The sequence below is a fragment of the Microbacterium trichothecenolyticum genome, from assembly GCF_041938625.1.
GTDB lineage: Bacteria > Actinomycetota > Actinomycetes > Actinomycetales > Microbacteriaceae > Microbacterium > Microbacterium trichothecenolyticum_D.
The window spans coordinates 56,715-167,523 of the sequence record NZ_CP169427.1; the positions used below are offsets into that span (position 1 = coordinate 56,715).

Consider the following 110,809-nt stretch of genomic DNA (forward strand, 5'->3'; position numbering starts at 1 on the left):
ACGGACCCGGAGCGCGCGAAGGTAGCGGCGGCGGGCGACCGCCTGTGCGAGCAGCAGCACCGGGTACATCACGCGCCAATGCCCGCGACCCGGCCGCGTGAGCGAGCGGATCGTGAGGAGCACCGAGTCGCCGTCTCGGTGCACGATGAAGGCCTCTTCTCCCGTGACCGGGTGGCCGTGGAGCGTCCGGTAAGCGAAGCCCACGCGGTCGCTCGCATCGACGACGGCGACGACCTCGACGGGCTCGCGCACGGACAGCCCGAACGGGTGCGCCATGATCACCGGCCGGTCGCCCGTCCGAACGGCGGCATACGGAGAGACGGTGAAGCCGCTGCGGGTCTTGACGCCCCACCGCAGCACCTCGGTGCGCGCCCAGTCCCAGGCGGCCGGTCCGTCGCCGAGGGGAGTCGACGTCTCCCAGCGTCGGAAGCCCTCGGGGTGATCGCGCCACTGTGTGCTCGCCGGGCTCGTCCAGGACACCCGTTCGCCGTCGGCCACCCCTCGATCCTGCCACCGCCCTGTTCGCCGGGGCCTGTCGCCAGGGGAGCCGCGACCCTAGAGTCGGGACCGTGAAGCGAATGTGGCCGTTCCTCGTGCCCGGCGTGATCCTGGGCGCTGTCGGGCTGGTGTGGACCCTGCAGGGGGTCGGCGTGCTGCAGGGGTCGTCGATGACCGGGTCCACGCTGTGGGCCACGATCGGTCCGATCGTGCTCGTGATCGGCCTGGCGCTGATCTGGATCGGGATCGCCCGTCGCCGTCGCGCTCGCTGATCGGCAGGAATCGGTCGGTTTGTGGCGACCGGTGCGCCCCAGGGTGACCTATCGTGACCGGGTGACCTCGATCGACATTCAGCGATGGACGGCCTTCTCCTCCGACCCCGCGGGCGGCAATCCCGCGGGCGTCGTGCTGGATGCAGATGGACTCACGGATGCTGCGATGCTCGGCATCGCCGCAGACCTCGGGTACGCCGAAACGGCGTTCGTGACCGCGGCCCGCAACGGAGCCGGGCAGGCGATCCGCTACTTCTCTCCCCATGCCGAGGTGCCGTTCTGCGGCCATGCCACCGTCGCCGCGGCGGCCGCGATCGCCGAGGTCGAGGGCGATGGCCGGATCTCGTTCGAGACGCCGGTCGGAGTCGTCGACATCGTCACCGAATCCGAGGCGGGGGATCGGCGAGTGTCCTTCACCAGCGTCTCGCCCGAGACCGCTCCGTTGCCCGCCGATGCTCTGGCCGATGTGCTCGCGGCGATCGGTCTGTCAGACGCCGACCTGCACCCGGCGTTTCCGCCCGCGCAGGCGTTCGGCGGCAATTGGCATCCGCTCATCGTGCTCGCCGACCGGGAGCGGTTCGACGCCTTCACGATCGATCCCGCTCGTGCTCGAGCTGTGCTCGACGCGCGAGGCTGGCCGGCGACCATGATCGTTCTGTGGCCCGAAGCCACGGATACGTGGCACGCGCGCAACGTCTTCCCGGTCGGGCCGATCATCGAGGATCCCGCGACGGGCGCGGCGGCGGCCGCGACCGGCGGGTACCTGCGCACCACTGGCGCGGTAGGGGCGGTGCCCGCGCGCGTCGTGATCCTCCAGGGCAGTCATGTCGGCCGGCCGAGCGAGTTGACGGTAGACATCCCCGCGACCGGCGGGATCGTCGTGTCCGGATCCGCGGTGCGCATCGACTGACGCAGGCCCGCGACCGCCCTCCCGCCGGCGCTGCGAGACTTGGCGGGTGTCGGGCTTCCATCATGTCGAGATCTGGATCGCAGATCTGCAGCAGGCGCGTGCGGAGTGGGGCTGGCTCCTGCAGCGGTTGGGTTTCTCGTTGGAGAGCGAGTGGCCCGAGGGTGTCTCGTGGGCGGCGGGAGGTGCATACCTCACCGTCACGACCTCACCGAGTCTCGCAGGGACGACGCACGATCGCCGGCAACCGGGGGTGAACCACCTCGCCTTCAAAGGCGGCGCCCCCGATCGCATCGATGCGCTCATGGCCGAGGCCGAGCAGCACGGCTGGCGTCCGCTGTATCAGGAACGCTATCCGCATGCGGGAGGCCCAGGTCACTACGCGGGCTGGTTGGAGAATTCGGGCGGCTTCAAAGCCGAGATCGTCGCGGACGCCCCCTGAGAAGATCTGGCCACCGGGTGCCCCGCCTCATGTTCTGAGTGGTGTGAGTGCGGGGGCGCGGTCTTCGCGGTTGGTGGTGCAGTACTCGTGGCCGGTAGGGCTGGTCCAGACCAGGAGTTCGTCATCGAGGCGTGCGGTCCAGCGGGTGTGGTGTTTGAGGCGGTGGTGTGTCTTGCATTGGTGGGCGAGGTTGTCGTGGTCGGTGCAGCCGCCGTCGGCCCAGGGCACGTTGTGGTCGGTGTCGCAGCGGGTGGCGGGGGTGTCGCAGCCGGGGAACCGGCAGGTTCCGTCCCGGTCGGCGAGCCAGGCGCGGAGGGCGGCGGGGGCTTTGTAGGTGGTGCGGTCGTAGACGAGTCGGATTCCGGTGACGGGGTGGGTGAGCACGCGCCGCCAGGAGGTGGCGCCGGCGGCGAGGGTCATCGCGACATCGCGGGGGATGGGGCCGTAGCCGTCGAGCACGGCGGGCTCGTCGCTCTGCCCCAGCAGGGTGAGCGCGGGCACGGTCACGGTGACGTCGACGCGGACCGGGCGCAGCGCTTTGGTGGGGTCGGCGCTGTCGGGTACGCCGAGAGGACGGTCGTTGCGCAGCAGCGCGTCGATGAGCGCGTCGAACCGCAACTGGCCCAACGTGCGCGGGTCCCCGGCTTCTTGTTCGTCTTTCGCGGTGCCGGTGAGCAGGGTGTGGGCGAGGTGGAGCTGCATGATCGGGCCGTAGACCATGAGCCAGCCCATGCCGTCGCGGGCGGGTTGCACGGTCACGTCTCGGGACAGCACCGCCCGGTCGGCCCGTTCCCGGATGGTGTCGGGGTCGAGGTGTTCCCGGATCCGGCGGGACCGGTGCGCGAACCGCTGCGCGGTGACGTCCAGCCGTCCGGCGAGGACGGCGTCCTCGAACGCGGCCCGGTGCAGTGGCGTGAACATCTCGGCGTCTTCGACGAGCGCGGTGGAGTGCTTGTACGAGATCTCGCCGGAGGTGAGGGCGGCCATCGTGGCGGGCAGGTCGGCGCACAGCACCCGCGCCTGGTGGAGCAGGTCGGCGGCCTGGCGTTCAGTGACGCGCAGCACGCAGGCGACTTCGGCGCGGGTGGAGCGGGCCACCCAGTCCGCAGCATCCGTTGCGACATCCATGCCGCGCGCCGCCTTCTTCGCGGTCGGCGAGCCAGGGTCGTATGACACGATCTGCTCCTGGTGCGCCTCGCTGACCCGCCGCAGCTCGTCGAGCAGTCGGGTGCGTTCCGCCTCCAGCCCGGCCTGCGCGCGCCGCACGCGATCGAGCTCGGCCACGAGGGTGGCCGCGTCGTCGCAGTGGAGCGCATCGGTGGTGCACATACCCTGAGATGAGAACAAACCTCCGACACTCCCAGTGAGAGCCGCTGTCAGATACCGACCTTCTTGACAGCGACGGTCGCGGCGAGGAGCGTCGATTCAAACCGGTGCCGACGCCCGCACGCCCCCGTGCGGTCGCTGTGCCCGTGTGCGTCAATGGGAAGGTCGACCATGTCCATGAAGGTGATGGATTCGCTGCGGAGCAGCGTGAAGGGTTCGGTCGTCGAAGAAGGCGACGACGGATACGACGAGGCGCGGATCGTCTACAACGCGATGATCGACCGCCGACCCTCCGCGGTCGTGCGGTGCCAGGACGCCGCGGATGTGGCGGCCGTCGTCCGCGCCGCCGCGGAGGACGGGAGCGACCTCGCGGTCCGCGGTGGAGGCCATAGCGTGCCGGGCTTCGGAACGGCCGACGCCGCGCTCGTCGCGGATCTGGGAGACCTCACCTCGGTGGCGGTCGACCCAGCATCCTCGACCGCCGAAGTGGGAGGTGGGGCCACCTGGGGGATGTTCAATGAGGCGGCCGCCCAATTCGGCCTCGCCACGACCGGCGGCATCATCTCGACGACGGGCGTCGGTGGGCTCACGCTCGGTGGTGGCATCGGCTACCTCGCCCGCGGCCACGGCCTCTCGTGCGACAACCTGCTCGCGGCCGAAGTCGTGCTCGCCGACGGGAGAGTGGTGACGGCGAGTGCGGACGAGGAGCCCGACCTGTTCTGGGCTCTCCGCGGCGGGGGAGGCAACTTCGGTGTCGTGACGAAGTTCCGATTCCAGCTGCACCCCGTCTCCGAGATCTACGGCGGCCCGATGTTCTTCGAGCTCGCGGACGCCCCGGCGATCCTGGCGCACTTCGCCGAGTACGTGCGGACCGCGCCACGCGAGTTCGGCGGGTTCCCCGCGTTCCAGATCGCTCCTCCGCTGCCGTTCGTCCCGGAGGACCGCGCCGGTGAGCCATTCATGGCCGTGATCTTCTGTTACAACGGGCCCTCATCCGAGGGCGAGGAGATCATCCAGGGGTTCCGCGACGTCGCGAAGCCCGTAGCCGAGATGACCGGGCCGATGCCCTACGCCGCGTTGAACGGCGCCTTCGATGGGCTCGTTCCTCCCGGCCTGCAGCACTACTGGAAGGCGGCGTTCCTCGACGAGCTCACGCCGGAGTCGGTGGCCGCCCATATGGAACACGGCCCGCGGGTGCCGACGGTCAACTCGACGGTCCACTTCTACCCGATCAACGGCGCGTGCCACGACGTGGCGTCCGACGCGACGGCCTTCGGGCACCGCGACGCGAACTTCGCGCTGGTGATCGCCGGCATGTGGCCGGATCCGACGCAGAACATCGCCAACACTGCGTGGGTGAAGGACTACTACGCGGCGATCGAGCCCTTCTCGCAGCCAGGCGGCTACATCAACTTCGCGTCGCAGGACGATCAGCCGAAGGTGTCCAGCAACTACGGTGCGAACTACGACCGGCTGCGTGCGGTGAAGCGCGCCTATGACCCCGACAACGTGTTCCACCTCAATCAGAACATCGTGCCGTAGCGGCGGGTCCGCGTCTGATCCCGGCCCAGGAGCCCGCCGAGGGACGACGCTCCTGGACCGGTTCCGCGGTCAGTCCGCGATGAAGGCGAGGATGTCGGCGATCAGCGCCTGCTGGTACTCGCCGGCGATGCCGTGCGGCGCGCCTTCGTAGACCTTGAGCGTGCCGTCCGAGACGAGGCCGATCGACTTCTCGGCCGCCGCCGCGATCGGCACGATCTGGTCGTCCGAGCCGTGCGCGAGCAGGATCGGCACCTCGAGCGCCTTGAGGTCCTCGGTGAAGTCGGTCTCGGAGAAGACCTTGACGCATTCGTACGCCGCGGCGAGTCCGGCGAGCATGCCCTGGCGCTGGAAGTCGTCGATCAGGCCCTCCGAGACCGTGGCGCTCTCGCGGTTGAAGCCGTAGAACGGCACCGCGAGGTCCTTGTAGAACTGCGAGCGGTCGGCCAGCACGCCGGCGCGGATGCCGTCGAAGGCCTCGATCGGGGTGCCCTCGGGGTTCGTGTCGGACTTCACCATGATCGGCGGCACGGCGCCGGCGGTGACGACCTTGCGGACGCGGCCTTTGCCGTGCTGCGCGGCGTAGCGGACGACCTCGCCGCCGCCGGTCGAGTGCCCGATCACGACGAGGTCGCTGAGGTCGAGGTGCTCGATGAGCTCCGCGAGGTCGCGGGCGTAGGTGTCCATGTCGTGCCCGCGGTCGGTGTTGGTCGAGCGGCCGTGACCGCGGCGGTCGTGGGCGATGGCGCGGTAGCCCGCGTCCGCGAGCAGCTTGGACTCGACGGCCCACGCATCGGAGCTCAGCGGCCAGCCGTGGCTCAGCACGACCGGCTTCCCGGTGCCCCAGTCGGTGTAGTAGATCTCGGTGCCGTCGGAGGTGGTGAAGGTCGGCATGGCGGACTCCTTGCGATCATCGGGCCGACCCGTCGCCCCACTCGCCGGAGCCGTCACGGGCGACGGCGCCACTGTCGAGCATCGACGATCTGCGCTTCCCGCGCCCCGCTCGAACGGCCTCGCATCCCACGATTCAGGACAAGGATGGAGGGATGCACTCGACCCCCGCCCGACGGCGAATCGCGTTCCTGCTGTTCGACGGAGTGAAGACCCTCGATTACGTCGGTCCGGCCGAGGTGTTCGTCGAGGCCAACCAGGCCGTGCAGGGGTACGACGTGGTCCTGCTCTCGCCGGACGGACGCGACGTGATGACCTCCCTCGGCAGCACCGTGTCGGTGCACGGCGCCGCGGGCGATGCCGGCGACGTCGACACCGTGATCGTGCCGGGCAGCGAACTGCCTCCGCACGAATTCGCACGAGGACCGTTGACGGATGCTGCGGCCGCCCTGGCCGCGCATGCCCGCCGTGTCGTCTCCATCTGCAGCGGCGCCTTCGTGCTCGCCGAGATCGGCGCGCTCGACGGCAGGCGCGCCACGACGCACTGGAAGTTCGCGCCGGAGCTGGAACGGTGTTATCCCCGCGTGCGCGTCGAGCCGGACGCGATCTTCGTGCGAGACGGCGACGTCTCGACGTCGGCTGGCGTCGCTGCGGGCATCGATCTGGCGCTCGCCCTCGTCGAGGACGACCACGGCGCCGACGTCGCGCGGCAGGTCGCCCAGCTGCTCCTCGTCTACCTGCAGCGCTCGGGCGGGCAGTCGCAGTACTCGGTGCCGTTACGCGCCCGCGCGCAGCCGGCGTCGATCGTGCGCCGCGCCACCGACCTCGTCGACGCGGATCCGGCGCGCGCGTGGACCGTGCCGCAGCTCGCCGCCCTCGTGGCGGTGAGCCCTCGGCACCTGACGCGCCGATTCCGTGAGGAGCTCGACCAGTCGCCCGCGGAGTACGTCACCGCGGTGCGATTCGACCTCGCCCGCGTGCATCTGGAGGCGGGTGCGAGCGTGACCGAGACCGCCGCGCAGGCGGGCTACGGGAGCGCGGAGGCGCTCCGCCGCGCGTTCATCGCCCGTCTGGGGATCTCGCCCTCGCACTACCAGAGGCGCTTCCGTTCCACGCGTCCCACAATGCGGGACCGACCCGCAGGAGCCGGGTTCGATCTCGCCTCCTGATCACGGTCGTCACGGGAGGACTCACGGCGCCAGAAGGCGTAACGAAGCATCCCGATAGGATGGGGTGTAACCGTCCGATAACGGGGGAGTAGCCCATGCCAGGCATCGTGATCGTCGGAGTCCAGTGGGGAGACGAGGGCAAGGGCAAGGCCACCGATCTCCTGGGTGAGCGCACCGACTGGGTGGTCAAGTTCAACGGCGGCAACAACGCCGGCCACACGGTCGTGATCGGCGACGAGAAGTACGCGCTGCATCTGCTGCCGTCCGGCATCCTGTCTCCCGGCGTGAACGCGGTGATCGGCAACGGCGTCGTCATCGACCTCGAGGTGCTCTTCTATGAACTCGAGGCGCTCCACGCCCGTGGTCTCGACACCTCGCGCCTGCGTGTGAGCGCGAACGCGCACATCATCACGCAGTACCACCGCACGCTCGACAAGGTCACCGAGCGCTTCCTCGGCAAGCGCCAGATCGGCACCACCGGGCGCGGCATCGGCCCGGCCTACGCCGACAAGATCAACCGCGTCGGTATCCGCGTGCAGGACCTCTTCGACGAGAACATCCTGCGCCAGAAGGTCGAGGGCGCCCTCGACCAGAAGAACCACCTGCTGGTCAAGATCTTCAACCGCCGCGCGATCACCGCCGACGAGATCGTCGACGACCTGCTGTCGTACGCCGAGCGCCTGCGCCCCATGGTCGCCGACACCTCGCTCCTGCTCAACGACGCCCTCGACGCGGGCGACGTCGTCGTCTTCGAGGGCGGCCAGGCCACGATGCTCGACGTCGACCACGGCACGTACCCCTTCGTCACGTCGTCGTCGGCGACGGCGGGCGGCGCGGCGACCGGCTCCGGCGTCGGGCCCAACCGCCTCGACCGCATCGTCGGGATCGTGAAGGCATACACGACGCGCGTCGGCTCGGGCCCGTTCCCGACCGAGCTGTTCGACGAGAACGGCGACTTCCTGCGCTCGCGCGGCTTCGAGTTCGGCACGACGACCGGGCGCCCGCGCCGCGTCGGCTGGTACGACGCGCCCATCACGCGCTACGCGACGCGCATCAACGGCATCACCGACCTCGTGCTGACCAAGCTCGACATCCTCACCGGCCTCGACCAGATCCCGGTGTGCGTCGCGTACGAGGTCGAGGGCGAGCGGTTCGACGAGGTCCCCGTGAACCAGTCCGACTTCCACCACGCGAAGCCGATCCTCGAGTACTTCCCGGGGTGGAAGCAGGACATCTCGGGCGCCCGCACCTTCGACGAGCTCCCGCGCGAGGCGCAGGAGTACGTCCTCGCGCTCGAGGCGATGAGCGGCACCCGCATCTCGGTCATCGGCGTGGGCGCCGCCCGCGACGCCGTGATCGTGCGCCACGACCTCGTCGACTGAGCCCGTCGGCATGAGGTTCTGGCTGGGCGGGTACACCGCCGACATGGGCGGCAATGCGTCCGGATTCGGGATGCTGCTCGCCGGCGCTTCCGACGACGCCTCGGCGGGCGGCGCGCTGGCGTTCGCCGGCGAGGTCGCATCGACAGACTCGCCGTCGTGGCTCGCGCCGCATCCCGGCTCGCTGACGGTGGCGCCGGGAGACGTCGTCTACGCGGCGCTCGAGGCGCGGCAGCAGGTGCAGGCGTTCCGTCGCACGGGCGAGACGACGTTCGCGCCGCTCGGCGCACCCGTCGCAGCCGGCGAGGCGGTGTGCCATGTGGCGGTGTCGCCCGACGGCCGGTTCCTCATCGCCTGCTGCTGGGGTGACGGCCGCGTGGTCCGGATGGACCTGGATGCTGCGGGCCGACCCTCGTCGCCCGTGATCGCTCCTGCGGCGACCGATCCGTACGGACCCGACGGCGCGCCGGCACGGGCCGGCGACATCGACCTCGCGGCAGCCGCCCGTGCACTGCGCGCGGCCGCCGGCGAGGAGTACGCGCACCTCGTTCCCGACCACGACCGCGAAGACGCAGGCCCGACCGGCGGTGCGGAGGATGCAGCATCCGTCCGCCCCTCGCGTGCGCACGAAGCGGTGTTCCTGCCGGGCGGGCTCATCGCGACGACCGACCTCGGTTACGACGTCGTGCGGTTCTGGCGTGACGGCGCGAACGGGCTGCGGCAGGTGCAGCAGGTCGCGCTGCCGCAGGGCAGCGGCCCACGGCACATGGTGTGGCACCCGAGCGGGCACCTGTACGTCGTGACCGAGTTCTCGTGCGAGGTCTTCGTGCTCGCTCCGGCGGCCGATGGCACCTGGAGCCTGGTCGGCGGCACACCGGTGGGCGCCGGTACGCTTCCGGGCGACAGCGCCGCCGAGCTCGCGTCGTCGCGCGACGGCGAGTTCCTCTACGCGGGGGTCCGCGGCAGCAACACCCTCGCGACGCTGCGCGTCCGCGGTGCCGGCGAGTACATCGAGCCGGTCGCCCTCGTCGACGCCGGGGTGGACTGGCCGCGGCACCACGTGGTGGTGCGCGACATCCTGCTCGTCGCCGGGCAACTGTCGAACGAGGTCGCGTCGCTCACGCTCGACGTGCGCAACGGCGTGCCGGGCCGCGTCCGCCGCCGCACCGACGCCCCGTCGCCGACCTGCCTGCTCTCCGCGCGCTGACCTGCGCCGCTGGGCCGCTACACGCGACGAGACCGCACGAGAGCACCGGCGCGCGTCGCGCCTCGGTGCGTTCGTGCGGTCTCGCGCCGAACGAGCGCTGCTAGATCTTGGCGTCCTGCTTGGGGATGAAGACCTGCTTGATGATGAGCAGGATCGACGCCGTCACCGGGATCGCGACGAGCGCGCCGAGGAGGCCGAGCAGCGTGCCTCCGACCATCGCACCGATCACCACGAGCGCGCCGGGCACCGAGATCGCCTTGTTCATCACCTTGGGTGTCAGCACGTATGCCTCGAGCTGCATGTAGATCAGGTAGATGATCGCGAAGATCAGCGCCGGCACCCAGCCGCCGGTGAGGAGCGCGATCGTCGTCGCCGTGATCCAGTAGAGCACCGAACCGATGAGTGGGATCAGCGTGATGAGGAACGCCAGCACACCCATCAGAGCCGGGAACGGCAGCCCGAGGAACAGGTGCAACAGGAAGGCGACGACCGAGTTGCAGAACGCCAGCACCACCATGCCCATCAGATACGCGCCGATCGAGTCGGTGATCTGGTCGGTCATCGCCGCGGCCTTCTTGCGGTTGCGGGCGGCGACGAAGCGGTTGAAGGCGACCTTCATGTTGGGCAGACCCGCGAGGAAGTACAGGCTCAGCACCAGCACGATGATGAGGCCTGAGATCGTCGTGCCCACGCTCACCGCGAAGTTCACGACCCCGCCGCCGATCGCGGCGATGTTCGCGGGATTGGTGAGAAACGACTCCACCTGATCGGTGATCTGGCCCACCTGCGAGCCGAACGTGTCGCTCAACCAGCCGTAGAAGTCGGACTTCTGGAAGTTCGCGATGGTCGTCGGCAGGTCGGTGAAGAACGCGCTGATCTGCTTGATCAGGGTGGGGACCACAAGCAGCAGGATGCCGGTCAGCACCAGTGCGAACGCCGTGTACACGATCACGATCGCCCACGGCCGCGAGACGTTGTGGCGTCCGAACCACCGGACCACGGGGTCGAGGCCGAGCGCGGCGAAGAGCGCGAACACGACGTAGATGATGATCGTCGAGAGGTTCCAGAAGGCCAGCCCCAGGGCGATGGCGGCGAGGCCGCCGAGCGTGAGCACCAGGCCCAGGCGGAAGGGACTGTTGAGGTTCGCCCAGAACGTCTTGCCTTCCGGCGCTTCGCCGGTGAACACCGGAGCGTCCTCGGGTGCGGCCTCGGCCGGATTGACGGCGGGCGTTGCGGTGTGGTTGTCCGTGCCCGCCGCGGCGTCGACGGACAGCGGTCCAGCAGTCTCGGCTGCGGTGGCACCGAGGGTGGGCGAGGCATCGGTCATGGGACACACTCTAGGACTGGGGGGTGCCCGCGACGAGGGACGCGCGGCAAACTTCACCCGGATCGTGTGACCCGGCGTCATCCCGCGGGAGCCGACGGGGATGACAGGTATCGTCGAGGGGCGAGAAGGAGCGCCATGACCGAAGAAGACCCCACGACGACGCTGACCCGGCTGCGCAGCAGCATCGACAACATCGACGCCGCCCTGGTGTATTTACTCGCGGAGCGCTTCAAGGCGACCAAGCAGGTCGGTCGCCTGAAGGCCGAGCACGGCATGCCCGCCTCCGACCCGGCCCGCGAGGAGCAGCAGACCGCGCGTCTGCGCAGCCTCGCCGAGCAGGCTGACCTCGACCCGGCCTTCGCCGAGAAATGGTTCAACTTCGTCGTCGCCGAGGTCATCCGCCACCACACCGAGGCCGCCGACTCCCGCTGATCTTCCGTTTCACGTGGAACAACCGATGCTGCCACCCGGCGTGATCACCGGGTGGCAGCATCCGTTTCGACTCGCAAGCCCGCTCAATGAGCGAGAGAAGTGATCAGGGAACAGTGCGCCGGAGCGTGAGGTACGAGATCGCGCCGAGCAGGAGCGTCAGCAGCACCCCCCAGGCGGCGAATCCGACCGCGCCGAGGTCGACGGCGAACGACCACACCTCGCCCCACACCTCGAAGCGGGTGATCGCCCAGATCGCGACGAGCAGGAGCGCCGCGATGCCGACCCAGACGATCGTCAGCAGCAAGGCCCCGGATCGCTTGTAGATCGTCGCCGACCAGAACCCGACCATGAAGATGAGCATCGCCATCACGAAGTAGAAGAACGCCGCACCGAGCGGGCCGTCCTCGACGACCCAGTCCAGACCGAAGAAATACCCGTTGACCCCCCACCCGTCGGTCGCGTCCTCGATGATGCCGCCGATCGCGAAGACGGCGGCCAGCAGCACCGCGCACAGCGCCGCGGCCAGCATCGTGCCGAAGAAGAACTCCCTGCGCGTGACGCTCATCGCCTGCGAGAACGGGAACGTCAGCGTCAGCGACGAGATGCCCACGAACAGCAGCACCCAGATCGGCGCCTGCGAGCCGCCACCGTAGAACGGGCCCGGCAGGCCCGACGAGTGCAGAAGCGCGTAGATCACGAGCGACATCGCGAACGAGGCGCCCAGCACGATCAGCGGCACCCAGACGAACGTCTGCTTGTTGATCAGCTGCATGCGCACGACGTTGACAGTGCGATTCATCGCAGTGCTCCTTCCTCGGTGGCGGCCCTTTCGGACACGGCGTGCTGGGTGGTGCGGACGATCAGCTGCTGCAGCGAGACCGGCGCCACGTCCAGGCCTGCCGCCGCCAGGCGCTCGCGGTCGGCGAGGGTGAGGGCGCCGAGGACCGTGACGGATGCCACGTTCCCCAGGCTCTCGCGATGGATGACCTGCCGCCCGGCGACGAACGCGTCGACGGCGCTCGCATCGCCCACGATGTTCGCAGCGCGGTCGCGCACGGCATCCGTCGCCTCGTCCATCACGATCCGCCCGTGGTCGATGACGAGCACGCGCTCGATGAGGTTCGACACCTCGTCGATGAGGTGGCTCGAGAGGATCACCGTGCGCGGGTGCTCGGTGTAGTCCTCCAGCAGCCGGTCGTAGAAGATCTGCCGCGCGACGGCGTCGAGTCCGAGGTACGGCTCGTCGAAGAACGTGATCTCGGCGCGCGAGGCGAGTCCGATGATCACGCCGACCGCCGAGAGCTGCCCGCGTGACAGCTTCTTGATCCGCGTCTTCAGCGGAAGCTGGAACTCGTCGATGAGCCGGGCGGCGAGGTCGTCGTCCCAGTTGGGGAAGAAGAGCTTCGCCGTCGCGAACGCATGCTTGGGCAGCGCGTCGTCGGGGTACTTCTGGCTCTCGCGCACGAAGCACATGCGCGAGAGCACCTTGGCGTTCTCGTACGGCTGCATGCCGAACACGCGCACGTCGCCCGACGTCGCGAAGTTCTGAGCGGTGAGGATCGACATGACCGTCGTCTTGCCGGCGCCGTTGCGGCCCAGCAGGCCGTAGATGGTGTCCTTCTCGATGGTGAAGCTCACGTCGTCCACCGCGACGACGTCGCGATAGCGCTTGGTGAGATTGTTCACCTCGATGACGTGCGTCCCGGTCGTCATCGTGGGTTCCCTTCCGTGGTGGTCGCGACCTGCGCCGCAGCGCGATCGCGGATGAGCAGTTCCAGATCTTCGGGCACGAGCCCGAGCTTGCGGGCCTCGGCGAGCAGCGGCTCGACGAAGCGGTCGGCGAAGGCGGTGCGGCGCTCGTTCATCAGGAGCTCGCGCGCACCGGGCGCCACGAACATGCCGATGCCGCGCCGCTTGTACAGCACGCCCTTGTCGGTGAGCATCGCGACTCCCTTCGCGGCGGTGGCGGGGTTGATCCGGTAGAAGGCGGCGAGCTCGTTCGTCGACGGCGCCTGCGCCTCTTCGGCGAGGCTGCCGTCGATGATCGCGTCCTCCACGCTCTCGGCGATCTGGAGGAACAGCGCCCGGCCTTCTTCGATCACATCAACTCCGCTTTGTTGGTTAGTTACTTGACTAAGTAACCATGGAAGTCGGATACCGTCAACCCCCGGTCGTGCGACGGCCCGGGTGGCCGCGCGCCGTGCTATCGCGCGTGCGCGAGGTACCGAAACGGCCGATCGGTGTCGAATTTGCCGCTGCCGTGGGCGCATGAAACGGTGGTTGAGGCCCCTCAGGGGGCCCTCCCGACCAGTCCGCGGTCGCTGGTGACGCCCGAGCGTCAGACCGGTGAGCGTATGGTCGGCAGCCGCGGCGCGGATCCGACATCCGCTGCGAAGTCGGCCGCCACCCGGGCGCGACCGATGCAGCTCCCTCGCACAGGGGCTGCCGAGGTGCACAGTGACCGTTCCGCCTGCCATCGAGGCGAGGAATCTCTTCAAGGTCTTCGGACGCAATCCCCGAGACGCCGTCAAGCGCCTGCGCGCCGGCGCGACGCGCGCCGACGTCACCGACGCCGGCTCGGCCGCCGTCATCGACGCGAGCTTCACCGTCCAGCCCGGCGAGATCTTCGTCATCATGGGGCTCTCGGGCTCCGGCAAGTCCACCGTCCTGCGCATGCTGAACGGCCTGTTGCCTCCCACCGCCGGCGATGTGCTCGTGCAGGGGCAGAGCGTCACCAAGGCCTCGGCCAAGGCCCTGCGGGGCATCCGTCAGCGCTCCATCTCGATGGTGTTCCAGCACTTCGCGCTGCTGCCGCACCTGACCGTGCTCGACAACGCCGCCTACGCCCTCGAGATCCAGGGCGTCGGGCGCGACGAGCGGCGTGCCCGCGCGCGTGAGATCCTCGCGAAGGTCGGGCTCGCCGACCGCGCCGACGCGATGCCCGACGAGCTGTCGGGCGGCATGCGCCAGCGCGTCGGCCTGGCTCGAGCCCTCACGTCGGGCACCGACATCCTGCTCATGGACGAGGCCTTCTCGGCGCTCGACCCGCTCATCCGGCGCGAGATGCAGGAGCAGCTCATCGAGCTGCAGCGCGAGCTCGGCCGCACCATCGTCTTCATCACGCACGACCTCAACGAGGCCATGTTCCTCGGTGACCGCATCGCGGTGATGCGCGACGGCCGCATCGTGCAGAACGGCACGCCGGAGGAGATCCTCACCGACCCGGCGAACGACTATGTGGCCCAGTTCGTGCAGGACGTCGACCGCGCCCGCGTCCTCACCGCCGGCTCGGTGATGCGCACGCCGGTCGCCACCACGCCGGTGAGCGCCGGCGTGCGCGGGGCGCTGCGCGTCATGCGCGACCTCCAGGTCGGCTCGGTGTCGGTCATCGAGAACCGCCGGTTCCTCGGCTCGATCACCGACCGCGCCGTGATCCGCGCCGTCAAGGACGGCCGCACCGACCTGCGCTCGCTGGTGCGGGGCAGCCGCCCCGCCGTGCACGTCGACAACCCGCTCGCCGACGTGGTGGAGCGCGCTGTCGAGAGCCCCGTGCCGGTCGCGGTGATCGACGACGCCGGGCGCCTCGTCGGCACGATCCCGCGCGTGACGCTGCTCGCGGCCCTCGGTGACGTGCCGCCGGTCACCCGCGAGAACCCGATCATCGATGTGCCCGCCACGGTGCCCGGGAGCGTCATCACCCAGACCCTCGAGGTCGTCGACCAGCCGACGCCGGCGGGTCGGGCCGCGGCGCCGACGGAGGTCGGCGCCCAGGGAACGGTCCCTGCGACGGAAGGAGCCCTGCGATGAACGACCCGATCCGTCTCCCCCTCGGCGATGTCGTCGAGACCGGCGTGCGCGGGGTGATCGACGCCCTCGGCGGCTTCTTCGACGTCGTCGCCGTGATCTTCCGCGGCCTCTACGACTGGCTCGACGCCTCGCTGTCGACGCCGCCGTTCTGGGCTGTGATCCTCGTGATCGCCGCGTTCGCGTACTGGTCGAAGGGCCTCGTGCTCGCCGTCGGCAGCGCCCTCGGCCTCCTCGTGATCGTCGCGGTCGGCCAGTGGTCCAACGCCATGGACTCCCTCGCCCTCGTGATCCTCGCCGCCGTCGTCGCCATCGCGATCGCCGTGCCGCTCGGCATCTGGGCGGCGCGCAGCGATCGCGTCTCGAAGACGCTGCGGCCTGTGCTCGACTTCCTGCAGACGATGCCGGCCTTCGTCTATCTCATCCCCGCGATGCTCATCTTCGGCGTCGGCCCGGTACCGGGCATGGTCGCGACCATCGCGTTCGCGCTCGCGCCCGGCGTGCGCCTCACCGAGCTCGGCATCCGCGGCGTCGACCCCGAGATCGTCGAGGCCGGTCACGCCTTCGGCGCCTCGCCGCGACGCATCCTCCGCCAGATCCAGCTGCCCCTCGCCCTCCCGAGCATCATGGCGGGCGTCAACCAGGTCATCATGCTGAGCCTGTCGATGGTCGTCATCGCCGGCATGGTCGGCGCCGGCGGACTCGGCGGCCAGGTCGTACAGAGCCTCAGCCGCATCGACATCGGCCTCGGCGTCGAAGCCGGCCTCTCGGTCGTCATCCTCGCGATGATCCTCGACCGCGTCACGTCGGGCTTCTCGCAGTCGCGCGCCCGCAAGCCCCGTGCCACGAACGGGGACACGGATGCCGCCACCCCGGCGCTCGCGACCGCCACGCCGTCGGCGAACGCCGAGGACGCAGCATCCATCCCGTCCGAAGCCGGTGCCCAGCGGCCCGAGCCCATCCCGGCCTGACACGAAAGGAACCGACATGACCACGCGACGCATCATCGCCGCCGGAATCGCCGTGGCGGGGACCGCCGCCCTGCTCGTCAACGGCGCGCTCGCGCAGACGGGCGTGGGAAGCTCCGACAAGGGCCACCTGACGATCGCCGTGTTCAACGGCTGGGACGAGGGCATCGCCGCGTCCGAGCTGTGGAAGGCGGTGCTCGAGGAGAAGGGCTACACCGTCGACCTCGAGTACGCCGACCCCGCGGCCGCGTACACCGGCATCGCGAAGGGCGACTACGACCTGACGCTCGACACGTGGCTGCCGATCACGCACGCGGACTACATGGAGACGTACGGCGACGACCTCGTCGACCTCGGCGCCTGGAACGACGAGGCCAAGCTCACGATCGCCGTGAACGAGGACGCTCCTATCGACTCGCTCACCGAGCTCGCCGCGAACGCCGAGGAATTCGGCAACCGTCTGGTCGGGATCGAGGCCGGATCGGGGCTCGTGACCGTCACGCAGAACGACGTGATCCCGGGCTACGGCCTCGAGGGCATGGAGTTCGTAACGTCGTCGACGCCCGCGATGCTCACCGAGCTGCAGGCCGCGACGGACGCCCGACGCGACGTCGCCGTCACCCTCTGGCGACCGCACTGGGCGTACAACGCGTTCCCGCTCAAGGACCTCGAGGACCCCGACGGGCTGTTGGGTGACGCCGAGGGCATCCATACGGTCGCGTCCCGCGGGTTCGCCGAGGAGTTCCCCGAGGTCTCGGACTGGCTCGAGGCGTTCCGCATGGACAACGAGCTGCTGTACTCCCTCGAGGACGCCATGTTCGGCGCCTATGACGGCGACGACTACGGCCCCGTCGTGGCCGAGTGGGTCGCCGAGAACCAGGACTACGTCGACACCCTCACCCGCTGACCCGCGCACGAACTCCTCAGACTTCGACGGACTCCGCAGGATTCCGGGGGTCTGGTCGCGAGATCTGCGTGATCCTGCGGAGTTCGTGACGACGGGCGTGGCGCGACCGGCCTCCCGCAATAGGGTGTGGACATGACGGTGGCCTTCGTTCTCGGTGGCGGCGGGGTGCGCGGCGCCGTCGAGATCGGGATGCTGCGGGCGCTGCTGGAGTCCGGCATCCGTCCCGATGTCGTGGTGGGCACGTCGATCGGCGCGATCAACGGCGCGCTGGTCGCGAGCGACCCGACGCCTGCGGTGATCGAGCGCCTGCTCGGCGCCTGGACCTCGCCCGAAGCGAACGCGGTCTACGGCGACTCGCTGTTCGCGCAGTTCACGCGCCTCGTGAAGACCAAGACGCACCTCAACTCGCCCGCGCCCCTGCAGCACCTGCTGGAGCGGGCGCTCGGCGCTGACACGACCTTCGAGGATCTCGCCGTGCGGCTGCGGGTCGTCGCCGCGAGCATCGAGCGCGCGGCCGAGCATGTGTTCGAGTCCGGCCCGCTCATCGAGGCGATCCTGGCGTCGGCCTCGGTGCCGGGGCTCCTGCCGCCGACCCGCATCGGCGACGAGCACTTCATCGACGGCGGGATCGTCAACTCGATCCCCATCGAGCAGGCGGTCGAGGTCGGCGCGACGACGGTCTACGTGCTGCAGGTCGGGCGCATCGAGACCCCGCTGGTCGCCCCGAAGTCGGCGGTCGATACGGCGCGCGTGGCCTTCGAGATCGCCCGCCGGCACCGCTACGCCCGCGACGTCGCGACGCTGCCCGAGGGCGTCGCCCTGCACGTGCTGCCGAGCGGCGGCGGACTCGACGGCGACGACTCGCTCATGTCGTACCGCCGCATGGACACCGTCCGCCGCCGGATCGACGCCGCCTACGATGCCAGCCGCGCGTTCCTCGCGGACCGCGGCGTGGGCGCCGAGACCACCTCCCCGGTCGTTGAGCAAGCTCGCGAGTCGAAGCGCGGAGACGACGCGCCCCGAGCCGACGAGGAGACCTGATGCGGATGCTGCCCACCTGGGTGCGCCGCATCCTTCTGGCCCCGCTCGTGATCGTGGCAGCGATCGCCATGCTGGCGCTGACGCCGCTGTGGCTGCTCGTCGCCCTTGCGCTCACGTCACTCGTGCCGGGCCGGTTCCGGCTGCCCCGCGTGCTGTGGCTCGTGACCGTGTACCTGCTGTGGGACGGGATGCTCGTCATCGCGCTGTTCGCGCTGTGGATCGCGTCGGGCTTCGGCTACGCCCTGCGCCGGCCGGGCTTCGTGACGGCGCACTACGCGCTCGGTGCGTGGGCGCTGCGCCTCCTCTTCTGGGTCTTCGGCGGCGTGCTGCGGCTCACGATCACCACGACCGGCTCGGATGGAACGGATGCTGCGACCGGCCGCGCCGCTTTCGAGGCGCTGTTCGCGCCGGGCACGCCGCTCGTCGTGGCGAGCCGGCATGGCGGCCCCGGCGACTCGTTCATCCTGATCCACACGCTGCTCAACGAGGTCGCGCGCCGGCCGCGGATCGTGCTCAAGTACACGCTGCAGTGGGATCCGGCGATCGACATCCTGCTGCACCGGATCCCGGCGCGGTTCATCGTGCCGTCGGGCTTCGGTCACGGGCGCAAGGGCGGCGGGGCCTCGGTGGAGGCGGCGCTGAGTGAACTCGCGACCGGACTCGGGCCGCAAGACGCGTTCGTCATCTTCCCCGAGGGCGGTCAGGTCAGCCCCCAGCGTCGGAGTTCCCGCATCAAGCGGCTGCGCGACGCGGGCCGCGAGGCGATGGCCGAACGCGCCGAGGCGATGACGCACGTCATGGCGCCTCAGCCGGGCGGTATGCACGCGGCACTCGATGCCGCCCCCGACGCCGACGTCGTGTTCATCGCGCACACCGGCCTCGACCGGCTGCACACCCTGCGCGACATCTGGCGCGAGCTGCCGATGGACAAGGGCATCACGATGCGCGCGTGGCGCGTGCCGCGGTCGGAGATCCCCGACGACCTGGACGCCCGCGCCGCGTGGCTCTTCGACTGGTTCGCCCGCATCGACGGCTGGATCGACGCCCATCCCGAGCTCGCCGCCTGAGGCCGATGCCGTGCGCGGGGCGTTTCGACTCGCAAGCTCGCTCAGCGAGCGAGATGAGCGAGAAGTGCCGGTCGGTGAGCGGAGGGCGCTCTTGCGCCCGCAGTCGAAACGCCTCGTGCGCGGGGTCGTCAGCGGTGGGGCTTGGGGTGCGTCACGCGGCCCGGCGAATCGCCGGTGCCGCGGGATGGCACCGGCCACGTCGCCCCCGGAGGCGGCGTCGTGCTGGGCCGCTTCGGCGCGGGCAGCGGTTCGGCGATGGGCTCGGCGCGCGGCTCTGAGGCGGGGCTCGGGGCGTCGGGCGCCAGCGGCACCGAGGGTTCCGCACGGGGCGGGGGCGCAGCATCCGTCACCGTCGTCGTCGTGGAGGGGACGGGCCCGAGCTCGAGCATGACCTTGTTCTCGAGCACCTCGATCGCCTCGTCGGAGATGGAGATGAGTCCGTCGAGCTCTTCGCGCACGCGGCGATAGGCGAGCTGGCGCTCGGCGGGCGTCGCGGCCTCGTCGATCGCGACGGTGAGGAGCTTCTTGGCGGTGTCGAGACGCTTGCGCTCGTCCTCGGTGAAGGTCGAGTCGCGCAGGCGGCGGGCGTCGCGCTCGGCGACATCGAACGCCACCTCGAAGTCGGCGACGGCGTTGCGGTACTCGGCGAGCTGGTCCTTCGACAGGCGCGCCTTCGCGGAGGCCGGGCGGAGTCCGTCGGCGATCCGCTTGGCGCGCAGGAACGCGGCGGTGAGCGGCTGACGTCCGTCGCTCATGGCGGGGAACGCGATGATCTTCGCGACATCGAGCTCGTACTCGAGCCAGCGCGCGGTGACCGCGTCGTGCTCGGCGAACAGGCGCTCGAGCTGGGTCGTCTGCGTCTCACGCGACGCTGACGCACCCGGTCCTGACGCGGCGGTCGCGGTCGCGGCCGTGATCGGAGGGAGGGATGCCGCGGGCACCGCCTTGCCGCGCGCTGCGGCCTGGGCCGCCTTGAGTTCGGCCTTCGCGTGCATCACCTCGAGGCGCCGCTTGTGGCGCATGCGCGCGCCACGCTCCCAGGCATTGCCGACCATGCCCAGGACACCCATCAGCGGGAAGACGAGCCACCAGAAGTTGCCCGCGAAGTCCCAGAACGCTTGCACACTGTCATGCTAACGGCCGGTCGGCGCCGCGTGGTCGGCTCAGGGCACCCTGCCAGCGGGCGGCTCGCTCTGGCGAGGCGGAGGGATGCGCGCGATGAGCGAAGGAAGGCGGTCGGCGATCTCGGCGAGAACCGCGGCGGCGGCGGTCAGTCCCGCAGCGGCGGTGGCTCCGGCTGACGACGGGCGCGGCGCCCCGGGAACGCCCGCCTGCCTCTCTGCCTCGGCGAACGTCGCCTCGAGGTGTCGCACCGCGACCCGGTACTCGAGGAACTGCTGCGGCGTCACGCGGTCGCGCAGGGTCGGGCGCTTCGCGAGGGCTTCGCGCTGTGCGCGGAGGAAGACGACGGTGGCCGGATGCCGCGGGTCGGTCATCTGCGGATACGCCAGCGCCTTGTCGACATCGGTCTCGTACGCCAGCCACCGGGTGTTGACACTGTCGTGCGCGGCGTAGAGGCGCTCGATCGGCAGCGGGTCGCGGGAGGAAGCGGCGCGGTACTGCGCGTAGCCGGCCTTCACGCGGGTGCGGCTCGCGCGGAGCGCGAGCGAGGCGGTCTTCTCGTCCTGCCTCGCGGCCTGCAGCTCGCGCCGCGCCTCGGCGGCGTGCGCGGCTGGGGCGGACGAGCGCGACTTCGCGGTCAGCATGTCCGCCTGCGCGGTGCGCAGCCGGGCCTTCGCGGCGACGAGGTCGCGATACGCCTGGGACTCCTCGGCGCGCGCGGCGTCGAGTTCCAGGCGTCGTGCCCGGCGGCTTCGCGTCGTCATGCTCGCATAGGTCGCCGCTCCGGCGCCCGCGGCCGCCGGAGCGATCCACCACCAGCTCGACATGATGAGGAGGATGGGCTCCACGTTGCCATGGTAATCGCGATATAGCGCAATTGTCGCCGAGAGTCTGCTGACACCTCGGCCACCTGCCGCGACCTCAGCCGAAGAGCAGGGCGAAGACGGTGGCGCCGCCGCCGACGAGGATGAGGGCGACGATCGTCACCCACGCGATGATCTTGACGCGCCGCTGCCGGGTGTCGTTGAAACCGCTGTACTCGTCGTCTTCCGCCGCCATGCGCTCAGTCTAGTAGCCGGGTTTGGGGCGGATTTCCTCCGTTGGGGCGGAGAATTCGCGCCCCGAGGGAGAGAACGCGCCCCAAACCCGGGAGCTCAGCCCAGGTCAGGCGGTGTGCTCGGTGACGATCGGGCCGAAGGCGTCGGGCAGCGTCGAGGTCGACAGGTCGCGCAGCTCGGCGAGCGGAACGGTGAAGAGTCCCTGCACCTCGAGCGCCGGCTCGTCGCCGTCCGCGGCCGAGTCGGTCACGCCGATGCGCAGCACGGGGTAGCCCCGGCCCTCGCACAGGCCACGGAACTTCACGTCGTCCTCGCGGGGGACCGAGACGATGACGCGGCCCGTGGACTCCGAGAACAGGGCGGTGGCAGCATCTACTCCATCGCGCTCCTGGATCTCGTTCAGCCACACCCGCGCGCCGACGCCGAAGCGCATGGTGGCCTCGGCGAGGGCCTGGGCGAGACCGCCCGACGACAGGTCGTGCGCCGACGCGATGAGCGACTGCTGCGAACCGGCGTGGATCAGCTCGGCGAGCTTCTTCTCCTGCGCCAGGTCGACCGCCGGCGGGCGTCCGCCGAGGTGGTCGTGGATCGTGCCGGCCCACTGCGAGCCCGAGAGCTCGGTCGAGGTCACGCCGAGGAGGTAGATGTTGTCGCCGGCGTCCTGCCAGCCCGACGGGATGCGGCGGGCGACGTCATCGATGATGCCGAGCACGCCGACGACCGGGGTCGGGAAGATCGGCTGGTCGCCGGTCTGGTTGTAGAACGAGACGTTGCCGCCCGTGACCGGGACGCCGAGTTCGAGGCAGGCGTCCGACAGGCCGTCGACGGTCTGCGAGAACTGCCACATGACCTCGGGGTTCTCGGGGCTGCCGAAGTTGAGGCAGTCGGTGACGGCCGTGGGCTCGGCGCCTGAGACGGCGACGTTGCGGTACGCCTCGGCGAGGGCCAGCTTCGCGCCCTGGTACGGGTCGAGCTGGCAGTAGCGGCCGTTGCAGTCGGTGGCGATCGCGAAGCCGAGGCCCGAGTTCTCGTCGACGCGGATCATGCCGGCGTCGTCGGGGAACGACAGCGCCGTGTTGCCCATGACGTAGTAGTCGTACTGGTTCGTGATCCACGACGTGTCGGCGAGGTTCGGGCTCGCGACGAGCGTCGTGAACTGCTTGCGCAGCGTCTCGCCGTCGGTCGGACGCGGGAGGGCGGACGCCGAGTCCTCGCGCAGCGCGTCGATCCACGTCGGGTACGCCACCGGACGCTCGTAGACGGGGCCGTCGACGGCGACGGTCGAGGGGTCGACGTCGACGATCTGCTCGCCGTGCCAGAAGATCTGGAGGCGCCCGTCGCCCGTCACCTCGCCGAGCACGGAGGTCTCGACGTCCCACTTGCCGACGACCTCGAGGAACGCGTCGAGCTTCTCGGGCGCGACGATCGCCATCATGCGCTCCTGGCTCTCGCTCATGAGGATCTCCTCCGGCGTGAGCGTGGGGTCGCGCAGCAGCACCTTTTCGAGGTCGACGCGCATGCCCGAGCCGCCGTTGGCGGCGAGCTCCGACGTGGCGCACGAGATGCCGGCGGCGCCGAGGTCCTGGATGGCCTCGACGAGCTCGTCACGGTAGAGCTCGAGACAGCACTCGATGAGCACCTTCTCGGCGAACGGGTCGCCGACCTGCACCGCGGGCCGCTTGGTCGGGCCGCCGTCGGCGAACGTGTCGGAGGCGAGGATCGACGCCCCGCCGATGCCGTCGCCGCCGGTGCGGGCGCCGAACAGCACGACCTTGTTGCCGGCGCCGGTGGCGTTGGCGAGCTTGAGGTCTTCGTGGCGCAGCACGCCGACCGCGAGGGCGTTGACGAGCGGGTTGCCCTGGTACACCGCGTCGAAGACCGTCTCGCCGCCGATGTTCGGCAGGCCCAGGCAGTTGCCGTAGAACGAGATGCCCGAGACCACGCCGTGCACGACGCGCGCGGTGTCGGGGTTGTCGATGGCGCCGAAGCGCAGCTGGTCCATCACGGCGACCGGGCGCGCGCCCATCGAGATGATGTCGCGCACGATGCCGCCGACGCCGGTCGCGGCGCCCTGGAACGGCTCGATGTAGCTCGGGTGGTTGTGCGACTCGACCTTGAAGGTGACGGCCCAGCCCTCGCCGATGTCGACGACGCCGGCGTTCTGGCCCATGCCGACCATGAGCCGTTCCTTCATCTCGTCCGAGACCTTCTCCCCGAACTTGCGGAGGTAGATCTTCGAGGACTTGTAGGAGCAGTGCTCCGACCACATGACGGAGTACATCGCCAGCTCGCCCGACGTGGGGCGCCGACCGAGGATCTCGCGGATCCTGTCGTACTCGTCGGGCTTGAGACCGAGCGCCGCGTACGGCTGCTCCTTCTCGGGCGTGGCGGTGGCGTTCTCGACGGTGTCGGCGACAGAGGTCGAAGAGGGGGTGGTCACGCGGCTCAGCTCCAGAAATTCGGGGATGCCGGACCTGACAAGTCTATTCGGCTCGAGAGTGGGGTGACGGATGCCGCGGACCGCGGCATCCGCTCGCCCTTCACTCGTTGATCACATCGACGGCGAAGGTGCCGGATGCTGCGGCCAGGCGCTTGTCGTTCGTCCAGAGTTCGGTGCACCCGGCGAGTTGGGCAGCGGCCAGATGCAGGGCGTCGACGGTCGTGAGGCCGGGGGCGGCGGCGCGGAGTTCTGCCGCGCGGATGTAGGCGGGCAGATCGAGATCGACCGTCGCGTAGTCCGGGAATCGAGCGTCGTAGACCTCGAGAAGTCGACGGTCGGACCGGCGGATCGGTCCGACGAGGACCTCGTGGATCACGAGCGGACTGATCGCGAACGACGTCGAGGCCGCGGCCGCCAGGCGCGCGCGTGCGCGATGCCCGAGGTCGCCCTGGTGCTCGGTGGCGTAGATCACGATGCAGGCATCGAGGTAGATCACGCCCCCGCCTCGCGCATGTCGCGGATGTCGGCCTCGATCTGCTCGGGGGTCCGACAGGTTCCTAGCCAGGTGGAAGACATGCGGCAGAGGGGTTGACGGATGCCGCGACCGGGGCTAACGTACAACCAAATGGTTGTAGGAATTGAGCTCAGCGATGACGAGATCGACCGCGTGTTCCACGCATTGGCGGCGGCGACCCGGCGCGACATCCTGCGTCGGACGCTCTCCGGCGAGTATTCCGTCTCGGCCCTCGCCCGCGAGTACGACATGTCGTTCGCCGCGGTGCAGAAGCACGTCACCGTGCTCGAGGCCGCCGGTCTCATCGTCAAGCGCGCCGAGGGGCGCGAGCGCCTCGTTCGGGCGGACCCCGAGATGATCGCCCGCGCCCGCGCACTCCTCGCCCGCTACGAGGAACTGTGGCGTGCACGCATCGACCGGCTCGATGCGCTGCTCGCCGAACCCGCCGGCGCGGCCGGCACCCCCGAAGAACCGAAGAACGAGTCCCCGCAGTAACGAAGGAGAATGACGATGCCCGTCACCGACGTCACCACCGATCCGGAAGCGCTCACCATGACGCTCACAGCCGACTTCGCCGCTCCGGTCGAGCGGCTGTGGGAGGCCTTCACCGAGCCGCGACAACTCGAGCGGTTCTGGGGTCCTCCCGGCTACCCCGCCACCTTCACCGAGTTCGACCTCACCGCCGGCGGCCGCGCCAGGTACCACATGACCAGCCCCAAGGGCGAGCAGTACCACGGGGTATGGGAGTTCCTCGAGATCGACGGACCCCGCACCTTCACGGCGCTCGACTCGTTCGCCGACGCGGACGGCAGCGTGCTGGCCGAGATGCCGACTTCGCGCATGGTGTTCACGTTCACCGCGACCGCGACCGGGTCGCGCCTGGTGAACACCACCCACTTCGACTCCGCCGAGGCGCTGGAGAAGGTCGTCGCGATGGGCGCCGTCGAGGGCTCGACGATGGCGATCAACCAGCTCGACCGCGTGCTCGAGGGGCTCCGCGCCTACTCCGCCGGCAAGGGCACGCAGACCGAGATCCTCGACGACACCCACGTGCGGATCACGCGACTCATCGAGGGTCCGATCGACCTCGTGTGGCGCGCCCACCAGGAGCCCGAGCTGCTCGAGAAGTGGATGCTCGGCCCCGACGGCTGGCGCATGTCGGTGTGCGAGGTCGACCCGTCCGTGGGCGGGAAGTACCGCTATCAGTGGGAGCCGGTCGGTGACACCGAGGGCGAGACCTTCGGGTTCGACGGCGAGACGCTCCTCGTCGACGCCCCGCGGCGTGCCGTCACCACCGAGCACATGACGGGCACCGACTACCCGTCGACGCTCAACGACCTCAACCTCTACGAGGAGGACGGCGCCACCCTCATCACGCTCCTCATCGAGTATCCGGATATGGAGACGCGCGACATCGTCCTCGCCACCGGCATGACCGACGGCATGGAAGCCAGCTACGGCCGCCTCGAGGGCGTCCTGGCGCAGGTCTGAGTCGGAGGAAGAGCCGAGATGACCGAGAACACCGCCGAGCGGACCGTCTCCACCCACGTCGTGGGAGCGGGCGAGGACGCGATCACCTACGACGTGCATGGTGATCTGGCCGAGGCAAGCCCGGATCGTCCGCCCCTCTTCCTGTTCGCGGCGCCGATGGACTCGACCGGATTCGAACTGCTCGCCGGTCAGTTCGACGACCGTCCGGTCGTGACCTACGACCCGCGCGGGGCCGGCCGCAACCCGGTCGGCACCACCGACATCAGCCCCGGGCAGCACGCCGACGACCTGCATCGTGTCATCGAGGCGATCGGAGTCGGCAGCGTGGATGCCTTCGGCTCCAGCGGAGGGGCTGTGAACCTCCTCGCTCTGCTCGCGGCGCACCCGGACGACGTGCGGATCGCCGTGGTGCACGAGCCGCCGCTGGCGGAGCACCTCCCAGATCGCGACGCGGTGCTCGCCGTCGTGGCCGACATGAAGCGCACCTATGCCGAGCAGGGCGACGGCGCCGCCATGGCGAAGTTCATCCCGTTCGTGATGTTCGACGGCCAGATCACCGACGACTACCTCGACCAGCCGGCACCGGACCCGGCGATGTTCGGGATGTCGTCTGTCGACGACGGCACGCGCACCAACCCGCTGCTGCGCAACATGCCCGCGATCATCGACTACCGCATCGATGCCGAGGCCCTGCGCGCGCGAGGCGACCGTCTCGTGATCGCGGCGGGCGTCGAATCGGGCGAGACGATGGCCGCGCGGGGCGCTCGCACGGCAGCGGCCGCGATCGGCGTCCCGGTAACGGACTTCCCGAGCCATCACGCGGGCTTCACAGATCAGCCGGGGTACCCCGGCGACCCCGCCGGCTTCGCGGCACGCCTCCGGGAGATCCTCGACTGAGTGCCGCGCCCACGGAGGTCTGAGGGGAGACGGATGCTGCGCAGCATCCGTCTCCTCTTTCATCCGCCGATCAGCCGCACGGCGCCGATGACGATCAGCAGCACGCCCACGAGGATGCCGAAGACCTGGAGTACCGCCGACGCGTGATGGACGAGGAATACGCGGAGGCGGTCGAGCCCCGGGCGCACGCGGGTTCTGCCGACGGCGCACACGACCACCAGCCCCGCGACGGTGGACGCGGCCACCACCGTGAAGATGACGACGATCGTCGAGGTCGCGACGAGGTCGAGCGCGGCCGCGCCGATCGCGAGGCCGCCCGCGACCGTGAGGACGATGTTCTTCGGCCGGACGTTCATCATGAGGCCGAACGCGAATGCCCGCGGACCTGTCATGCCGGTCGTGAGACCGGAGAGATCAAGGCTTTTCGCCGTATCGGCGCGGCGGGCGCGGCGGCCGACGACGAGCGTCATGACGATCAGGACGACGCCGATGACGATCTCGACCACATGCGCCCAGGGTGGGAAAGGGCCGCGCGCCTCGTCTGGGATGAGCGCCGCACCGATGGTGAAAGCGGCGACCAGGATCAGCAGGCCGCCGAACCACCCGCCGGTGAACAGCACGCTGCGCCGCATCGGGTCGGGAGCGAGCAGCAGCACCAGCACCGAGACGATCGGGAACACGCTCAGCGCGATCGCGAGGGCGATCGGGATGGTGTACCAGAGCACGGTGCCCATGCGGCGTGACTCCCGTCTCCCTCGCGGCGAGACGAGGGGCGCGAGATCATCCTGCCGCACCGCAGCGCTGCGCGCCGGGAATCGCGCCGCAACGACCGCCCCGCCTGCACGAGCCGTCCACCCGCGCCTCATACGATGGCGGCGTGGACTTCTCCTTCGCTTTCACGCCCGATCTGATCGCCGTGTTCCTGACGCTGTTCGTGCTCGAGGTGGTCCTCGGCGTCGACAACGTCATCTTCATCTCGATCCTCGCGTCCAAGCTCCCCAAGGAGCAGCAGGCGAAGGCCCGCAACCTCGGCCTCACGCTGGCGATGCTGATGCGCGTCATCCTCGTGCTCTTCGCGGGATGGATCGTCACCCTCAAGGAGGAGGTGTTCTTCATCGGCGAGCTGGGCTTCTCGTGGAAGGACATCATCCTCATCGCCGGTGGCCTCTTCCTGGTCTACAAAGCGGTCACCGAGATCCACCACAAGCTCGAGGGCGCCGAAGACGAGCACGGCGCCGGCGGCGGCAAGAGCATCACGTTCGGCTCGGTGATCGCGCAGATCCTGGTGCTCGACCTGGTGTTCTCGCTCGACTCGGTCATCACGGCCGTCGGCATGACCGAGAACCTCGTCGTGATCATCACGGTCGTCGTGCTGTCGTTCGGCATCATGCTCTTCGCGTCGCGCTACATCTTCGCGTTCGTGAACAAGCACCCCACCGTGAAGATGCTCGCGCTGTCGTTCCTGCTGCTGATCGGTGTGTTCCTGGTGGCCGAGGGCTTCGGCTTCCACATCGACAAGGCGTTCATCTACGGCCCGATGGCGTTCGCGATCTTCGTCGAGGCGCTCAACCTGTGGGCCGCCTCCCGCAAGGCCAAGCGCGAGCAGCGCCGCCGCGCGCCGGTGCAGCTGCGCCCGCAGTACCCCGACGTCGACGAGTCGGTCGCGGTCGCTGCCGCTCTGTCGAACGCGCCGGGTGCGGGTTCAGTGGGCCTGTCGTCGAAGCCCGTGGCGGGGGATGCGGCCCCCGGTGCTGGTGAGGAGCGCCAGGGCCTCGGCTGACCCACCTCAGCGCGCTCGAGCGCTGCATTTCCCTGCCGCCGCTGCGTCTGCCTGCGAGGGCTGCGACGCGCAGCACGCGCTTCTCAGCGACCGCTGCATTTCCCTGCGAGCGCTGCGTCTGCTCATGGCACGTTCGACCGAAACTGCAGCCGTCGCCCGACGCAGCGCTCGGTTCACCTATCGCCCCGGCCGGTGCTTGCCGGTGGGCAGCCCGGCGTCGTGGAGGATGTCGAAGAGCAGCCGCGGCGATCGCAGCGCCGGCAGGCGCCACCGGGAGAATGCGTCGACCTGGCGTCGGAGGTCGTCCTCCCGGTCCTTCTCCTCCAGCAGCACTTCCTCCGGGGTCCGGTCTCGCAGCAGCGCAGGGTCCCGATACTTCCCAGCGCCGTCGAACTCCCCGATGTGCCGATGTTCGTGCCAGAAGAAGTCCGTGAACGCATCCCGGCCGTCCGACAGAACGAAGCGCGCTTGAAGTTCGGGTTCCGGAAACCCCATCACTGAGATCAGCACCCGGCTATGGGATTCGCGCACGCTGTCGGAGAGTCCGGTCGCGAACTCTGCCGCGCGGACGGCTCGCGCCGATCCCCGGCCCTTCACGGTTCCGGCGAGATCACGGAGCTCGGATGCCGCGACCAGGGCGCCCGCGGGCCGTTTCGCCCAAAGGGCCTGGTCGGCAGCGACCACGCCCTCGAGAAATCGCGATGACGCCATAAGGTCGACCGCCGTCTGCAGCGGCGTCGTGACGGCATGCCGCTGCCACGGCATCGTGCTCATGTCGGACAAGCGGCGTCCGTGACGGCGGAACGTTCCACTGGAGCGACCGCCGGAGGCGAGCTCGACGGACGCGTCGATGCGGGTCGGCCACGTCCCGATCATGTCGATGCCGTGAAGCGCGGCCGCTGCCCAGTGCGACGCGTGCAGCTGCGTCCGGGCGCGGGCAGCAGCCTCCCAAACGCGCTGCGCGTGCTGGGCCATGGGTGTGAGGCGGTCCCAGTCGGCGCGCACGGCGAACGAGCCCGGCGCGATGCGGACCACCTCCCCTTTCGCGATGCGCGCCCGAAGTCGCCGGTCGTTGACAGGCTCGCCGTCGTTCTCGCGGCGGCGGAACACCGTGCTCAGCGGCGGCTCGTGGATCCACATGCCACGACGGTGCCCGATCGGGCGCGTTTTCCGAGCCGGCCGGCGTCGATCGGTGGGAAATCCCCGCCAGCCCCGGTCTGTGGAGGAGACGACCGCTGCACTTTACGGCGACCGCTACGCTTCGTTGGCTTCCCCGTTCACGACCGCTGCAGTTGGCTGCGACTGCGCTGTCGCGCAACGTCGCGGTCGCCGCAAACTGCAGCTGTCGCGAGCCGGCATAGCGGCCGGGCCAACAACTCGCGAGTCAGGCGGCGGTGTCGGCGAGGAGGCGGTAGCCCATGCCCGACTCGGTGAGCAGGTGCGCCGGGCGGCCAGGGTCGCGCTCGAGCTTCTTGCGCAGCTGCGACATGTAGAGCCGCAGGTAGCCCGTGTCGGCGACCTGCTCGGTGCCCCAGATGTCCTTGAGGAGCGCCTGCCGCGTCACGAGCGAGCCCGGGTTGCGGGCCAGGAACTCGAGGATCCTCCACTCCGTCGGCGTGAGGTGCACGCGCTCGCCGGAGCGGGTGACGGTCTTCGTCGAGAGATCCACGACGACGTCCCCGAAGGCGACGACGGGGACACCGGATGCTGCGGTCACGCGTCGCGACAGCGCCCGGAGTCGTGCGAGCAGCTCGTCGATCTGGAACGGCTTGGTGACGTAGTCGTCGGCTCCGGCATCGAGCGCCTCGACCTTGTCGGCGGAGCCGGTGCGGCCTGAGACCACGATGATCGGGGCCGTGCTCCAGCCCCGCAGGGCCTCGATGACCTGCACGCCATCGAGGCGCGGCATCCCGAGGTCCACCATCACGATGTCGGGATGCTCCTTGGCGGCGAGGGCGATCGCGGCGGCCCCGTCGGGTGCGGCGATGACCTCGTAGCCGTGCGCGGCGAGCGTGATGCGCAGCGCGCGGACGAGCTGGGGATCGTCGTCGGCGATCAGGACCTTCACGTGAGCGACCTCTCTTCGGTGGGGATCGCGTCCGCGACCGGCAGCGCAATGACCATCGTGAGGCCCCCTCCGGGGGTGTCCTCGGGGGCGAGCGTACCGCCCATGCCCTCGGTGAACCCCTTCGACAGGGCGAGTCCCAGGCCCAGCCCCGCGGTGTTGTCGGTGTCGCCGAGCCGCTGGAACGGGACGAACATGTCGTCGAGGCGCTCGGGCGCGACCCCGGTGCCGTGGTCGACCACGCGGATCTCGGCCGTGCGGCCGAGGCGGCTCGTGGAGATCCGCACGCGCGAGCCCGCGGGGGAGTGGCGCGCGGCGTTCGCGAGCACGTTCACGAGCACGCGCTGAAGGAGCACCGGGTCGGCCTCGATGAGGGGAAGATCGGGATCGAGGGCGAGTTCGAAGCGGTCGGGGCCGCCGCCGAGTTCGTCCAGCGCGGCCAGCACGACGCCGGCACTGTCGACGGGCTGCAGCGCCACCGCGAGCACCCCGGCCTGCACGCGGCTCACATCCAGCAGGTCGGTGACGAGGGCGGCCAGCGTCGCGAGCGACTCGTCGGCCGTGGCGAGCAGCTCGGCCCGGTCTTCGCGTGAGAGGTTCGGCCCCGCTGCGCGGAGACCGCCGACGGCGGCGACCGCGGCGGCGAGCGGGCGACGCAGGTCGTGGCTCACCGCGGACAGCAGCGCGCTGCGCACCTGGTCGGTCTCGGCCAGAGCGCCGGCTTGCCGCGCCGTCGCGGTGAGATCGGTGTGCTCGAGGGCGGCCGAGAGCTGCGCGGTGACGGCGTCGATGAGCCGGCGCTCGGACGCGCCGAGCACGTGCCCGTGCAGCTCGAGCATCGCGGGCGGGCCGCCGTTGCGGCGCGAGACCGTGACCGCTTCGTAGCGGCCGTCGCGCACGGGCTCGCCGTCGGTCGCGACGACGGTGCCGTCGGCGTCGACGAGGCGCACGCCCGCGAGCCCGAGCGACTCGCGCGTGCGGCTGATCAGAGCGGGCACGGCGGATTCGCCGCGCAGCACGCTGCCCGCGACGTTCGCGAGCAGCTCGGCCTCGGCCTCGGCGCGGCGGGCGGACCGCGCCGCGCGCGCGGCGCGGTCGACGATGAAGCTCACCAGCACGGCGATCACGACGTAGAGGATGAGCGCCCAGACATTCCGCGGATCGGCGACCGACACCGTGTAGTAGGGCGCGACGAAGAAGTAGTTGAGGGTGAACGCCGACATGACGGCCGCGAAGACGGCGGGCCAGATGCCGCCGACGAGGGACACGAGCACGACGAGCAGCTGGTACGCCAGCACGTCGCTCGTGATGGTGTCCTCACTGCGCAGCGCCACGAGAAGCCAGGTCAGGAGCGGCCCGCCGATGAGCGCGAGCGCGAACCCGAGCGCGCGCCGGCGCACGCTCAGAGCACCGCCGCTGACGCGCGGCAGCGGGAACCTGTCGCCCGCCGCGTCGTGCGTCACGATGTGCACGTCGATGTCGCCCGACTCGCGGATCACCGTCGCCCCGATGCCGGGTCCGGTGAAGAGCTTCGCGATGCGCCCGCGCCGGCTCACGCCGATCACGAGCTGCGTCGCGTTCACCGAGCGCGCGAAATCCACGAGCGCGCGCGGGATGTCGTCGCCGACGACCTGGTGGTACGTGCCGCCCAGCGACTCGACCAGCGCCCGCTGTGCGGCGAGGGCGCCGGGGTCGCCCGCACGCAGGCCGTCCTGGCTCGACACGTGCACCGCGAGCATCTCTCCGCCGGCGGACCGGGCGGCGATGCGGGCGCCGCGACGCAGCAGAGTCTCGCCCTCCGAGCCGCCCGTCAGCGCGATGACCACGCGCTCACGCGCCTGCCACGCACCCTCGATGCCGTGCTCGGCGCGGTACGACTTCAGCGCGCTGTCGACCTCGTCGGCAAGCCACAGCAGCGCGAGTTCGCGCAGGGCCGTGAGATTGCCGAGCCGGAAGTAGTTCGACAGGGCCGCGTCGATCCGCTCCGCCGGATAGACGAGCCCCGCCGACAGGCGATCCCGCAGCGACTGCGGCGAGAGGTCGACGACCTCGATCTGGTCGGCGGCGCGGACCACCGCATCCGGAACCGTCTCGCGCTGCGCGACCCCCGTGATCTGCTCCACCACGCCGCCGAGCGACTCGATGTGCTGCACGTTGACGGTCGTGATGACGTCGATGCCGGCATCGAGCAGGTCGGCGACGTCCTGCCAGCGCTTCGCATGCCTGAGGCCCGGCGCATTCGTGTGGGCGAGCTCGTCGACGAGCGCGATCTCGGGGTTGCGCTCGAGGACGCCCTCGAGATCCATGTCGCTGAGCTCGACGCCGCGGTGCGAGACGACCGTGCGGGGCACGCCGGGCAGCCCCTCCATGAGCGCCGCGGTGGCCGCGCGCCCGTGCGTCTCGACGACCGCAATGACGACATCGCGCCCGTCCTCGGCGAGGCGGCGGCCCTCCTCGAGCATCTCATACGTCTTGCCGACGCCGGGCGCCGCGCCGAGCAGCACCCGCAGCTTCCCGCGCTTCACGTGCTCACCCTATTTCTTTCCGGTCCTGCGGGATCGGGGCGGATTCTGTCCGTTGGGGCGCGATTTCTCCGCCCCAACGGACGGAACGCGCCCCAAACCGGAAGGGGACGGATGCTGCGACCCCGGGGGCCGTCATGAGCCCAGGGCGTCGAGGGCGAGGTTGAGCTCGACGACGTTCACGCGGGGCTGGCCGAGGTAGCCGAGGTCGCGCTGCTGGATGTGCGCCTCGACGACGCCGCGCACGTCGGACTCGGAGAGCCCGCGCGCCGCCGCGACCCGGGGCACCTGCAGCAGGGCGTACGCGGGGCTGGTGTGAGGGTCGAGGCCCGAGGCCGACGCGGTCACCGCGTCGGCGGGCACCTCGGAGGGGTCGACGCCCTCGAGCTCGGCGATCGCGGCCTTGCGCCCCTCGATCGCCGATACGAGGTCGGGGTTCTCCGGGCCCCAGTTGGAGCCGCTCGACGCCCCGCCGTCGTACCCGTCGCCGGCAGCGGAGGGTCGCGACTGGAAGTACTGCGGGAGCGCCGCGCCCGAGGCATCGGTGAAGGACTGTCCGATGAGCGACGACCCCACGGTGTCGCCCGAGGCGTTCTGGACGGTCGACCCGTTCGCCTGCCACGGCAGGGCGAGCTGGCCGATGCCGGTGACGAGCAGCGTGTAGCCGACGCCGAGGACGAGGGTGAAGACGAGCATCGCGCGCAAGGCGACGCCGACGGTGCGGAAGGTGGTGCGAGTGGACACGGGGATTCTCCTTGCCCGGCTCAGAAGCCCGGGATGAGGCTCACGACGAGGTCGATGAGCTTGATGCCGATGAAGGGGGCGATCACGCCGCCGAGCCCGTAGACGAGCAGGTTGCGGCTGAGGATCTGCGAGGCGCTCGCCGGGCGGTACTTCACGCCGCGCAGCGCCAGCGGGATGAGGATCACGATGATGATCGCGTTGAAGATGATCGCGCTCGTGACCGCCGACGCCGGCGACGACAGCTGCATGATGTTCAGCGCCGCGAGGCCGGGGAACACGCCCATGAACATCGCGGGGATGATCGCGAAATACTTCGCGATGTCGTTGGCCAGCGAGAAGGTGGTGAGCGCGCCGCGCGTGATGAGCAGCTGCTTGCCGATGCGCACGATGTCGATGAGCTTCGTCGGGTCGCTGTCGAGATCGACCATGTTGCCGGCCTCCTTCGCGGCCGACGTGCCGGTGTTCATCGCGACGCCGACGTCGGCCTGCGCGAGCGCGGGCGCGTCGTTCGTGCCGTCGCCGGTCATCGCGACGAGGTTGCCGCCCTCCTGCTCGCGCCTGATCAGGGCGAGCTTGTCCTCGGGGGTGGCCTCGGCGAGGTAGTCGTCGACGCCCGCCTCCTTCGCGATCGCCGCGGCCGTGAGCGGGTTGTCGCCGGTGATCATCACCGTGCGGATGCCCATCGAGCGCAGCTCGTCGAACCGCTGCCGCAGTCCGTCCTTGACGATGTCCTTCAGGTGGATCACGCCCAGAACGCGGCCCTCGCCGGAGGCGTCGAGCGCTGCGACCACGAGGGGGGTTCCGCCCGACTGCGCGATGGCGTCGGTCTCACTCGTGAGCTGGGCACGCATCGCGGGCGGGACATCGGATCCGGATGCCGCGAGCCACGCGATCACGGCAGACCCGGCGCCCTTGCGCACCTGGGTGCCGTCGACGAGGTCGACGCCGCTCATGCGGGTCTGGGCGGTGAACGGCACGACGGTGGAGCCGGCGGGCTCGGTGACGCGGATGCCGCGCACGGCGGCCAGCTCCGCGACCGAGACACCCTCGGGGGTGGGGTCGGCGAGCGACGACAGGGCGGCCGCCCGCGCGAGCTCGTCGTCCTCGACGCCCGGCATGACGACGAAGTCCGAGGCCCGGCGGTTGCCGTACGTGATCGTCCCCGTCTTGTCGAGGAGGAGGGTCGTCACGTCGCCGGCCGCCTCGACGGCACGGCCCGACATCGCGAGCACGTTGCGCTGCACGAGGCGGTCCATGCCCGCGATGCCGATGGCCGACAGCAGCGCCCCGATCGTGGTCGGGATGAGGCAGACGAGCAGCGCGATCAGCACCGGGATGCTCACCGGTGACGCGGCATAGGAGGCGATCGGGTCGAGGGTCAGCACGACGATGACGAACACGATCGACAGGCTCGCGAGCAGGATGTTCAGGGCGATCTCGTTGGGCGTCTTCTGCCGCGCGGCGCCCTCGACCAGCGCGATCATGCGGTCGACGAACGTCTCGCCCGGCTTCGACGTGATGCGCACGACGATGCGGTCCGACAGCACGCGGGTGCCGCCGGTGACGGCGGAGCGGTCTCCGCCCGACTCGCGCACGACCGGTGCCGACTCTCCCGTGATGGCGGACTCGTCGACGGTCGCGATGCCCGCGACGATGTCGCCGTCACCGGGGATCAGCTCGCCGGCCGACACGACCACGACGTCACCGAGCTTCAGGTCGGACGAGGCGACCTCGACCGTCTCGGCACGCTCGGCCGCGGCATCCGTGACTGGGTCGTAGGCGGTGACGCGACGCGCCATGGTCGAGGTGCGGGTCTTGCGCAGCGACGCGGCCTGCGCCTTGCCGCGGCCCTCGGCCACCGACTCGGCGAGGTTCGCGAACAGCACGGTGAGCCAGAGCCACACGGCGATGCCCCACGTGAAGCCGAACGGCACGGGGGTGCCGCCGGAGTCCTCGGCGCCGCCGAGGAACGGCTCGGCGATCGCGATCACGGTAGTGAGCGCAGCTCCCACCCACACGAGGAACATGACGGGGTTGCGCCACAGCGCGGCGGGGTTGAGCTTTCGCAGCGCGCCGGGCACGGCCGCCCAGAGCTGTGCCGCGCTGAACGCGCGGGATGACGGCTTCGGAGGCTTACGCGTGACAGTGCCTGCGACGGGGCGTGCGGTCGGCTCCCCCTCCTCGGTCGTTGAGCGAGCGAAGCGAGCCGAAACGTGAGTGGACATGGATCAGACGAGCCCTTCCGCCAGGGGACCCAGCGTGAGAACGGGGAAGTAGGTGAGTGCGGTGATGACGACCGCGACGACGGCGAGCAGGCCGACGAACTGCGGGCAGTGGGTGGGCAGGGTGCCGGCCGTCGAGGGCACCGGCGTCTGGGCGGCGAGCGAGCCGGCCAGTGCGAGCACCAGCACGATCGGGACGAACCGACCGAGCAGCATCGCGACGCCGAGCGCGGTGTTGAGCCACGGCGTGTTCGCGGTGAGCCCGGCGAATGCGGAGCCGTTGTTGTTCGCGGCCGACGTGAAGGCGTAGAGCACCTCGCCGAGGCCGTGGACGCCGGGGTTCCAGATCGAGGTCGACTCCAGGTCGGAGCGGATCGCCGGGATGCCGAAGCTCAGCGCCGTGCCCGCGAGCACGAGTGCGGGGGTGACGAGGATGTACAGGCTCGCGAGCTTGATCTGCGTCGGCCCGATCTTCTTGCCGAGGTACTCGGGCGTGCGGCCGACGAGGAGCCCGCCGACGAACACGGCGATCACGGCGAGCACGAGCATGCCGTACAGGCCCGAGCCGACGCCGCCGGGCGCGATCTCGCCGAGCATCATGTTGATCATCGGGATCATGCCGCCGAGCGCCGTGTACGAGTCGTGCATGGAGTTCACGGCACCGGTGGACGTGAGGGTCGTCGCGCCGGCGAAGAGCGTGGAGCCCCAGATGCCGTAGCGCACCTCCTTGCCCTCCATCGCGGCGCCGGCGAGCTGCGGCGCGGTGCCGAGGCCGAGAGACTCGAGCCACGTCACGGCGGTGATCGACAGGATGGCGATCGTGCTCATGACGGCGAGGATCGCGTAGCCCTGGCGGTTGTCGCCGACCATCTTGCCGAACGCGCGCGGCATGGCCACGGGGATCGCGAGGAGCAGCAGGATCTCGAGCACGCTGGTCCAGGGTGTCGGGTTCTCGAACGGGTGCGCGGAGTTCGCGTTGAAGAATCCGCCGCCGTTGGTGCCGAGCTCCTTGATGGCCTCCTGGGAGGCGACCGGGCCGCCCGGCAGCAGCTGCGTTCCGCCGGACACCGTGCCGACCTCCACGAATCCGTTGAAGTTCTGCACGACGCCGGCGATGATCAGCGCGATCGCGGCGAGGATCGACAGGGGGAGCAGGAGCCGGACGACGCCGCGGGTGAGATCGACCCAGAAGTTTCCGATCGTCAGCGAGCCGCGGCGGGCGAACCCGCGCACGAGGGCGACGGCGACGGCGATGCCGACAGCGGCCGACACGAAGTTCTGCACGGCGAGCCCCGCAAGCTGGACGGTGTAGCCCATCGTCAGCTCGGGGGAGTACGACTGCCAGTTCGTGTTGGTCACGAACGACACGGCCGTGTTGAACGCGAGGCCCTCGGGAACGGCGGGCAGGCCCAGCGAGTACGGCAGCACGGCCTGGAACCGCTGCAGTGCGTACACGAACAGCACGCCCATGAGCGAGAACGCCAGCACGCCTCGGGCGTACGCCTGCCAGGTCTGCTCCGACTTCGGGTCGACGCCGACGAGACGGTAGCCGACGCGCTCGACGCGCCAGTCCTTGCCTGAGGTGTAGATGTGGGCGATCCCGTCGCCGAGCGGGCGGTAGAGCAGCCCGAGGATCAGGATGACCGTCGCGATCTGCAGGATGCCGGCCCACACCTCTCCGGTGGTTGAGCCTGTCGAAACCTCCATCAGAACTTCTCCGGCTTCACGAGGGCGACGACGAGGTAGACGATCGCGGCGAGGCCGAGGACGGCCCCGACGAGCGAGAAGACGATCACAGCTTCTCCACCGCCTTGGCGACGAGTCCGACGAGCGCGAACAGCGCGAGCGTCAGGGCGAGGTAGATGACATCGAGCACAGGGACTCCCGGTAGGTGCGTTGAGGTGCGCATACGATGCAACTCGGGCACGGATGCTGCAGCCGCCGTCCTCACGGAATCCGAACGCCGTCCGGGCCGACGCTCACGGCACCCTGACGGGGTGCAGGTGAAGCGTTGACATGACACCACGCTGATGTCACTCTGACGTCATGCAGATCGCCACGCATGTCGAGGAGCTTCAGCGTCGGCTCGCCGCAGCCGCAGCCCCCGAATCCGCCGAGGTGGCCGCTCGGCTCGCGGCTGCGCTCGAGCCGGCGGCCCGGCTCGCGATCCTCGAGGCGCTGTCCGAGGCGGCGGGTGAGATCACGCGAGAGCTCGCCCCCGGCTCCGTCGACCTCCGACTGCGCGGTCGCGAGATCGACTTCGTCGTCGCACGCCCTCAGCCCGAGCGTGCGACGGAGGCCACCGCCAACCCGAGCGGGCCGGTCGTGCTCGGGGGCGCAGCATCCGATGATCCCGACGATGCCACCGCGCGCACCACGCTGCGTCTGCCGGACTCGCTCAAGGCACGCGCCGAGGCCGCGGCCGCCGCCGAGGGGCTCTCGCTCAACACCTGGCTGGTCCGGGCCGTCGCGACGGCCGTAGAGCCCGCGCCGCCGGCAGCCCGCAGCGCGAGCTCCGCCTACACGGGCTGGGTGCGCTGATGCCGACGTTCCCGGTGTCGGGTCCGGCGGCGGTGCGCATCGAGGTGCAGATGGGCCGCATCGACGTCGTCGCCGAGCGTCGTCGTGACCTCGCCGTCGACGTGGCGCCCGCGAACCCGCAGCGCGCGGGCGACCGCACCGCGTCCGAGGCCGTGCGGGTGACCCAGGCGGGGTCCGACCTGCGCATCGTCGGACCGGTGCGGTTCACCCTCTTCGGATCGGGCGATTCGGTCGATGTGTCGGTGCGGATCCCCACCGGGTCCGACGTGTCGCTGGCGCTCAAGTACGGCTCGATCCGCGTCGCGGGCGCGGTCGGCACCGCGCGCATCGCGCTGGACTACGGCGACGCGACCCTCGAGCGCACCGGCCGCGCCGACCTGGGTCTCGGGCACGGAGAGCTGCGCGTCGAGCACGTGCGCGGCGACGCGGACGTCGACATCACGTCCGGCCGTGCCCGCATCGGCATCGTCGACGGAGCCCTGCGCCTGAAGGGCTCGGACGCCGGGATCGACGTGGGCTCGGTCTCGGGCGTCGCCGACATCGCGACGTCGAGCGGCGTCGTGCATCTCGGCGATCCTGGCCCCGCACTCACGGTGCGGTCGGCGTACGGACCCGTGCGCATCGGCGACCTCAACGGCGGCACCGCGCGGGTCGAGGCGTCGTACGGGGCTGTCGACCTCGGCATCCGCTCCGGCACGGCGGCGTGGCTCGACGCGTCGAGCCAGCACGGCGTGGTGCGAAACGAGCTGGACACCGCCACCGGTCCCGTCGAGGGCGAGGCGTCGGTGGAGCTCTACGCGCGGGCCGGGTACGGCGACATCACTGTGCGCCGCACGCATCCCGTCGCGGGCGGGGACTGAGGATCGTGCGGCCGGGGCGTGCCCGGATGCCCAAGGCGTTTCGACTCGCAAGCTCGCTCAACGACCGGGAGGGGGGCCGGCTGCGCCGCTTCTTACGCCCGCGACGCGGCGTCCTCGAAGGCGACCCACGCGAGCATCGCGCACTTCACCCGCGCCGTGAACTTCGAGACGCCGGACAGCGCAGCGGCGTCGCCGAAGACCTCTTCATCGAGGGCGATCTCGCCACGTGAGCGCAGCGCCTCGCGGAAGCCCTCGATGAGAGCGGATGCCTCGTCCCGCGGCATCCGTCCCTCCTCTTCGATCAGCGCGGCGAGCATCGACGCCGACGCCTGCGAGATGGAGCAGCCGGCGCCGTCCCACGTGACCTCGTCGACGGTGGTGCCGTCGTCGGAGAGGCGCACGCGGAGCGTGATCTCGTCGCCGCAGATCGGGTTGCGCTGGAACGACGTCGCGACACGCTGGCCATGAGCAACGCCTTCGGCGGCGGCCTCAGCGGCGAGGCCCTTGCCATGCGGGCGCTTGGAGTGGTCGAGGATGAGCTCCTGGTAGAGCGATTCGAGGCCGCTCATGCGCCGGCTCCGAAGAACGCGCGCACGCCCGACAGCGCGTCGAGGAACACGTCGACATCGCCCGTCGTGTTGTACAGCTGCGACGACGCGCGCACCGAGGCGGTGAGCCCGAAGCGGCGGTGCAGCGGCTGCGCGCAATGGTGTCCGACGCGCACCGCGACACCGCGGGCGTCGAGGAACTGGCCGACGTCGTGCGCGTGCACGCCGTCGACGTCGAACGCCCACAGGCCGACGCGCTCCGCACCGTCGGCGTCGCCGAGGAGCCGCACACCGGGAATCGCACGAAGTCCCTCACCCATACGGGCCTCCAGCGCCTTCTCGTGCGCGTGCACCGCGCTCATGCCGACGCCCTCGAGGTAGCGCACCGCGGCCGCGAGCCCGATCGCCTGCGACACCGGCTGTGTGCCGGCCTCGAACCGCTGCGGCGGCGGCAGGTACGACGCCTCGTCGAGCGTGACGGTGGTGATCATCGAGCCGCCGGTGAGGAACGGCGGCAGGGCTTCGAGCACGTCGGCTCGGCCGTACAGCCCTCCGACGCCGTAGGGGCCGAGCATCTTGTGCCCCGAGAACACCGCGAGGTCGACGCCGAGCGCGGGGAAGTCGAGCGGAAGATGCGGCGCCGACTGGCAGGCGTCGAGAACCGTCACCGCGCCGACCGCCTGCGCCAGGGCGACGAGCTCGATGACGGGATTCACGATGCCCAGCACGTTCGATACGTGTGTGAACGCGACGATACGCGTGCGCTCGCCGATGAGGGTGGCGGCAGCATCCATGTCGAGAGAGCCGTCGTCGTTCACGGGGATGTGGCGGAGCACCGCGCCGGTGCGGAAGGCGAGCTCCTGCCAGGGGATGAGGTTCGCGTGGTGCTCGGTCTCGGTGATGACGATCTCGTCACCGGGCTGCAGCGCGAAGCGCGCGCTGGTGGGGGCGCCTCGACCGACCGACGCGTTGCCGATCGCGTAGGCGACGAGGTTGAGCCCGGCGGTCGCGCCGCTGGTCCACACCAGCTGCTCGGGGCGGGCGCCGACGAACCCGGCGACCGTCGTGCGGGCGTCTTCGAAGAGTTCGGTCGCCTCGGCGGCGAGGGTGTGGGCGCCGCGGTGCACGGCGGAGTTCGCACGCGTGAGGAAGTCGACCTCGGCGTCGATGACCGCCTGCGGCTTCTGGCTGGTGGCGCCCGAGTCGAGGTAGACCAGGCGCTCGCCGTTCACGCGCTGTCCGAGGATCGGGAAGTCCGCGCGGAGAGCGGCGGCGTCGAGGGGCGCGACCGACGAGGGTGCGGGTGCGGAGGAACTCACCCTTCAAGGGTATGCCGGATGCCGCGTCCCCGGGCGGGGCCGGCACCCGGCGCCGGGTGTGGGTTCGGGTTCACGCGCCCGGCGCCGGGGTCAGGGCTTCGGCGTGACCGAGGGCTCGGAGGCGTCCGCCTTCTCGGGCGGCCCCGCGGGCCGGACCGCGCGACGGCCGACCCGATGCACCTCGGGGACGGTGGCGCGTCCGGCGCGGTCGTCGCCGGGCAGCGCACGCGAGCGGCGCCCGTAGATGAGCTCCGAGGAGTCGAGCAGCCACGGCACGAGCGTGATCGAGACGCCGTGCACGAGCATGAGCTGCTGCGCGATGCGGCGCGCGCGACGGTTGTGCAGGATCGACTCCCACCAGTGACCCACGATGTACTGCGGCAGATAGACGGTGACCACCGCAGAGCCGTGCTCCTCGCGGTACTTCTTGACGAACTCCGCGATCGGGCTCGCATACATGCGGTACGGCGATTCGATGATCTTGAGCGGGATCGGCATGCGATGCGCCCGCCACTCCGCTTCGAGGGCCGCGGCGTCCTCCTTCGTCACCGAGACATGCACGGCGAAGGTCTTGTCGTGCTTGGCCGCGAGGGCGTAGTCGACGGCCTTCACGACAGGCTTCTGCAGCTTGTTGACGAGGATGAGGGCGACGTCGCCCGTCGAGCCGAAGTGGATGTGGTCGTCCATGGCGATCTCGTGATCGACGTCGCGGTAGTAGCGGTGCACGCCGATCATGAGGAACGACAGCACCGGGATCGCGAGGAAGACGAGCCATGCGCCGTGCGTGAACTTGGTGATCGTCACGATGACGAGGACGGATGCCGTCATCGTTGCGCCGAGCGAATTGATGACGAGTCCCTTGCGCAGGCCGAACAGCTCGGTGCGCGTCGAACTGCTGTGGCGCGCTTCGGCCGGGAGTCCGCGGATGCCCCGGATCCCCCGCATCCAATGCCGGATCATGCCGATCTGGCCGATCGTGAACGAGACGAACACGCCGATGATGTACAGCTGGATCAGGTTGGTGAGGTTCGCCTGGTAGACGATCAGCACGCCGATCGCGACCAGACCCAGGATGATCATGCCGTTCGAGTACACGAGGCGGTCGCCGCGGGTGTTGAGAGCCTTCGGAGCGTACCCGTCGCGAGCGAGCACCGACCCGAGCAGCGGGAACCCGTTGAAGGCGGTGTTCGCCGCCAGCAGCAGCACCACCGCGGTCGCCGCCTGGATGATGAAGAACGGGATCGAGTTCATGCCGAACACGGCCGACGACACCTGGGCCATGAGGCTCGGCTGCGGATTGGAGCAGTCGAAGCCGATGAGGTCGCAGGGGTTCTCGGCGTAGTGGACGCCGGAGACGAGTGCGATCGCCGTGAGTCCCGCGAAGAGGAGGATCGCGATCCCGCCCATCATGGCGAGGGTGGTCTGAGCGTTGCGCACCTTCGGCTGGCGGAACGCCTGCACGCCGTTCGAGACGGCCTCGACGCCCGTGAGGGCGGAACAGCCGCTCGAGAATGCGCGCAGCACCAGCAGGATGACCGCGGCCTGGGTGAGGCTCTGCGTCTCGACCCCGTACTGCGCGCTGGAGGCGACCGGCGGGTTGCCGGTCACGATCTGGAAGAGGCCGACGACGATCATCACTCCGACCGACCCGATGAAGATGTAGGTGGGGATCGCGAAGGCGCTCGACGCCTCGCGCACACCGCGGAGGTTCACGACGACGATGAGGATGACGAAGCCGACCGCCAGCTCGATGCGCCAGGGGTTGAGGCCGGGCAGCGCAGAGATGATGTTGTCGACGCCGGACGCGATCGAGACGGCGACCGTGAGCACGTAGTCGACGAGGAGCGCCGAGGCCACGATCACCCCGGGGATCTCGCCGAGGTTCTTGCGGGCGACCTCGTAGTCGCCGCCGCCCGACGGGTAGGCCTTGATGAGCTGGCGGTAGCTGATGACCACGACGGTCAGGAGGACGATGACGGCGACGGCGACCCACGGAGCGAACGCGAGGAACGCCAGACCACCGGTCAGCAGGATGAGCAGCAGCTCCTGCGGAGCGTACGCGACCGACGACAGCGCATCGGAGGCGAAGATCGGCAGCGCCCTCTTCTTCGGGAGCAGGTGCTCGTCGGAGTCGGTGGACGCGAGCGGGTCGCCCAGGATGAGGCGCTTGGCGATGGGGGCCTCATCCACCGACTGCTCGCGGCTTTCGTTCGTCACGGCGGGTAAGGCTACTCGTGAGCAGAACGTGAGGATGCATCCAGACGGCCATCCTCACGAAATCCATACGGGTGCCCCTCTGGGACACTCGTACCGTGGACGAGCAGATCATCCTGGGTGTGCTCGCGATCACCCTCGGGCTGGTCGTGGGGGTGCTGCTCTTCGTCCCCTTCGTCGCGCTCAGCTACCGTCGGCGCGGCGGATTCGGAGTCGGGCGCTTCGTGATCTGGGGCGCCGCGCTCATCTACGTGATGGCGATCTGGACCTATACGCTTCTGCCCCTCCCTGACCCCGACACGATCGCGTGCGCGGGCGTGAACATCGACGTGACCGCGATCGCCGACGATGTGCGCGGGGCCGTCGTGCGCCGCGGCAGCGGCTTCGCGACCGATCCCGCGGTGCTGCAGCTCCTGCTCAACGTCCTGCTGTTCATGCCGCTCGGCTTCTTCCTCCGGGTGCTGGGCGGCCGCGGCGTGGTGACGGCCCTCGTCGTGGGCGTCGCGCTGTCGGGCTTCGTCGAGGTCACCCAGCTCACCGGTGTGTGGGGCCTCTACCCCTGCGCCTACCGCGTGTTCGACGTCGACGACCTGCTCACCAATACCCTGGGCGCGGTGCTCGGCTCGCTGCTCGCGCTCGCCGTGCCGCGCCGCTACCGCGGGTCGCCTCGCCTGCCCGACGCGGACCAGCCGCAGCCGGTCACGCGCGGCCGGCGCCTGCTCGGCATGCTGTGCGACGGGCTCGCCGCGTGGGTGCTCACCCTCACGGTCATGGTCGCCGTACAGCTCGTGCTCTACGTCCTCGGCGCCGACGCGGCGGTGCGTGACGGCTCGGCGGCGAGCCTCATCGGCTCCGCGGTGCCGATCGTGGTGTGGCTCGTCGTGACGCTCGCGACCGGTGGCACGATCGGCGACCACGCGGTGCAGCTCCGCTTCACCGGCGGGCCGCTCCCGGTCGGGCTCGCGCGCTTCCTGCGGTTCGCGACCGGCATCGGCGGCTACCTCGTGCTCAGCGCCCTCCCCGGCGCCTGGACCTTCGTGGCCTCGGTGTTCGCGGTGGTCTCGATCGTGCTCGCGCTCACCACCGACGGGCGTCGAGGGCTCCCGGGCCTTGCTTCGGGCCAACATCTCACCGACGCGAGGGAGTTCGAGGAACCGGATGCTGCGCCCCCGGGCTCGACCGCGGCCCCTGGTCGCTGAGCCCGGCGTCGTCGCCGTCGTTCCCGCAGGCAGTGCGGTGGCGAGGGGCGCGGGAGTAGAATCCCGCTGATCACCGCCTGGGGTCGTCGCCGTCGACGAACGCGGAGATCGGGGGTGCGAAATGGCTACCAGACTGCCCTCGTCCGGATCCATGCCCGCGGGGCAGGAACCGGGCTGCGACACGTCGGGGCTGATCCTCGTGCACAGGATCTTCCGCTGGCTGTATCGCGAGCTGCCGCAGCTCGTCCGCGGCGTCCCGCCGGGCGATACCGAGCGGGCCGCGGTCGTCGGCCGGTACGCGCACCTCGACTTCTACGCGCTGCACATGCACCACCACACCGAGGACATCGCGCTGTGGGACAGGCTGGTCTCGCGCGACCCGGGGTGCGCCCTGCACGTCGACCAGATGCGTGCGCAGCACGCCGAGGTCGCCTCCCAGCTCGCCCGGATCGAGCCGCAGCTCGAGCCGTGGCTGAAGACGGCGGACGCCGGGCTGCGCGATGCGTTCGCGCGCGACATCGAGCATCTTCGCGACACGCTCGTCGTGCACCTCGGTCAGGAGGAGGACGACATCCTCCCGGTGGCCGGCGCCGTCCTCTCCCAGCAGGAGTGGGACTGGATGGAGGAGCACACGCGCGCCGAGCTCATGGCGCACCGCAAGGAGCTGGGCAAGGACATCATGTCCCTCCAGCTCGGCCTGATCCTCGCCAGTGTGCCGGAGGCCGAGCGCGACGACTGGATGCGCGCCAACCTCCCCGCTCCGATCCGGGTGCTCTACCTGCTGCTCATGAAGCGGCAGTACGACAGGGCGATGCGGGAGCTCTACCCCGATCGCCCCGTACCCGCGATGGTGTGACGTCGATGTGGCGGCAAGTGACGCTGGACGTCCACCTCGATCATCCGCCCGCCCGCGTGTTCCCCTACTTCGCGGACCCCGGCACGTGGCACGACTGGGCGCCCGCGGTCGAGGTCCGGCGGCGGGTCGGTGACGGCCCCACCATCGTGGGCAGCCGCTGGGCGGCGGTCGACCACATCATCGGCCCGTTCCGCGTGCGCTTCGAGGACATCCTCGAGGTCGTCGAGCCTGAAGAGCGGGTCGTGTGGCACTCCACATCGCCCTGGAACTCCCGCGTGGAGTACGCATGCACCGCCGAGGGCCGCGGGACCCGCGTCCACGCCGACTACGGCGGCGACGTCGCGGGGTGGCTGAGACTCGTCGCCCTGCTGCCGACGTTCGTGCTGGCGCGGATCCTCAGGCGCGACTTCGTCGGCCTGCGGCGACTGCTCGACGCCGAAGACGCCAAGCTGGGAGCATTCGCCAAGCCCCTCTGAACCCTCCGGATGTCGTTCGCGAGATCAGGAGATCTCGCGAAGACAGGACGAAGGGCGGTAGGGCGCTCCGCGTGTCGTGGAGTCGGTCCCTGCTCCTTTCGTTTCAGGCTGCGATTGCAGCGGGTCGGGTTGTGAGTCGGGTCATGGTCTCGGCGGGGGTGGCGTAGCCGAGGGTCTGGTGCCGGCGTGTGGTGTTGAAGTGTTCGATGTAGTCCGCGATCTCTCGGGTCGCGTGGCGGCGGGTGGTCAGCTGCAGCCAGCGGAGTCGTTCGTTCTTGATCTTCGAGAAGAACGATTCCGCGACCGCGTTGTCCCAGCATTCGAAGTTCTCACCCATCGAGCGGCGGATGCCGTGACGGGTGCAGAAGCGGGCGAACCGTTTGGAGCGGTACTGGGTGCCGTGGTCGGAGTGGAAGATCGCACCGGGCTGGACGTGACCGGTCGCCTGGGCACGTTTCATGGCGGCGACGACCAGCTCCGCGGTCTGTCGTTTCCCGGTTGCCCAGCCGATCACCATGCGGGTGGCCAGGTCGATGACGGTCGCCAGATACAACCAGCCCTCCGCGGTGGCGACGTATGTGATGTCGCCCACCAGCACCGTCCCGGGCCGGATCGTGTCGTTGAAGCGGCGCTGCACCAGGTCGGCGGGGTCCGGTGTGCGTCGGGCACGCGCGGCCGCCTTCCGATACGCGGCCCGGGCCGCGGGAGCCATCACGCCCAGATCCCGCATCACCGCGAGCACGGTCTTGTCGTTGACGCTGTAGCCGTCGGCGCGCAGTGTCGCGGCGATCTTGCGGTGCCCATCCGCGCGGCCGGACTGCACGAACGCACCCAGCACTCGCGAGGTCGTCTGCCACCGCCGCGATTCCCGCGCCGACAGCGGCCGGCTCTGACGGGCGTGATATCCGGACTCGGACACACCGAGCTTGCCGCACAGGTACTTGATCCCGAAGTCTGCCTTCAACCCATCGATCACTTCGAATTTCTCCGACGCAGTGAGATCGCCTGGGTGAAGGCCCGCGCTTTTTTCTCGAACTCGAGATCCTTCTCCAACTGCGCGACCTGGTTCTCCAGCGCCCGGATCCGCCGCTTCGCGGCATCCGTCATCGAGCCCTCCGGATCGATGTCCGCGTTGCGCGCCTGCACGACCCACTGGTTCAACGTCTTGTCATTGATGCCCAACTCCGCGGCGATCTCCAAGATCGTGCGCCCCTTCGACGACCGAACGATCCGCACCGCCTCGGCCCGCTCGGCCGGCGTGTACTGATGGCGCCCACCAGCCCGGGGATCCTTACTCCCTGAGTTCATCTCCTCCACAGGACCAGACTCCACCATCGCTGGGGCACCCCACGGGGAGGTCTCCTGTCTCCGCCAGATCTCCTGATCTCACAGACGGGCAGGGCGGCAGAGACGGCGGAGCGGAACGGATGCTGCGGCCCGCAGCATCCGCCCGCCGTCTACGCCGTCGGCTCGGCGAGGAACTCGCGCGCCGCGACCACGAGCGCGTCGACGCCGCGGCTCAGCGTGGGCTGCAGCACGGGTGCGAAGAACGGCGAGTGGTTCGTCGGGATGTCACGCTCGACCGTGCCGGCGGCGAACGCCTCGGCGAAGGTCGCGGGGTCGACCCCGCCCCAGAACCAGAACACGAGGGGCACGCCGGCCTCGCGGGCGAACCACGAGACGTCCTCGCTGCCGGTGAACATGCCCGGGTCGATGACGGTGCCGTCGCCGAACGCCGCGTCGAACGCCAGCACCAGCCGGGCGGTCGCATGCACGTCGTTGATCGTCGGGGGCAGCGTGTGGTCGGTGACGATGACCGGCGGCTCCTCCGCGCCCGAGGCCTGCGCCTCGGCGCGCACGATGCGCTCGACCTTCTCGAGCACTCGGGCGCGTGCCTCGTCGTCGGGGTAGCGCAGGCTCAGCTCGAGCTTCGCCTCGGCGGGGATGATGTTGTTCTTGAGGCCCGCGTGGATCGAGCCGACGGTGACGACGGCGACGTCGCGCGGGTCGGTCTCGCGCGACACGATCGTCTGCAGCCGCATGACGGTGGCCGCCGCCATCACGACCGGATCGATCGTCGCCTGAGGGCGCGAGCCGTGGCCGCCGCGGCCCAGCAGGGTGACGGTGATGCCGTCGGACGCCGCCATCTGCGTGCCGCTGCGCACGCCGATGGTGCCCGCGGGCAGCGGCGTGACGTGCTGACCGAGCACGATGTCGGGCTTCGGGAAGCGGTCCAGCACGCCGTCGGCGATCATCGCCTGCGAGCCCGCGCCGTACTCCTCGGCGGGCTGGAAGACGGCGACGATCGTGCCCGACCACTCGTCCTTGGTCGCGACGAGGCGCTCGAGGGCGCCGAGGAGCGCGGTGACGTGCATGTCGTGGCCGCACGCGTGCATCACGGGCACGTCGTTGCCGGCGGGGTCGGTGCCGCGCGCCGTGCTCGCGTACTCGAGGCCGGTCTGCTCGGGCACCGGCAGCGCGTCCATGTCGGCGCGCAGCCACACGACAGGTCCCTCGCCGTTGCGGATCACCCCGGCGACGCCGGTCTTGCCGATGCCCTCCTCGAACTCGATGCCGAGCCCGGTCAGGTGCTGCGCGATCACCCCCGCCGTTCGGGTCTCCTGGAAAGACAGTTCCGGATGCCGGTGCAGATCGACGTAGATCGCTTCGAGGTCGAGGGTCATGCGGTCGAGCCTAACGGGGCGGCTCGGCGCAGCGCCCTCCGCTCCGGCCACGCATAACTGCTCCCCTGTCACGAAGTGTCCCTACTCACGGCTGTTTGCGACAGGTGAGCGGGAAGGGGCTGAGGGTGATGGCGCTCCCCTGCCACGACGTGTCGCTGCGAACAGCCATTCGTGACAGGCGAGCAGCGGGCCGGCGGGGCGACGCCGGGACCGGCCGACCCGCCCTACTGAGGGAGGCGGGCGGTCGAGCCGCGCACGATGAGCTCGAACGGCAGCTCGCCCGGACGGTGCGTCGGGGCCGCGGTACCCGTGGATTCCAGCGCCTCGAGGATCGCGTCAGCCGCGCGCTCCCCCTGGCCGAGGGGGAACTGGTCGACCGTGGTGAGGCGGAAGAACTCGCCGAGCTCGTGGCCGTCGATGCCGATGACCGAGAGGTCCTCGGGCACGCGGTAGCCGAGCTCGCGGGCCGCGAGGAGTGCCCCGATCGCCATCTCGTCGGAGGCGGCGAAGATCGCGGTCGGCCGGCTGCCGGGCTTGCCCAGCAGCTGCTTCGCAGCGCGGAACCCGCCCTCGATGGTGAAGTCGGCGGGCTCGAACAGCGACGGGCTGACCTCGATGCCGGCGTCGGCCAGTGCCAGTTCGAAGCCCTGCCGGCGCTGCGTCGGGATGTGGAAGTCGATGTCGAACTCGGGGCTCGCGCCGATGTGCGCGATCCGGCGGTGGCCGAGCGCGAGCAGGTGCTCGGTGGCCAGTCGCGCGACGGCGACGTCGTCGACGGTGAGGGTGGTGAGCAGCGGGTTCGGCCCGCCGATCGCGATCACGGGCAGGTCGAGCTCGACGAGGCGCTCCGTCTCCTCCTGCCCCAGCTCGAGCGAGATCGCGATGACCCCGTCCACGCGCTGGCGCCTGAGGAACGTGTCGAACACATCGTGGCGCTCGGCGCGGTCGGCGGTGAGGCTGTAGAGCGTGATGTCGTACCCGCGGCGCATGAGCGCCGACGCGATCCCGCTCAGCACCGTCGAGAAGAACCACCGGTCGAGGAAGGGCACCAGCACGCCGATGTTGCGCGTGCGCCCGGACGCGAGGCTGGACGCCGACGCCGACACGACGTAGCCGAGGCTCTTGGCGGCCTCCTCGACCTTCGCCTTCGCGCCCGCCGAGACGTGGCCGCGGCCGCTCAGCGCGCGCGAGACGGTCGCCGTCGAGACGCCCGCCGCGCGCGCGACCTCGTCGATGCTGACCACGTCGTCACCGTACCTTCTTGTCGATCAGCGCAGGTGTCAGGCGGTGTGGATCCAGACGGTCGTGTCGCCCGGGAGCTCCCCGTCCGCGACCGGACCGCTCGACGCGATCACGATACCGCTCGGCAGCGCGATCGGCGTGGAACCCGTGTTCGCGACGACGGTGACATTCCCGTTGCGGAATGCGACAGCATCCGCTCCATATCCGTCGATCCACTCCAGCGAGCCCGCACCCAGCGACCGCTCGCGGCGCTCCGCGAGGAGCGTTCGGTACAGCTCGAGGGTCGAGCCCTCGACACCGGTCTGCACGTCGCGCGCGAGCGTGGCCCACTCGGCGGGCTGGGGCAGCCACGACGCACCGGTCTCGTTGAAGCCGTAGGCCGGGGCGTCCGCGTTCCAAGGGATCGGGACGCGGCAGCCGTCGCGGCCGTAGCGCTCGCCGTTCGTGCGGAACCAGGTCGGGTCCTGACGGGCGTCACCCGGGATGTCGATGACCTCGGGCAGGCCGAGCTCCTCGCCCTGGTAGAGGTACGCCGAGCCGGGGAGCGCGAGCATGAGGGTCGTGGCGGCGCGGGCGCGAGCGAGTCCGACCTCGCGGATCGGCTGACCCGGCGAGTCCGGGCCGATGCCGTGACCCTGCGGGTTCTCGGCGGTCAGCGCGAGGCGCGACGCGTGGCGCACCACGTCGTGGTTCGACAGCACCCACGTCGAGGGCGCACCGACGCCGGGGAACGCGTCGAGCGACACGTCGATGACCTCGCGGAGGTCGGCGGCGTTCCACTTCGTCTCGAGGTACGGGAAGTTGAAGGCCTGGTGCATCTCGTCGGAGCGCACCCACTCGGCCGTGCGCGCGGCGGTGGGCAGCCACGCCTCGGCCGCGAGGGCCCGGTGGCCCTCGTACTCCTCGAGGATCTTGCGCCAGTCGCGGTACACCTCGTGCACGGCGTCCTGGCCCCAGTACGGGACGTTCTCCGCCTCGCCGCCCATCGAGCCGGCCTCGGGGTTCGGGATGTAGTCCGGCAGCCCCTCGGCCTTCACCAGGCCGTGGGCGACGTCGACACGGAAGCCGTCGACACCGCGGTCGAGCCAGAAGCGCAGGATGCGGCGGAACTCCTCGCGCACCTCCTCGTTCGACCAGTCGAAGTCGGGCTGCGACGAGTCGAAGAGGTGCAGGTACCACTGGCCGGGCTCGCCGTCGGCTTCGACGACGCGCGTCCACGCGGGGCCGCCGAAGACCGACTCCCAGTTGTTCGGGGGCAGCTCGCCGTTGCGGCCCTTGCCGTCGCGGAACATGTATCGCGCACGCTCGGCGCTGTGAGGAGCCGCGGCGAGGGCCTGCTGGAACCACTCGTGCTGGTCGGACGAGTGGTTCGGGACGAGATCGACGATGACACGGATGCTGCGCCCATGCGCCGCGGCCAGCATGTCGTCGAAGTCGGCCAGCGTGCCGAAGAGCGGGTCGACGTCGCAGTAGTCGCTGACGTCGTAGCCGGCGTCCTTCTGGGGCGAGCGCTGGAACGGGCTCAGCCAGATGGCGTCGATGCCGAGGTGGGCGAGGTCGTCGAGGTGCGAGGTGATGCCGGGGAGGTCGCCGATGCCGTCGCCCGACGCGTCCGCGAAGGAGCGCGGGTAGATCTGGTAGATGACGGCGGTGCGCCACCACTCGCCGCCGACGGTGGTGAGGAACGCGTCCGTGCGCTCGATGGTCTCTGCGGAGGTCATCCGGCCAGCATACTGCAAGCGCTTACACCCCCTCGTAACGAATGACACACAGGGCTCGGGCGTAGGGTTGGCGGGTGCTCTCCGAAGCCCTCACGCGCGCCGAATCCCTCATCCGCACGATACCCGACTACCCCGAGCCGGGCGTGCAGTTCCGCGACATCACGCCGCTGCTGGCGGATGCCCGAGCCCTCCGCACCGTCATCCACGCGATGATCGCCCCGTTCGAGGGGTCCTTCGATGTCGTCGCCGGGGTCGAGGCGCGCGGGTTCCTGCTCGCGGGCTCGGTGGCGATGGAGGCCGGCGTGGGCCTGGTGCCGATCCGCAAGGCGGGCAAGCTGCCTCTGCCCGCAGCATCCGTCTCCTACGCGCTCGAGTACGGCACGGCGACGATCGAGGCGCACGACGACATCGCCGGCGGCACCCGCGTGCTGCTCGTCGACGACGTGCTCGCCACCGGCGGCACCCTCGTCGCGGCGCACGAGCTCGTCAAGACGCTGGGCGGCGTGGTGGTGGGCACCGCGGTGCTCATGGAACTGACGGTGCTCGGCGGTCGCGAGGTCGTCGGCGACGTTCACACGGTCTTCACCGCCTGACATCGCGCCTGCCGTCGACATCTGCGGTCACCCGTCGGCGCGCGGTCCCGGGAGCGTGTCCTGCGGACCGGTGCGCGGCGTGAAGTGCGGGATCGGCGCCGGCCTCTCGGCCCGCGGCGGGGGCGATGACTCGGGCGGAGTCGGGAGCGTCGCATCGCCCTCGAACGCCATGAGGGGATCCGTGCGGCTCGCGTGCTGCGGGAACCGCCGGCCCGTCACGGTGTTCGCGACGACCTTCATCACGAAGAACTTCGCTGTGGGACTCCACGATGCGAGCGTGCGGACCCCGCTGTCGCGGATCTCCTCGTCGCGGGTGACGCGCTCCGCCGTGCCGCGGATGACGACGCTCCAGTAGTGGTCTTCGTCATCAGCACCGTCGACCTCGAAGGCCACCATCGGGTGCTGCGCGATGTGGAGCAGCTTCGCGTCGCGGGCCGTGCGGATGTACAGAGCTCCCTCGTGGGCGACGTAGTTGACGGGAAAGATGTCGGGGGCGCCGTCGGCGTTGTCGACGGCGAGCCGTCCGAGTTCGGCGGTCTGCAGGTACTTCCAGCACGCGGAGGCGTCCAGGCGCTCCACGGCCGGATTGCGGCCCGCCGGGGAAGAGTCGTTCATCGCGCATCACCGTCCTTCCCTTTCGGGTGTACCTCAGTGCGAAGGAGATGTGAAGGGGCGAAAGGCCCATGCCTTTGCGGGACCTTCCGACCGGACCGCGACCGGAAGCGTGCTGCTGCGGACTGTCGGGCCATTGCGGTCCTGTTTCACCACGTGAATTCCCGACGACGACTCGGTCGACGGGCTGGCGCCCGCGCGAATGCCCCTCTATGGTCGATCCACCGCAACGGAGCGCACACGAGCGAGTCGGATCCGCACAGCCACGGACCAGGCGCACCCGGAGGAGCGGGTGTCGCGCATCCGGGGACCTGCCAGTGTCCGACGAGGAGGCGGAGGCAGTGCGCGAGCGCCCTCTGCCGGAGGACGGCGGCGGGCACCCGGAGACCGGATACCGGGGCCCCGTCGCCGTGAGGACGATGGCCTGCCGCGAGAGCGGCGACGCCGAGTGGGTTCGGAGGGCGGGTGCGTCAGATCACGCCGGCGCCCAGGTTGATGGGGCTGCCCTCGATGTTGCCGACGATGCCGCGGATGATGCCCACGCCGTCGGCGCCGCGCAGGCTCTCGTACCAGGCGGCGGTGGCGTCGGGATCGTACCCGTGGGTCTCGTCGCCGCGTTTGCGCGCGCGCAGCACGAGTTCCCCGGCACGCTCGGTGCGGCTGCGCTCGTAGCGGCGAAGGGTGTCTTCGACGCTCACCGTGTTGGTCGCCACCGCGATGGCGAGGGCGAAGGTGTCCTCCAGTGCGGAGCAGGCGCCCTGCCCGATGTCGGGCGCGGTGTTGTGTGCGGCGTCGCCGAGGATCGCGACGCGGCCGCGCGCCCAGGTGTGGAACGGGTCGATGTCCCAGATCTCCACCCGATTGAGCGACACCTCCGGATCGATGGCGCCCAGCAGCGCCTGCACGCCCGGCGCCCAGCCCCCGAACGCCTCGACGAGGGGAGCGATGCCGTCGGTGGGCTCATACCGCACCCCGGCCGGCTGCGGCACATCGAACCAGAAGTAGAAGCGGTCGCCCTCGACGGGCATGACGGCGGCGCGCTTGCCCTCGGCGACGTACGTGGTCCACTGGTCGGCGGGGCCGATACGCGGGTCGCCGGGGATGAGCCCGTTGAAGTTGGTGTACCCCGAGTAGGTGCGCTCGATGCGGGGGGTGTCGCCGCCGCCGCGGGTGACGTAGTCGCGCGTGATCGACCGGGCGCCGTCGGCGCCGATGAGCATGTCGGCGGTGTCGGTCGAGCCGTCGGCGAAGGTCGCGGTGACGGTGCGGCCGTCGTCCGAGACGGCGACCATCTGTCTTCCGAGATGGATGCGGTCCATCCCGAACGTGTGCATCAGCAGCGCCTGCAGGTCGGCGCGCGCCACCGGGTACGGGCGCTGACCGGTCTGCTGCGTGACCGGGTCGAGGCTGAAGCGGCACAGCTGCTCGCCGGTGTGCCCGTCGAGGTACGCCATGTGGTCCATGCGGCCGCCGAGAGCGGCGACCTCGCGGCTCAGGCCGAGCCAGTTGAGCACCTTGACGCCGTTGGACCACAGCGACAGGGCCGCGCCGACCGGCTTGTTCTCGCGCATCCTGTCGTAGATCACCACGTCGTGGCCGAGGTTCTTGAGAGCGATGCCGGCGCTCGTGCCGCCGATGCCGGCCCCGATGATGATGATCTTCACGCTGCAGCTCCTTCGTCGTCCTGGTGGCCGTCGTGGATCGCAGCGCGAAGGCGCAGCAGGGCGATCTCGGCGAGCTGGCCCGTCGCCTCGGCGGCCTCGGTCTCGTCGTCGCCCCGGAGGCGGCGCTCGAGCTCGGCGAGCATCTCCTCGGGAGACCGGCCCGCCGCGCGGATGAGGAACACCCGCCCGAACCGCGCTTCGTAGGCCGCGTTGCCAGCGGCGATCCGTCCGGCGACATCGGCGGCGGCATCCGTCATCGACGCCTGTTCGCGACGCGATGCCGCAGCTTCTGCGCCCGCGCCCACGGGCCTCTCGCCGATCCGTGGGTGGTGCGCGAGAGCGGCGTCGAGGTCGGCGCGGGTCCACCCGGCGGCGAGGTCGGCGGCGCGGGAGGCGAGCAGGTCGACCGAGCCGTACGGCCGTCCCGCGACGACGGCGTCGACCCACGCGGGGATCGCCGCCCACACCGCGACGAGCGTGCGGGCGGACGCCGTGTCCAGCTGGTTGAACTCTTCGATGCTCACGTCGGTGCCTCCGACGGGGACACTACCGCCGCGCGGTTTCGCCGTTGTGACGAGCCTGTGACCCGCGGTCGATTCACACCGGCGAAACGGCGAGGCATCGCTTCGGGAACACATGTGGAGGATGCTGGCGCCACGAGCAGAAGGAGTTCCGATGACCGAGGTGAGCACCCGCCGAGGCGCGAGCGGCCGCATCCGCGCAGCGCAGGCGTGGATCGAGGGCGCGTTCCGGCCCGCCGACATCGAGTTCGAGCACGGCGTCATCACCGGCATCTCCACACCGGGTTCGGGGATGCGCGGCACGACGATCGTGCCTGACGACGCGGTCCTGCTCCCGGGGCTCGTCGACTCGCACGTCCACGTGAACGAGCCGGGCCGCACCGAGTGGGAGGGCTTCCGCTCGGCGACGCTCGCGGCGGCCGCCGGCGGCGTCACGACGATCGTCGACATGCCCCTCAACTCCGTGCCGCCGACGACGACCGTCGAAGCTCTCGAGATCAAGCGGGCGGCGGCTGCGGCATCCGCTCACATCGATGTCGGGTTCTGGGGCGGCGCGGTGCCCGAGAACCTCGGGGCGCTGCGCCCGCTGCACGAGGCGGGGGTATACGGGTTCAAGTGCTTCCTGTCGCCGTCGGGGGTGGACGAGTTCGGCCACCTCGACCGTGCGCAGCTCGCCGCCGCGATGGAGGAGATCGCGGCGCTCGGCTCGCGCCTGATCGTGCACGCCGAAGACCCCGCGCTGCTGCGCGACTCTCCCGTCACGAGCGGCGCACTCGGTCCCGAGTACGGCGCGTTCCTCGCGAGCCGTCCGGCCGCGAGTGAGGCCTCGGCGATCGACGCCGTCATCGCCGAGGCGCGCCGCACCGGCGCGCGTGCCCACATCCTCCACCTGAGCGACGCCCACTCGCTGACGGCCGTCCGCGCCGCCAAGGACGAGGGCGTCGCTCTGACCGTCGAGACATGCCCCCATTACCTGACGATCGCCGCGGAGGAGATCCCCGACGGCGCGGCCGAGTTCAAGTGCTGCCCGCCGATCCGCGAGGCGTCCAACCGTGACCTGCTGTGGGAGGGCGTCGTCGACGGCACCATCGACGCGATCGTGAGCGACCACTCCCCGTCGACCGTCGACCTGAAGCGATCGGGCGGCGGTGACTTCGGCCTCGCGTGGGGCGGGATCGCGGGGCTGCAGGTGGGCCTCTCCGCCGTATGGACCGAGGCTCGTCACCGCGGCATCCGTCTCGAGCAGATCCTTCCGCTGTACACGACCGGCCCTGCCGCGGTGGCGGGTATCGAGGGCGCGGGGGCCATCGCCGTGGGCGCGCCCGCGCACCTCACGGTCTTCGGTTTCGACGACCCCTTCGAGATCCACGCCGAAGAGCTCCTCCACAAGAACCCGATCACGGCCTACGACCGCCGCGTGCTCACGGGGCGCGTGCGGCGCACGTGGCTGGGAGGCAGACCGGTCTTCGACATCACCGACGGCGGACCCGGTGAGTCGCCGCGCTTCCGCGGTCGGCCTGCCGGCAGGCTGCTGCGCGCGGAGTGGGCCACGGCCAGGGGATGACACGTGCCCCCGGCGGACGCGACGAAGCCGCTTCCCGGGGATCAGGCGGATCAGTCGACGACAGGCGTCCCCGCCCGGACCGCTTCGATGACCTCGGCGATCTCGTCGAGATGCACGCGCATGGCGGCCTCGGCCGCGTCGCCGTCGTGCGCCGCGAGGGCGCGCAGGATCCGCCCGTGCCCTGCGGACGACAGCCGGCGGCCGTGATCGTCCAGATGCGAGTACACTCGCGCCTCCACGGTCCAGGCGACGGTCAGCTCGCTCAGCGATGCCAGAAGCGCATTCCGCGTCGCACGAGCCACCTCGACGTGGAAGGCGACGTCCAGGCGGACCGATTCGTCCGCGTCGGGAGCCGCCGCGGACTGGCGCAGCAGCTCGGTCAGCGCGGCGATCTCGTCGGCCTGGATCCGCCCCGCGGCGAGCCGGGCGATCTGCGGCTCGACGACGGTGCGCAGCTCGGCCGAGTCGTGGAACCGGGCGGCATCCTGTTCGAGGTGCGCCGTGAAGGTGCTGGTCAGAGGCAGGTTCGCCGACACACGTGTGCCGCGGCCCTGCCGTCGGTCGAGCAGCCCGAGCAGCTCGAGACGCAGCAGCGCCTCGCGCAGGGCGTTGCGCGAGACCCCGAGCTCCGCGGCGAGCGTGCGTTCCGGGGCGAGCCGTTCGCCGGGCGCGAGCACGCCGGTGACGATGAGACGCTGCAGATGACGAACGACGTCGTCGGCGACCGACCCGCCCTCCCGGGCGAGCCGACCGAGCTGCAGGCGGTCGGTCACGGTTGCCCTCCAGACGGGCCACAGGCGGTGTGGGCGCAGCGCGACCCCTCGGCTGCCTCCCCAGTCTGACACGTCCGCATGTCCCGGCCGCGCGAGGCACGGACAACGCTCCCGGTAGGACCAATCACCCGGCGGTCATCGCGCCGGCACGTAAACATCACGTTTCGGACAATCATGGCCGTGTAAAAACCGCGTTACGGTCCTACCAATTCGCCCTCTTCGGGGATCGAAGCTCCTTAGCCTGATCGCATCCCGACGTCCGAGCGTGCTCTGACGTCAAGCGAAATGGAGCCGACATGAAGAAGACCGTGAAGCACCCCGCGTTCCAGATCGGCGTCGCGGCGATCCTGGGGATCGCGTTCGGCCTCGTCGTGGGCGAGTGGGCGGCGAACCTCAAGTTCATCGGCGACATGTTCATCCGACTGATCCAGATGTCGATCGTGCCGCTGGTGATGACCTCGGTCATCGTCGCCACCGGCTCGATGAGCGGATCCGGGATGGGGAAGATGGCCTTCCGCACGTTCAAGTGGATGATCGGCTTCTCGGTCGTCGCCGCGATCGTCGCGTGGGGGATCAGCGTCGTCATCCAGCCCGGGGCGGGGATCGACTTCACGGGCGCCGTGGACCCCGCGCTGCAGGACGCCGCGGGTGAGGCGACCGGCTGGCAGGACACCCTGCTCAACTTCATCACCACGAACATCTTCGCCGCCATGTCGACCGCGATGATGGTGCCGATCATCATCTTCTCGCTGCTGTTCGGGGTCGCCCTCAACGCGTACATCGCGAAGACGGGCAACCGTCTGGTGCTCGACCTGTTCGACTCCATCCAGCAGGTCGTGCTGACGATGATCCGGTTCGTCATGCTCATCGCTCCGATCGGCGTGTTCTGCCTGCTGGCGAATCTCGCCGGCACCGTCGGATTCGCGGTGGTCGCGAGCGCCCTCAAGTACCTCGGATCGACGCTGCTGGGCGTGCTGATCGTCTTCGCCCTGTTCGTCGCCGTCGTCTGGCTGCGCACGGGCCTCAACCCCGCGAAGCTGCCGAGCAAACTCGCAGACCAGACGCTGATCGCCATCACGACGACGAGCTCGGCTGTGACCTTCCCCACTGTCCTGCGCTCGGCGGTCGAGAAGGTCGGCGTGAGCCAGAACGTCGCGAACTTCACGCTCTCGGTCGGGCTGACCATGGGCTCGTACGGGGCGGTGCTCAATTACATGATCGTGGTCATGTTCCTCGCGCAGTCGGGCGGCATGACCCTCGACTTCGGCACGATCGTCCTGGGCATGGCTCTCGCGATCCTTCTGAACATGGGCACCATCACCGTGCCCGGCGGCTTCCCCGTCGTCGCGATGTTCCTCGCGACCTCCCTGGGACTGCCGTTCGAGGCCGTCGGGCTGCTCATCGCGGTCGACTGGTTCGCCGGGATCTTCCGCACCTTCCTCAACGTCAACGGCGACACCTTCGTCGCCATGCTCGTCGCGAACGCCAGCAACGAGATCGATCGCGACGTCTACGACGGCAAGAAGTCCGTCACGACCGACTCGGTCGCCCTCGACGAGCTGCAAGCCCAGTTCGAGAAGGCGGATGCTGCCGACTGATGCGTTCGAGATTCGCAGAGCCCGGCGCGGTCGCGCCCAGCATGACGCCCCGTCATGCGAACGAAACCTCGGTGGGGTTCACTGACAGCATGTCGACGACGATCCTGCAGCCGGGAACGGGCCCCCGCCCCGGCGACCACTACCTTCCGGCGACACCCGCCACGGTGATGTGGGGGCGGCTTCCCTGCCGGACGGATGCTGCGGTCCTCACGATCGCGCCCGGCGACACCGTGACGATCGACACGGTGAGCCACGAGGGCATCCTCGAAGACCAGGGCAAGGATCCGCTGGCGTTCTTCGGAGCGCACGGCGTGGAGCCGGCATCCGTGCTGGAGGACGCCGTGGAGATCGCCGCCGCGCTCGCACGCGACCCGGCGGCCGACGGGCCCCATGTCGTCACGGGCCCGATCCACGTCGCCGGCGCGGCCCCGGGGGACCTGCTGAAGATCAGCGTGGAACACCTCGACCCCCGCGTTCCCTACGGCGTCATATCCAATCGTCACGGCAAGGGCGCGCTGCCGGGCGAGCTGCCCCGGGGGAGCGCGAACGTCAGCGTCTTCGCTCCCGTCGAGGTCCGCGACACCGGGCTGGTCGGCGTGCTGCCGCTCGTCGACGGCGGCGATCGGGTCGTGGAGTTCCCGCTCGCGCCGTTCCTCGGCACCATGGGCGTCGCCGTCGACTCCGACGACCGTCCGCACTCGGTGCCGCCCGGCGAGCACGGCGGCAACATCGACATCAAACTGCTCGTCGAGGGCGCCGTGCTCTACCTCCCGGTGCAGGTCGAAGGTGCGCTCGCGTACATCGGCGACCCGCACTTCGCGCAGGGGGACGGCGAGGTCGCGCTCACCGCGCTCGAAGCATCGCTGCGCGCCACGCTCCGGTTCGACGTGGTGCCGCGCGACGAGGCGCTCGCCGCGTTCGGCGAGCTCGCCGGGCCGCTCGTGCACACCGACGAGTACCTCGTGCCGACCGGGCTCGACCCCGACCTGGGCGAGGCGATGCGCAAGGCGGTCCGCGCGGCGCTCGCCCTCCTGCAGGCCCGGTACGGCATGGCCGAGCACCTCGCCTACGCCTACCTCTCCGCGGCGACCGACTTCGACATCTCGCAGGTCGTCGACATCGTCTGCGGTGTTCACGCGCGCATCCGCGAGGCGGATTTCGGGGCGGTGACCCGTGGCTGAGGCACCCGTCCCCGCCGATCTGCTCGCGGCCTTCGAGCGCTACGAGGCGGCGATCGTCGCCGACGACATCGCGGTGCTCGACGACACCTTCGCGCCTGGCCCTGACACTCTGCGCGGCGACGGCGCGGGGCTGCTCGTCGGCCATGACGCCATCTCGGCCTTCCGGGGCACGCGCGGCGGGGTCGCGCCGCGCATGATCGAGCGCATCGAGTACCGGCCCGTCGGGACGGATGCTGCGCTCCTGGTGTCCGTGTCGCGCTACGCCGGCGGCGGGCGCGGCCTGCAGACGCAGCTGTGGCAGCGGATCGCCGGCGCATGGCGCATCACCGCGGCCCACGTCACCCCGCGGGCGCAGCCGCTCGACCGCACCGTCTGGCGTACCGTCGGCGACCCCCTGTTCCAGGGCGCGTGGGAGGGACCGCTGGCGCGGCTCACGGTGGCCGTCAAGGATCTCTTCGCCATCAAGGGCTACCGGATCGGCGCGGGCAACCCGGCCTACCTCGACAGCGCCCGCCCCGAGACGACGACCGCGCCCGCCGTGTCGGATCTCCTGCGCGCCGGCGCATCGCTGCGCGGCATCGCCCGCACCGACGAGTTCGCGTACTCCATCGCGGGAGACAACCCCCACTACGGCACGCCGCCGAACGGCGCACTGCCGGGCGCCCTCCCGGGCGGATCGTCGAGCGGACCCGCCGCTGCCGTCGCGACCGGTCAGGCCGACATCGGCCTTGCGACCGACACCGCCGGATCGGTGCGCGTTCCCGCGTCGTACCAGGGGCTGTGGGGCCTGCGGACGACTCACGGGCTGGTCCCTCGCCAGGGCATGCTGCCGCTCGCGCAGTCGTTCGACACCGTGGGGTGGCTCACCCGCGACGGCGACACCCTCCAGCGCGTGGCCGATTGGTGCCTGAGCTACGACGGGTCGGACGCGTCGGCGGCAACCGACGAGGACGATCCCGGCCGCGGCCGATGGGGTGAGTCCGGCGAGGATCTGCCGTGGCGGTTCGCCGTGCCTGAGGAGGCGCTCGACTCGGCGGAGCCGACGACACGCGACGCATTCGAGACGCTGCTCGGCGCCCTCGCCGCAGGCCCGGATGCGCCGGCGATCGACCGTGTGTCGCTCGGTGCCCTCGACGACTACCTCGTCCCGTTCCGCACCGTGCAGGCGGCCGAGGCGTGGCGCAACAACGGCACCTGGCTCCAAGCCCACCCGGGAGCGGTCGGCCCCGCCGTCGCCGAGCGGTTCCGCGCCGCCGCCGCGGTCACCGCCGAGGACGAGGCATCCGCTCGCTCCCTTCTCGCCCCGCTCCGCGACCTCGTGCGCGACCGGGTGCGCGGCGCCGTGCTGCTGCTTCCGACCGCACCGGGTGCGGCGCCTGCGAGAGGGCTCGCCGGTGACCGGATCGACGCCGTGCGCACCGCGACCCTGCGCATGACGACGCCGGCGGCGGTGGCGGGCCTTCCGGCCCTGTCGGCACCGCTGCTCACCGTGCCCAGTCCGCTGGGGCCCGCGCCGGTGGGCGTGTGCCTCGTCTCGCGCGAGGGCACCGACATCGCGCTGGTGCGCCTCGCGCGCCGGCTCGCCGACCGACTTTCCACCTCTGGAGCGAACCGATGACCCTGATCCCCGGCCCGATCGACCCGCCTGCGCGCCTCTTGATGGGCCCGGGGCCGATCTCGGCGTATCCGAGCGTGCTGCGGGCGATGTCCGCGCCGCTCGTGGGGCAGTACGACCCGTTCATGACGGCGACGATGGCCGAGACGCAGCAGCTGTACCGGGGCGTCTGGAGCACGGCGAACGACGCGACGCTGCTGGTCGACGGCACGTCGCGCGCCGGGATCGAGGCGGCGCTGATCTCGCTGATCCGACCCGGGGACCGAGTCCTGGTGCCGGTGTTCGGCAGGTTCGGGCACCTGCTCGCCGAGATTGCCGAGCGGGCGCTCGCCGAGGTGCACACGATCGAGACCGCGTGGGGGCAGGTCTTCCCGGTGTCGGTGATCGAAGAGGCCGTCGTGCGGGTGAAGCCGACGCTGCTCGCGCTCGTCCAGGGCGACACGTCCACGACGATGAACCAGCCGCTGGATGAGGTGGGCGCGGTGTGCGCGAAGCACGGCGTGCTGTTCTACACCGACGCCACGGCGTCGCTCGGCGGCAACGCGTTCGAGGCCGACGAATGGGAGGTGGATGCCGCGACCGCGGGCCTGCAGAAGTGCCTGGGCGGTCCGTCGGGGTCGGCGCCGATCACGCTGTCGGACCGCGCCGTCGAGGTGGTGCGGTCGCGGGCGCGCATCGAGGCGGGCATCCGCGAGGACGGCGACGCGTCGGCGGCCGACTTCGTGCGCTCGAACTACTTCGACCTCGGCATGATCCTCGACTACTGGGGGCCGCGGCGCCTCAACCACCACACCGAGGCGACCTCGATGCTCTACGCCGCGCGAGAGTGCGCGCGGGTGCTGCTGCGGGAGGGCCGCGACGCCGTCATCGAGCGGCACCGGGTCGCCGGGGCGGCGATGCTCGCCGGGGTGCAGGGACTCGGCCTCGAGGTGTTCGGCGACCTCGGGCACAAGATGAACAACGTCGTGGCGGTCGAGATCCCTGCCGGGGTGCCGGGCGACGCCGCGCGGGCCGCGCTGCTCGAGGACTTCGGCATCGAGATCGGCACGTCGTTCGGCCCGCTGCACGGGCGGGTATGGCGCATCGGCACGATGGGCTACAACGCCCGCGAGGACGCGGTGCTCACCACTCTCGCCGCCCTCGAGGCCGTGCTGCGGCGCTTCGGCGCGACGGTCCCTGCGGGCGGCGGGACGGATGCCGCGACCGACGTCTACCGGGCGGCGCGCGCGTGACGGCCCTCCTGGCCGGCATCGACTGTGACCGCATCGCGGTCGCCGCGCGCCGCGTGATGGCGCGCTGCGACGAGCTGGCGCGGATCTCGGCGGCGCCGGGATCGATCGAGCGGGTGTACCTGTCGCCTGAGCACGCGCGCGTCAACCGGCTCGCCGCCGAGTGGATGCGCGAAGTCGGCATGACCACCCGGCAGGACGCGGTGGGCAACCAGCTCGGCCGCATCGATCGTGCGGCGGCAGGTGGCGCGCCCGATCCCGACGCCCCGGCGCTGCTGCTCGGCTCCCACCTCGACACCGTGCCCGACGCCGGCCGGTTCGATGGGATCGTGGGGGTGCTGATGGCCCTCGAGGTGGTGCGTCTGCTGCGGTCGCCCGCACCCCGGGACGAGGCATCCGTCGTCCCCTTGCCCTTCGCGCTCGAGATCGTCGCGTTCTCGGACGAGGAGGGCACCCGGTTCGGCAAGGCGCTGCTCGGCTCGTCGGCGGTGGCGGGGCAGTGGAACGACGACTGGTGGGCGCTGACGGATGCCGACGGCACGACGCTGCGCGAGGCGTTCCTGGAGTTCGGCCTCGACCCCGGACGCGTGGCCGAGGCCGCGAGGCGCCCTGACGAGCTGGTCGGCTATCTCGAGGCGCACATCGAGCAGGGGCCCGAGCTCGACGACCGGGGCGAGTCGCTCGCGGTGGTGTCATCGATCGCGTCGGCGCGACGGTTCCAGCTCACGGTCGAGGGCGAGGCGCGGCACGCCGGGGGCACGCCGTACGACCGGCGGCGCGACGCGCTGCTCGGCGCGTCCGAGGCGGCGCTCGCCGTCGAGCGCATCTGCCGCGGCGAGCACCACATCATCGGCACCGTCGGGCAGCTCGAGGCGTACCCCGGCGCCGTCAACGTCGTGGCCGGCGAGGCCCGCCTGTCGCTCGACCTGCGCGGCGAGTTCGACGGTGAGCGCGACCGGGTGTGGCTCGCGATCGAGCGCGAGCTCGACGCGATCATGGGGCGCCGGGGGCTGCGCTGGCGCGCCCGCGAGGTGCACAGCGCACCGGCCGTCTTCTGCGAACCGCTGCTGCAGGACGTCGTGCGGGAGGGCATCGCGTCGACACTGCCCGCCGGCGCGGACGACCCGGCGGTGATCTTCAGCCGCGCCGGACACGACGGGATGGCCATCGGCGCGCTGACCGGGGTCGGCATGCTGTTCCTGCGCAATCCCGACGGCATCAGCCACCACCCGGACGAGGCCGTGTCGGCGGGCGACGTCGCCCGCGGCATCCAGGCGCTCGCCGAGTCCGTGCTGCAGCTCGCCGCCGACCGCGCGTGACGTCGAGGCGTCGGCGGTCCGGTGCCGCGGCGACACGGAAGGGATCGAGGAGTTCATGAGAGCGATGTGGGGCAGGCAGGAGCCGGAGCGGGTCGAGCTGTGGTGCATGCTCGCGCTGACCTTCTCGACGGGTGTGATCGACGCGGCGGGGTATCTCGGGCTCGACCGCGTCTTCACCGGAAACATGACCGGCAACGTCGTGATCCTCGGAATGGGTCTCGCCGGCGCCGACGACCTGCCGGTGCTCGGGCCGATCGTCGCTCTGATCGCGTTCATCGCCGGTGCGGCGATCGCGGGAAGGGCAGGCCGGGGCACGGCGTCCGGATGGTCGGCCCGTACGAGCCTGCTGCTCCTCCTCGTGACGATCGCACTTCTCGTCGCGGCCGGTCTGGGCGCCGCACGCGAGAGCATCGACGTCATCGATCACAACGTGCTCACCGCGCTGCTCGGACTCGCCATGGGAGTCCAGGCGGGTGCCGCACGCGCGGTCGGCGCGAAGGACGTCACCACGGTCGTCGTCACCTCGACCTTGGTAGGCCTCGTCTACGACTCGCGGCTTGCGGGCGGCAACGGCGGCAGTCCCTGGCCCCGCCGGCTTCTGTCAGTGGTGCTGATCGGGCTGGGCGCGTGGGCCGGTGCGCGTCTGGTCGACATCCACTTCTCATGGAGCGTGCTCCTGGCCGCCGTGGTCACGGCGATCGTCGTGGTCGCCGGCGAGGTTCACCGGCGGGCGCGCACGGCCTGATCCCTCGATCGACTCGGAAGCGGATGCCTCGATGTCAGGGGCGGAGCGGAATCGACAGCGCGCCGGTCATCTCAGCGCCGGGGGAGACCTCCGAACGCACGGGCGGCACGTAGTCGCGGAGCCGCCCGAGAGCTTCATCGGGCTCGGAGGCCACGACGAGCATGTCGGTGTAGCGCGGGTGGGTGAAGCCGCGGTCGCGCATGTTCGCGACGAACGCGAGCAAGGGGTCGAAGTAGCCCGCGATGTTGAGCACCCCGACCGGCTTCTCATGGATGCCCAGCTGCGCCCACGTCCACTGCTCGGTCAGCTCCTCGAGCGTGCCTGGACCGCCCGGCAGCGCGAGAAAGGCATCCGCGCGGTCGGCCATGATCGTCTTGCGCTCGTGCATCGTGTCGACGAGCACCAGTTCGCTGATCTCGTGGTGCGCGTCCTCGCGCGCCTGAAGCGCCCGCGGGATCACGCCTGTGACGTGCGCTCCGGCCTGCAGTGCGCCGTCGGCGACAGTGCCCATGAGGCCGACGTGCCCGCCGCCGTACACGAGGTTCATGCCGGCGCGTCCGATCGCCTCGCCGACCGCTCGGGCGGCCCGCGCGTAGACCGGGTCGCTGCCGGGGGACGAACCGCAGAAGACCGTGATCGTGAAGCGTTCCATGAACTGACGCTAGGTGGTGGGTGTTTCCATGCCGTGACAGCGCGGGAACATCCGCCGATCATCCTCCTGTGCGTCAGCGGGAGGAGGTGGTCATGCCCATGCGGGCGAGCACGATGTTCTCGGCGATCTGGACCAGGTTGTAGAGCAGCAGCGTGACGATCGTGATCAGGGCGACCGAGGCCCACAGCTCGTCGAAGCGGGCCGAGGCGCTGAACTTCTGGATCATGCCCCCGATGCCCTGTCCGGTCGAGAGCCACTCGGCGAGCAGGGCACCTGTCACGGCTCCCGGCACCGATACGCGTGCCGCCGCGAACAGCGACGGCAGCGCGCCGGGCACGTTCACCTTGCGCAGCTGCGTGGGCCGGCCGCCGCCGTACACGTGCACGAGGTCGAGGCTCTCCTTCGACGCGCGGCTGAGACCGAACATGATCGACGCCAGGGCCGGGAAGAGCACGACGATCGAGCCGATGACGGCGACGGATGCCGGAGTCCCCCGTCCCGTGATCAGGATGATGACCGGGGCGATCGCGACCAGCGGCACGGAGCGCAGCAGCAGTGCGAGCGGCATGACGCCCATCTCGACGGATCGCGACAGTGAGAACGCGAGGGCGAGCACGATCGCCACCAGCATGCCCACGACGAAGCCGAGCGCGGCGTCGGTGAGAGTCTGCGCCAGAAGCGGCATCATCTCCGCGCGGTTCTCGGCGGCTTCGGGCGACGTGAAGAAGAACTCCCACACGTCCGCCGGGCCCTTTGCGACATACGGCGAGATGCCGGTCAGGTTCACCACGGCCCACCACAGGGCGAGCACGATCACGAACGTGAGCAGGGCGTTGAGGAGCGACCGGCCGACCGCCCGCGAGATCGCGGTGGCGCGCTTGGCCGTGTGCGGGGTCGCCTCGAGCGGCATGGCGGCAGGAGCGGTGGCGGTCATGAGGTCACTCCCTTGCCTGACACCCACGGGGTGACCGCGCGTGCGATGAGGCCGACGATCGCGTAGCCGATGAGGGCGACGACCGCCGAGAGCAGGAACACCGCCCACACCCTCGCGGAGTCGAGGTCGCCCTGCAGGCGGATCAGCGTGATGCCGACACCGCGGTCGGTGCCGCCCATGTACTCGCCGAGGATCGCGCCGAGGAACGCGGAGGGCACGGCGATCTGCAGCGCGTTGAGGATCGCGGGAAGCGCGGCGATCAGGCGCACCTTGCGCAGCTGCGTGAACCGCGAGCCGCCGTAGACGCGCACGACGTCGAGGCTCGCCCTGTCGGAGGAGCGGAAGCCCAGCAGCGCGCCGACCACGGTCGTGAAGAAGACCGCCAGCGCGGCCAGGAAGATCGCCGTCGCGCTCGGGTCACCGGCGCGCTTGGCGCCGCCGAGCACGACGATCGCGATGCCGCCGACCGCCACCACCGGCAGGCAGTAGCTGACCACGGCGATCTGCACCACGACCGTCTCGATGCGGGGGAGCAGCAGCACCGTCGCCGCGATGAGCAGTGCGAGCCCGTTGCCCCACGCGTAGCCGATCGCGGCCTCCGTGATCGTCACCTGGAACACCGACCAGTACGCGGCGAGCCCGTCCTGCCAGATGGTCTGGAACACGACGAACGGGGAGGGCACGGGTGTGAACGTCGTTCCCGGCGGCGGGCGGAACACCGTGACCGAGAACAGCCACCACGCGGCGATGAGCGCCGCCGCGCCGATGAGTCCCGCGAGCCAGCCGGGGAGGGTCCGCCCGCGCATCAGGACTCCGCAGCCGCGCGGCCGTCGGCGCCGAACAGCAGCTCCGACGCGCGGTCGACGAGCTCGTGGAACTCGGGCGAGCGCTGCATGTCGGGCGTGCGGGGGTGCGGCAGGTCGACCTCGATGATCTCCTTGATGCGCCCCGGCCGCGGCGACATCACGGCCACGCGGTCCGACAGGAAGATCGCCTCCGAGATGCCGTGGGTGACCAGCAGCGTCGTGGCGGGCTTCTCGGTCCAGATGCGCAGCAGCTCGAGGTTGAGGTTCTGGCGCGTCATGTCGTCGAGCGCGCCGAACGGCTCGTCGAGCAGCAGCACCGAGGGCTTCAACGCCAGCGCGCGGGCGATCGACACGCGCTGCCGCATGCCGCCCGACAGCTGCGCGGGCTTCGCCTTCTCGAAGCCCTTCAGCCCCACGAGGGCGATGAGCTCGTCGATGTAGGCCTTGTCGGGGCGGCGGCCGGCGATCTCGAAGACGAGCCGGATGTTCGTGAGCACGCTGCGCCACGGCAGCAGCGCATGGTCCTGGAACGCGATGCCCAGCTCGCTGTCGCGACGCAGCTGGGCGGGGGTCTTGCCGTCGACGTAGACCTCGCCGGTGGTGGGCGTCTCGAGGTCGGCGAGGATGCGGAGGATCGTCGACTTGCCGCAGCCCGAGGGGCCGAGGAGTGCCAGGAAGGATCCCTTGTCGGTGTGCAGGTGGGTGTCCTGCAGGGCCGTGACGGACCCGCCGCGGCCGGTCTGGAACGTCTTGCTCAGCCCGTCGATGCGGATGCCGGTGCCCTGCGCGGGAGTCACGGCCGGCGCCGCCGGCGAGGTCTCCCCCGCCGGCGACGCGGTGGCCGCGGCATCCGTGATGTCGGTCTCGGTCATGATGCGGGTGCCCGTCCTGGACTACGGGAGGTAGTCCTTCAGCTCGGGGTTCTCCTCGTAGATCTCGTCGATGATGGTGGTGTCGAAGAGGTCGTCGATCGAGACCTCCCAGCCGGCGGCGGCCAGCGAGGCGATGGTCTGCTCCTTGAGCTCGTCCGAGATCGTGAAGAGGCCGTTGGCCTCGGTCTCCTCCGTCGAGATGAGCAGCTTCTCGGCCTCGAGGCCGAGGGCGGTCTTCTCGGGGTCGAGGGCGCCGAAGACCGCCTCGAGTCCCTCCTCCGACTCCGCGGCGGCCTGGTTGTAGTACTGCTCGATGAGGCTCACGGTGTCGTCGGTCGACTCCGTGAAGACGTCCGTCCATCCCTTGATCTCGGCGATGAGGAACGCCTTCAGCAGCTCCTTGTTCTCGGCGAGGTACTGGTCGGTGACGCTGAAGGTCTCGGCGACGTACGGCACGCCGTTCTCGGCGTAGGAGAGGTTGGTGATCTCGTAGCCGGCGAGCTCGACCGTGAGGGCCTCGTTCGTCAGGTACGCCATGAAGCCGTCGACCTCTCCGTTCATGAGCGGCGTCGGGTCGAAGTCGACGGGCACGACGGTGACGTCGGCCGGGTCGATGCCGTTGGCGTTGAGCAGCGCCGCGAACACCGAGGCGTTCGAGTCCTGCACGCCGATCGTCTTGCCGATGAGGTCTTCGGGAGTGGTGATGTTGCCGCCGTCGGCCAGCGAGAGGATCGTGAACGGGTTCTTCTGGAATGTCGCGCCGATGATCTTCAGCGGTGCGTCCTCTTCCGCGATCGCGGCACCGAGCGACGCCGCGTCGCTGAGGGCGACCTGCACCGTTCCCGAGAGCAGCTTGGCGACGCCGGTGTCGGGGCCCGAGATGCCGATCACCTCGTCGAAGCCGGCCTCGTCGTAGTAGCCGTTCTCGTACGCGTAGAACTCGCCGGCGAACTCCTCGTTCTTGATCCAGGAGTACTGGACGCTGATCTCGCCGTACGAGGCCGCCTCGCCGCCGTCGCTGGAGCCGGGAGCGGCGGTGCCGCCCGACGCGCAGCCGGCGAAGACGAGGGCGGAGGCGATGACCGCGGCTGCGCCGGCGGCGAGACGGCCGCGCCGCCCCAGGTTGCTGTGTCGTGCCATCGGGTGTGGCTTCCCTTCATGCGATGTGAGCACGGGTGATGTGATCACGCTGACGCTAGGCCTGACGCGTTTCAGCCGGTGCGTCAGGGTGTTTCGGCGATGTGACAGGTGGTTCCGGATGCCGCGGACCGCGGCATCCGGTCCCGTCAGAGTTCGTCGAGGTCAGGGCTCGTCGACTCCGTGGATCAGTCGCCAGACCCGCTCGCGGGTGAAGGGCTGGTGGAACGCGCGGCGGCCGACGGCCCGTGCGATCGCATTGCCGACGGCGGCGGCCACGGGGTTGTACGGCGACTCGCTCATCGACTTCGCCCCGAACGGCCCGACCGTGTCGGACGTGTCGGCGAAGAGCACCTCGGTGACGGGGATGTCGCCGAACTGCGGCACGCGGTACTGCCGGAACGCCGGGTTGGCGACGGCCCCGTCGGGACCGATGAGGACCTCCTCGTAGAGCGCGCTGCCGAGACCCTGGGCCGCGCCGCCCTCGACCTGACCGCGCACCTGGGCGGGGTTCATGAGGTATCCGGCGTCGGCCGCCTGCACCGACTGCAGCACCCGCACGGTACCGGTCTCGGGTTCGACGGCCACACGGACGGCATGCACGTTGAACGACAGGCTGCGCTCGTCGCCGTGCTCGCTGCCGCGACCGACGAGGCCCTCGAGGGTCCGCTGCCCGGGGGCGGCAGCACGCACGATCTCGCCGAACGGCACGGTGCATTGCCCGACCCGCACTCCGTGGGGTGCAAGCTCGGGGACGATGCCCTCGGGCGACCCCGCGATGGCGTATGCCGTCGCGAGCATACGGGCCCGCAGCTCGGTGCACGCGGCGGTCAGCGCCTTGCCCGCGCCGGTGACCCCCGCCGATGCGAACGCGCCGGTGTCGTGGGCGACGAGGTCGGTGTCGGCTGCGCGGAGCACGATGCGCGCGGGCTCGGCCTCGAGCACGGTCGCCGCGATCTGCCGCAGCACCGTGCTCGTCCCGTTGCCGAACTCGGCGGTGCCGGCGGCGACGACGACGACGCCGTCGGGCCGCAGCGTCGCGACGGTGTGGGCGTGGTGTCCTCCGGGCGCCATGGCGGCGATGAACGACAGCGCCATCCCCTCGCCGACCAGCCAGCCCTCGGGTGCGTCGACGCCGTTGCCGCGGCGCAGTGCGGACTGGGCATCGTCGAGGCACTGGTCGAGCCCGTAGCTTCCCCAGACGAGGTCTTCGTCGTGCTCGTCGCGCACCGTGAGGAGCGGATCGCCCTCACGGACCGCGTTGAGGCGCCGCAGGTCGAACGGGTCGATCCCGAGCTTCTCGGCGAGCATGTCCATGGCGGACTCGACGCCGAGGATCACCTGCCCGAGCCCGTACCCGCGGAACGCGCCCGACGGCACCGTGTTCGTGTACACGACCTCCGCGTCGACGCGCTTGACGGGGCTTCGGTAGACGTTGATCGACTCGGCGCACCCGTGGAACATGACGCCGATGCCGTGATTGCCGTACGCGCCGGTGTCGCTCAGCACGTCGAGCTTCATCGCCGTGAGCACGCCGTCCGCCGTGGCCCCGAGGGTCACCGCCACGCGGAACGGATGCCGCACCGACGCGCGGCGGAACTGGTCGGCGCGCGAGAACTCGTACGCGACCCGGCGTCCGGTGCGCAGCACGGCGAGAGCGACGAGGTCCTCGGTGAACATCTCCTGCTTGCCGCCGAAGCCGCCCCCGACCCGGGCCGCGAACACGCGGATGCGCTCGCGGGGGAGGTGGAACAGCCGCGACAGCTCGTTGCGCACCAGGAACGGCACCTGCGTGCTCGACCGGACGACCAGCCGGCCCTCGTCGTCGAGCCAGCCGATCGCACCGTGCGTCTCGAGCTGCGCGTGCGACACACGGCTCGTGCGCCACGTGCCCGAGACCGTCACGGCGCTCGCCGCGAGTGCGGCGTCCGCGTCGCCGCCGATGCCGTCGTGCAGTGTCGCGATGACATTGCGGTCCGCCTCGGCGACGCGGTCCTGCGGCGTCCGCTCGGGATGGATCAGCGGCGCTCCGGGCAGGCGCGCCTCCTCGGGGTCGAACACCGCGGGCAGCATCTCGTAGGTCACGTCGATCAGCCGGCAGGCGGCATCCGCGATCTCGGCCGTCTCGGCGACGACCGCGGCCACCCGCTGGCCGACGAACCGCACCACGTCATCGAGCAGGCGGGTGTCGTCGGGGTCGTCCTCGCGCAGCTCGTGCCGGGCGGTCGAGTACCGCTGGGACGAGACGTTCTCGTGGGTGAAGACGGCGACCACCCCGGGCAGCGCGCGCGCCGCGGCGTCGTCGATGCTCGTGATGCGTGCGTGCGCGTGCGGAGATCCGACCACGCGCAGCACGAGCGCTCCGTCGAGGTCGGTGTCGAACGTGTACGGCTCGAGGCCCTGCACGACGCGCCGTCCCGGTTCGGGCCGCACCGACGCCCCGACCCGCAGCTCTCCGGGGTCGGAGGCGGGCCCCGTCTCGCGCACGGGCCCCAGCACCGATTCGAGGGCCTCGCGGATCGGGCGGTACCCCGTGCAGCGGCACAGGTTGCCCTTCATGCGGCGATCGAGGTCGGGGAGGTCGCCGGTGCACAGTGTCGAGGCCGTCACGGCCATGCCCGGCGTGCAGAACCCGCATTGGAACCCGAAGTGCTCGATCAGCGCCTCCTGCACGGGGTGCAGCTCGTCGCCGGGCGCAAGGCCGGCCGCCGTCGTCACCGAGACGCCATCGGCGCGGACGGCCGGCACGATGCAGGAGTGCACCGGCACGCCGTCGATGAGCACAGAGCACGCGCCGCAGTCGCCCGCGTCGCACCCCTTCTTCACCTCGGTGCGCCCGCTCTCGCGCAGCAGCGTGCGCAGGCACTGGCCGGGGCGCGGCTCCGCCTCGATCGGCTCGCCGTTGACGTGCAGCTTCACGCGGCCTCCTCCCGGTCGAAGAGGTCGCGGCGGATCCGCTCGCCGAGCACCACGCTGACACCGCGCCGCCAGTCGGCGGCGCCGAGAGGGTCGGAGTAGTAGCCCGCGGCGCCTGAGATCGCGGCGGCGAGGGTCGCAGCATCCGGGATCCCCGCGAAGCGGAACACCGTCGGACGCTCCGTCGCAGCCGTCACCACGATGACGCACGTGCCGTCCTCGTCGATGCGCCCCGACACCACGGCGCCCGACCGGCCGTGCTCGGCGAGGGCGATCTTGCGCAGCGCCGTGCGCGCCCGCAGCGCGGCGTCGGGCAGGTCGATCGCGCGCAGCACGTCACCCGGCGTGAGCGCGTTCTCGCCGTTGCCGGTCACCAGGTCGGCGACCGCGATCCGGTACGCCGAGCCGTCCGCGCGCCATACCTCCGCGGCGCCGTCGAGCGTCACGACGAGCGCCGTCATCGATCCTGCCGCGAACGCGCGGCAGACGTTCCCGCCGACCGTGGCGGTGTTCCATACCTTGAACGAGGCCAGCAGCGCGTTGGCCGCGTCGGGAATGACGGATGCTGCCGCCCACGCGTCCGGCACGGCCACGCCTCCGCGGCCCTGAGCCCACGCCACGAGGTCCGCGATCGTGCAGGTCGCGCCGATCCGCAGGCCCGCGGCGGTGATCTCGAGCGCCGGCCACGCCATCGACGTGAGGTCGACGAACCCCGTCGTGCCGGGCTGCGGCTCGCTCATGAGCCACGTGCCGCCCGCGATGAACGTCTCGCCGGGAGCGAGCACGAGGTCGTCGCGCGTGCGCGCCCGCCGGAACGAGGTGACCGAGGTGATGTCCACGCGTGCCTCGTCAGAGCCGCTCGGCGAGGGCGACGGATGCCGCGGCCACGGCGCGGGCGAGACGGTCCTCGTCGGCGGTGACCAGGGTCGCGTCCTCGACGACGGCGCGTCCGCCGACGTACAGGCGCTTCAGCGGCGGCAGCGCGCCGAGCCCGAGGGCGGCGACCGGGTCGAGGATGCCCGCGTGCTCGATCCGGTCGACCTGCCACACCGCGATGTCGGCGAGCTTGCCGACCTCGAGAGACCCGATCTCCTGCTCCCGGCCGAGCACCCGGGCGCCGCCCATCGTGGCCATGCGCAGGCCGTCGCGCACGCTCATCGAGTCCGACCCGGTGCGGAGGCGCCCCATGAGCACCGCCTCCCGGATCTCGACGCCCAGCTGCCCCGACTCGTTGGACGCGGCGCCGTCCACCCCGAGCCCCACCGGTGCCCCGGCATCCAGCAGCGCCCGGACCGGCGCGATCCCCGCCGCCAGCCGCCCGTTCGACGAGGGGCAGTGCGCGACGCCCGTGCCCGTCGCCGCGTAGCGCGCGATCGACGGGGCGTCGAGGTGCACCGCGTGCGCCATCCACACGTCGTCGCCCAGCCACCCGAGGTCTTCGAGGTACTGCGTCGGGGTGCGGCCGAAGTGCTCGGCGCAGTACGCGTCCTCCTCGACCGTCTCCGAGGCGTGGGTGTGCAGGCGCACCCCCAGCGATCGGGCCAGCGTCGCGGATTCGCGCAGGAGGCCGGCCGTCACCGAGAACGGCGAGCACGGGGCGATCGCGATGCGCACCATCGCGTCGGCCGACGGGTCGTGATAGCGCTCGACCGCCTCCTGCGACGCCGCGAGCGCAGCATCCGTCGTCTCGACCGCCGTATCCGGCGGCAGCCCGCCCTGCGAAGCGCCCAGGTCCATCGACCCGCGCGTCGCGTGGAGCCGGACGCCCACGGTCGAGGCGGCGTCGACGATCGCGCCGACGATGTCGCCGGACCCCCTCGGGAAGACGTAGTGGTGGTCGCCGACGGTCGTGCAGCCCGACCGCGCGAGCACGGCCATCGCGCCGGCGGCCCCCACGCCCGTGAGGTCGGCGTCGATGCGCGACCACAGCGGATACAGCGCCGTGAGCCAATCGAACAGGATCGCATCCTGCGCGTAGCCGCGCGTGAGCCACTGGTACAGGTGGTGGTGGGTGTTGATGAGGCCCGGCGTGACGAGGCAGCCGCGCGCATCGACGATGTCGGCGCCGTCGCGCAGCGCGGGATCCGCCGGCCCCGACCCCACCGCGGCGATGCGCCCACCCTCGATCACGACGTGCCCGTCGTGGTGCTCGGTGCCTCGGGCATCGACCGTGGCGATGTGCGCGTGCTCGATGATCGTGCGGGTCATGAGGCTCCTGCCGCTGAGACGGGGAAAGGGACGACGGATGCTGCGCACGACCTCGCGGCGACATCCACGGGCGCGGCGGGGGAGGCGTCGACATCGGCGTCGGCCGGATCGGCGGCGGCCGGGTCTGCGCTGGTCGAACGCCGCCGGTGGAGCGGGCCCGACCGATCCCGCAGTGCTGCCCCGCTTCCGCCGTGGCGGGCCGCGACGATCTCGGCGAGCACCGACACTGCGGTCTCCTCGGGCGTGGACCCGCCGAGGTCCAGCCCGAGCGGCGAGTGCAGGCGGGCCAGGTCGTCCGCGGGAACACCGCGCTCGCGCAGCAGCGCGGCGCGCCGGGCCACGGTCGCCCGCGCCCCCATCGCACCGACGAAGCCGACAGACAGCGCGAGCGCGGCCTCGAGCGACGGCACGTCGACGCGCTCGTCATGCGTCAGGACGCAGATCGCGCTGCGGGCGTCGAGCGCCTCAGTGTCGAGCCCGGCGAGGTAGTCCTGAGGGAGGTCGGCCACGAGCCGCACCGCGTCGGGGAAACGTTCGCGCGTCACGAGCGTCGGCCACACATCGCACACCTCGACCGCGAAGCCGGCCCCCGTCGCCACACGGCAGAGCGCCGCGGCGTGCTCGCCGGCGCCGAGCAGGAGGAGCCGGGGGCGCGGTGCCGACGAGATCGCGAGCACGTCGTGCCCCCCGCATGCGCCGGGCAGCACGACCGAGTCGCGCGCCCCGATCGCCGGAGCCAGGGTGTCGGCGCGGACCGAGAGGCGCAGCATCCGTTCGTCCATCGTCTGACCCGCGGATGCGCCCGACAGCACCACCCCGATCGTCACGCCGCGTCCGGCAGAGGCGGCCTCGAGAGATTCGATGACCTGATCCTCCGGAGGCACCGGATAGGCGACGACATCGACGCTCCCGCCGCAGGCGAGCCCGGCGGCATGGGCGGCGTCGTCCGAGAACCCCAGACGCGCGGCCTGCGGGCGACCGGTGAGGCGGGCGTGGTGGGCGAGCAGCACGGCGTCGCCCTCGACGCAGCCGCCCGAGATCGATCCGATCACGCGCCCGTCGGCGGTCACCGCCATCGTCGCACCCGGGCCTCGCGGCGCGCTGCGCGCGACCTGCGTGACCGTGACCGCCGCGAGAGGGACGCCGCCCTTCAGCAGCGGCAGCAGATCACGGGCGAGCTCGAGCATGGCGTCACGCTAGGCGGGCGATGTTTCGCGCGGGCTACGCTCAGGAAACGCCCCGCGCTCGGCGGGCTCGGGCGAGAGGGGGTGCCGGATGCGAGTGTGCGGCATCGTGCTCGCGGCGGGAGCCGGCACGCGGTACGGCCTCCCGAAGGGGCTCGCCCGCACGCCGGACGGAACCCCGTGGGTCGCACGGGCGACCGTCATGCTGCGCACGGCAGGGTGCGACGACGTCGTCGTGGTCGTCGGCGCGCGGGGGCGCGAGGTGGCCCGGCTGGTCCCCGCCGACGCGCGAGTGGTCGTCGCCGACGACTGGGCCGTCGGCCTCTCGGCGGCACTGCGCGCGGGGCTCGCCGCGGCGGGCGACGCCGATGTCGCGGTCGTCACTCCGGTGGACACTCCGGATGCTGCGCCCCAGGCGGTCGCGCGGGTGCTCGGCGCGCTCGGGCCGGTGCCGCGGGACGGCCTGGCCCAGGCGGTGTACGGCGGGCGTCCGGGGCACCCCGTCGCGATCGGTGCGAACCACCTGCCCGCCCTGATCGCCGACGTCACGGGCGACCGTGGTGCCCGTGCGTACCTGGTGGGCCATGATGCCGCGGAGGTCGAGTGCGCCGACCTGTGGTCGGGCGCCGACATCGACGCTCGGTGACGGCGCGCCCCGTGGTCGCGGTGGTGGTCGCCACGAGTCGCTATGTCCCGTCCGAGTCGACGTGTTCCGCGCGGGCGGAACACGTCGACTCGCGCGAAACACCGCGACTCGACGCCGGAAGCCATCGAACGGCGTATCAGCCGCCGAGGACGACGTTGAGCGGGGGCTCGCCGGCGGCGAGGCGCTCGATCTGCGTGCGCACCAGCTTCGCGACGCGCGGTCGCATCGCGCTCGACGCGCCGCCGACGTGCGGCGCGATGAGGACTCCCGGAAGGCCCCAGAGCGCGTGGTCCTCGGGGAGCGGCTCGGGGTCGGTGACGTCGAGGGCGGCCCGGATGCGTCCGCGACGCACGTGGTCGACGAGCGCGTCGGTGTCGACGAGGGTGCCGCGGCCGACGTTGACGATGAGCGCGCCGTCGGGCAGCGCCGACAGGAAGGCGTCGTCGACGAGGCCCTGGGTGGCTTCGCCGCCCGGCAGGGTCAGAATCACGATCTCGGCCTCGGCGAGCAGCTCCGGCAGTTCGTCGATGCCGTGCACCGCGACGCCGTCCTCGTCCCGGGCGCGGGACGCGACCGGGGTGAGCTCGACCTCGAAGGGCTCGAGCCGCGCCGCAACGGCCTTGCCGACGCCGCCGTAGCCGAGCAGCAGCACGCGGCGGTCGGCGAGGCTCTGTGCGAACACGGGGGCCCAGCGGCCGGCCGCGGTGTCGACGGCGAAGGCGTCGATGTGGCGCTGCGCAGCGATCGCGAGGCCGACGGCGAGTTCCGCCGTCGAGGTCTCGTGCACCGACGCCGCGTTCGCGAAGACCAGGCCCTTCGGCAGGATGTCGGCGACGCCGTCGTAGCCGATCGACTGGCCCTGCACGAGCCCGACCTCGACGCCCTCGAGGCGCTCGAGCACGCGGGCCATCGACATGTAGGGCGGCACCACGATGTCGAAGCGATCGCGCGGGGCCGCAGCATCCATCGGCCAGACCACCAGCTCGACGCCGTCGGGAAGGGCCCCGAGATCCGCGGCGAGCTGCTCGGTGGGGACGCTGACGACGAGATTCCGGGTGTCTGTGCTCACCCGCTCCACGCTACCGGCGCGGTGCGTGACCGGCGTCGCCGGGCGGCGCTACGCTCGCGTCGAGCGGCGACCGCGACCGTGCGGCGCGCGGGAGGAGGCGGACGTGGTTCCCGAGATCAACTACTGGGCGGTGCTGATCGCAACGGCGTCGAGCATGGTCGTCGGCTCGATCTGGTACACGCCGAAGGTGTTCGGCACACGATGGGCGAAACTCGCGAACGTCGACATGAACCGACCCGGCGCCAGCGCCGTCGTGCCGATCGTGGTGACCGTCATCGTCAGCTTCGTGACCGCGTGGGTGCTGGCCGGCGCCTCGTCGATCGCGTGGCATTTCTACGAGGGCAGCTACCTCTGGGCGGCGCTCTTGACCGGCGTGATCCTGTGGGCGGGCTTCACCGCGGCCCGCTTCATCACGCACGACGCGTTCGAGGGGCGGCCGTCGTCGCTGACCGTCCTCAACATCGCGCACGAGCTCGTGACGATCGTCGTGATGGCGCTCATCATCGGCGTGTGGCCGCCGGCCGGAACGGTCTAGCGGGAGACGGATGCTGCGGCTCAGGCCGCGGCGCCCACCACGGCCGCGATGGCCGAGGTGAAGAACGACAGGCCGTCGACGCCCGAGCGCATCGCGGCCGCGGTGTCGGGACCGAAACCGGGCTCGACGGCGTGCTCCGGGTGGGGCATGAGGCCCACCACGTTGCCGCGCTCGTTGGTGATCCCGGCGATGTCGCGCAGCGAGCCGTTCGGGTTCACGCCCAGGTAGCGGAAGGCGACGAGGCCCTCGCCCTCGAGACGGTCGAGCTCGGACTCCGAGGCGATATAGCCGCCGTCGGCGTTCTTCAGCGGGATGACGATCTCCTGACCGGAGGAGAATTCGCTGGTCCAGGCGGTGTCGTTGTTCTCGACACGGAGCTTCTGGTCGCGGCGGATGAACTGCTGGTGCGCGTTGCGGATCAGGCCGCCCGGCAGCAGATGTGCCTCGACGAGCATCTGGAAGCCGTTGCAGATGCCGAGGATCGGCATGCCCTTGGCCGCGGCATCCTTCACCTCCGCCATGATCGGCGCGAGCGCAGCGATGGCTCCGGCGCGCAGGTAGTCGCCGTAGCTGAAGCCGCCGGGGAGGACCAGCGCGTCGACGCCGTCGAGGTCGTGCGAGCCGTGCCACAGGGCGACGGCCTCGCCGCCGGCGATCTCGATCGCGCGCTGCGCGTCGCGGTCGTCGAGCGAGCCGGGGAAGGTGATGACGCCGATGCGGGCGGTCATTCCACGACCTCGATGCCGACGACGTCCTCGATCACGGAGTTCGACAGGATCTCGTCGGCGATGCGCTGGGCCTCGGCGAGCACCTCGCCGGTGACCTCGCCGTCGACGGTGAGCTCGAACCGCTTTCCGATGCGGACGCCGCTGAAGTCGGAGACGCCGAGACGGGCGAAGGCGCCGGAGACGGCCTTCCCCTGCGGGTCCAGAAGCTCGGCCTTGGGCATGACGTCGACGACGATGGTGGGCATGTAGATCCTCCTGGCGGCCGCGGGCCGCAGCTATCGGTCGTTGAGCGACGAGCGCAGCGAGGAGTCGAAACGCCGGATGTCGCGGGCAGGGGTCCCCTCCAGTCTACGGGGCCGTGCGCACAGCGTTTCTCCGGGCCGCTCGAACCCCGTGACACAACCGTGACAAATCCATGGGAGCGCTCCCTTGATTTCATGGGAGCGATCCCATAGCGTTGCGTCTCGATCGATGGGAACGCTCCCACGACCACCACGGCACGGTTCCCTCCGCGCCGGTCCTGCAACACACACGACCCTGACAACACAAAGGAGTGACAGTGAACGCACGCGCCTTCCGCAGAAGCGCAGTGGCAATCGCCGCATTCTCGGCTTCGGCCATCGTCCTCGCCGGCTGCGCCGGCGGCAGCGGAGACGAGGCCGGTGGCGAAGACGGCGAGATCACGCTGACCCTGGCCACGTTCAACGACTTCGGGTACGACGACGAGCTCCTCCAGGAGTACATGGACGAGAACCCGAACATCAAGATCGTCCACAACAAGGCCGCCATCACCGACGACGCCCGCACGAACTTCTTCGCGAAGCTCGGCAAGGAGGGCCTTGCCGACATCGAGGCGGTCGAGGTCGACTGGTTCGCCGAGGCCATGCAGTACTCCGACCTGCTCGCCGAGGTGCCCGACAGCGCCAAGGGCCGCTGGGTCGAGTGGAAGGAAGCCGCCGCGACCGACGCCGACGGCCGCCTCGTCGGCTTCGGCACCGACATCGGCCCGCAGGCCGTCTGCTACCGCGCCGACCTGTTCGCCGCCGCGGGCCTGCCCTCGACGCCCGACGAGGTCGCCTCGGCGATCGACGGCGACTGGGACACGTTCTTCGACCTGGCCGACCAGTACAAGACGGCGACCGGCAAGCCGATGCTCGACTCCGCGAACTCCGCGTTCCAGGGCATCGTCAACCAGATCGAGTTCCCCTACGACGAGCCCGACGGCACCGTCGTCGCGACCGACAACCCCGAGCTCGAGGCCGCGTACAACCTCGTCGTCGAGCGCGGCATCCCGAACTCGGCCTACTCGGGCCAGTGGTCGGACGACTGGAACGCGTCGATGGCCAACGGCGAGTTCGCCGCGATGCTGTGCCCGCCGTGGATGCTCGGCATCATCTCGGGCAACGCGCCCGAGGTCACCGGCTGGGAGATCGCGAACGCGTTCCCGAACGGCGGCGGCAACTGGGGTGGCTCGTACCTGACCGTTCCGGCCAACGGCAAGAACGTCGAGGAGGCCCTCGCCCTCGCCGACTGGCTGACGGCTCCGGAGCAGCAGGAGAAGACGTTCGTCAACGTCGGCGCCTACCCGAGCGCACTCGAGGCGCAGAGCGCGTCGTCGATCACCGACTCGACCAACGAGTACTTCGCCGACGCGCCCACGGGCACGATCTTCGCGGACCGCTCCGAGGCGATCACCGTCACCCCGTACAAGAGCGCGGACTACTTCAAGTACAACACCGCGCTCCAGGACGCCATCACCCGCGTCTTCGACGGCACCCAGGACGCCCAGGCGTCGTGGGACGCGTACGTCGCCGAGGTCGAGGCCTTCTGATAGGCCGACACTGACGACCGCGTCCGCTCGCCCGGACGAGGTCTGACAGCAGAAGCGGAGTGCGTGCGGGTCCCCCCCGGCCTGCACGCGCTCCGCCTCCACGCCCACCCTCGACACCCGAATCGGAGCCACCGGTGACCACGACCGCCACCCGTACGACGGCATCCGGGCCGGCCGATCGGCCCGATCCGGAACGCCAGCCGCGCGTCCTCTCCTTCTCCCACAAGCTGAGCCGCTGGGACCTGAAGGTCTCGCCCTACCTCTACATCTCGCCGTTCTTCATCCTGTTCGCGATCGTCGGACTCTTCCCGATCGTCTACACGGCGGTGATCTCGTTCCAGGAATGGGACCTGGTCCGCAACTCCGGCACCTTCGTCGGCTTGGACCAGTACATCTGGATCCTGTCGCAGGCCGACTTCTGGATCGCCCTGCGGAACACCTTCAGCATCTTCCTGCTGTCGTCGGTGCCGCAGCTCATCCTGGCCCTGTTCATCGCGGCGATGCTCGACAAGAACATCCGGGCCAAGACCTTCTGGCGGATGAGCGTCCTGCTCCCGTACGTCATGGCCCCGGTCGCCGTCGCGCTGATCTTCAGCAACCTCTTCGGCGACAATCACGGCCTCGTGAACAACATCCTCACCAGCATCGGGCTGGAGCCCATCCAGTGGCACAAGGATCCGTTCTGGAGCCACATCGCCATCGCCACGATGGTCAACTTCCGCTGGACCGGCTACAACGCCCTCATCCTTCTCGCCGCCATGCAGGCTGTGCCGCGCGAATACTACGAGGCGGCGACCGTCGACGGCGCCAACGCCTTCCGCCAGTTCTGGAGCATCACGCTTCCCTCGCTGAAGCCGACCCTCATCTTCGTCATCATCACGTCGACGATCGGCGGCCTGCAGATCTTCGACGAGCCGCGCATGTTCGATCAGACCGGCCGCGGCGGTGCCGCCGGCCAGTGGCTGACGATCACGCTGTACCTCTACAACATCGGCTGGGGCGAGTTCAACTTCGGTCGCGCCGCCGCCCTGGCGTGGATCCTCTTCATCATCATCCTGGCGATCGGCCTCATCAACCTCGCCGTCACCCGTGCCCTCGTCCGCGACGAGGGCGGACGCGGGGTCATCCAGCGCCGCCGCCGCGGCCGGAAGGGAGCCCAGCTGTGAGCGCCATCAACACCCCGCCTCTCGCCGTCGTCGAGGAGAACCTCCCCAACGCGCGCCGCAGCCGCCGGACCACGAAGATCCGCGGCGTGCGCGCCGGGCTCTGGGTGTACGTCGGTCTCGGGGTCGTCGTGGTCTCGGCGATCTTCCCCTACTACTGGTCGTTCCTGATCGGCTCGGGCGACGCCTCGACCATCAACAACCCGAACATGTCGTGGCTGCCGGGCGGCAACTTCATCGACAACGCGCTGAAGGTCATCAACGACCCTGCCGTCAACTTCTGGCAGGCGCTGTGGAACTCGATCTTCAGCTCCACCGTGATCGCAGCATCCGTCGTCCTGTTCTCCACCCTCGCCGGCTGGGCGTTCGCGAAGCTCCGCTTCCCGGGCGGCAAGTGGCTGCTGGCCTTCGTGGTGGCGACCATGGCGGTGCCGATGCAGCTCGGCGTCGTGCCCCTGTACCTGCTGTTCTCCGACCTCGGCTGGACGGGGCAGATCGGCGCGATCATCATCCCCGCGCTCACCAGTGCGTTCGGCGTGTTCTGGATGACGCAGTACCTGTCGCAGACCGTGCCGGACGAGCTGATCGAGGCGGCGCGCGTGGACGGGGCGAACATGATCCGCACGTTCTGGACGGTCGGCGTGCCCGCCGCGCGTCCCGCGGCCGCGATGCTGTTCCTCTTCACCTTCGTCGGCGCGTGGAACCAGTTCTTCTGGCCCTTCATCGTGCTCGACCGGCAGAGCCCGACGCTCCCCGTGGCGCTCTCGCTCCTGCAGTCGAACTACTTCGTCGACTACTCGGTCGTGCTCGCCGGCGTGCTCCTCGCCACGATCCCGCTGCTCATCGTCTTCGCCTTCACCGGCAGGCAGCTGGTCAGCGGCATCATGGCCGGCGCCGTCAAGGGCTAGGCCTTCCCCACAATTACAGCCTTCGGCTTCCTGACACCAACGTTCCCCGAGAGGATCATTGACCTCATGACGACCGCGATCCCTCGCGCCTTCCCCCAGGACTTCCTGTTCGGCGCCGCGACCGCCGCCTTCCAGATCGAGGGCGCCGCCCACGAGGACGGCCGCCGCGATTCGATCTGGGACGCCTTCTGCCGCGTGCCGGGCGCCGTCATCAACGCCGACAACGGCGACGTGGCGTGCGACCACTACCACCGCTACGGCGATGACGTGGCGCTCATGAAGGAGCTGGGGCTGCAGACGTACCGCTTCTCGACGTCGTGGTCGCGCGTGCGGCCCGACGGCGGGGCGGTGAACCTCAAGGGTCTCGACTTCTACAAGCGCCTGGTCGACGAGCTGCTCGGGGCCGACATCCTCCCCTGGCTGACGCTCTACCACTGGGATCTGCCCCAGGCTCTGCAGGAGAAAGGCGGCTGGGCGAACCGCGACACCGCCGATCTCTTCACCGAGTACGCGCTCACGATGCACGACGCGCTCGGCGATCGGGTGAACGTCTGGACCACGCTCAACGAGCCGTGGTGCTCGTCGTTCCTCAGCTACACCGCGGGGCTCCACGCGCCGGGCCACTACAGCGTCGAGGAGGGCGTGCTCGCCGCGCACCACCTGCTGCTGGGCCACGGCCAGGCGGTGCGCGAGCTGCGCGCGCGAGACGAGTCGCTCAAGCTCGGCATCACGCTGAACCTCACGGTCGCCGAGCCGGTCGACGAGAACGACCCGGCCGACGTCGACGCCGCGCGCCGCATCGACGGCCAGTTCAACCGCTGGTTCCTCGACCCGATCTTCCGCGCGCACTACCCGGCCGACATCGTGGAGGACATCCGGAGGGTGGATGCTGCAGCCATCGCCGCGTGGGAGACCGCGGTGCGCCCGGGGGATCTCGAGACGATCGCGACGCCCATCGACACGCTTGGTGTGAACTACTACCACGGCGAGTACGTCGGTGGTCACGAGCCCGTGAACCCGCCGATCGGCGGCGACGCGCCGACCGACCGCCCCGGTCGCTCGCCGTTCCCCTCGCACGAGGGCATCTACTGGCACGAGCGGGGCCTGCCGCGCACCCCGATGCAGTGGGAGGTGCAGCCGGAGGGCCTCACCACGCTGCTGGAGCGGGTGTGGGACGAGTGCGCCGAGCCGGCCGGCACGGTGCTGTACGTCACCGAGAACGGCGCCGCCTACGACGACGAGCTCGTGGTCGAGGGCGACGTGAAGCGCGTGCACGACGCCGACCGCGTCGACTTCCTCCGGGGGCACCTCGGTGCGATCCTCGATGCGGCCGAGGCGGGCGTCGACGTGCGCGGGTACTTCTACTGGTCGCTCCTCGACAACTTCGAGTGGGCGTGGGGGTACGAGAAGCGGTTCGGGATCGTGCGCGTGGACTACGACACGCAGGAGCGCACGCCGAAGGACAGCGCGCTCGAGTACAGCCGTATCATCGGCGCTCGGGCGATCGACCTGGAGTCCGCGCGCGCGGCGACCGTCGCGTCGTAGCACTGCGGCGCGGAGTGGCTGCGGCGCAGTAGCATCCGGGAGGAGGGGACAGGAATGAGTACCGATGCCATGCGGCCGCGGGGAGCGGGGAGCGCACACGCTGTGACGATCGAAGAGGTCGCCGCGGCCGCGGGAGTATCCCGCTCGACGGTCTCCCGCGTCGTGAACGGCTCGACCGCCGTGAGTCCCGAGGCCCTGGAGTCGGTGACGCGCGCGATCAGCGAGCTCAACTACGTCCCCAACCGCGCCGCCCGGTCGCTCGCGAGCCAGAAGACGCACGCCATCGCGCTCATCGTGCCCGAAGACACGACCCGGTTCTTCGGCGACCCGTTCTTCGCGGCGATCGTGTCGGGCATCAACTCGCGCCTCAGCCGCTCGGACTACGTGCTCAACCTGTTCATCGCGAGCGACGACCCCGGCGACAAGACGACGAGCTATGTGCGCTCGGGTGCCGTCGACGGCGCCATCGTGGTCTCGCACCACACCAGCGACACGTTCATCGACCGCATCGCGAGCGTCGTGCCGGTCGTCTACGGCGGCCGGCCGGTGCGCGAGCGCGACCGTGACTACTACGTCGACGTCGACAACGTCCGCGGGGCGTACGACGCCACGGTGTACCTGATCGAGAGCGGCCGCCGCCGCATCGCGACGATCACCGGCCCGCGCGACATGCCCGCCGGCGTCGACCGCCTGCAGGGGTACCGCGATGCGCTCGCCGCCTGGGATCTCGACGAGATCGCCGTCGAGGACGGCAACTTCACCGCCGACGGCGGCGCCGACGCGATGCGCCGCGTGCTCGCCACCGGGGCCCGGCCCGACGCGGTCTTCGTCGCCAGCGATCTCATGGCGCGCGGCGTGCTGACGGTGCTCGCGGCCGAGGGGCTGCGCGTCCCGGAGGACGTCGCGATCATCGGCTTCGACGACTCGCCGGTGGCCACCTCCGTCATCCCGCCGCTGACGACGATGCGGCAGCCGTCGTTCGCGCAGGGGGAGCGCATGGCCACGGTGCTGCTGGATCTCCTCGCGGGGCGGCATCCGCGTCACGTCACGATCCTCGAGACGGAGCTCGTCGTCCGCGAATCCGTCTGACGCGTCACCCGTCCCGACTTGACTGCTGACCTGTCACAAGGTGTCGCCGCAGCCGGCGCTTTGTGCCAGCTGAGCGTCCGTGGCTTCGGGTCTCGACTGCTCCTCTGTCACAAATTGCAGTCTGCACCGACACTTCGTGACAGGTGAGCAGAGATGGGGCCTTCGGGGGCGCCGGTCAGCCGCGGCCGGGCACCGTCGCGTGCAGCAGGTTGAGCCAGGGGTCGTCGAACGACAGGGTCCGGCCGTCGTCGCGCACCTCGAGGCCGTGGTGGCGCAGGCGCTCCGCGAGCTCGCCCAGAGAGTCGGCATCGGGCAGCGCCAGGTCGACGCGGCCGAGGCCGAGGGCCGGCATCCGGGGCCCGGCGCCGCGCGAGTTCCACACGTTCATCGCCATGTGGTGGTGGTAGCCGCCGGCGCTCACGAACAGCGCCTGGTTGCCGAGCTCAGCCGTCTGGTCGAAGCCGAGCGCGTCGACGTAGAACGCGCGGGCGCTCGCGACATCGCCGACCGACAGGTGCACGTGACCGACGGATGCTGCGTCCTGCCCGGTCCCGCCGCTCGCGGCCCGCTCGGTCAGGTGCGCGCGGAGGAAGCCGTTGGGGTCGAGGTACAGGGTGGCCATCTCGACGTTGCCGTGGGTCCACGACCATTCCGTCCGGGCCCGATCCCAGTACAGCTCGACGCCGTTGCCCTCCGGATCGGTGAGGTAGAAGGCCTGGCTCACCAGGTGATCCGCCGAACCCGTGAAGGTATGAGGCGCGCGCTGCGCGACGCTGTAGAGCGCCGCCGCGAGGGCCTCCTGCGTCTCGAACAGGATCGCGGTGTGGAACAGGCCCGCGGCGCCCGGGCTCGCGTGGCGCAGGGCGGGCTCGTGCTTCAGCACGACGACCGGGCGGCCCGCGCGCCCGAGCACGACCTCGTCGCCCTCGGCCGACAGCACCTGGAGGGTGATGACGTCGCGGTAGAACGCGGTCATGCCGTCGAGGTCGCCGACGAGGAGCGTGACCGCCCCCATCGAGGTGGCGGCGGCGAGCCGGTCGGAGTGCGCACTCTCATTCACGTGTAGCTACAACCATTTGCCCGCAGCATCCATTCCCCTCATCCGCACGAATGAAGGGGAACGGATGCCTCGGCCCGGCGCCTACTTGACCTGCGAGTCCTGCGGGTCGCCGCCGAGCTGGCCCACCGCGGGAAGCGGACCGCCGTCGTCGGCACCGGTCTTGCGCCAGCGGGCGATGGCGTTGCCGAAGTGGTAGATGAGCAGGGCCGCAGCCGCGCCGATGACGATCGCGCCGAGCTGGAAGTCGCCCCACACCATGGTGAAGCCGGCGATCGCGATCACGAGCGAGACGGCGGCGGTGTATTGGTTCACCGGGCGCGAGAAGTCCACGCGGTTGTCGACCCAGATCTTGATGCCGATGATCCCGATGAGGCCGTACAGCGCCGTGGTCACGCCGCCGAGCACGCCGGCGGGGATCGAGTTGAACACCGCGCCGACCACCGGCGACAGCGACAGCAGGATCGCGAAGACGCCGGCGACCCAGTACGCGGCCGTCGAGTACACGCGGGTCGCCGCCATGACGCCGATGTTCTCGCCGTACGTCGTCGTGCCCGAGCCGCCGAAGGTGCCGGCGAGCACGGTCGCTGCACCGTCGGCGATGAGCGCGCGGCCCGTGTACTGGTTGACGGATGCCTCGGTCATGGTCGCGACGCCGCGCACGTGTCCGACGTTCTCGGCGATGAGCACGAGCACGACCGGCAGGAACATCGCGATGACGCTCCAGGTTCCGGGGTTGCCGAACGTCGGGAACTGGAAGGTCGGCAGGCCCACCCACTGACCGGTCGCAACGAGCTCGTTCACCTGCGTGAAGTCAACCTCGCCCCGCAGGAGCGCGACGATGTAGCCGACGATCACGCCGAGGAAGATCGAGATGCGTCCGAGGAACCCGCGGAACAGCACGCTGCCGAGGATCACCGCGACGAGCGTGATGGTCGCCGTGATCGGTGCCTGCTGGAAGTTCTGCCACGCGACCGGCGCGAGGTTGAACCCGATGAGCGCGACGATGGCGCCGGCGACGACCGGCGGCATGAGCTTCTCGATCCAGCCGAGGCCGGCGAACTGCACGATGAATCCGACGGCCGCGAGGAGCACGCCGACGGCGACGATGCCGGCGAGGGCCGAGCCCATGCCCTGCGACGCGGTGGCGGCGGTGACGGGGGCGATGAATGCGAACGACGAGCCGAGGTAGCTGGGCAGGCGGTTCTTCGTGATGAGGAGGAACAGCAGCGTCCCGATGCCCGAGAAGAGGAGCGTGGTCGACACCGGGAAGCCCGTCAGCACCGGCACCAGGAACGTGGCGCCGAACATCGCGATGACGTGCTGCGCGCCGATCGCGACGGTCGCGGGCCAATTCAGCCGCTCGTCGGGCTTCACGACCTTCCCGGGTTCGACGGTCCGGCCGTTGCCGTGAATGGTCCACAGAGGCATGCGCGCTCCTTAGCGCTCGGGTGATGATGCGAGGATCACCCTAGCGAGCGGGTGCGGGCGAGTTGCCTCGGCCACGCGGCATCCGAGAGGCTGACCGGGACCCCGCTCGCACCCGGGCCATCCATGCCGAACCGACGGAGACACGTGACCGACCTAGCGACCCCGCCGACGCCGTCCACCGATGGGGCGCAGGGCGCCGCCGCACTCGAACTTCGCGGACTCCACAAGCGCTTCGGCGACAAGCTCGCGGTGGCCGATGTCAGCCTGCGCGTGCCCACCGGATCGTTCTACGGACTGGTCGGCCCGAACGGCGCCGGCAAGACCACGACGCTGTCGATGGCGACCGGGCTCCTCATGCCCGACGCCGGTCAGGCGCTCGTGCACGGCGTCGATGTGTGGCGCGAACCCGTGAAGGCGAAGGCGATGGTCGGCAACCTCGCCGACGGTGTGAAGCTGTTCGACCGACTCACGGGCGAGCAGCTCGTCACGTACAACGGGCTGCTGTTCGGTCTGTCTCACGACGAGATCGCGCAGCGCACGGCGGATCTGCTCTCGCTCATGGACATGACGGATGCTGCGGGCACGATGGTCGTCGACTACTCGGCGGGTATGACCAAGAAGATCGCGCTGGCGTGCGCCCTGGTCCACGCACCGCGGCTGCTCGTTCTCGACGAGCCCTTCGAGTCGGTCGACCCGGTGTCAGCGGCGAACATCGAGGACATCCTCGCCGGTTACGTGGCCGGTGGCGGCACCGTCATCGTCTCGAGCCACTCGATGGATCTCGTCCAGCGCATGTGCGACCACGTGGCGATCGTCGCGGCGGGCCGCCTGCTCGTCGCCGGCACCGTCGACGACGTGCGCGCGGGGGAGTCCCTGCAGGACCGCTTCGTCGACCTCGTCGGCGGTCGCCGTCACACCGAAGGACCGGAATGGTTGCGACGCTCCTGAGGCTGCGGTTCCGCGTTCTCGGCAATCAGCTCGCGCGCAGCCCGTGGCAGCTCGTGGGATTCATCCTCGGCGCGCTGTACGGCGTCGTGGTCCTGCTGGGGATCATCGCCGGTCTGGTGCTGCTGGGATTCACCGACGTCCGGCTCGCCGGCACGGTCATCGTCGGCGCCGGATCGCTCGTGACCCTGGGGTGGGCCCTCATCCCGCTCGTGGCGTTCGGCGTCGACACGACGCTCGACCCCGACCGCCTGGTCGTGTTCCCCATGACGACCTCCCGGATGATGGTCGCGCTCACGGTCGCCGCGGTCTGCGGCATCCCCGGCATCATCACGTCCGTCGCCGCGCTCGCGACGATCGCGACGTGGGCGCACTGGCCGGCGGCGATCCTCGCGTGGTTGGTGAGCACGCCGGTGGCGATCCTCACGGCGGTGGTCGCCTCGCGCGCCGTCGCCACGGTCGCCTCCGGCTTCGGCGGCGGACGCCGCTTCCGCGAGGTGGCGGGCATTCTGATCTTCATCCCGATCATCCTGGCCGGGCCGATCATCGCGGGGCTCGCCTCCGGCGTCACGGTCAACGCCGACACCCTCGCCGAGCTGCTGCCGTCGCTCGGCTGGACCCCGCTCGGCGCCGCATGGGCGGTGCCGGCCGACGCCGCCGCGGGCGACTTCACGGCAGCCGCGGCCAAGCTGCTCATCGCCCTCGCCACCCTCGCGGCGCTGTGGGTGCTGTGGCGCGCGTCGCTGGCCCGCGCGCTCGTCCGCCCCCGGCTCTCGTCTGCCGTTGCCGTGAGTTCGGGGTCGATCGGGTGGTTCGGCCGCGTGCCGACGGGAGCTGCGGGTGCGGTCTTCGCGCGGGCGTTGACGTATTGGACGCGAGACCCGCGATACCTCCGCCAGCTCATCGCGGTGCCCCTCGTGCCGGTGCTGCTGTGGTTCTATGCCCGAGGCGGCGACCCCCTCGTGGCGCTGGCCTTCTCGGCGCCGATCATCGCGTTCATCATCGGCATCGTGGTCTACGCCGACATCTCGTACGACGGCACGGCGTTCGGCACCGAGGTCGCGACCGGAGCGCGCGGCCGTGCGGACCGGCTCGGCCGCACTCTCGCGGCCGCCGCAGTCGCCGTGCCGCTGGTGCTCCTGGCGGCGGTCCTGCCGCTGGCACTCGCGGGCGACTGGGCGCAGCTGCCCGGCGTCCTCGGAATGGCGCTCGGGATCCTCTTCACCTGCTACGGCGTCTGCGCCGTCACGTCGGCCCAGCTCGTGGTGCCGGTGCCGGCCTCGGGCGACAATCCGTTCAAGCGCGTCCCCGGGACGACGTTCCTCCAGGGCATGGCGTTCTTCGGCATCTGGCTGGTGGCGCTCGCGCTCTCGGCGCCTGCGCTGATCGTCGGCATCGCCGGCTACTTCACGCGGAGCCCGACCCTGAGCTGGATCGCCTTCGCCATCGGCGTCCTGTTCGGCTCCGCGGTGCTCGTCGCCGGCATCCTCATCGGCGGACGCATGCTCGACCGCAGCGGACCCGTGCTGCTCGCGCGGTTGAAGGCGATGAAGAACGCCTGATCGCGGATGCTGCGCAGAGCGGTCAGGCCGCGGTGAGGCGCTCGAGCAGCTCGCGGTAGCGGGCGGTCGTGCGGGCGACGATGTCGGCGGGAAGCGCGGGCGGCTCGCCCTCGCGCGGCGCGGGCCAGTTCGCGGCGAGCCAGTCGCGCACGATCTGCTTGTCGAAGCTCGCCATGCGCTCGTCGGGGGTGGTGCCCGAGGCCCAGGCCGCAGCATCCCAGTATCGTGACGAGTCGCTCGTGAGCACCTCGTCCGCGAGGGTCAGCACGCCGTTGTCGTCGAGCCCGAACTCGAACTTCGTGTCGGCGAGGATCACACCGTGCGTCTCGGCGGTGGCCGCCGCGCGCGCGTAGATCTCGAGCGAGAGGTCGCGCAGCTCAGCCGCGCGCTCGGCGCCGACGAGCTCGACGGTGCGCTCGTACGAGATGTTCTCGTCGTGCTCGCCCATCGGGGCCTTCCACGCCGGCGTATAGATCGGCTCGGGCAGCCGGTCGCCGTTCGAGAGGCCTTCGGGCAGCGCGATTCCGCACACCGTGCCGTTCTCGCGATACTCCGCCCAGCCCGACCCGGTGAGGTACCCGCGCACGACGCACTCGATCGGCAGCATGTCGAGGCTCTTCACGACCATCGCGCGGCCGGTGACGGCATCCGGGATCAGGCTCTTCAGGTCGTCGGGGGTGTTCGCCTGTCCGTCGGCGCCGAGCGTGAGCTCGTGCGAGGCGGCGAGATGATTCGGGATGCTGCGACCCCCGTCCGCGCCCGCGAGCCGGTCGAACCACCACAGGCTGAGGGTCGTGAGCAGCTCGCCCTTGCCCGGGATGCCCGGCGACAGCACGTGGTCGAACGCGCTGACGCGGTCGCTCGCGACGACGAGCATCCGCTCCGGCGTCGCCCCCTGGGGCGTCTCCGCCGGGACGTAGAGGTCGCGCACCTTGCCGGAGTAGGCGTGCCGCCAGCCGGAGAGCTCGGTCGTGGGGGTGGGGATAGCCGTCACACGTCCATTATCCCGGGTGGCTCCGGCGGGTTTCGGGGTGGGGGCCGCGTGGCCCCGGGCGGCCTCATGGCGTGATCTCGTCGACGTGTGCGAACGCCTCGGCGACGAGCGCGGGCCAGCGGTCCGCAGCATCCGTCCTCGCGGTCGCCCACTCGCGCATCGGTCTGCCGCGCATGACGGCCGGCTCGGCCTCGCCGGCCTCGGCCAGCTCGCCGACGCGGCTCTCGGGGAGCTTCACCATGAGCGCGCCCTCGAAGGTCACGAAGGCGAACACCTTGCCGCGCACGTTGAGACCCTCGGAGCCGAACATCGCACCGAGCGAGACGTCGGGGCGGGTGGTCCACTCCGCCACGATCGGGTCGAAGATCGCGTACGACTCGGGGAACTTCGCCCGTCGTGCGGCTCCCTTGTCTGCCATGACCCTCACCGTACGACTCCTCACCGACAGGGCGCGAGGGGGGCATCATCCGGCGAACAGGGGTATAGTCCACATGGACTAATCGAACTGGAGTGATCATCGTGACCGACGCCGTCGCCCGCCTGACCCCCCTCGGGGTAGCCGTGCTCGCGCTGCTGAGCGAGGGCGACATGCACCCGTACGAGATGATCCGGCTGATGCACTTCCGCCGGGACGACCGGCTCGTGACGATCACGAACGGCACGGTGTATCACACGGTCGGACGGCTCGAACGGGCGGGACTGATCGCCGAGGTCGGCGTCGACCGCGAGGGCAATCGCCCCGAGCGCACCACGTATACGCAGACGGATGCCGGCGCCGCCGCGGTGCTCGAATGGGTGCGCCGCGAGCTGCCGCGCGTGGATCGGCCGGCCGAGTTCCGGGTCGCGCTCGCCGAGGTGCACGGCCTGGATCGTGACGAGGCGATCGAGCTGCTCCGCACCCGTCGAGCGGCACTCGCCGCAGCGCTCGATTCCCTCGGGGACGGCCACCGTCACGCCTTGGAGAAGGGCGTGCCCGAGCAGTACCTCATCGAGATCGACCGCGAGCTCGCGCTCCTTCGCGCGGAGCTCGCGTGGATGGACGCGATGCTCCCGCGCATCGCCGATCCCGACTTCGCCTGGGGTCCCGCCCCGACCCCCTCGGAACGCTATCTCGCCCAGAGAAAGGCAGCACGACAGTGACCACCCCCGAAACGCCGCAGTCCCGCCCCACGGCGGGCGCGGCATCCGCCACCGCACGGGTCGCCGGCCCGATCACCGGTGCCTACGCCGTCGGCCACAAGCCCCGCAGCCCGTGGCCCGCCCTCTGGGCGCTGGTCATCGGCTTCTTCATGATCCTCGTCGACACGACGATCGTCTCGGTCGCGAACCCCGCCATCAAGGCGGCGCTCGACCCCGACACCAACAACCTCGACAACGTGGTGTGGGTCACCTCGGCGTACCTGCTGGCGTACGCGGTGCCGCTGCTCATCACGGGCCGCCTCGGCGACCGCTTCGGGCCGAAGAACATCTATCTGATCGGCCTTTCGGTGTTCACGCTCGCGTCGCTGTGGTGCGGCTTCTCGGGCACCCTCGAGATGCTCATCGTCGCCCGCGCCGTGCAGGGGCTCGGCGCCGCGCTCATGACGCCGCAGACGATGGCCGTGATCACCCGCACCTTCCCGCCGAACCGCCGTGGTGCGGCGATGGGGCTGTGGGGCGCGACCGCCGGTGTCGCCACCCTCGTCGGGCCGCTGGCCGGCGGCCTGCTCGTGGACGGCCTCGGCTGGGAGTGGATCTTCTTCATCAACATCCCCGTCGGCGTCGTCGCGTTCGTGCTCGCGTGGATTCTGGTGCCGAAGCTCGAGACGCACCCGCATCGCTTCGACGTCGTCGGCGTCGTGCTGAGCGCCGTCGGCCTCTTCCTCATCGTGTTCGGACTGCAGGAGGGCGAGAAGCACGACTGGGCGCCGTGGGTGTGGGCGATGATCGTCGGCGGCGTCGCGGTGATGGCGTTGTTCATCTGGACGCAGGCGCGCACCGAGAGCGAGCCGCTCGTGCCGCTGCCCTTGTTCCGGGACCGCAACTTCTCGGTCTCGAACCTCGGGATCGCCATCGTCGGATTCACGGTGACGAGCATGTCGCTGCCCCTGATGTTCTTCATCCAGCTCGCGCGGGGTCTCACCCCGACCGAGTCGGCGCTGCTGCTCATCCCGATGGCGGTGCTCTCCGGCGTAGGCGCGCCCTTCGCCGGGCGTCTCCTCGACCGCACGGATCCCCGTTTCCTGCTGGTGCCGGGCCTGCTCATGGTCGCGGGGTCGCTGTTCTGGTACTCGTCGCTCATGAACGTCGACACACCGATCTGGATGTTCCTTCTTCCGTCGGCGCTCATGGGCATCGGGAACGCCGGGATGTGGGGTCCGCTCGCGACGACCGCCACGCGGAACCTGCCGCCACGACAGGCCGGTGCCGGTGCGGGCATCTACAACACCACCCGGACCATCGGCTCGGTGATCGGTTCGGCATCGATCGCGGCCTTCATGCAGGCCCGCCTCGAGGCGAACCTCCCCGGCGCGTCCGATGCATCGGGTGGGTTCGGCGAAGGAGCGCTGCCCCCGTTCGTCATCGACGGGTTCTCGCAGGCGATGGCGCAGGCCATCCTGCTGCCGGCCGTGGTCATGCTCGCGGGGGTCGTCGTGGTGCTGTTCCTGCGCCGGCCGAAGAGCACCTCGACGGAGGAGTGGCAGGCCGCTCAGGCCGACGCGACGGTCGACTGACGCCGGGCGTCGGGGTGCGCGGGTAGCGCCGCTGGGGAGCCTTGTCAAGAGGATGGCCGGCAGGGACGCGGCCCCCGAGCATGGGTGACATGACCGGACTCGCAGTGATCCTGCTCATCGTCGGAATCGCCCTGCTGCTGCTGGGCGTGTTCATCGAAGCAGCCAAGTTCTTGCTGTGGATCGGCCTGATCATCATCGTCATCGCGGTGATCGCCTGGCTGATGCGCTTCATCCGCCGACAGACCTGATTCCCCAGCTCAGGTCTTCCGACGCCCGCCGGGTCCTTCCGGATCCCGGGCGTCGCCAGGACGCCGGCCCCGCCTGTCCCCCAGCACCGCGGCGTCGGCGTCCTTCTTCTTGTCTCCTGCCCAGCGGCGTCAGCGCCGGCCGCGGCCGCGTTCGTGGGCCCAGATCGCGAGCTCGACGCGATTGCGGGCGCCGAGCTTGGTCATGATGCTCGCGAGGTGCGTCTTCACGGTGCTGAGCGAGACGTGCAGCTCGTCGCCGATCTCGCTGTTGCCGAGGCCGCGGGCGACGCAGGCGAGCACCGCCTCCTCCCGGTCGGTGAGGGGACTCGACGGCTGCGGCGGCGGCTCCGGTGCTCCGCCGGCGAACGCCTCGATGAGCCGCACCGTGACGTTCGGGTCGATGAGCGCGTCGCCCCGCGCGGCTGCACGCACCGCTTCGGCGAGCAGCACCGCGCCGGCGTCCTTCAGGAGGAACCCGCGCGCTCCCGCGCGCAGCGCCTCGTAGACGTACTCGTCGAGGTCGAAGGTCGTGATGACCACGACGGGGATCGGGTCGGCGACATCCGGACCGGCGAGCTCGCGGGTCGCCGCGAGCCCGTCCATGACCGGCATGCGGATGTCGAGAAGACACACGTCGGGCCCGAGGCTCCGCGCCAGCGCGACCGCCTCGGCGCCGTCCGCGGCCTCGCCGACCACCTCGATGTCGGGCTGCGCATCGAGGATCATGCGCAGCCCCGTCCGCACGAGGTCCTGGTCGTCGGCGACCAGCACGCGCACGCTCATGCCGTCCATCCTGCCCGCGGGAGCGTCGCGGCGACGACCCAGCCGCCTCCGGGCGCCGGCCCGGCGTCGCACGTCCCGCCGAGCCGCGCCGCACGCTCGCGCATGCCCGTGATCCCGTAGCCGGGAGGCGGAACGGATGCTGCGCCCCCGCCGTCATCGCGGACCTCCAGTCGCACGCCGTCGGCGTCGACATCGACCCCCACGTCGATGCGGGTCACCTCTCGCGCGTGACGGCGCGCGTTCGTCACCGCCTCCTGCGCGATCCGGAACACCGCGGCCGCGACCGCCGGCGGCACGCTGTCGAGGACACCGCCGAGCCGCACGGCGACGGCCGGGGTCGCAGCATCCGCCGTCTGCAGACCGTGGATGTCAGCGAGCCCCGGTGTCGGCGCGAGCGCGTCGTCGGGCGCGCGCAGGACGCCCACCATCGCGCGCATTTCGCGGAGCGTCCGTGTCGCCTCGGCCTCGATCGCGTGCAGCACCTGCACCGTCGCGCCCGGATCGGTGGCGGCGACCGCGGAACCGGCCTGCGCCTGGATCGCGATCGCCGAGACGTGGTGCGCGACGGTGTCGTGCAGGTCGCGCGCGAGCTGCGCGCGCTCGAGCAGCCGCACCTGCTCGAGCTCGCGGGTGCGCGCCCGGCGTCGCCACCGCACGGCGAGGCCGAGCGTGCTCGTCGTGACGGCGACGGCCACGCCGCCGATGACGTCGGCGAGCTCGGGCGGCGTCGCGAGGAAGGTGAGCAGCATCCCGATCACGACCAGCGCGCCACCGGCGACCATCGCGCGCCCGGAGCCCCACCGGAACACCGCGTAGAGCAGGATCAGGAAGTACGCCGTCGTGTACAGCTGCGGGTCGCCCGCCGTCGCGAGCCCCACCGTCGTGCCGACGGCGAACGCGATCGCGAGCATCGTGAAGGGCCGCGACCGGCGCCACAGCAGCGTCGGCGCGAGCGCGATGAGCACGAGGGCCCACAGCCAGCGCCACGGCACGTCGGTGCGAACGGATGCCTCGACCACCGCCAGCAGCGCAATCGCGACGATGAGCACCCCGTCGCGCCAGACCCGCCGGGGCGGCGCCGGAGCCGCCGCGGGCGCGTCCCAGAGCGCGCGGACCGGGCTCGTCATGCCCTCATGATAGGCGGGCGCCGCTCGCCGCCATCGGGGCGCCGGCGCGCCGGCGTCCTGCCCTGGCGCGCCGGCGGATGACGATCTCGGCGATGACGAGGTTGATCACCCAGCCGGCCGTCATCAGCAGCGTACGGGTCAGTGGCGCGGGCGGGCTGGCCAGGAGTGTGTAGGGCAGGAACACGAGGACCTGGGTGCCGGCGCCCATGCCGATCGCGTATGCGCGCGTCATCCACGCGCTGTGCGTACGAACGTCACCACGGCGGATCGCGACCAACGCGACGACGATCGCCGCGGCCATGGCCGTGCCGAGCACGATCCGCACGGCCGCCAGCCCCGGCCCGGTGACGGACGCCGGCATGTCGTAGAACAGCGTCATCCAGAGCGCCGACAGCGCCGAGACGAGGCCCGCAGGTGCGACGATACGGCCCGAGATGCGGTGCCAGCGCCGCCGGCGCAGTGACGGGGCGAATTGCAGCGCGCCGAGCACGAGGAACACGCTCGACCCGACGATGTGCGCAACGACGGGGACAGGCGAGTCGAAGAAGCGGGCGTTCTCGGCGGTCACCGCGGCCCCCGTGGCGAGCTGCGTGAGCCGGGCGGACCCGGCCACCATAGGCACGAGGCTCAGGGTGATGAGGCCGGCGGGCACGAGCCACTCGGGCCGGCGTCGGGCGACCCGCGGTTGGATCCTGGCGGTTGTCATGCCGCCATGTTCGCGAGAACGGATGCTGCGCCGCTTCGGCCGCCCGGCTCGAACCGCCTCGTCCGATCGGCCGAGGACCCGCGGTTCACTCCTCGCGCAGGCACCCGCCGTCGGCGTTCACGCCGCCGAGGTCGATCGAGACCGAGCCCGAGGCACCGACCGAGCCGTACACGCACCCGCCCGAGACCTCCGCGCCGAACAGCAGGCTGTCGCCCACGACGCGGGTCTCGACCTCAGCCGCGCCAGCCGCCTCGAGCGCGTCGCGCACGGCATCCTCGGTCACGCCGCCCGCGGCCTGCAGCGCCTGCAGTCCCGTCGTCGCCGCGGCCACGAGGGCCTCGTTCGCGACCTGGTGCGCCTGGTCCATCAGCTCGGTGCCCGGGGCGTCGATGGCGACGCTCGCCGAGCACCCCGACACGACGCCGCCGACGAGCAGCAGGGCGACGGAGAGGACGGATGCCGCGCGCCGGCGCATGCGTCAGAGCCCTTCGGCGACGCGCGCGGCGATGTCGGTGCGGTGCTGGCCGCCCTCGAGGCCGATCGCGCCGAGCGCGCGGTAGGCGCGGGCGCGGGCCTCGACGAACGTCGTGCCGACGCCGACGACGTTGAGCACCCGGCCGCCGGTCGCGACAAGACCGCCGTCCGTCTCGGCGGTGGCGGCGTGGGCGAGGTGCACGCCCTCGACGGCCTCGGCCTCGCGCAGGTTCGTCAGTGCGCGCCCGGTCACAGGAGCAGCGGGGTAGCCCTCGCTCGCGAGCACGACCGTCACGGCGACGTCGTTGGCGAAAGCCGGGAGGGGGAGATCCTCGAGGTGACCGGATGCCGCGGCCAGCAGCAGCTCCGACAGCGGGTCGACGAGCCGGGGCAGCACCACCTGGGTCTCGGGATCGCCGAAGCGGGCGTTGAACTCGATGACCTTCACGCCGTCGTCGGTCAGGATGAGACCGGCGTAGAGGAGTCCGATGAACGGCGTGCCCTCAGCATCCAGCTGACGGATCACGGGCTCGGCGATGTCGCGCGTGACGAGCTCCACGAACTCGCGCTCGCTGCCGAACCTGCCGTCGAGCCACGGCAGCGGCGAGTACGCGCCCATGCCGCCGGTGTTGGGGCCTTCGTCGCCGTCGAGCAGGCGCTTGTAGTCCTGGGCGGGGCTGAGGGGGAGCACGTGGTCGCCGTCGCTGAGGAAGAAGAGCGACACCTCGGGGCCGGAGAGGAACTCCTCGACGAGCACCGCGCCCGACGGCAGATACTCGTCGGCGTGCGCGAGGGCGGCGTCGCGGTCGCTCGTCACGATGACGCCCTTGCCGGCGGCGAGTCCGTCCGCCTTGACGACGTGCGGGGCGCCGAGATCATCGAACGCGGCCTCGACCTCGGCGCGCGTGTGCGCGCGGACGGCGCGGCCGGTCGGAACTCCGGCGGCATCCATGATCCGCTTCGCGAACGTCTTGGAGCCTTCGAGCTGCGCGGCCTCCTTGCCGGGCCCGAACGCCGGGATGCCGCGCGTTCGCACCGCATCGGCGACGCCCGCGACCAGCGGGGCCTCGGGGCCGATGACCACGAGCGCGATGTCGTGGTCGATCGCGAACTGGCTGACCGCCGCGGGGTCGTTCTGATCGAGGGCGACGAGCTGCGCGTCCTGCCCGATGCCGGCGTTGCCGGGGGCCGCGAAGATCTCGTGCTCGGCCTCCTCCGACCGCAGCGCCAGGATGATGGCGTGCTCTCGCGCGCCCGAGCCGAGAACCAGGATCTTCACGCGTTCCAGCCTACCGGCGGCCCTTCCCGCTGTTTCGGGTCGTCCTGCTCCCGTCCCCATGTTCGCAACTCAGGATGGTTACGGTCTGGCGTGCGCGGAACGGGGTCTGCGCGGCATCCATCCTGAGTTGCGGACCGGGCAGCGGCGTAGCCTGGCACGATGGCCCGCAAGATCTCGACCGACGACGGCCGCGCCGCTCTGAGCGCGGTCGCGGCGGCGGTGGCGGCATCCGTCCCGCCCGCCCGCACCGACAACGCGACGGCCGTGCGCTATCTGCTGCAGCTGCTCGCCGAGAAGGCGCCGGGCACCTCGGTCGAGGTGCGCGTGCCGCCGTTCGGCGCGGTGCAGGCGGTCGAGGGGCCTCGGCACACGCGCGGCACGCCGCCCAACGTCGTCGAGACCGATCCCGCGACCTGGATCGCCCTCGCCACAGGCCAGGAACAGTGGACGGATGCTGCGGCCGCGGGTCGCATCAGCGCCTCGGGCACGCGCGCCGACATCTCGGACCTCCTGCCCCTGCGCCCCTGACGCCCGGCGGAAGCGGCCAGGGGTCATTCCGCCTTCGGCGTACGGGCGGGCGCCTTCTCATGGCACGATCCCGCTCGCCGGGTGGGACAATGGACACATGCCCGAGCACAGCCAGGACCGCATCGAGACCGTGCGCGTGCGACGGGCGCCGAAGATCTCCGTCTTCCTGATCGTCGGTGCGCTGATCGGCGTCTTCGTCGCGATGATCCTCACGTTCGCGTTCAACGGCACCGCCGAAGTGAGCCCCAACACCGGCGTCATGTACTCGCAGGGACAGGTGTTCGGCTTCCTGGCGCTCATCTGCGCCCCCATCGGCCTCGCCCTGGGCGGCATCCTCGCGCTGATCCTCGACCGCCGGTCACGGCGCCACACGCACGAGGTCGCCGTCGACCACCAGCAGGTGCACGTCGACCCGGAGCCCGGCACCAACGGCCACGGCCCCGCTCACTGAGCTGCAGGGTTGCGCTGAGCCCGGCGGCTACGCCAGCTCGGCGATGATCGGGTGGATCGCGGCGTCGAAGGCCGCGACATCCCCCCGGAGTCCGTCGGTGACGGCGATCGTGAGCGAGCCGATCCACCAGACCCCGCGCTGATTCAGCGGCAGCACCTGCACGTTGAGCTCGAACGAGTGCGCCCGGCGGCCGACCTGCCGCTCGTGCTCGGCGATCGCCCCGGCGTACGCGCGGTACGCGGTGCCCGTGCTGTGCGACGCCTCTTTGCGGTACCGCGCGTTCGCCGACTGCGCGAACGCCACCGCCTCGACCGCGTGCGGCTCGAACGCGGCCCGCAACTCGTCGCAGCCCTCGGTGGGAAGGGCGAGCGCGGTGTCGAAGCCGTCGACGAGATCGAGGGGGACAGGCGACGGATGCGCCTGCGGCTCGACCGTCATCGCCCAGAACTCGCGCCACTGACGTTCGAGCAGCGCCTGGGCTTCTTCGGACCGGTCGTTCGTGCGCGGAGGGATGCCGCGCAGGTGCGGCAGCTCCTCCGGAGAACGGATGCCGAGCACCTGCCGGAGGTAGAGGGCGAGAAGAACCGGCTGACCGGCATCTTCGCGGATCAGCCACTCCGGAGCACCGGCGCCGCCCATGCCGCCATTGTAGATCCGGCCATCGACGTCGCGGCGGGGGGAACCGCGACACGACGCCCCGATCCGTCGGCGTCCGCCCGTTCTCCGTTCACTTGCGCTGTATGTACGCCGTTGCCCGAGTTTCGCGTACATGCAGCGCAAGTGAACCGATTCAGCGGGAGGGGAGGCGGATGCTGCGGCCCCGGCGTAACAGCGGCGGCGCCCGGCATCCGTCCAGGTGGGTCGCCGGTAGGCTGGTAGCCGTGGCCTCATCCGAACGCGATGCCCCCTCCCGCCCCGCACAGCCCGTGAACCCGTACCAGGCTGCGGGCGTCGACACCGCCGCCGGCGACCTCGCCGTCGAGCTGATGAAGTCGGCGGTGCGCCGCACCCACGGCCCCGAGGTTCTCGGAGGCGTCGGCGGCTTCGCCGGACTCTTCGACGCGACCACGTTCAAGGCCTACGACAAGCCGCTTCTCGCGACCAGCACCGACGGCGTCGGCACGAAGGTCGCGATCGCGCAGGCCATCGACAAGCACGACACGATCGGGCAGGACCTGGTCGGCATGGTCGTCGACGACATCGTCGTAGTCGGCGCGAAGCCGCTGTTCATGACCGACTACATCGCGTGCGGCAAGGTGTTCCCCGAGCGCATCGCCGATATCGTCCGCGGCATCGCCGAAGGCTGCTCGGCCACAGGCACGGCCCTCGTCGGCGGCGAGACCGCCGAGCACCCGGGTCTCCTCGGGGTCAACGACTACGACGTCGCGGGCGCCGCGACCGGTGTCGTCGAGGCCTCGCGCGTGCTCGGTGCCGAGCGGGTGCGCGAGGGCGACGTCGTGCTGGCGCTCGCCAGCAGCGGCCTCCACTCGAACGGTTACTCCCTGGTGCGCCACATCGTGGCCAATTCCGGCATCCAGTACGGCGACAACGCCGCCGACTTCGGCACGACGTGGGGCGAGGCCCTGCTCGAGCCGACCCGCCTCTACACACTCCCGCTGCTGCGTCTGATCACCGAGACCGGCGACGCGGTGCACTCCCTCAGCCATGTCACCGGCGGCGGCATCGCCGCGAACCTCGCACGCGTGCTCCCTCAGGGCACGTGGGTCGAGGTCGACCGCTCGACGTGGTCGCCGTCCCCGGTGTTCCGGGTCCTCGCCGACCTCGGAGGCCTCGAGCTCGAGGCGACCGAGGGCACCTGGAATCTCGGCATCGGGTTCCTCGCGGTCGTTGCCTCCGACAAGGCCGAGGCCGCAGCATCCGCTCTCTCCCGTGAAGGCATCGCGACGTGGCAGGTGGGTGTCGTGCACACCGGCGCCCGGCCACAGCCGGATCGCGGAGGTGGCGACGGCCACTGGGAGCAGGGCGCCAAGGGCGTCGACGGCGGCGCGGTGCGCCTCGTCGGCGCATACGCAGACCACACGGCTCGCTGAGCCAAGCCAGAACACACAGCAGGAGCAGGCAACACCCATGTGCGGAATCGTCGGAATGGTGGGCCGCGGGCCTGTCAACCAGGAGATCTACGACGCCCTCCTCCTCCTTCAGCACCGTGGTCAGGACTCGACGGGCATCTCGACCGCCGAGCGCAACGGCGTCGTGCACATGCACAAGGTCAAGGGGCAGGTGCGCGAGTCGTTCCGCACCCGTGACATGCGTGCGCTCCTCGGTGAGATCGGGCTCGGCCACGTGCGTTACGCCACCAAGGGCACGGCGTCGAACGAGGAAGAGGCGCAGCCCTTCTACGTGAACGCGCCCTACGGCATCGTGCTGGTGCACAACGGCAACCTCACGAACACGCGCGAGCTCACGCAGGAGCTGTTCCACAAGGACCGCCGTCACCTCAACACGTCGTCCGACACCGAGCTGCTCGTCAACGTGCTCGCGAACGAGCTGCAGTCGTCCATCTCGAGCCTCGAGCTCGACCCGGCGCAGGTGTTCCAGGCCGTGACCCGCGTGCACGAGCGCGTCGAGGGCTCGTACGCGGCGATCGCGCTGATCGCAGGCTACGGGCTGCTCGCGTTCCGCGACCCGTTCGGCATCCGTCCCCTGATCCTCGGCACGCGCAAGCACGAGGACGGCCACTACGAGTGGGTCGTGACGAGTGAGTCGCTCGTGCTCGAGAACGGAGAGTTCGAGGTCGTGCGCGACGTCGACCCGGGCGAGGCCGTCTTCATCGACCTCGAGGGCAACCTCCACACGAAGCAGTGCGCCACCGACGCGCAGCTGGTGCCGTGCTCGTTCGAGTACGTGTACCTCGCGCGCCCCGACTCGGTCATGAACGGCATCTCGGTGTACGAGGCGCGCCTGCGCATGGGCGATCGCCTGGCCGACACCATCGCGAAGTACACGCCGCGCGAGGCGATCGACGTCGTCATGCCGATCCCCGACTCGTCACGCCCCGCCGCCATGCAGGTGGCCCGCAAGCTCGGGGTCGAGTACCGCGAGGGCTTCTACAAGAACCGCTACGTCGGCCGCACGTTCATCATGCCGGGGCAGGCCGCGCGCAAGCGCAGCGTGCGCCAGAAGCTCAACGCCATGTCGAGCGAGTTCAAGGGCAAGAACGTGCTTCTCATCGACGACTCCATCGTGCGCGGCACGACGTCGAAGGAGATCATCCAGATGGCACGGGATGCCGGCGCCAAGAGCGTCACGTTCGCCTCGGCCGCGCCGCCCGTGCGTTACCCGCACGTCTACGGCATCAACATGCCGTCGCGTCATGAGCTGGTGGCCCACGGCCGCACGATCCCGCAGATCGCCGAGGAGCTGGGTGCCGACTTCGTTGTGTACCAGGAGGTCGAAGACCTCAAGGCGGCGATCCTCGAGGGCTCCGACGTCGAGGACCTCGACATGAGCTGCTTCGACGGCCGCTACATCACCGGCACCGTCACCGACGAGTACCTGGCCTGGGTCGAGGGCTCCCAGGAGTCCTGACCTCCCGCCTCCGCCGGGCGCGGCGCGCGCTCGGCAAGCCCGCGCCGGGCCGAGGCATCCGTCCGCCCGCCTTGAGCCTTCTCCGGATCAGGAGATCTGGCGAGGACAGGAGTGTTTCGCCGGGATCGTCCTGTCTCCGCCAGATCTCCTGATCTGGGAGACGGATGCTGCGCGCTCGGGCGCCTGCCCCGGGCCGAGGCATCCGTTCGCGCGCATAGGCTTGGACGAGTGAAGTCGTCTCCTGCCCGCTCGCTCTGGCAGGGGAGGACCCTCGCGCTCGTCGGCATCGTGCTGTTCGCGTTCTCGCTGCGCTCGGCCGTCGCCTCGCTGTCGCCCCTCTACGACCACATCGCCGCGGACTTCGCCGTCCCGCCGGCGGTGATCGGGCTCATCGGCACCGCGCCGCCCGTGTGCTTCGCGATCTTCGGCCTGCTGACGCCGGCGCTCGAGCGCCGGTTCGGGCTCGAACGCCTCGCGGTCGCGGCGATGGCGGTCGTGACGCTCGGGCTCGTCGCGCGCAGCTTCGCGCCGAGCTGGGGTCTGCTGCTCGCCGGCACCGCGCTGGTGTTCGCCGCGGTCGGCACGGGCAACATCCTGCTGCCGCCGCTGGTCAAGCGCTATTTCCCCGATCGCATCGGGTTGATGACGACGATCTTCTCCACCACGATGGCGGTGTCGACCTTCCTTCCGCCCCTCATCGCGGTTCCGATGGCGGATGCTGCGGACTGGCACCTTTCGCTCGGCTCGTGGGCCGTCTTCGCCCTCGTGGCGATGATCCCGTGGATCGGTCTCGCGGTTCGTCACCGTGCTGCCGAGGCCCAGAAGGACGACGACGACATCGAGGAGCCGAGCCCGCAGGCGTTCGGCCGCATGTGGCGGGTTCCGCTCGCCTGGGCGCTGCTCGTCTCGTTCGCGGTGTCGAGCACCATCGCCTACACGATGTTCGCGTGGATGCCGAAGCTGCTCGTCGACATCTCGGGCGTCACGCCGGCCACGGCCGGTGCGCTGCTGTCGCTCTTCGGATTCATGGGCCTGCCGGCATCCCTCGTCGTGCCGTTGCTGGTCACGCGCGGGAACGCCACCCGACTGCTGTTCGGGATCGCGGTCGCGTGCGGATTCGCCGGCATCGCCGGCTTCCTCTTCGCGCCGACGGCCGCGCCGTGGCTCTGGGTCGTGCTGCTGGGGCTCGCGCCTCTGCTGTTCCCGATGATCCTCGTGCTGCTCGGCCTGCGCACGCGCACGCACGAGGGCTCGGTCGCCTTGAGCGGGTTCGCCCAGAGCGGCGGCTACGCGATCGCGGCGCTGTTCCCGCTCGGCATCGGCCTGCTCCACGAAGCGACGGACTCGTGGACGGGTCCGCTCATCGTGCTGGCGATCGTCGTCGCGGCAGCGATCCCCGCGGGCGTCGTCGCGGCGCGCCCCCACACCGTCGAGGACGACTGGGAGCGCCGCCACGGCGCGTGGTGAGGCACCCGGAATCCGTAAAGACCCCGGGGTCGACGAACATCGGTCAGGCCGCCGGGAACGGCGGCCGACATGCGGGGTGTTACGCCTGCGACGACGAGAGCGGCGAGGTCTCGTCCTCGTCTTCGTCGTTGTACTGGTCGGCCCACTTGTCGACGTATTCGTCTTCACTGTGATGACCGAGCTCGCGCTCGAGCGCCGAGTAGTTCACGCTGTACGTGTCGTACTTCAGCTCTCGGGCGATCTTGGTGTGCTTCGCCTTCTGACGGCCACGCCCCATGCGAGACCCCCTCATTTAGGATCGCGGGCTATTTTGCGGGCTCTCAGCCGCGCAAACCCGGGCATTCACGAATCCGGCTTCGAACCGGTAAGAGTAGCATTCAGGATAACACGGAGCCCCCGCACCCCGGCGGTTCCGACGCCACCGGTGGAGGAGGAGTGCGGACATATGACCGACGAGGCATCCGAGCCACAGGGCGATGCGACGACCGATGCGGGCCTGCACGGGGCGGTGATCGCGGGGGTCATCCCCGACCAGTCGCCGCGCGTCCTGAAGGAGGCGGCGCGCTACGCGAAGCTCTTCCAGGCGCCGCTCGTCGTCGTGCACGTCGACGTCACGCGCTTCGTCACCTACGAGGACCCCGACGGCTACGTCCACTCCGCGCCGATCGACATCAACATCGCCGCCGGCGAGGGCGAGCTCGCGAAGGTGCAGGAGGCCGCGGCCTCCGTTCTCGGTGATTCCGGAGCGGAATGGACCGTGCGCCAGCTCGTCGGCGACCCCGCGATGGCCATCAAGCACTTCGCCGACCAGATCGACGCGCGCCTGCTCGTCGTGGGCACGCGCAAGCGCGGCTTCGGCGAGTCGGTTCGCGAGTTCTTCACCGGCTCGGTCGGTGCGCGCCTCGCGCACCGCCAGCACCGCCCGATCCTGATCGTGCCCTTGGGCGAGCCGGTTCCCGACGACGAGGAGATCTGGCCGGCCTGACCTCTCCGCTCGAAGCTTCTATGTTCGTCAACCGGCTTCGAGGAGGCGGTAGAGGTGTCGGGCGATGATGCGTTTGAGGCAGCGGCGGATGTCGCGGTCGGTGCGTCCTTCGGCGCGGCGTCGGGAGATGTAGGCGAGGGTTTCGGGGTGGGCGCGCCAGCGGGTGATCACGATGCGGTGCAGGGCGGCGTTCAGGCGCCGGTCGCCGCCGCGGTCCAGGCGGTGGCGGACGCGGTCGCCGCTGGAGGCGGGCTTCGGGGCGACGCCGGCGAGGCGAGCAAAACGCGGCCTCGGAGTGGACCCGGCCAGGGTGTGACCAGGACGCGTAGAGTTGCGCGGCGCTGACCGGCCCGATGCCGGGCTCGGCCAGCAGCTGCGGGACGAGCTGGACCGTGAGCTGGTGCAGGGTGGTTTTGTTGCCGGCGAGGTCTGTGGTCAGCGTGCGGGCGCGGGTGGCGAGCCGGACGGCTTCGGCGCGGGCGGTGCGGACGTCGAGGGGGTCGGTGGGGCGGGTGCGCCAGGCCGCGATGGTGGTGATCTGCGCGGTGGTGAGGGAGCGGCGGGCATCGATGCCGAGATCGAACCGGCGGGTCAGCGCGGTGAGCGCGTTGAGGGTGCGGGTGCGGTCCCGGGTCATCTCGGTCCGGGCGGTGAGCAGCACCTGGATCGCGTCGCGTTCGGCACCGGCCTTGCGGTCGGTGAGCCGGTCGGCGTCCATCGGCAGCACGGTGGTGGCGGCGGTGCGGGCATCGAGGCGGTCGTCCTTGCCCGCGGGGCGGTAGCGGATGGACGGGGCTTCGACGATCCGGGCACCGGTGCCCGCGAACGCCTCGGCCAGCTGTCGGCCGTAGGAACCGGCACCATCGATGGCCACCAGCAGCGGCTGACCGCCGACGATGGTGTCCAGCCACTTCGTAGCGCGGGCGATGCCTGCCGGGGAGGTGGGGAACGCGCGTTCGTCGACGAGCCGGCCAGTGTGGTCCACGACGGCGTATTGATGCTTCTTGGAGTGGGTGTCGACACCGGTGACGAACCGGTACCTGTCTGCGACGATGGTCACTGCGATCTCCTGATCTTTGAGCGGACGGGGCGGTCGTAGCCGACGCCCGGGCTCTGATGGAGTCGTCGCGGGACAGAACTGTCATGAGCCATCACGGCCGTGCTTCTATCAAGTCACCACGACGGGCAGGACCCGGCGTCGGCGCTCACCATCGAGTGGACAGTTCGAGCGGAAGACACACGCCAGGCGTGATCAGTTGAGCGGCGAGTCACACCCGACAGCGAGCACCAAGCCGACCCTGCCAGCAGACACGGTCAGCCACTACCCACAGTGACAGTTGAGCGAGCGAGGTACGAGCGAGTCGAAACGCCCTGGGCTTACGAATGAACCCAGGGCGTTTCCGGCGATCGGATGCCGCGGCTCAGCCGCGCAGCGCGCGCGTCACGTCGCGCGCCACGCGGTCGAGCTCCGCAGCCAGCTGGTCGACCACGGCGGCAGCGAGGTCGCCGCCGCGAGCGACGTGGACGCGGACGTCGCCGCGGACGTTCGCGCGGAACTCGTTCACCAACGCGTCGACGCGCTGCACCTGCTCACGGCTGCGCACGCGCGGGTCGTCGTCGCGGGACGGCTGCGGCGTGGTCTGACGCTCTTCGCGCGACGCGGCGGCGAGGTCGGCGCGGAGGCTCTTCATCGCCTCGCGGACGCTGCCGCGCACCTCGTCGGCGATGAGCCGCACCGAGTCGGCGAGGCCGGCTTCGATGCCCTCGAGCTCGCCCGCGCGGGACTGCACCTCGGCGTGGCCGGCCTCGGTGATCGAGTAGACGGTCTTGCGTCCGTCGACGGTCTTGGTCACGAGGCCCTCCTCTTCGAGCTTCGCCAGGCGCGGATAGATGGTGCCGGCGCTGGGGGTGTAGGTGCCTCCCGTGCGGTCCGACAGGGCCTGCATGATGTCGTAGCCGTGGCGCGGCCCCTCATCGAGCAGGTTCAGCAGGTACAGGCGCAGGTCGCCGTGCGAGAAGACCGGGGCCATGATTCACAGCCCTTCTCGGTCGAAGCCGGTCGCCGCTTCACCGGCGGCCGCTTCGTCGACGCCGGCGGCCCCGGCGGACGGGCCGGCATCAGCCGGCGTTGACGCCGGTGCGTCGACGGACGCGGGGGGCGCAGCATCCGTCACCGGAGAAGCCGCGCGGCGCAGCACGGTGATATCGCCCGAGACGCTGTGGGCGCGCACGTCGGCGAAGCTGCCGCTGAGCTCGCCGACCGCCCCGGCGTAGTTGGTGGTCGGGCCGGTACCGGTGCCCGAGCGCACGACGCCGTCGACCTGGACCTTGCCGCTGACGCTGCGGATGACGTAGTTGGCCGCGCGGCCCTCGTCGAGGCGCACGGTCGAGGCGCCGCTGACGGTGTTGACGCCGACCGACAGGATGTCGCCGGTCGAGTCGACCAGCACCGAGCCCGAGACCGTGTCGATGGTGGCCTTGCGGAGGACACCGGTCGCGGCGACGTCGCCCGAGACGCTGTTGGCGTTGAGGGATCCGACGAGTTCGCGCACCTGCACGTCGCCCGAGACGGCGTTGACCGAGAGGTCGCCGGTGAGGCCGTCGACGATGATGTCGCCCGAGACGGTGTTGAGCGAGGCGGCGTTCTGCAGTCCGGAGACGAGGGCGCTGGCGCTGACCACACCGAGAGTGAGGGCGACGTCGCGGGGGACTGCGACGCTGATCTCGGCCTTCGGACCGGAGGTGCCGAAGTTGCGGAACACCTCGAGGAAGTTGTCCCACCGCAGCTGCGGGTGGTCGATCTCGACGTGGTCGTCGGCGACCTCGATGCGGAGGTCCTTGACGGTGACGTCGTGGACCTCGATGCGGATGCCGGGCTCGTCGTGGGCGATCACGTCGACCTGCCCGCCGACGAGGCCGATCTTGAGCGTGCGCACGGTCTCGATGTCGATGACGCGCGTCTCGCCCGGGTGGATGATCCACTTCTCCAGGGTCATGACTGCTTCTCCTGCGGTATCTCTAGGGTGATCCGTATCGCGATATATCGCGTGATTCGAGAGTAACACGATATATCGCGTCTCTGTCAAGAATCTTGCGGAAACTCGCTTGACCTTGACGCAGCGTCAACCTTTAGCGTGATCATCACGACGACGGACGCGAAACGAGAGGAGGTCGTCATGGAAGAAGAGCAGGAGTGGTCGATCCAGCAGATCGCGAAGCTCGCCGGCACCACGAGCCGGACGCTGCGTCACTACGACGACATCGGCCTGCTCGCGCCGTCGAGCGTCGGCCACAACGGCTACCGGTACTACGGCCAGGCCGCGCTCGTGCGGCTGCAGCGGATCCTGCTGCTGCGCGAACTCGGACTCGGGCTGCCGCAGATCGCCGCGGTGATCGAGCGCGAGACCGGCGAGGTGCCCGCCCTCGAGGCGCATCTGGCGTGGCTGCGTCAGGAAGAGGACCGGCTGGCGCGGCAGATCGCGTCGGTCGAGAACACGATCAGCGCAGTGAGAGGAGGTGAACGACTGATGGCAGAGAACATGTTCGACGGCTTCGACCACACGCAGTACAAGGACGAGGTCGAACAGCGGTGGGGGAAGAAGGCGTACGCCGACAGTGACCGCTGGTGGCGCTCGATGAGCGCCGATGAGAAGTCCGCGTGGCAGCAGCGCGCCTCGGACCTCGGCCGTGACTGGATCGCGGCCGCGGAGTCCGGCATCGCCCCCGACAGCGACGAGGCCCAGGCGGTCGCGAAGCGGCACGTCGCGTGGCTGACCGGCATCCCCGGGACTCCCGCGGCGGCGCCCGGCGGCGACGTGAAGGACTACGTGATCGGCCTCGGCGAGATGTACGTCGCCGACCCGCGGTTCGGCGCAAACTACGCGACGAGCCAGGGCGGCACGCACGGCGCCGAGTTCGTGCGCGACGCGCTCCGCGTCTACGCGGAGGCGAACCTGTAGCCCTTTTCGCTCACCTGTCGCGATGTGCCGGTCCGACCGACGACTCGTGACAGGTGAGCAGAACGGGCGCCAACCGCGAGAAGACGGACGGATGCCGCGGCCACCAGTGGCCGCGGCATCCGTCCGTCAACTGATCCTGTGGTGAAGGGGTCAGGTGCCTCGTCCGCCGCTGATGACTCGGAACAGGAAGGCGATCAGGGCGATGACTCCGACGATGATGGCCACCCACAGCAGCCAGCTCAGCGCCGAATTGAGGCCGCCGACGATCGCAAGGATGATCGCGACGACGATGATGATGATCAGGGCGAGGTTCATAGGAGCTTCTCCTTCTTCGTCGTCGATGCATGTGATGCATCGCGTGCCTCGTGGGCACATCTCGACAGTGGCACCCGCGGGGCGCGGCCCGTAGGGGGTTGACGACGCCGCTTTTCCGGTGATACGCCGGGCCTGCGGGGCAGTGCCTAGGGTGATCCGGTCAGCGCTGTCAACCCCCGTGAGCGTTCGGCGTCGCGTCCGTAGCTTCGCGGGTATGAGCACATCCGCGACCGATCCGACGACCGCTCACCACGACGACGGCTTCCCCATGCAGCAGCAGGAGCAGCCGGGGCTGACCGACGAGACGCGCCCCGAACCGGACCACGGCGAGGAGTCCTATCGCGGCTCACTGCGCCTGTCGGAGCGACGTGCCCTCATCACCGGCGGCGACTCCGGGATCGGCCGGGCCGTCGCGATCGCGTTCGCGCGCGAGGGCGCCGACGTCGCGCTGACCCACATGACCGAGGAGAAGGAGGACGCCGACGACACCGCGCGCTGGATCACCGAGAGCGGCGCAAGAGCGCTGCCGCTCGAGGGCGATCTGCGCGAGGAAGGGTTCTGCGCCGACATCGTCGAGCGCACCGTGGACGAGTTCGGCGGCCTCGACCTGCTCGTGCTGAACGCGGCGTACCAGAAGGACCGCGAGAGCCTCGCGACGCTCGAGACCGAGGAGCTCGACCGCGTCTTCCGCACCAATCTGTACGCGCAGATGTTCACCGCGCGCGCCGCGATCCCGCACCTGAAGCCCGGGTCGTCGATCATCGTCACGACCTCGATCCAGGCGTTCGACCCGTCGCCGTCGCTCATCGACTACGCGATGACCAAGGCGGCGCAGGTCGCGTTCGTCAAGGCGCTCGCCGAAGAGCTCGGGCCGAAGGGCATCCGGGTCAACGGCGTCGCGCCGGGA

At 70.6% G+C, this 110,809-nt stretch carries 109 protein-coding genes and 2 pseudogenes (2 of these 111 only partly in view); 50 read left to right on the forward strand and 61 right to left on the reverse strand.

Translation table 11 applies throughout. From position 1 onward, the window contains the following. On the reverse strand, nt 1-498 hold the 5' portion of the coding sequence (locus ACEYYH_RS00275) for a DUF1990 family protein (RefSeq protein ID WP_374976326.1). The gene continues 12 nt to the left of window position 1, outside the view; 498 of the gene's 510 nt are visible here — the first part of the coding sequence; its start codon is at nt 496-498; its stop codon lies beyond the left edge, outside the window. Between the two features lie 80 nt (nt 499-578). Here ACEYYH_RS00275 and ACEYYH_RS00280 point away from each other — a divergent pair, with 80 nt between their 5' ends. The 3 genes from ACEYYH_RS00280 (at nt 579) to ACEYYH_RS00290 (ending at nt 2,119) form a co-directional block, all read left to right on the forward strand. Further along, complete coding sequence (locus ACEYYH_RS00280) at nt 579-770, forward strand: hypothetical protein (protein WP_374978278.1); 192 nt, start codon at nt 579-581, stop codon at nt 768-770. Nucleotides 771-831: 61 nt separating this feature from the next. Further along, nucleotides 832-1,680: a PhzF family phenazine biosynthesis protein gene (locus tag ACEYYH_RS00285; RefSeq protein WP_374976327.1), complete on the forward strand. Its 849-nt coding sequence runs from the start codon at nt 832-834 to the stop codon at nt 1,678-1,680. 46 nt (nt 1,681-1,726) lie between these two features. After that, the gene (locus ACEYYH_RS00290; protein ID WP_374976328.1) at nt 1,727-2,119 is read left to right on the forward strand and encodes a VOC family protein; all 393 of its coding nucleotides are present in this window, start codon (nt 1,727-1,729) and stop codon (nt 2,117-2,119) included. Between the two features lie 27 nt (nt 2,120-2,146). Here the strand turns inward: ACEYYH_RS00290 and ACEYYH_RS00295 are convergent, their stop codons facing one another. Further along, nucleotides 2,147-3,448 carry a DUF222 domain-containing protein gene (locus tag ACEYYH_RS00295; protein WP_374976329.1) on the reverse strand — a complete coding sequence of 434 codons (1,302 nt, stop codon included), beginning with the start codon at nt 3,446-3,448 and terminating at the stop codon, nt 2,147-2,149. A gap of 168 nt (nt 3,449-3,616) precedes the next feature. Between ACEYYH_RS00295 and ACEYYH_RS00300 the strand changes: the two genes are divergently transcribed. After that, nucleotides 3,617-4,987: an FAD-binding oxidoreductase gene (locus ACEYYH_RS00300; RefSeq protein ID WP_374976330.1), complete on the forward strand. Its 1,371-nt coding sequence runs from the start codon at nt 3,617-3,619 to the stop codon at nt 4,985-4,987. A gap of 69 nt (nt 4,988-5,056) precedes the next feature. Here ACEYYH_RS00300 and ACEYYH_RS00305 read toward each other — a convergent pair whose 3' ends face one another. Then, the gene (locus ACEYYH_RS00305; RefSeq protein ID WP_374976331.1) at nt 5,057-5,878 is read right to left on the reverse strand and encodes an alpha/beta fold hydrolase; all 822 of its coding nucleotides are present in this window, start codon (nt 5,876-5,878) and stop codon (nt 5,057-5,059) included. 152 nt (nt 5,879-6,030) lie between these two features. Here ACEYYH_RS00305 and ACEYYH_RS00310 point away from each other — a divergent pair, with 152 nt between their 5' ends. The 3 genes from ACEYYH_RS00310 to ACEYYH_RS00320 all read left to right on the forward strand — a co-directional run bounded on the left by ACEYYH_RS00310 (nt 6,031) and on the right by ACEYYH_RS00320 (nt 9,630). Beyond that, nucleotides 6,031-7,044: a GlxA family transcriptional regulator gene (locus ACEYYH_RS00310; RefSeq protein ID WP_374976332.1), complete on the forward strand. Its 1,014-nt coding sequence runs from the start codon at nt 6,031-6,033 to the stop codon at nt 7,042-7,044. Nucleotides 7,045-7,139: 95 nt separating this feature from the next. Then, nucleotides 7,140-8,426, forward strand: a complete 1,287-nt coding sequence (locus tag ACEYYH_RS00315; protein ID WP_116195056.1) for an adenylosuccinate synthase — start codon at nt 7,140-7,142, stop codon at nt 8,424-8,426. Between the two features lie 10 nt (nt 8,427-8,436). Continuing rightward, nucleotides 8,437-9,630 (forward strand): lactonase family protein, encoded by a 1,194-nt coding sequence (locus tag ACEYYH_RS00320; protein ID WP_374976333.1) that lies wholly within the window; start codon nt 8,437-8,439, stop codon nt 9,628-9,630. Between the two features lie 100 nt (nt 9,631-9,730). Here the strand turns inward: ACEYYH_RS00320 and ACEYYH_RS00325 are convergent, their stop codons facing one another. Next, on the reverse strand, nt 9,731-10,957 hold the full coding sequence (locus ACEYYH_RS00325) for an AI-2E family transporter (RefSeq protein WP_374976334.1): 1,227 nt from the start codon (nt 10,955-10,957) through the stop codon (nt 9,731-9,733). A 135-nt stretch (nt 10,958-11,092) separates the two neighbouring features. Here ACEYYH_RS00325 and ACEYYH_RS00330 point away from each other — a divergent pair, with 135 nt between their 5' ends. After that, nucleotides 11,093-11,389 carry a chorismate mutase gene (locus tag ACEYYH_RS00330; protein ID WP_374976335.1) on the forward strand — a complete coding sequence of 99 codons (297 nt, stop codon included), beginning with the start codon at nt 11,093-11,095 and terminating at the stop codon, nt 11,387-11,389. A gap of 103 nt (nt 11,390-11,492) precedes the next feature. Here ACEYYH_RS00330 and ACEYYH_RS00335 read toward each other — a convergent pair whose 3' ends face one another. From ACEYYH_RS00335 to ACEYYH_RS00345, 3 genes are read right to left on the reverse strand one after another with little or no spacing between them, the layout of a single operon-like run. Continuing rightward, complete coding sequence (locus ACEYYH_RS00335) at nt 11,493-12,188, reverse strand: hypothetical protein (protein ID WP_374976336.1); 696 nt, start codon at nt 12,186-12,188, stop codon at nt 11,493-11,495. After that, nucleotides 12,185-13,102, reverse strand: a complete 918-nt coding sequence (locus tag ACEYYH_RS00340; RefSeq protein ID WP_374976337.1) for an ABC transporter ATP-binding protein — start codon at nt 13,100-13,102, stop codon at nt 12,185-12,187. The genes ACEYYH_RS00335 and ACEYYH_RS00340 overlap by 4 nt, the downstream gene beginning before the upstream one ends. After that, nucleotides 13,099-13,491 (reverse strand): GntR family transcriptional regulator, encoded by a 393-nt coding sequence (locus ACEYYH_RS00345; RefSeq protein WP_374976338.1) that lies wholly within the window; start codon nt 13,489-13,491, stop codon nt 13,099-13,101. Before ACEYYH_RS00345 ends, ACEYYH_RS00340 begins: the two co-directional genes overlap by 4 nt. A 355-nt stretch (nt 13,492-13,846) precedes the next feature. Between ACEYYH_RS00345 and ACEYYH_RS00350 the strand changes: the two genes are divergently transcribed. From ACEYYH_RS00350 to ACEYYH_RS00370, 5 genes are all read left to right on the forward strand, one after another. Next, the gene (locus ACEYYH_RS00350) at nt 13,847-15,196 is read left to right on the forward strand and encodes a glycine betaine/L-proline ABC transporter ATP-binding protein (RefSeq protein WP_374976339.1); all 1,350 of its coding nucleotides are present in this window, start codon (nt 13,847-13,849) and stop codon (nt 15,194-15,196) included. Beyond that, complete coding sequence (locus ACEYYH_RS00355) at nt 15,193-16,164, forward strand: ABC transporter permease (RefSeq protein WP_374976340.1); 972 nt, start codon at nt 15,193-15,195, stop codon at nt 16,162-16,164. The genes ACEYYH_RS00350 and ACEYYH_RS00355 overlap by 4 nt, the downstream gene beginning before the upstream one ends. Before the next feature lie 16 nt (nt 16,165-16,180). Beyond that, the gene (locus tag ACEYYH_RS00360) at nt 16,181-17,068 is read left to right on the forward strand and encodes a glycine betaine ABC transporter substrate-binding protein (protein WP_374976341.1); all 888 of its coding nucleotides are present in this window, start codon (nt 16,181-16,183) and stop codon (nt 17,066-17,068) included. A gap of 132 nt (nt 17,069-17,200) precedes the next feature. After that, nucleotides 17,201-18,109 carry a patatin-like phospholipase family protein gene (locus ACEYYH_RS00365; protein WP_374976342.1) on the forward strand — a complete coding sequence of 303 codons (909 nt, stop codon included), beginning with the start codon at nt 17,201-17,203 and terminating at the stop codon, nt 18,107-18,109. Continuing rightward, entirely contained in the window at nt 18,109-19,176 is a 1,068-nt protein-coding gene (locus ACEYYH_RS00370; RefSeq protein ID WP_374976343.1) for a 1-acyl-sn-glycerol-3-phosphate acyltransferase, read from the forward strand. Before ACEYYH_RS00365 ends, ACEYYH_RS00370 begins: the two co-directional genes overlap by 1 nt. 128 nt (nt 19,177-19,304) lie before the next feature. On the opposite strand, the gene ACEYYH_RS00375 is transcribed toward ACEYYH_RS00370, so the two are convergent. From ACEYYH_RS00375 to ACEYYH_RS00395, 5 genes are all read right to left on the reverse strand, one after another. After that, nucleotides 19,305-20,300, reverse strand: coding sequence for a hypothetical protein (locus ACEYYH_RS00375; protein WP_374976344.1), 996 nt, complete (start codon nt 20,298-20,300; stop codon nt 19,305-19,307). Nucleotides 20,301-20,339: 39 nt separating this feature from the next. Further along, nucleotides 20,340-21,146 (reverse strand): hypothetical protein, encoded by an 807-nt coding sequence (locus ACEYYH_RS00380; protein WP_374976345.1) that lies wholly within the window; start codon nt 21,144-21,146, stop codon nt 20,340-20,342. Nucleotides 21,147-21,219: 73 nt separating this feature from the next. After that, nucleotides 21,220-21,357, reverse strand: coding sequence for a hypothetical protein (locus ACEYYH_RS00385; protein ID WP_181911767.1), 138 nt, complete (start codon nt 21,355-21,357; stop codon nt 21,220-21,222). 105 nt (nt 21,358-21,462) lie between these two features. Beyond that, nucleotides 21,463-23,796, reverse strand: a complete 2,334-nt coding sequence (gene purL, locus ACEYYH_RS00390) for a phosphoribosylformylglycinamidine synthase subunit PurL (RefSeq protein ID WP_374976346.1) — start codon at nt 23,794-23,796, stop codon at nt 21,463-21,465. A 100-nt stretch (nt 23,797-23,896) separates the two neighbouring features. Further along, entirely contained in the window at nt 23,897-24,292 is a 396-nt protein-coding gene (locus ACEYYH_RS00395) for a type II toxin-antitoxin system VapC family toxin (RefSeq protein WP_374976347.1), read from the reverse strand. 129 nt (nt 24,293-24,421) lie between these two features. Between ACEYYH_RS00395 and ACEYYH_RS00400 the strand changes: the two genes are divergently transcribed. Genes ACEYYH_RS00400 through ACEYYH_RS00410 form a run of 3 tightly spaced genes read left to right on the forward strand, consistent with a single transcriptional unit; the run spans nt 24,422 to nt 26,698 of the window. Then, nucleotides 24,422-24,805, forward strand: coding sequence for an ArsR/SmtB family transcription factor (locus ACEYYH_RS00400; RefSeq protein WP_374976348.1), 384 nt, complete (start codon nt 24,422-24,424; stop codon nt 24,803-24,805). Nucleotides 24,806-24,820: 15 nt separating this feature from the next. Continuing rightward, entirely contained in the window at nt 24,821-25,801 is a 981-nt protein-coding gene (locus tag ACEYYH_RS00405) for an SRPBCC domain-containing protein (protein ID WP_374976349.1), read from the forward strand. An 18-nt stretch (nt 25,802-25,819) separates the two neighbouring features. After that, complete coding sequence (locus tag ACEYYH_RS00410; RefSeq protein WP_374976350.1) at nt 25,820-26,698, forward strand: alpha/beta fold hydrolase; 879 nt, start codon at nt 25,820-25,822, stop codon at nt 26,696-26,698. A gap of 59 nt (nt 26,699-26,757) precedes the next feature. Here the strand turns inward: ACEYYH_RS00410 and ACEYYH_RS00415 are convergent, their stop codons facing one another. Then, the gene (locus ACEYYH_RS00415; RefSeq protein ID WP_374976351.1) at nt 26,758-27,432 is read right to left on the reverse strand and encodes a GAP family protein; all 675 of its coding nucleotides are present in this window, start codon (nt 27,430-27,432) and stop codon (nt 26,758-26,760) included. A 143-nt stretch (nt 27,433-27,575) separates the two neighbouring features. On the opposite strand from ACEYYH_RS00415, the gene ACEYYH_RS00420 reads away from it, so the two are divergent. Further along, a complete protein-coding gene (locus ACEYYH_RS00420; RefSeq protein WP_374976352.1) occupies nt 27,576-28,478 on the forward strand; it encodes a TerC family protein in 903 nt (300 codons plus the stop codon). Nucleotides 28,479-28,655: 177 nt separating this feature from the next. On the opposite strand, the gene ACEYYH_RS00425 is transcribed toward ACEYYH_RS00420, so the two are convergent. The 7 genes from ACEYYH_RS00425 to ACEYYH_RS00455 form a co-directional block, all read right to left on the reverse strand. Beyond that, nucleotides 28,656-29,618, reverse strand: a complete 963-nt coding sequence (locus tag ACEYYH_RS00425) for a hypothetical protein (RefSeq protein ID WP_374976353.1) — start codon at nt 29,616-29,618, stop codon at nt 28,656-28,658. 244 nt (nt 29,619-29,862) lie between these two features. Continuing rightward, nucleotides 29,863-30,546 (reverse strand): response regulator, encoded by a 684-nt coding sequence (locus ACEYYH_RS00430; protein ID WP_374976354.1) that lies wholly within the window; start codon nt 30,544-30,546, stop codon nt 29,863-29,865. Then, entirely contained in the window at nt 30,543-33,068 is a 2,526-nt protein-coding gene (locus ACEYYH_RS00435) for a DUF4118 domain-containing protein (RefSeq protein ID WP_374976355.1), read from the reverse strand. Before ACEYYH_RS00435 ends, ACEYYH_RS00430 begins: the two co-directional genes overlap by 4 nt. Nucleotides 33,069-33,200: 132 nt before the next feature. Further along, nucleotides 33,201-33,815 carry a potassium-transporting ATPase subunit KdpC gene (kdpC, locus tag ACEYYH_RS00440; RefSeq protein ID WP_374978279.1) on the reverse strand — a complete coding sequence of 205 codons (615 nt, stop codon included), beginning with the start codon at nt 33,813-33,815 and terminating at the stop codon, nt 33,201-33,203. A gap of 14 nt (nt 33,816-33,829) precedes the next feature. Further along, the gene (gene kdpB, locus ACEYYH_RS00445) at nt 33,830-36,034 is read right to left on the reverse strand and encodes a potassium-transporting ATPase subunit KdpB (RefSeq protein ID WP_374976356.1); all 2,205 of its coding nucleotides are present in this window, start codon (nt 36,032-36,034) and stop codon (nt 33,830-33,832) included. Nucleotides 36,035-36,037: 3 nt separating this feature from the next. Continuing rightward, on the reverse strand, nt 36,038-37,738 hold the full coding sequence (gene kdpA, locus ACEYYH_RS00450; protein WP_374976357.1) for a potassium-transporting ATPase subunit KdpA: 1,701 nt from the start codon (nt 37,736-37,738) through the stop codon (nt 36,038-36,040). Continuing rightward, nucleotides 37,738-37,827 (reverse strand): potassium-transporting ATPase subunit F, encoded by a 90-nt coding sequence (locus ACEYYH_RS00455; RefSeq protein WP_116195031.1) that lies wholly within the window; start codon nt 37,825-37,827, stop codon nt 37,738-37,740. The genes kdpA and ACEYYH_RS00455 overlap by 1 nt, the downstream gene beginning before the upstream one ends. Nucleotides 37,828-38,077: 250 nt before the next feature. Between ACEYYH_RS00455 and ACEYYH_RS00460 the strand changes: the two genes are divergently transcribed. Beyond that, on the forward strand, nt 38,078-38,572 hold the full coding sequence (locus tag ACEYYH_RS00460; protein ID WP_374976358.1) for a toxin-antitoxin system HicB family antitoxin: 495 nt from the start codon (nt 38,078-38,080) through the stop codon (nt 38,570-38,572). Then, on the forward strand, nt 38,572-39,432 hold the full coding sequence (locus tag ACEYYH_RS00465) for a DUF4097 domain-containing protein (protein ID WP_374976359.1): 861 nt from the start codon (nt 38,572-38,574) through the stop codon (nt 39,430-39,432). Before ACEYYH_RS00460 ends, ACEYYH_RS00465 begins: the two co-directional genes overlap by 1 nt. Before the next feature lie 92 nt (nt 39,433-39,524). On the opposite strand, the gene sufU is transcribed toward ACEYYH_RS00465, so the two are convergent. The 3 genes from sufU to ACEYYH_RS00480 all read right to left on the reverse strand — a co-directional run bounded on the left by sufU (nt 39,525) and on the right by ACEYYH_RS00480 (nt 43,516). Next, nucleotides 39,525-40,001 (reverse strand): Fe-S cluster assembly sulfur transfer protein SufU, encoded by a 477-nt coding sequence (gene sufU, locus ACEYYH_RS00470; RefSeq protein ID WP_374976360.1) that lies wholly within the window; start codon nt 39,999-40,001, stop codon nt 39,525-39,527. Beyond that, on the reverse strand, nt 39,998-41,299 hold the full coding sequence (locus tag ACEYYH_RS00475) for a cysteine desulfurase (RefSeq protein WP_374976361.1): 1,302 nt from the start codon (nt 41,297-41,299) through the stop codon (nt 39,998-40,000). The genes sufU and ACEYYH_RS00475 overlap by 4 nt, the downstream gene beginning before the upstream one ends. A 90-nt stretch (nt 41,300-41,389) precedes the next feature. After that, a complete protein-coding gene (locus ACEYYH_RS00480) occupies nt 41,390-43,516 on the reverse strand; it encodes an APC family permease (protein WP_374976362.1) in 2,127 nt (708 codons plus the stop codon). Nucleotides 43,517-43,611: 95 nt separating this feature from the next. Here ACEYYH_RS00480 and ACEYYH_RS00485 point away from each other — a divergent pair, with 95 nt between their 5' ends. The 3 genes from ACEYYH_RS00485 to ACEYYH_RS00495 all read left to right on the forward strand — a co-directional run bounded on the left by ACEYYH_RS00485 (nt 43,612) and on the right by ACEYYH_RS00495 (nt 46,044). After that, on the forward strand, nt 43,612-44,712 hold the full coding sequence (locus ACEYYH_RS00485) for a VanZ family protein (RefSeq protein ID WP_374976363.1): 1,101 nt from the start codon (nt 43,612-43,614) through the stop codon (nt 44,710-44,712). Between the two features lie 121 nt (nt 44,713-44,833). After that, entirely contained in the window at nt 44,834-45,568 is a 735-nt protein-coding gene (locus tag ACEYYH_RS00490) for a hemerythrin domain-containing protein (protein WP_374976364.1), read from the forward strand. 17 nt (nt 45,569-45,585) lie between these two features. Further along, nucleotides 45,586-46,044, forward strand: coding sequence for an SRPBCC family protein (locus tag ACEYYH_RS00495; RefSeq protein WP_374976365.1), 459 nt, complete (start codon nt 45,586-45,588; stop codon nt 46,042-46,044). A 103-nt stretch (nt 46,045-46,147) separates the two neighbouring features. On the opposite strand, the gene ACEYYH_RS00500 is transcribed toward ACEYYH_RS00495, so the two are convergent. The 5 genes from ACEYYH_RS00500 to ACEYYH_RS00520 all read right to left on the reverse strand — a co-directional run bounded on the left by ACEYYH_RS00500 (nt 46,148) and on the right by ACEYYH_RS00520 (nt 51,691). Further along, a complete protein-coding gene (locus ACEYYH_RS00500; RefSeq protein ID WP_374975770.1) occupies nt 46,148-47,020 on the reverse strand; it encodes an IS3 family transposase in 873 nt (290 codons plus the stop codon). Then, nucleotides 47,017-47,352 carry a transposase gene (locus ACEYYH_RS00505; protein ID WP_374978152.1) on the reverse strand — a complete coding sequence of 112 codons (336 nt, stop codon included), beginning with the start codon at nt 47,350-47,352 and terminating at the stop codon, nt 47,017-47,019. The genes ACEYYH_RS00500 and ACEYYH_RS00505 overlap by 4 nt, the downstream gene beginning before the upstream one ends. 149 nt (nt 47,353-47,501) lie before the next feature. Then, nucleotides 47,502-48,728 carry an amidohydrolase gene (locus ACEYYH_RS00510; protein WP_374976366.1) on the reverse strand — a complete coding sequence of 409 codons (1,227 nt, stop codon included), beginning with the start codon at nt 48,726-48,728 and terminating at the stop codon, nt 47,502-47,504. A 224-nt stretch (nt 48,729-48,952) separates the two neighbouring features. Beyond that, entirely contained in the window at nt 48,953-49,972 is a 1,020-nt protein-coding gene (locus ACEYYH_RS00515; RefSeq protein WP_374976367.1) for a LacI family DNA-binding transcriptional regulator, read from the reverse strand. Nucleotides 49,973-50,008: 36 nt separating this feature from the next. Then, nucleotides 50,009-51,691: an alpha-amylase family glycosyl hydrolase gene (locus tag ACEYYH_RS00520; RefSeq protein WP_374976368.1), complete on the reverse strand. Its 1,683-nt coding sequence runs from the start codon at nt 51,689-51,691 to the stop codon at nt 50,009-50,011. Between the two features lie 74 nt (nt 51,692-51,765). On the opposite strand from ACEYYH_RS00520, the gene ACEYYH_RS00525 reads away from it, so the two are divergent. Then, nucleotides 51,766-52,284 (forward strand): adenine phosphoribosyltransferase, encoded by a 519-nt coding sequence (locus tag ACEYYH_RS00525; protein WP_374976369.1) that lies wholly within the window; start codon nt 51,766-51,768, stop codon nt 52,282-52,284. Between the two features lie 27 nt (nt 52,285-52,311). On the opposite strand, the gene ACEYYH_RS00530 is transcribed toward ACEYYH_RS00525, so the two are convergent. The 3 genes from ACEYYH_RS00530 to uraD all read right to left on the reverse strand — a co-directional run bounded on the left by ACEYYH_RS00530 (nt 52,312) and on the right by uraD (nt 55,084). Next, the gene (locus ACEYYH_RS00530; RefSeq protein ID WP_374976370.1) at nt 52,312-52,899 is read right to left on the reverse strand and encodes a pyridoxamine 5'-phosphate oxidase family protein; all 588 of its coding nucleotides are present in this window, start codon (nt 52,897-52,899) and stop codon (nt 52,312-52,314) included. Between the two features lie 467 nt (nt 52,900-53,366). Then, the gene (hpxO, locus tag ACEYYH_RS00535) at nt 53,367-54,560 is read right to left on the reverse strand and encodes an FAD-dependent urate hydroxylase HpxO (protein ID WP_374976371.1); all 1,194 of its coding nucleotides are present in this window, start codon (nt 54,558-54,560) and stop codon (nt 53,367-53,369) included. Continuing rightward, nucleotides 54,557-55,084 carry a 2-oxo-4-hydroxy-4-carboxy-5-ureidoimidazoline decarboxylase gene (gene uraD / locus ACEYYH_RS00540; protein WP_374976372.1) on the reverse strand — a complete coding sequence of 176 codons (528 nt, stop codon included), beginning with the start codon at nt 55,082-55,084 and terminating at the stop codon, nt 54,557-54,559. Before uraD ends, hpxO begins: the two co-directional genes overlap by 4 nt. Before the next feature lie 151 nt (nt 55,085-55,235). On the opposite strand from uraD, the gene allB reads away from it, so the two are divergent. Beyond that, nucleotides 55,236-56,645, forward strand: coding sequence for an allantoinase AllB (allB, locus tag ACEYYH_RS00545; RefSeq protein WP_374976373.1), 1,410 nt, complete (start codon nt 55,236-55,238; stop codon nt 56,643-56,645). Nucleotides 56,646-56,695: 50 nt separating this feature from the next. Here allB and ACEYYH_RS00550 read toward each other — a convergent pair whose 3' ends face one another. Continuing rightward, nucleotides 56,696-57,418 (reverse strand): FadR/GntR family transcriptional regulator, encoded by a 723-nt coding sequence (locus ACEYYH_RS00550; RefSeq protein ID WP_374976374.1) that lies wholly within the window; start codon nt 57,416-57,418, stop codon nt 56,696-56,698. A gap of 296 nt (nt 57,419-57,714) precedes the next feature. Here ACEYYH_RS00550 and ACEYYH_RS00555 point away from each other — a divergent pair, with 296 nt between their 5' ends. The 6 genes from ACEYYH_RS00555 (at nt 57,715) to ACEYYH_RS00580 (ending at nt 65,105) form a co-directional block, all read left to right on the forward strand. Further along, the gene (locus ACEYYH_RS00555; protein WP_374976375.1) at nt 57,715-59,016 is read left to right on the forward strand and encodes a dicarboxylate/amino acid:cation symporter; all 1,302 of its coding nucleotides are present in this window, start codon (nt 57,715-57,717) and stop codon (nt 59,014-59,016) included. An 89-nt stretch (nt 59,017-59,105) separates the two neighbouring features. After that, nucleotides 59,106-60,197: an acetamidase/formamidase family protein gene (locus tag ACEYYH_RS00560; protein ID WP_374976376.1), complete on the forward strand. Its 1,092-nt coding sequence runs from the start codon at nt 59,106-59,108 to the stop codon at nt 60,195-60,197. Next, nucleotides 60,190-61,815 (forward strand): AtzH-like domain-containing protein, encoded by a 1,626-nt coding sequence (locus ACEYYH_RS00565; protein WP_374976377.1) that lies wholly within the window; start codon nt 60,190-60,192, stop codon nt 61,813-61,815. Before ACEYYH_RS00560 ends, ACEYYH_RS00565 begins: the two co-directional genes overlap by 8 nt. Continuing rightward, nucleotides 61,812-63,044 carry a pyridoxal-phosphate-dependent aminotransferase family protein gene (locus ACEYYH_RS00570; RefSeq protein WP_374976378.1) on the forward strand — a complete coding sequence of 411 codons (1,233 nt, stop codon included), beginning with the start codon at nt 61,812-61,814 and terminating at the stop codon, nt 63,042-63,044. Before ACEYYH_RS00565 ends, ACEYYH_RS00570 begins: the two co-directional genes overlap by 4 nt. Nucleotides 63,045-63,100: 56 nt before the next feature. After that, a complete protein-coding gene (locus ACEYYH_RS00575) occupies nt 63,101-64,360 on the forward strand; it encodes a Zn-dependent hydrolase (protein WP_374978280.1) in 1,260 nt (419 codons plus the stop codon). A 55-nt stretch (nt 64,361-64,415) separates the two neighbouring features. Continuing rightward, the gene (locus ACEYYH_RS00580; protein WP_374976379.1) at nt 64,416-65,105 is read left to right on the forward strand and encodes a YoaK family protein; all 690 of its coding nucleotides are present in this window, start codon (nt 64,416-64,418) and stop codon (nt 65,103-65,105) included. Nucleotides 65,106-65,139: 34 nt separating this feature from the next. On the opposite strand, the gene ACEYYH_RS00585 is transcribed toward ACEYYH_RS00580, so the two are convergent. The 9 genes from ACEYYH_RS00585 to ACEYYH_RS00625 all read right to left on the reverse strand — a co-directional run bounded on the left by ACEYYH_RS00585 (nt 65,140) and on the right by ACEYYH_RS00625 (nt 75,817). Further along, nucleotides 65,140-65,757 (reverse strand): TIGR00730 family Rossman fold protein, encoded by a 618-nt coding sequence (locus ACEYYH_RS00585; protein WP_116195008.1) that lies wholly within the window; start codon nt 65,755-65,757, stop codon nt 65,140-65,142. A gap of 73 nt (nt 65,758-65,830) precedes the next feature. Then, nucleotides 65,831-66,691: an ABC transporter permease subunit gene (locus ACEYYH_RS00590; RefSeq protein WP_116195007.1), complete on the reverse strand. Its 861-nt coding sequence runs from the start codon at nt 66,689-66,691 to the stop codon at nt 65,831-65,833. Continuing rightward, complete coding sequence (locus ACEYYH_RS00595) at nt 66,688-67,497, reverse strand: ABC transporter permease subunit (protein ID WP_116195006.1); 810 nt, start codon at nt 67,495-67,497, stop codon at nt 66,688-66,690. The genes ACEYYH_RS00590 and ACEYYH_RS00595 overlap by 4 nt, the downstream gene beginning before the upstream one ends. Then, nucleotides 67,497-68,369 carry an ABC transporter ATP-binding protein gene (locus tag ACEYYH_RS00600; RefSeq protein ID WP_374976380.1) on the reverse strand — a complete coding sequence of 291 codons (873 nt, stop codon included), beginning with the start codon at nt 68,367-68,369 and terminating at the stop codon, nt 67,497-67,499. The genes ACEYYH_RS00595 and ACEYYH_RS00600 overlap by 1 nt, the downstream gene beginning before the upstream one ends. Nucleotides 68,370-68,390: 21 nt before the next feature. Beyond that, nucleotides 68,391-69,509: an ABC transporter substrate-binding protein gene (locus ACEYYH_RS00605; RefSeq protein ID WP_374976381.1), complete on the reverse strand. Its 1,119-nt coding sequence runs from the start codon at nt 69,507-69,509 to the stop codon at nt 68,391-68,393. Nucleotides 69,510-69,671: 162 nt separating this feature from the next. Beyond that, the gene (locus ACEYYH_RS00610) at nt 69,672-72,425 is read right to left on the reverse strand and encodes a molybdopterin-dependent oxidoreductase (RefSeq protein WP_374976382.1); all 2,754 of its coding nucleotides are present in this window, start codon (nt 72,423-72,425) and stop codon (nt 69,672-69,674) included. Beyond that, nucleotides 72,422-73,261 carry an FAD binding domain-containing protein gene (locus tag ACEYYH_RS00615; RefSeq protein WP_374976383.1) on the reverse strand — a complete coding sequence of 280 codons (840 nt, stop codon included), beginning with the start codon at nt 73,259-73,261 and terminating at the stop codon, nt 72,422-72,424. The genes ACEYYH_RS00610 and ACEYYH_RS00615 overlap by 4 nt, the downstream gene beginning before the upstream one ends. A 10-nt stretch (nt 73,262-73,271) precedes the next feature. Further along, nucleotides 73,272-74,630, reverse strand: a complete 1,359-nt coding sequence (locus tag ACEYYH_RS00620; protein WP_374976384.1) for an 8-oxoguanine deaminase — start codon at nt 74,628-74,630, stop codon at nt 73,272-73,274. After that, complete coding sequence (locus ACEYYH_RS00625) at nt 74,627-75,817, reverse strand: XdhC family protein (protein WP_374976385.1); 1,191 nt, start codon at nt 75,815-75,817, stop codon at nt 74,627-74,629. Before ACEYYH_RS00625 ends, ACEYYH_RS00620 begins: the two co-directional genes overlap by 4 nt. Nucleotides 75,818-75,905: 88 nt before the next feature. Between ACEYYH_RS00625 and ACEYYH_RS00630 the strand changes: the two genes are divergently transcribed. Continuing rightward, the gene (locus tag ACEYYH_RS00630) at nt 75,906-76,460 is read left to right on the forward strand and encodes an NTP transferase domain-containing protein (RefSeq protein ID WP_374976386.1); all 555 of its coding nucleotides are present in this window, start codon (nt 75,906-75,908) and stop codon (nt 76,458-76,460) included. A gap of 136 nt (nt 76,461-76,596) precedes the next feature. Here ACEYYH_RS00630 and ACEYYH_RS00635 read toward each other — a convergent pair whose 3' ends face one another. Then, the gene (locus tag ACEYYH_RS00635; RefSeq protein ID WP_374976387.1) at nt 76,597-77,529 is read right to left on the reverse strand and encodes a 2-hydroxyacid dehydrogenase; all 933 of its coding nucleotides are present in this window, start codon (nt 77,527-77,529) and stop codon (nt 76,597-76,599) included. 103 nt (nt 77,530-77,632) lie between these two features. On the opposite strand from ACEYYH_RS00635, the gene ACEYYH_RS00640 reads away from it, so the two are divergent. Then, nucleotides 77,633-78,064, forward strand: a complete 432-nt coding sequence (locus ACEYYH_RS00640) for a DUF1761 domain-containing protein (RefSeq protein ID WP_374976388.1) — start codon at nt 77,633-77,635, stop codon at nt 78,062-78,064. 20 nt (nt 78,065-78,084) lie between these two features. On the opposite strand, the gene purQ is transcribed toward ACEYYH_RS00640, so the two are convergent. After that, nucleotides 78,085-78,792, reverse strand: a complete 708-nt coding sequence (gene purQ / locus ACEYYH_RS00645) for a phosphoribosylformylglycinamidine synthase subunit PurQ (RefSeq protein ID WP_374976389.1) — start codon at nt 78,790-78,792, stop codon at nt 78,085-78,087. After that, nucleotides 78,789-79,037 (reverse strand): phosphoribosylformylglycinamidine synthase subunit PurS, encoded by a 249-nt coding sequence (purS, locus tag ACEYYH_RS00650; protein ID WP_116194995.1) that lies wholly within the window; start codon nt 79,035-79,037, stop codon nt 78,789-78,791. Before purS ends, purQ begins: the two co-directional genes overlap by 4 nt. A gap of 344 nt (nt 79,038-79,381) precedes the next feature. Here purS and ACEYYH_RS00655 point away from each other — a divergent pair, with 344 nt between their 5' ends. From ACEYYH_RS00655 to ACEYYH_RS00675, 5 genes are all read left to right on the forward strand, one after another. Continuing rightward, nucleotides 79,382-80,623 carry an ABC transporter substrate-binding protein gene (locus tag ACEYYH_RS00655; RefSeq protein ID WP_374976390.1) on the forward strand — a complete coding sequence of 414 codons (1,242 nt, stop codon included), beginning with the start codon at nt 79,382-79,384 and terminating at the stop codon, nt 80,621-80,623. 134 nt (nt 80,624-80,757) lie between these two features. Further along, nucleotides 80,758-81,789, forward strand: a complete 1,032-nt coding sequence (locus ACEYYH_RS00660; protein WP_116194993.1) for a carbohydrate ABC transporter permease — start codon at nt 80,758-80,760, stop codon at nt 81,787-81,789. Then, nucleotides 81,786-82,694 carry a carbohydrate ABC transporter permease gene (locus ACEYYH_RS00665; RefSeq protein WP_374976391.1) on the forward strand — a complete coding sequence of 303 codons (909 nt, stop codon included), beginning with the start codon at nt 81,786-81,788 and terminating at the stop codon, nt 82,692-82,694. Before ACEYYH_RS00660 ends, ACEYYH_RS00665 begins: the two co-directional genes overlap by 4 nt. A gap of 66 nt (nt 82,695-82,760) precedes the next feature. Further along, a complete protein-coding gene (locus ACEYYH_RS00670) occupies nt 82,761-84,239 on the forward strand; it encodes a glycoside hydrolase family 1 protein (RefSeq protein WP_374976392.1) in 1,479 nt (492 codons plus the stop codon). A gap of 54 nt (nt 84,240-84,293) precedes the next feature. Further along, entirely contained in the window at nt 84,294-85,328 is a 1,035-nt protein-coding gene (locus ACEYYH_RS00675; RefSeq protein WP_374976393.1) for a LacI family DNA-binding transcriptional regulator, read from the forward strand. Nucleotides 85,329-85,503: 175 nt separating this feature from the next. Here ACEYYH_RS00675 and ACEYYH_RS00680 read toward each other — a convergent pair whose 3' ends face one another. Further along, nucleotides 85,504-86,343 carry a VOC family protein gene (locus ACEYYH_RS00680; RefSeq protein WP_374978281.1) on the reverse strand — a complete coding sequence of 280 codons (840 nt, stop codon included), beginning with the start codon at nt 86,341-86,343 and terminating at the stop codon, nt 85,504-85,506. A gap of 126 nt (nt 86,344-86,469) precedes the next feature. Continuing rightward, nucleotides 86,470-87,816 carry a uracil-xanthine permease family protein gene (locus ACEYYH_RS00685; RefSeq protein ID WP_374976394.1) on the reverse strand — a complete coding sequence of 449 codons (1,347 nt, stop codon included), beginning with the start codon at nt 87,814-87,816 and terminating at the stop codon, nt 86,470-86,472. 123 nt (nt 87,817-87,939) lie between these two features. Between ACEYYH_RS00685 and ACEYYH_RS00690 the strand changes: the two genes are divergently transcribed. After that, a complete protein-coding gene (locus ACEYYH_RS00690) occupies nt 87,940-88,764 on the forward strand; it encodes an ABC transporter ATP-binding protein (RefSeq protein ID WP_374976395.1) in 825 nt (274 codons plus the stop codon). Beyond that, nucleotides 88,746-90,323: a hypothetical protein gene (locus ACEYYH_RS00695; RefSeq protein WP_374976396.1), complete on the forward strand. Its 1,578-nt coding sequence runs from the start codon at nt 88,746-88,748 to the stop codon at nt 90,321-90,323. Before ACEYYH_RS00690 ends, ACEYYH_RS00695 begins: the two co-directional genes overlap by 19 nt. A 22-nt stretch (nt 90,324-90,345) precedes the next feature. Here the strand turns inward: ACEYYH_RS00695 and ACEYYH_RS00700 are convergent, their stop codons facing one another. Continuing rightward, nucleotides 90,346-91,317, reverse strand: coding sequence for a phosphoribosylaminoimidazolesuccinocarboxamide synthase (locus ACEYYH_RS00700; RefSeq protein WP_374976397.1), 972 nt, complete (start codon nt 91,315-91,317; stop codon nt 90,346-90,348). 64 nt (nt 91,318-91,381) lie between these two features. Further along, nucleotides 91,382-91,735 carry a hypothetical protein gene (locus tag ACEYYH_RS00705; protein WP_374976398.1) on the reverse strand — a complete coding sequence of 118 codons (354 nt, stop codon included), beginning with the start codon at nt 91,733-91,735 and terminating at the stop codon, nt 91,382-91,384. A gap of 92 nt (nt 91,736-91,827) precedes the next feature. Between ACEYYH_RS00705 and ACEYYH_RS00710 the strand changes: the two genes are divergently transcribed. From ACEYYH_RS00710 to ACEYYH_RS00720, 3 genes are all read left to right on the forward strand, one after another. After that, nucleotides 91,828-92,457, forward strand: coding sequence for a PadR family transcriptional regulator (locus tag ACEYYH_RS00710; protein ID WP_374976399.1), 630 nt, complete (start codon nt 91,828-91,830; stop codon nt 92,455-92,457). A 71-nt stretch (nt 92,458-92,528) separates the two neighbouring features. After that, nucleotides 92,529-94,031, forward strand: a complete 1,503-nt coding sequence (locus tag ACEYYH_RS00715) for a DHA2 family efflux MFS transporter permease subunit (protein ID WP_374978282.1) — start codon at nt 92,529-92,531, stop codon at nt 94,029-94,031. A gap of 89 nt (nt 94,032-94,120) precedes the next feature. Continuing rightward, nucleotides 94,121-94,279 carry a hypothetical protein gene (locus ACEYYH_RS00720; protein ID WP_181911765.1) on the forward strand — a complete coding sequence of 53 codons (159 nt, stop codon included), beginning with the start codon at nt 94,121-94,123 and terminating at the stop codon, nt 94,277-94,279. A gap of 129 nt (nt 94,280-94,408) precedes the next feature. Here ACEYYH_RS00720 and ACEYYH_RS00725 read toward each other — a convergent pair whose 3' ends face one another. From ACEYYH_RS00725 to purD, 5 genes are all read right to left on the reverse strand, one after another. Next, a complete protein-coding gene (locus ACEYYH_RS00725; RefSeq protein WP_374976400.1) occupies nt 94,409-95,062 on the reverse strand; it encodes a response regulator in 654 nt (217 codons plus the stop codon). Next, a complete protein-coding gene (locus ACEYYH_RS00730; protein ID WP_374976401.1) occupies nt 95,059-96,189 on the reverse strand; it encodes a sensor histidine kinase in 1,131 nt (376 codons plus the stop codon). The genes ACEYYH_RS00725 and ACEYYH_RS00730 overlap by 4 nt, the downstream gene beginning before the upstream one ends. Nucleotides 96,190-96,193: 4 nt before the next feature. Continuing rightward, nucleotides 96,194-96,895: a DUF2306 domain-containing protein gene (locus ACEYYH_RS00735; RefSeq protein WP_374976402.1), complete on the reverse strand. Its 702-nt coding sequence runs from the start codon at nt 96,893-96,895 to the stop codon at nt 96,194-96,196. Nucleotides 96,896-96,980: 85 nt separating this feature from the next. Then, nucleotides 96,981-97,370: a hypothetical protein gene (locus tag ACEYYH_RS00740; protein WP_374976403.1), complete on the reverse strand. Its 390-nt coding sequence runs from the start codon at nt 97,368-97,370 to the stop codon at nt 96,981-96,983. Between the two features lie 3 nt (nt 97,371-97,373). Continuing rightward, nucleotides 97,374-98,648, reverse strand: a complete 1,275-nt coding sequence (gene purD / locus ACEYYH_RS00745) for a phosphoribosylamine--glycine ligase (RefSeq protein WP_374976404.1) — start codon at nt 98,646-98,648, stop codon at nt 97,374-97,376. A gap of 159 nt (nt 98,649-98,807) precedes the next feature. On the opposite strand from purD, the gene ACEYYH_RS00750 reads away from it, so the two are divergent. Beyond that, a complete protein-coding gene (locus ACEYYH_RS00750) occupies nt 98,808-99,176 on the forward strand; it encodes a sterol carrier family protein (RefSeq protein WP_374976405.1) in 369 nt (122 codons plus the stop codon). 97 nt (nt 99,177-99,273) lie between these two features. Continuing rightward, a complete protein-coding gene (locus ACEYYH_RS00755; protein WP_374976406.1) occupies nt 99,274-99,627 on the forward strand; it encodes a potassium transporter Trk in 354 nt (117 codons plus the stop codon). Between the two features lie 27 nt (nt 99,628-99,654). Here ACEYYH_RS00755 and ACEYYH_RS00760 read toward each other — a convergent pair whose 3' ends face one another. Beyond that, on the reverse strand, nt 99,655-100,266 hold the full coding sequence (locus tag ACEYYH_RS00760; protein ID WP_374976407.1) for a zinc-binding alcohol dehydrogenase: 612 nt from the start codon (nt 100,264-100,266) through the stop codon (nt 99,655-99,657). A gap of 347 nt (nt 100,267-100,613) precedes the next feature. Here ACEYYH_RS00760 and purM point away from each other — a divergent pair, with 347 nt between their 5' ends. The 3 genes from purM (at nt 100,614) to ACEYYH_RS00775 (ending at nt 104,643) form a co-directional block, all read left to right on the forward strand. Beyond that, nucleotides 100,614-101,678: a phosphoribosylformylglycinamidine cyclo-ligase gene (gene purM, locus ACEYYH_RS00765; RefSeq protein ID WP_374978283.1), complete on the forward strand. Its 1,065-nt coding sequence runs from the start codon at nt 100,614-100,616 to the stop codon at nt 101,676-101,678. A 37-nt stretch (nt 101,679-101,715) separates the two neighbouring features. Further along, on the forward strand, nt 101,716-103,176 hold the full coding sequence (purF, locus tag ACEYYH_RS00770) for an amidophosphoribosyltransferase (protein WP_374976408.1): 1,461 nt from the start codon (nt 101,716-101,718) through the stop codon (nt 103,174-103,176). A gap of 228 nt (nt 103,177-103,404) precedes the next feature. After that, nucleotides 103,405-104,643 (forward strand): CynX/NimT family MFS transporter, encoded by a 1,239-nt coding sequence (locus ACEYYH_RS00775; RefSeq protein ID WP_374976409.1) that lies wholly within the window; start codon nt 103,405-103,407, stop codon nt 104,641-104,643. A 79-nt stretch (nt 104,644-104,722) separates the two neighbouring features. On the opposite strand, the gene ACEYYH_RS00780 is transcribed toward ACEYYH_RS00775, so the two are convergent. Further along, nucleotides 104,723-104,920, reverse strand: a complete 198-nt coding sequence (locus tag ACEYYH_RS00780; RefSeq protein ID WP_141895483.1) for a DUF3073 domain-containing protein — start codon at nt 104,918-104,920, stop codon at nt 104,723-104,725. A 168-nt stretch (nt 104,921-105,088) separates the two neighbouring features. Here ACEYYH_RS00780 and ACEYYH_RS00785 point away from each other — a divergent pair, with 168 nt between their 5' ends. Next, on the forward strand, nt 105,089-105,628 hold the full coding sequence (locus ACEYYH_RS00785) for a universal stress protein (protein WP_374976410.1): 540 nt from the start codon (nt 105,089-105,091) through the stop codon (nt 105,626-105,628). A gap of 27 nt (nt 105,629-105,655) precedes the next feature. Here ACEYYH_RS00785 and ACEYYH_RS00790 read toward each other — a convergent pair whose 3' ends face one another. From ACEYYH_RS00790 to ACEYYH_RS00810, 5 genes and pseudogenes are all read right to left on the reverse strand, one after another. Then, nucleotides 105,656-105,799, reverse strand: a complete 144-nt coding sequence (locus ACEYYH_RS00790; protein ID WP_374978297.1) for a hypothetical protein — start codon at nt 105,797-105,799, stop codon at nt 105,656-105,658. Nucleotides 105,800-105,817: 18 nt separating this feature from the next. Further along, nucleotides 105,818-105,937 (reverse strand): annotated as a pseudogene (locus tag ACEYYH_RS00795) (transposase); the annotation flags it as partial. Between the two features lie 343 nt (nt 105,938-106,280). Then, nucleotides 106,281-106,688, reverse strand: a pseudogene (locus ACEYYH_RS00800) (transposase); the annotation flags it as partial. Nucleotides 106,689-107,049: 361 nt separating this feature from the next. Further along, complete coding sequence (locus ACEYYH_RS00805) at nt 107,050-107,658, reverse strand: PadR family transcriptional regulator (RefSeq protein WP_374976411.1); 609 nt, start codon at nt 107,656-107,658, stop codon at nt 107,050-107,052. A 3-nt stretch (nt 107,659-107,661) separates the two neighbouring features. Beyond that, a complete protein-coding gene (locus ACEYYH_RS00810) occupies nt 107,662-108,624 on the reverse strand; it encodes a DUF4097 domain-containing protein (protein WP_374976412.1) in 963 nt (320 codons plus the stop codon). A 180-nt stretch (nt 108,625-108,804) separates the two neighbouring features. Between ACEYYH_RS00810 and ACEYYH_RS00815 the strand changes: the two genes are divergently transcribed. Then, entirely contained in the window at nt 108,805-109,587 is a 783-nt protein-coding gene (locus ACEYYH_RS00815) for a MerR family transcriptional regulator (protein ID WP_374976413.1), read from the forward strand. Between the two features lie 150 nt (nt 109,588-109,737). Here the strand turns inward: ACEYYH_RS00815 and ACEYYH_RS00820 are convergent, their stop codons facing one another. Next, entirely contained in the window at nt 109,738-109,902 is a 165-nt protein-coding gene (locus ACEYYH_RS00820; RefSeq protein ID WP_181911764.1) for a hypothetical protein, read from the reverse strand. Between the two features lie 214 nt (nt 109,903-110,116). Here ACEYYH_RS00820 and ACEYYH_RS00825 point away from each other — a divergent pair, with 214 nt between their 5' ends. Then, nucleotides 110,117-110,809, forward strand: partial view of an SDR family oxidoreductase gene (locus tag ACEYYH_RS00825; RefSeq protein WP_374976414.1) — the 5' portion only. 192 nt of this gene lie beyond the right edge of the window; the window shows 693 of its 885 coding nt (coding positions 1-693); the start codon lies at nt 110,117-110,119; its stop codon lies off the right edge, out of view.

What these genes read in the sequence shown, in the direction of transcription:
- ACEYYH_RS00330 (WP_374976335.1), top strand. Translation starts at nt 11,093, where the DNA reads ATGACCGAAGAAGACCCCACGACGACGCTGACCCGGCTGCGCAGCAGC.
- ACEYYH_RS00570 (WP_374976378.1), top strand. Translation starts at nt 61,812, where the DNA reads ATGACCCTGATCCCCGGCCCGATCGACCCGCCTGCGCGCCTCTTGATG.
- ACEYYH_RS00520 (WP_374976368.1), bottom strand. Translation starts at nt 51,691, where the DNA reads ATGACCTCCGCAGAGACCATCGAGCGCACGGACGCGTTCCTCACCACC.
- ACEYYH_RS00280 (WP_374978278.1), top strand. Translation starts at nt 579, where the DNA reads ATGTGGCCGTTCCTCGTGCCCGGCGTGATCCTGGGCGCTGTCGGGCTG.
- ACEYYH_RS00425 (WP_374976353.1), bottom strand. Translation starts at nt 29,618, where the DNA reads ATGTGGATCCACGAGCCGCCGCTGAGCACGGTGTTCCGCCGCCGCGAG.
- ACEYYH_RS00575 (WP_374978280.1), top strand. Translation starts at nt 63,101, where the DNA reads ATGGCGCGCTGCGACGAGCTGGCGCGGATCTCGGCGGCGCCGGGATCG.
- sufU (WP_374976360.1), bottom strand. Translation starts at nt 40,001, where the DNA reads ATGAGCGGCCTCGAATCGCTCTACCAGGAGCTCATCCTCGACCACTCC.
- ACEYYH_RS00810 (WP_374976412.1), bottom strand. Translation starts at nt 108,624, where the DNA reads ATGACCCTGGAGAAGTGGATCATCCACCCGGGCGAGACGCGCGTCATC.
- ACEYYH_RS00410 (WP_374976350.1), top strand. Translation starts at nt 25,820, where the DNA reads ATGACCGAGAACACCGCCGAGCGGACCGTCTCCACCCACGTCGTGGGA.
- allB (WP_374976373.1), top strand. Translation starts at nt 55,236, where the DNA reads ATGACCGAGGTGAGCACCCGCCGAGGCGCGAGCGGCCGCATCCGCGCA.
- ACEYYH_RS00460 (WP_374976358.1), top strand. Translation starts at nt 38,078, where the DNA reads ATGCAGATCGCCACGCATGTCGAGGAGCTTCAGCGTCGGCTCGCCGCA.
- ACEYYH_RS00605 (WP_374976381.1), bottom strand. Translation starts at nt 69,509, where the DNA reads ATGGCACGACACAGCAACCTGGGGCGGCGCGGCCGTCTCGCCGCCGGC.
- ACEYYH_RS00580 (WP_374976379.1), top strand. Translation starts at nt 64,416, where the DNA reads ATGAGAGCGATGTGGGGCAGGCAGGAGCCGGAGCGGGTCGAGCTGTGG.
- ACEYYH_RS00815 (WP_374976413.1), top strand. Translation starts at nt 108,805, where the DNA reads ATGGAAGAAGAGCAGGAGTGGTCGATCCAGCAGATCGCGAAGCTCGCC.
- ACEYYH_RS00720 (WP_181911765.1), top strand. Translation starts at nt 94,121, where the DNA reads ATGACCGGACTCGCAGTGATCCTGCTCATCGTCGGAATCGCCCTGCTG.
- ACEYYH_RS00725 (WP_374976400.1), bottom strand. Translation starts at nt 95,062, where the DNA reads ATGAGCGTGCGCGTGCTGGTCGCCGACGACCAGGACCTCGTGCGGACG.
- ACEYYH_RS00370 (WP_374976343.1), top strand. Translation starts at nt 18,109, where the DNA reads ATGCGGATGCTGCCCACCTGGGTGCGCCGCATCCTTCTGGCCCCGCTC.
- ACEYYH_RS00685 (WP_374976394.1), bottom strand. Translation starts at nt 87,816, where the DNA reads ATGCCTCTGTGGACCATTCACGGCAACGGCCGGACCGTCGAACCCGGG.
- ACEYYH_RS00625 (WP_374976385.1), bottom strand. Translation starts at nt 75,817, where the DNA reads ATGCTCGAGCTCGCCCGTGATCTGCTGCCGCTGCTGAAGGGCGGCGTC.
- ACEYYH_RS00590 (WP_116195007.1), bottom strand. Translation starts at nt 66,691, where the DNA reads ATGACCGCCACCGCTCCTGCCGCCATGCCGCTCGAGGCGACCCCGCAC.
- ACEYYH_RS00690 (WP_374976395.1), top strand. Translation starts at nt 87,940, where the DNA reads ATGCCGAACCGACGGAGACACGTGACCGACCTAGCGACCCCGCCGACG.
- ACEYYH_RS00340 (WP_374976337.1), bottom strand. Translation starts at nt 13,102, where the DNA reads ATGACGACCGGGACGCACGTCATCGAGGTGAACAATCTCACCAAGCGC.
- purS (WP_116194995.1), bottom strand. Translation starts at nt 79,037, where the DNA reads ATGCCCACCATCGTCGTCGACGTCATGCCCAAGGCCGAGCTTCTGGAC.
- ACEYYH_RS00620 (WP_374976384.1), bottom strand. Translation starts at nt 74,630, where the DNA reads ATGACCCGCACGATCATCGAGCACGCGCACATCGCCACGGTCGATGCC.
- ACEYYH_RS00670 (WP_374976392.1), top strand. Translation starts at nt 82,761, where the DNA reads ATGACGACCGCGATCCCTCGCGCCTTCCCCCAGGACTTCCTGTTCGGC.
- ACEYYH_RS00465 (WP_374976359.1), top strand. Translation starts at nt 38,572, where the DNA reads ATGCCGACGTTCCCGGTGTCGGGTCCGGCGGCGGTGCGCATCGAGGTG.
- ACEYYH_RS00300 (WP_374976330.1), top strand. Translation starts at nt 3,617, where the DNA reads ATGTCCATGAAGGTGATGGATTCGCTGCGGAGCAGCGTGAAGGGTTCG.
- ACEYYH_RS00630 (WP_374976386.1), top strand. Translation starts at nt 75,906, where the DNA reads ATGCGAGTGTGCGGCATCGTGCTCGCGGCGGGAGCCGGCACGCGGTAC.
- ACEYYH_RS00760 (WP_374976407.1), bottom strand. Translation starts at nt 100,266, where the DNA reads ATGGGCGGCGCCGGTGCTCCGGAGTGGCTGATCCGCGAAGATGCCGGT.
- kdpB (WP_374976356.1), bottom strand. Translation starts at nt 36,034, where the DNA reads ATGTCCACTCACGTTTCGGCTCGCTTCGCTCGCTCAACGACCGAGGAG.
- ACEYYH_RS00705 (WP_374976398.1), bottom strand. Translation starts at nt 91,735, where the DNA reads ATGGCAGACAAGGGAGCCGCACGACGGGCGAAGTTCCCCGAGTCGTAC.
- purM (WP_374978283.1), top strand. Translation starts at nt 100,614, where the DNA reads ATGAAGTCGGCGGTGCGCCGCACCCACGGCCCCGAGGTTCTCGGAGGC.
- ACEYYH_RS00415 (WP_374976351.1), bottom strand. Translation starts at nt 27,432, where the DNA reads ATGGGCACCGTGCTCTGGTACACCATCCCGATCGCCCTCGCGATCGCG.
- ACEYYH_RS00400 (WP_374976348.1), top strand. Translation starts at nt 24,422, where the DNA reads ATGGTTGTAGGAATTGAGCTCAGCGATGACGAGATCGACCGCGTGTTC.
- ACEYYH_RS00595 (WP_116195006.1), bottom strand. Translation starts at nt 67,497, where the DNA reads ATGCGCGGGCGGACCCTCCCCGGCTGGCTCGCGGGACTCATCGGCGCG.
- ACEYYH_RS00405 (WP_374976349.1), top strand. Translation starts at nt 24,821, where the DNA reads ATGCCCGTCACCGACGTCACCACCGATCCGGAAGCGCTCACCATGACG.
- ACEYYH_RS00585 (WP_116195008.1), bottom strand. Translation starts at nt 65,757, where the DNA reads ATGGAACGCTTCACGATCACGGTCTTCTGCGGTTCGTCCCCCGGCAGC.
- ACEYYH_RS00735 (WP_374976402.1), bottom strand. Translation starts at nt 96,895, where the DNA reads ATGACAACCGCCAGGATCCAACCGCGGGTCGCCCGACGCCGGCCCGAG.
- ACEYYH_RS00805 (WP_374976411.1), bottom strand. Translation starts at nt 107,658, where the DNA reads ATGGCCCCGGTCTTCTCGCACGGCGACCTGCGCCTGTACCTGCTGAAC.
- kdpA (WP_374976357.1), bottom strand. Translation starts at nt 37,738, where the DNA reads ATGGAGGTTTCGACAGGCTCAACCACCGGAGAGGTGTGGGCCGGCATC.
- ACEYYH_RS00355 (WP_374976340.1), top strand. Translation starts at nt 15,193, where the DNA reads ATGAACGACCCGATCCGTCTCCCCCTCGGCGATGTCGTCGAGACCGGC.
- ACEYYH_RS00600 (WP_374976380.1), bottom strand. Translation starts at nt 68,369, where the DNA reads ATGACCGAGACCGACATCACGGATGCCGCGGCCACCGCGTCGCCGGCG.
- ACEYYH_RS00295 (WP_374976329.1), bottom strand. Translation starts at nt 3,448, where the DNA reads ATGTGCACCACCGATGCGCTCCACTGCGACGACGCGGCCACCCTCGTG.
- ACEYYH_RS00310 (WP_374976332.1), top strand. Translation starts at nt 6,031, where the DNA reads ATGCACTCGACCCCCGCCCGACGGCGAATCGCGTTCCTGCTGTTCGAC.
- ACEYYH_RS00320 (WP_374976333.1), top strand. Translation starts at nt 8,437, where the DNA reads ATGAGGTTCTGGCTGGGCGGGTACACCGCCGACATGGGCGGCAATGCG.
- ACEYYH_RS00490 (WP_374976364.1), top strand. Translation starts at nt 44,834, where the DNA reads ATGGCTACCAGACTGCCCTCGTCCGGATCCATGCCCGCGGGGCAGGAA.
- ACEYYH_RS00695 (WP_374976396.1), top strand. Translation starts at nt 88,746, where the DNA reads ATGGTTGCGACGCTCCTGAGGCTGCGGTTCCGCGTTCTCGGCAATCAG.
- ACEYYH_RS00555 (WP_374976375.1), top strand. Translation starts at nt 57,715, where the DNA reads ATGAAGAAGACCGTGAAGCACCCCGCGTTCCAGATCGGCGTCGCGGCG.
- ACEYYH_RS00780 (WP_141895483.1), bottom strand. Translation starts at nt 104,920, where the DNA reads ATGGGGCGTGGCCGTCAGAAGGCGAAGCACACCAAGATCGCCCGAGAG.
- ACEYYH_RS00680 (WP_374978281.1), bottom strand. Translation starts at nt 86,343, where the DNA reads ATGGGGGCGGTCACGCTCCTCGTCGGCGACCTCGACGGCATGACCGCG.
- ACEYYH_RS00315 (WP_116195056.1), top strand. Translation starts at nt 7,140, where the DNA reads ATGCCAGGCATCGTGATCGTCGGAGTCCAGTGGGGAGACGAGGGCAAG.
- purF (WP_374976408.1), top strand. Translation starts at nt 101,716, where the DNA reads ATGTGCGGAATCGTCGGAATGGTGGGCCGCGGGCCTGTCAACCAGGAG.
- ACEYYH_RS00335 (WP_374976336.1), bottom strand. Translation starts at nt 12,188, where the DNA reads ATGAATCGCACTGTCAACGTCGTGCGCATGCAGCTGATCAACAAGCAG.
- ACEYYH_RS00305 (WP_374976331.1), bottom strand. Translation starts at nt 5,878, where the DNA reads ATGCCGACCTTCACCACCTCCGACGGCACCGAGATCTACTACACCGAC.
- ACEYYH_RS00365 (WP_374976342.1), top strand. Translation starts at nt 17,201, where the DNA reads ATGACGGTGGCCTTCGTTCTCGGTGGCGGCGGGGTGCGCGGCGCCGTC.
- ACEYYH_RS00560 (WP_374976376.1), top strand. Translation starts at nt 59,106, where the DNA reads ATGTCGACGACGATCCTGCAGCCGGGAACGGGCCCCCGCCCCGGCGAC.
- ACEYYH_RS00360 (WP_374976341.1), top strand. Translation starts at nt 16,181, where the DNA reads ATGACCACGCGACGCATCATCGCCGCCGGAATCGCCGTGGCGGGGACC.
- ACEYYH_RS00505 (WP_374978152.1), bottom strand. Translation starts at nt 47,352, where the DNA reads ATGAACTCAGGGAGTAAGGATCCCCGGGCTGGTGGGCGCCATCAGTAC.
- ACEYYH_RS00755 (WP_374976406.1), top strand. Translation starts at nt 99,274, where the DNA reads ATGCCCGAGCACAGCCAGGACCGCATCGAGACCGTGCGCGTGCGACGG.
- ACEYYH_RS00385 (WP_181911767.1), bottom strand. Translation starts at nt 21,357, where the DNA reads ATGGCGGCGGAAGACGACGAGTACAGCGGTTTCAACGACACCCGGCAG.
- ACEYYH_RS00750 (WP_374976405.1), top strand. Translation starts at nt 98,808, where the DNA reads ATGGCCCGCAAGATCTCGACCGACGACGGCCGCGCCGCTCTGAGCGCG.
- ACEYYH_RS00325 (WP_374976334.1), bottom strand. Translation starts at nt 10,957, where the DNA reads ATGACCGATGCCTCGCCCACCCTCGGTGCCACCGCAGCCGAGACTGCT.
- ACEYYH_RS00530 (WP_374976370.1), bottom strand. Translation starts at nt 52,899, where the DNA reads ATGAACGACTCTTCCCCGGCGGGCCGCAATCCGGCCGTGGAGCGCCTG.
- ACEYYH_RS00785 (WP_374976410.1), top strand. Translation starts at nt 105,089, where the DNA reads ATGACCGACGAGGCATCCGAGCCACAGGGCGATGCGACGACCGATGCG.
- ACEYYH_RS00675 (WP_374976393.1), top strand. Translation starts at nt 84,294, where the DNA reads ATGAGTACCGATGCCATGCGGCCGCGGGGAGCGGGGAGCGCACACGCT.
- ACEYYH_RS00820 (WP_181911764.1), bottom strand. Translation starts at nt 109,902, where the DNA reads ATGAACCTCGCCCTGATCATCATCATCGTCGTCGCGATCATCCTTGCG.
- ACEYYH_RS00740 (WP_374976403.1), bottom strand. Translation starts at nt 97,370, where the DNA reads ATGCGCCGGCGCGCGGCATCCGTCCTCTCCGTCGCCCTGCTGCTCGTC.
- ACEYYH_RS00730 (WP_374976401.1), bottom strand. Translation starts at nt 96,189, where the DNA reads ATGACGAGCCCGGTCCGCGCGCTCTGGGACGCGCCCGCGGCGGCTCCG.
- purQ (WP_374976389.1), bottom strand. Translation starts at nt 78,792, where the DNA reads ATGACCGCCCGCATCGGCGTCATCACCTTCCCCGGCTCGCTCGACGAC.
- ACEYYH_RS00510 (WP_374976366.1), bottom strand. Translation starts at nt 48,728, where the DNA reads ATGACCCTCGACCTCGAAGCGATCTACGTCGATCTGCACCGGCATCCG.